Here is a 115343-nt window from a genome sequence, read left to right on the forward strand (position 1 = left end):
GTTCGGGCCGGGGCGTTCCGGCTCAGGGTCTGGGCGGTTCGAGGGCGAGGACGGACGGGACGTGCGCCGGGTCGGCGGCGCGCAGCAGGCCGTAGCCGATGCCGGCCAGCCCGGCCATCAGGCCCGGTGTCTCCGCGCCCGTCGGGACGCCGCAGCGCCAGCCGTGCCGGTCGATGCTCCCGAGGACGGCGGCGCCGCGGTCGGCCGCTTCGTCGTGCCCGGCCGCCAGCAGGAGGTCGAGGCTGCCGAAGTCGCCGTGGCACAGGCTGTGGTTGGCGCCGAACCCGGTGGCGAGCGCCGCCGTCGTCGCGGCCGTGATCTCGGCGGAGCGCTCCGCGTCCGCGGGGCCGGGCAGCGCCAGCCGGCCGAGTCCGATGCCGACGGCACCGTGGCACCACGCGGTCATGCACGTCGCCGGGTCCTCGGCCCGCAGGTCCGGCCAGTTTCCGCGGTCCGGCCGGAACTGCGCCCGCTCGTAGCCGATCGCCCGGGCGGCGGCGTCGGCGAACCGCCGTCCCGCACCGAGTTCGGCGGCGGTCGCGAGGGCCCAGCCGACGCCGGCCGCGCCGTGGGCGAACCCGGTCAGCGGCCGGTCGGCCATCGGCGAGGGCCAGCCGAGCGTGCCGCCCGCCGGCAGCGCGGTGGCCAGCAGGTGGTCACCACAACGCACCACCGCGTCGACGAGACCGCTGTCCGGCCGGTGGCGGTGCAACGCGGCCAGTGCGCCGATGCAGCCGGCCGCGCCACCCAGCACGTCGAGCTGCGTGTCCGCGTCGACGAGCCCGGCCACCCCGGCGGCGAGCTCCAGCGCCTCGTCGAACAGCTCCGGCCGGTCCCAGAGGACCCCGAGGTGCGTGAGCAGGTAGAGCGGGCTGCCCAGCCCGGAGAACGCGCCGAGCTGTCCGGTGTGGACACTCCCCCGGCGGGTCAGCCGCCGCACGGCCGACAGCCCGCCTTCGGCCAGCGTCGTGTACCGGTCTTCGCCGGTGACGTGGCCGAGGTAGGCGAGGAACAGGACGATGCCGGAGACGCCGCCGTAGAGGTCGACGTCGAGGGCGGTCAGGTCCCAGTACTGCTCCTGGAACGCGGTGAGGCCGAGCCAGTACAGGTCGTCGCCGCGCCGGACGGCGAGCTTCTCCAGCCGGTTTCCGACGGTCCGCGCCGCGGCGAGGTAGTCGGCCGCACCGGCGATGCCGGGCACGAGCCGGCCGCCGTAGGTCGCGGGACCCGCGGTGCCGTCGCCCAGGGCGAGCGAGGTGAGCGAGCCGCGGACGATCCAGGTCTGCCAGTCGAGGTCCGCCGCCGAGAGCCGTTCGATGCGCTCGCGCGCCACCTCCATGCTCGGCCGCTCCAGGAAGCCGGGCACCCGCTCCCCCGCGCTGGTCCGGACGTCGACCGAGCCCGGGGTCGTGACGAAGATCGGCACGTCACCGCGCCAGAGGTCGGCGCGCTCGGCGGCGATCACCCGGCCGAGGTAGGGGAAGTCGTCGACCGACACCCACAGCTTGTCGAAGAACCGGTCGCGGTCGAGGCCGTCCCGGAGCAGGTCCGGGTGGAAGCTTTCCCGCAGCAGCAGGCTGTAGATGTGGGTGGGGCGCACGATGACCCGGATCTCGTCCGCCGCGAACCGCGCCAGCGGCCCGTCCGGGGCGAGCAGTTCCGCGCGGTTTTCCAGGATCCCGCGGTAGGTGTCGCGGAACCCGTCGATGAGCTCGTCGGCGTAGTCGAGCACGTTGACCTCGGCATCGAGCAGGGTCGGCCGGTTGTGCCCGCCGGAGGTGGCCATGCGCTTGCGGTCGGTGCGCATCCGGTCGGTGCCCGTCTCCGCCCAGTACTGCGACGCGCGCGGCGACAGCTGGTTCTCCTGGTAGCCGAGACCGGACAGGTCGAGACCGGGCGCGCCCGTGTGACCCCAGGACCGTTGCGGCAGCAGGCCGACCCGCAGCACGGAGTCGAGCGACGCCGTCGGGCCGCCGAGCGGGATCTCCGACTGGACGGCCATGTTGGGCTGGAACAACGACTCGAGGTCGACGACCACCGGGTGCTCCCCGGCCGCGATGAGGTTCTCGTAGTGCATGTCCGTGCCGCCGAGCCCGTACATCAGCGCCAGGTACGCGCCCAGCCTGCGGTAGAAGCGCGCCACCTCCTCCTCGGTGTGGCACGTCGTCCGCGCGCAGAACTCGGTCCAGCCGTACTCGCCGCGGTCCAGCACGGTGAGCGTGCGCAGCCCGAGGCCGGGCACCACGGTGCCGAGCCACTCGAGGAGCTGCTGGAAGTGGACGTCCACCGCCAGGGACTTCGGCTTGTACACCAGGCGGAAGCCGCCGGAGAAGACCGCGACCAGCACGGCCCGGCCGCCGCGGTGCCGGTCCCCCAGGTTGGCCTCCACAGTGGACAGCAGGCCGGGGTCGGCCGGGGCGAACAGCTTCCGGATGTCCGCCCAGTCCGCGGTGAGCCGGCGCAGGAACTCCACGTGCACCGCCGTCTGCCGTCGCACGTGCTCGGCCAGCAGCCTGCCGAGCAGGGGGTACTCGGCGAACAACGCCTCGACGGTGGCCGGCTCGCGCAGGCGCCGCACGAAGCTGACGTAACGCGCCTGCGGCGTGTCGCCCGCCGTTTCCCCGCGCAGCCGCGCCACGTTCAGTTCGAGGGCCAGCGTCCGTTCGACCATGGTGGGCAGTGTCGGCAGCAGGTGCGCGCGCAGCAGGTCCGCCGAGCCCGCGGGGTCGAGGGGACCGCCGGCGGCGGCCAGCTCGGCCGCGGCCGCCGTCACCTCGGCGCAGGCCTGCCGCACCAGGGGTTCGGCCAAGGCGAGGAACCCGTCCGCCGCGCCGTCGCCGGGCGACGGCGGCTCCGCGAACGCGGCCACGTCCGCCAGCCAGGCCGGCCGGTCCAGCCGGGTGTGCAACGCGGTGTCGTCCTCCCCGAGGACGGCGGCGAGATCGGCTTCGGTGATCCCGTCGGCCGCCAGCCGCCGGGCCAGCCAGTCGCCGGAGTCGAACGGCCGCTGCCGCCGCCACCGCGCCAGCCGCCGGGCCCCGCGTTCCGGATCCGCCGGAGCCCCGGCGGGCAGCCGCTCGGTCAGCGACAACCCGCGGTACCACTGTTCGGTCAGCACGGCTCAAGCTCCTGTTCCGTCGGGGAAATCGGTGAACCTGGCCTGCCGGGTGACCGGGTCGAAGGCCAGCCAGTCGTGCGTCAGCTCGAGGTAGGCCTTCGCCACCACCGGGCGGTCCGGCTCGAACACCACCTTGACGTGCGCGAGCTTGCGCAGCAGCACGCTGAGCACGTTCGGGCCGTGCCGGTCGGACGCGGCGCGCAGGCCGGCGGGCCAGCTCTCCTGGTCGATCCGCTCGTGGTCGAACCCGATGCAGGCCAGGAGGGGGTCGCGTTTGTGCCGGGCACACAGCCCGTCCTCGACCAGCCGGTCCAGGAACGGCCGCCAGCGGGCCGCGCTGTCGTGCAGGCTGCGGCGGGCTTCCAGGTTGTACTCGATCCCGAGCCGCGGCCGCACCGACGTCCCGACGTCCAGGGCCAGGGTGGACAGCGTGGTGAAGCCGTCGAGGCCGTCGCGGACGGCGCGCAGCTGCGCGGCCGAGCCGGTCCAGCCGATCCGCTCGAGGTAGGCGGGCACGCCGCTGGCGGGCAGGCCGGCGACGCAGACCCGGACCGGGTCCGCCGGCCTGCCGAACATCACGCCGAGCGAGAGCCAGCGCGCTTCGGGCGGCAGCTCGGTGACGCAGGTGGCGATCGTGGCGAGCACGGCGGGATCGACGTCGCCGGTGCCGAGGACGGCGAGCGCGGCACCCGCGGTCGCGGCCGGGTCGGCGGACCGCGCGGCGGCCGGGTCGAGGTCGGCGAAGAACGACGGCGGGGGCAGCGCGGCCCCGGCACGCGGGCGAGGCAGGTCGAACTCGAGCCACGTCTGCGCGAACGCGGCCAGCGGAGAGTCCGGCGCGGCCCAGAGGCGGGCGAAGGCACGCAGCCGCGTCCACGTGGCCGGGCCGGCCTCACCGTCCGCGTCCGCGAGCGCGGCGGCATCGGAGCGCAGGAAGCGGATCAGGAAGTCGGCGCGAGGCTCGTCGAGGCCGAGGTGGCACTCGACCATGCACGCGGCGGGCGGGAACGCGCCCGCCCACCGGCCGAGGCACTCCGCCGCCGTGGGCGAGAGCAGGACCGGCGCGATCCGGGGCAGGGTCACCCGCAGGTGGTCACGCAGGGACGGAACGGCTGTCGCGGTCATGGTTTCTCCGTGGGTGGGGGGACCCGGCGTCCGCACCCGGGGCTTCACCCTGGAGCAGGCGGGTCGGCGGATGGTGGGCAGCCGGTCGGAACGGCTCGTCGAGGCTCGCGGCGTAGATCCTGAGCAGTCCGGAAAGGACGTACCGGCCGGCCGCGGCGGGCGCCAGGAGGTGTTCGGCGGCGAGCAGCTCCAGGACGCGGCGGGCCGCGCAGACCCCGCCGCCGAGCACCGCGGCCACCGTTTCCGCGTCCAGGCTGGGCAACCGGGCGGCCAGCCGGAACACGCGGCTCGCTTCGGGCGGGAGCCGCCGGGCGGACCACGAGAACGCCGCGCGCACGCCGGCCCGCGGATCGCCGCCGGCTTCCAGCACCTCGAGCCGGTGGTCGTGGAGCTCGCCGGCGAGGACGGCGAGGTCCTCCCCGGGACGGCCGGCGACGTGCTCGGCGGCGACCCGCAACGCCAGCGGCAGCCGGCCGCAGTGCTCGACCAGGGCCGCGGCGGCCAGGGGCTCGGCGTCGGCCCGCTCGCCGATCAGCGTGCGCAGCAGGGTTTTCGCGTCTTCGGCGGGCAGCGGGCCGAGCCCGAGCCGGTGCGCGCCGTGGAGGGCGACCAGCCCGGGCAGCGTGTTCCGGCTCGTCACGACCACGGCACAGGACGGCGTGCCGGGCAGCAGCGGGCGGATCTGCTCGACCGTGGCCGCGTTGTCGAGGACGACCAGCAGCCGGCGGCCGGACACCGCGGTGCGGAACCGGGCGGCACGCTCGTCGACGTCGACGGCGTGGTCCGGCACCGCGACCCCGAGCCCGGCCAGGATTCCCGCCAGCACGGCCGCCGGCGCCGGCGGCGGGCCGGGGTCGTAGCCCCGCAGGTTCACGTACAGCTGCCCGTCCGGGAACCGGTCGCGGACGGTGTGCGCCCACCGCAGGGCGAGCGCGGTCTTGCCGACGCCCGGGGCGCCCAGCACGGCGAGGATCGGCACCGCCGAGCGGGACGCGGTGAGCAGGTGCGTCAGCTCGGCCAGCTCGGCGTCGCGCCCGGTGAACCCGGCGGCCACCGCGGGCAGCTGCGCGGGCACCGAAGGCACCTCGGCACGCGCGGTCGTCCTTGCCGCCGCCTCCGGCGTGCCGGCCAGCACGACGCGGTGCGCCTGCCGGAGCGTCGCGCTCGGCTCGACCCCGAGCTGCTCGACCAGCGAACGCCGGATCCGCCGGTACACCGCGAGGGCGTCGCTCTGCCGGTTGGCGCCGTGCAGCGCCAGCATCAGCTGTGCCCACAGGCGTTCCCGCAGCGGGTGCTGCCGGACCAGCGCCTGCAGTTCGGCCACGAGCTCGGGGTAGCGCCCGAGCCGCAGGTCGAGGTCGACGCGCTGTTCGAGCACCGAAAGCCGGCGTTCGTCCAGCCGGGCCGCCTCCGCCCGGCACGCTTCGGGGCCCAGCCCGTCCAGCGCGGGCCCGCGCCAGCACGACAGTGCCTCGCGCAGGGCCGCCGCCTGCACCCGCGGGTCGTCCGGGAGCCGCCCGGCGGTCTCGACCAGGTCGTCGAACCGATCCAAGTCCCGTTCGCCGGGCAGCACCTCCAGCAGGTAGCCGGGCGGGTGGGTGAGCAGCCGGTCCGTGCGCCCGACCCGCAGCGCCTTGCGCAGCCCGGCGATGCACCCCTTCAGCAGGCGCCGCGCCGAGTCCGGCGGACGCTCGCCCCACAGGTGGTCGATCAGCCGGTCGGCCGAGACGACCGAGTTGGCGTTCACCAGCAGGACCGCGAGCAGCGCCCGCTGCTGGGGCCCCCCGAGGTTCAACCGCTCGTCGCCGTCCCACACTTCCAGCGGGCCCAGCATGCCGAACTTCATGCCGGCGACGGTCGCAAGGTCCGTCGACAGTTCGTCGACAATCCGTCGACAGCACCGGCGGCACTTCGTCACCACCTTACCCGGCAATGGGTGATACACCAACGGAACCGGCTTCCGGTCGCGGGGTTTTCGACGCTTTTCCGTCGCCGAATCGGCGAAAAAACCGCCGTACAATGAGGCGATGAGCATCCAGGAGCAGCAGGCACTCGATTCCCTTTACGACGTCGACAATGTCCTGACGATCAATATCGTGATGCCGGCCGCGGACTGGGAGGCGGTGCGCACCGAGCAGCCGGCGGGCGGGGTGTGCAACTTCGACTGGGCCGGCGGCAGCCGTTACACCTGGCGGAAGGCGACGTCGGTGGAGCTGTCCGGGACGAAGTTCCCGGCGACCACGTCGTTCCCGGACGTCGGGATCAAGAAGAAGTCCTTCTGCGGCTCGATCAACAGCGGCAAGCCGTGCCTGCACATCGACTTCGGGAAGTTCCTCGACACGAACAAGGCGCCGATCCAGAAACTGATCGGGACGCGCTACCTGACGCTCAACAACTCGGTCCAGGATCTGTCCTACGTCCGCCAGCTGCTCGGCTACAAGCTGTTCGAGCTCGCCGGCCTGCCCCATTCCCGGGGCAATTTCGCCAAGGTGCTCGTGAACGGCACCCCGATCGGCGAAGGCGTGGCCGGCGTCGACAGCCCCGGCGTCTTCGTGAACGTCGAGCCGATCATGCCCCGCTACATCGAGCGCAACTTCGGCCACACGAAGGGGAACCTGTACGAGATCGAGCACAAGGACGATTTCGTCGACGGCCGGTTCGCGTTCATCGGGGTGGAGTCGCTGTCGGCGTTCGACGACAAGGCCGACCTGCGGTTCGCCATCGACCACATCGCCGCGCACGGGCTGGCCGGCGCGAGCGAGGTCTTCGACCTCGACCAGTTCATCCGGCTCTACGCGATGGAGTTCCTCCTCAAGCACTGGGACGGCTATTCCCGGAACACCAACAACACGTACGTGTACAACGACGTGGACGCCGTCGCGAAGCCCGGCGTGAACGACATCAAGTTCAAGATGATCCCGTGGGGGCTCGACCAGACCCTGCAGCCCGCCCGGCACTTCCGGATCGACACCGCCGGCCTGCTCGCCAAGCTCGTGCGCGACGACCCGGGCCACCGCGCGCAGCTGATCGACCGGATCCGCGGCTACCGGGACACCGTGTTCGGCCTCAAGACGCAGCAAGAGGTGCTGAAGCCGTTGCTCGACCGGATGGGCACGGTGCTGACCGGGCTCGGCGTGCCCGACGTGCCCACGCAGCTGACCACCGTGCGGAAGCAGCTCCGGCTCGCCACGTCCGCCGGCTACCTGTGCGGCGGCCTGCCGGGCCCCGACGGCGCCTACGTCCGCGACGACGTCGCCAACGAGTGCCTGCACGCCAGCGGCAGCGAGTCCCTGCCCGCGCCCGACGCCGGGAGCTTCGAGGTCGTCCACCGCCTCCGGCCGGCGAGCGTCGACGCCTCGGATCTGTGGTGCTTCGCCCCGCTCGGCACCGGGCAGTCGCTGAGCAGCAAGGCGTCCGGCCGGTTCCTGCACGCGACCACGACGACGTCGAGCCAAGGCCACGAACTGCTGTGCACGCGAGCGGCGGACGACGCCGAGCACGCCGAGGAATTCACGGTCGCGCCGCTCGACCCGCCGGACGACCCCTTCACCTACAGCGGCTACTTCACGTTGACGAGCGTCCGGACCGGCCTGGGCGCGGCCTTCGGGACGGATCCCACGCCGGGCGGAAAAGCACGGGTCCACCAGGACCCCAGCCCGTCGAAACTCTATTTCTCCTGATCAAAGGACCGCGTAGCCGCCGGCGTCGTCGACGACGAGGATCCGCTGCTCGCCGCCGGCCGAAAACGGCGTGACACCCTCCGGCTTCGCGGTCCGGTGGAAGGTGACATCGAGCAGTTCGACGCGGTCGCCGCCGCGGTTCCACGTGCCGAGCCGGAACGGCACGTCGCCGTCGCTGGTGGACCGTCCGAGCAGCAGCAGGAAGCCGCCGGTCCGCGCGCCGGCGGAAATGTCGCGGACACCCCGGACCACGGACGGCCCGGGAAGGCGCACGCGCACGACGGTGGGACGGCCCAGCGACGCGGTCGTCCACCGGGCGCCACCGGCGTCGACGGGGACCTCGACCAGCGTGACCCGGCCGGCCGCGGCCGGTCCTCGGAGGCCGAACAGCAGCGAGCCCGCGTCCGCGTCCCAGGCCAGGCCCTCGACGTTCAGCCCACCCTCGTCCGGCGACAGCAGGCCGGCCGCGGCGAGCGCGGGTTCGCCCGCGAGCAGCCAGTCGCGGAACCCGTCCATCGGTTCGGCGGGCAGGTCGCCGTCGGGACGGTAGCGGACGCGGACCAGGCCGTCGCTGATCCGGTGCCCGTTCTCGACGCACAACGAGGAGGAGACGATGAGGAAGATCTCCCCGTTCCGGTCGACCCGCGTGAGCCCTTCCGGATCCCGCAGCACGCCGGAGTCCACCCCGGTCAAGCGGCGCCGGTGAATCCGTTCGACCTCGCGAAGCTCGGCGTCGAACTTCATTTCGAACAAAGCGTCCGGCTCTCTGTTGTCGACGAAGACGAACCGCCGTTCCCCCACTCTCGCCACGCCCGAGGCGTTGAACGGGAATTTGCCGTTCCGTTCGGGAAACGGTGTCGGCTTGACCTTCTTCCGCCGCTCCACGTCGCCTCCCCTGCCGCGCCGGTGACGCGCTCGCCGACGGAGGAAGTGTAAGCCGGGTCTCGGCTTCGGAAGCCGGAAAAGATGTATCACCGCGCTCTCCGGCTGCTCCGCAGACCGAGGAGGCAAAACGATGAACCCGTTCCGTTCGATCCTGCCGGTGATGGCGCTGGCGGCCGGTCTGGCCGGCTGCTCGACCCCGACGGCTCCCGACACGCCCGGCGGCACCGGCGAAAACACCGCCACGGTGGAATCGACGTCGCCGTCGAGCCCGGGCACCGAGACGAGCGGGCCGGAAGCGCCGAGATCCGGCGACCGCGGCGTCGCGATCTCGATCCCCCAGCTGCCGGTCGGCGGCGGCGCCGAGGACGACACCGTCGAGAACCAGTGCGTGAACGTCAGCTGGCTGCGGCCGGGGAACCTGCCGGACAGCGGTGTGCGGGTCACCGGGATCCGGATCACGCCTTCGGATGCCTTCAGCAAGGGCGGCGGCTGTGGCGGGCAGCCCGCGTGCGCATCGTTCACCTTCCACGCGAAGGGCGACAGCTGTTCCGTCGCGGTGAAGGCTCTCGGCACCACTGGCAGTGCGGAGCTGGTCGTCGACGGCACGGCCACCTGCCCGTCCGGGCGGGAAGAGCCTTGCCGAGAGTTGCGGACGGGACCGAACGGGGACCCGATCCCGCTGACCCAGCCGGACGAGATCACCGGGCCCGGATCGTCGACGACCGAGACCCCGACCAGCTCGCCCGAATCCTCGCCGAGCCCGAGCGGGTGACCCCATGGCCGAGGAGAAGGTGGCCGGGGAGAGCACCGCGCCGGGCCGGGTCGAGCGCCTCGTCGAGTCGGGCAAGGCCATCATCCCGCCGCTGACCCTGCTCAGCGCGCTGCTGTTCTACTTCGGCTACGTCTCGGCGCGTTCGCAGTACGAGTACTTCGGCGTCGACGTCGACACGATCGGGCTGGGCACGCAGGACTACATCATGCGCAGCCCGCAGCCCCTGCTGACGCCGTTGCTGGTGTTCGCCGCGGCCGGTGCCGGCTCGGTCGCGGCGCACGCCGCCGTCCGGCGGCGGATCCACACCCCGGCCTCCGCGCGGACAGCCGTCCGGCTCCGCCGGCTCGGCCGCGGCGGACAGGTGGCCGGCGCCATCGGCCTGGCAGGCGGTCTCCTGCTGCTCCTCGGGTACACGTTCCTGCGCGACTGGCCCCTGTACGCGCTCGTGACCCCGCTGCTGATCGGCGCGGGCGCCACGCTGGTCCGTTCCGGCGCGGCGCTGGGCCGACTGCTGCAACCCCCGGCCTCGCCCCCGACGCCACTCCGCCGGACTTCGACGGCGCTGGTGTACCTCGTCGTCGCCGTCAGCGCGTTCTGGATGACCGCCACGGTGGCCCAGTGGTCGGGCCGCGGGCTCGCGATGTACGACGCGAGCCGCCTGGACGAGCGCCCCAGCGTCATCCTCGACACCAAGGAGAGCCTGTTCCTGCGCAGCCCCGGCATCGTGGAAACGAAACTGCCGGCTTCCGAAGGGCAGACGTTCCACTACCGGTACCGGCACCTGCGCCTGCTGATCCACGGCAAGGACCGGATGTTCCTGGTGGCCGACAAGTGGTCGCCGAGCAACTCGACGATCATCGTCCCCCTGGACGGCTCGGTGCGCGTCCAGTTCCAGTTCCAGAACCAGCAGCCGTGACTCGCCGAGGGGTATCAGGCGGTGGCCCGCGTGCTCTGAGGGACGTGCCCATCGAAATCCTGCCGGTCGGCGGCGAGCAGCGCGGCGATCGCCGGCGTGCTGCGGACCCTGGCCAGGCACCGGGCCCGCGACGGGCCGATCGAGCCGACCGGGATGCCCAGCGTCGCGCTGATTTCCCGGTAGGACTTCGGCGGGTCGCAGAACAGCAGGTCGAGCAGCTGCCGGTCCCGCCGGGACAGCTGGGCGCACGCCCGGCGCGCGGCGACCAGCCGTTCGGCCCCGATCACCGTGGTGTCGGGCGCGGGATCGGCCGATTCGGCGAACTCCGCGGCGTCGGCGTCGACGAGCCGGTTCCGGTGCCGCAGCAGCCGCAGGCACTCGTGCCGGGTGGTGGTGCGCAGCCACCCGGGCAGCGCCTCCGGTTCGCGGATGTGCGTCAGGTTCGTCACGAGCCGCAGCCACACCGCGCCGCTGACGTCCTGGGCGTCCGCGTCCCCGATCCGGTACTGCCGGCAGACCGAGTGGATCAGCGAAGAATAGCGCGCGACCAGGTCGCGCCAAGCCCATTCCGCACCCCGTGCGGCATTTTCCAGCAATGGCGCCGTCGACTTGTCCTGCATGGCCCCTCCTCGGACTCGCGTGTTCACGGGTTCACGATTTCGCCACGCCCTCTACGCCGACCTTGCAGAGACCTTGCGGTGCGGGGAGCATCGACCAAGCCGGTTCGGACAGGTCGAGCACGGGGAGTCCGCCGCATGGAAGTTCTGTTGTCCGGGGAGGTTCGGCTCCGCGTCGCGGGGCAGCCCCTGGACGTCGGAACTCCACGTCAGCAGGCGATTCTCGCGGCGTTGGCCGTCGACGCCGGGCGCCCGGTTTCGATCGAGACACTCGTCGACCGCGTTTGGGGTGACGATCCGCCCGGGGAAGCGCGCAATGTGGTGTATTCCCACCTGAGCCGAATACGGCGGCTACTCGGACGGGTCAACGAGCTGGACGGCACCACGGCCGGCGTCATCCGGAAAAGCGCGGGGTACGTGCTGGAAATCGACCCCGGTGTGATCGATCTGCACCGGTTCGCACAATTGGTCGAAGCGGGCAGCGATATCCGGGCCGCCGATGCCGATCGGGCCGCGGCGCTCGCCGAGGCCCTGCTCGCCTGGCAGGGTCCGCCGCTGGCCGGCGTCCACGGCGACTGGGCCGAACGGGTCCGCACGACCTGGCACCGGCGCCGGCTCGACGCGGCCGTGCGCTGGGGCGAACTGGAACTGCGGCTCGGCAGGCCCGGCGCGGTCGTTGCCGCGATGCCCGAGCTGGCCGCGGAGTACCCGCTCGCGGAGCCGCTCGAAGCGCTGCTCATGCGCGCACTGCACGCCGCCGGGCGCGACGCGGAGGCCGTCGACCGCTACGCCGCGGTCCGGCAGCGGCTGGCCGAGGCGCTCGGCACCGATCCGGGTCCCGAACTGCGCACGCTGCACGGCGCGCTCCTGCGGGGCGAGCTGCCGTCCGCGCCGGGGCCCGCACCGCCCGCTGCCCCGGCCCAGCTGCCGCCCGACACCCCGGGGTTCGCGGGCCGCGAGAACGCGCTGCACCGCCTCGACGAGATCCGGGCCGAGCCGTCGGCCGCCGCGCGGACCGTCGTCCTGTCGGGCACCGCCGGAGTCGGCAAGACCGCGCTCGCCGTCCACTGGGCACACTCGGTCGCCGCCGGGTTCCCCGGTGGCCAGCTGTACGTGAACCTGCGCGGCTTCGATCCGACCGGTTCGCCGGTGCCCCCTGGCGAGGCGGTCCGCGGGTTCCTCGAAGCCTTCGAAGTACCGGGTGACCGGATCCCCCGCGCGCTGGAAGCGCAGGTCGGCCTGTACCGGACGCTGCTGGCGAACCGGCACGTCCTCGTCGTGCTCGACAACGCCCGCGACCCCGAGCAGGTGCGTCCGCTGCTGCCCGGGGCACCGGGCAGCGTGGTGCTCGTGACCAGCCGCGACCAGCTCACCGGCCTGGTCACGGCCGGGGCGCACCCCATCACCGTCGACCTCCTGGACACGGCGGAGGCGCGCGCGGTGCTCGGCCGCCGGATCGGCGCGGACCGGATCGCGGCCGAACCCGCCGCGGCCGACGAGATCATCGGCCTGTGCGCGCACCTCCCGCTGGCGCTGGCCGTGGTGGCGGCCCGCGCGGCGATCCACCCCGGGTTCGGCCTGGCCGCGCTGGCCGGGCAGCTGCGGGACGCGCGCGGCCTGGACGAGTTCGCCGCCGCCGACCCGGCGACCGACCCCCGGGCCGTGTTCTCCTGGTCCTACCTGCGGCTGGACCAGGAAGACACAGCCCGGCTGTTCCGGCTCTTCGGCCTGCACCCCGGCCCGGACGTCGGCACCCGCGCGGCGGCGAGCCTGGCCGGCCTGCCCGCCGGACGCACGCGCGCGCTCCTGACCGAGCTCGCCCACGCGCACCTGATCGCCGAGCACGCCCCCGGCCGCTACACGCTGCACGACCTGCTGCGCGCCTACGCCGCCGAACTGGTCCACGAAGCGGAGTCCCCCGCCGAGCGGGTCGCCGCTGTCCACCGCATGCTCGGCCACTACGCCCACAGCGCCTACCACGCCGACGGGTTCATCGACCCCCGGCTCGAGGTGCCGCCCACGCTGACCCCGTTGCCCGCGGGGGCGGAACCGGAACGGATCGTCGACGCCCGGCAGGCCCTGGGCTGGTTCGAGGCCGAGCACCGGGTGCTGCTCCGGGCCGTCCACGCCGACGCCGAGTTCGACGCCCGGGTCTGGGAGCTCGCCTGGTCGATGCAGCGGTTCCTGGCGATGCGCGGGCACTGGCACGACGAGGGCGAAGTGCTCACCGCGGCACTGGACGCCGCACGGCGCCTCGGTGACCAGCGCAAGCAGGCGTTCGCGCACCTGCACCTCGGAGGTACGCACGCCCGGTTCGGCAGGCATGCCGAAGCCGCCGGCGATCTCCAAGCCGCCCTGACCCTGTACAGCGCCGGCGCCGATGTCGTCGGGCAGGCCCACGCCCACCGCCAGTTCGCCTGGCTGCTCGACAAACAGGGGGCCGTCGCGGACGCGCTCCGGCACTCCGAACAGGCACTGGAGCTGTTCCGCGCGGCCGGGCACCAGGCAGGCCAGGCAACGGCGCTCAACGCCGTCGGCTGGTTCCACACCCTGCTCGGCGAGCACACCGCGGCCATCGAGTACTGCCGGCAGGCTCTCGACCTGCAGACGCTGCTCGGCGACCAGATGGGCGCAACCCAGAGCTTGCACAGCATCGGCTACGCCCACAAGCAGCTCGGCGACCACTCCCGGGCGATCGCCTGCTACGAGAAGGCGCTGGAACTGGTGCACCGCACCGGAAACCTCGTGACGGAGGCGCGGGTGCTCATCGAACTCGCGAACCTCCACCAGGAGCTGGGCGATGTCGAGACCGCCCAGTCCGGGTGGCAGCGGGCCCACGACATCCTCGCGCACCTCGCCCACCCGGAAGCGGCGGAAATCCGGACGAGACTGGCGGAAGTACACAGTGGATAGTCACAGAACCGGAGGAGACCATGTCCGAAGACAAGCAGGCGGATTTCGCCAATTTCTGGCCGACGGTCACGGAACTGACCAAGAACCTCCCGAAAGAGCAGCAGGACTTCCTGTCCGCCATGCTCTGGCTCGCCTGGCTGGCGACCGCGGAAGAGGAGGCGATCAAGAGCGACTTCGAAGTGTCCTTCACGCCGGAGCAAGCGGCGTTGCTCGTGGACTACCACGCCGGCAGCACAGCGGTGCACATGGTGCCCCGGTTCATCAAGGCGGACTTCATCAAGCCCCATTTCATCAGGTAGCACCCGAAGCCGCCGAGAGCGGGGTTGGAGCCCGGCCATGACCTCGTCACCCGCCGTTCTCGTGTCCATGCCGTTCCTGGAGGCCGACCGGCCGTCGATCCAGCTCGGACTGCTCAAGGCGACCGCGGGACAGCACGGGTTTCCGGTGCGCACGCTGCACCTGAACCTCGACTTCGCCGTGCGGATCGGGGCGGACCGCTACCGGGCGCTGGCCGAGCACCGCGGACGGCAGCTCGGCGACTGGCTGTTCTCCGTCGCGGCGTTCCGGGACGCGGCACCGGACCCGGACGGGAAGCTGCTCGAGGAACTCGGCACCGAACTGTCCTACTTGGACGACTCGGCGCCGGCGCGGGAATGGCTGACGACCGTTCGCGAGCACGACGTTCCCGCGTTCCTCGACGCGGTCGCCGTCGAGTTGGCCGGCGCCCGGGTGGTCTGCTTCAGCTCGACGTTCCAGCAGAACACGGCGTCGTTCGCCCTCGCCCGCCGGCTCAAGGAGCGCGATCCCGGCGTGGTCACCGTGTTCGGCGGGGCCAACTTCGAGGGCGAGATGGGCCTGGAGCTGGTCCGGTCGATCGAGTGCGTCGACTTCGCCGTGCTCGGCGAAGGGGACGTCGCCTTCCCGCGCCTGCTGGACGCACTGGCGAACGAGAAGGACCCCGACGGGATCCCCGGCGTCGCCCGGCGGGTCGGCGACGAGGTCGTCGCGACGCCGTCCGAGCCGCCACACGAGCGGCTCGACGAGCTGCCCGTGCCGGACTACGACGAGTACTTCGCGCGGGCGGCGCGGCTGGGCCTGCCGACCGGCCACGTCGCGCTGCCGTTCGAGTCGGCGCGGGGGTGCTGGTGGGGCGCCAAGCACCACTGCACGTTCTGCGGGCTCAACGGGACCACCATGCGGTTCCGCGCGAAGTCGCCGTCCCGGGTGCTCGACGAGCTGGACCGGCAGGCACGGCGGTACCGCACCTTCCGGTTCGCCGCGGTCGACAACATCCTCGAGCCGGGCTACCTGAAGACGTTGGTGCCTGCGCTGGCCGAGGCCGGCCGGGAGTACCAGATCTTCTACGAGGTCAAGGCGAACCTGACCCGCACTCAGCTGAAGCTCTTGGCCCAGGCGGGCGTCACCCAGCTGCAGCCGGGCCTGGAGTCGCTCAGCTCCGAGGTGCTCCGGCTGATGGACAAGGGCGTCCGCGCCGCGCAGAACGTCAACTTCCTGCGCTGGGCGCGGTACTACGGGATCGCCGTCGCCTGGAACATCCTCTGGGGCTTCCCGGGCGAGCCCGCCGGGGAGTACGGCGCGCAGGCGGCCGTCGTCCCGCACCTGGTCCACCTCCAGCCGCCGTCCGGCGCGAACCGGCTGTGGCTGGAGCGGTTCAGCCCGCTGTTCACCCAGCCCGGCCGGTTCCCCTTGACGGCCCGGGAGCCCGAGCCCAGCTACCGGCACGTCTATCCGTCCACAGTGGATGTCCGGCGGATCGCCTACTTCTTCGGCTACGAGCCGGAGAACGAGCTGCCACCGGAGGTCTACGCCCCGCTGACCGACGCGGTTTCGGCGTGGTCCGCGGCCTGGGAGGCGGAGCCGCCGGTGCTGGTCTACCGCAGTGCCCCCGGGTTCCTCCAGATCTACGACGGCAGGCACCCCGAGACCCGCGGCACCCACACCTTCCACGACACCGTCGCCGCGATCTACCTGGCCTGTGTGGACCGCCCCCGCACCGCCGCGGCCGTGCACCGGGAACTCGGCCTCGCCGCGGGAGTTTCCGCGGTGGAAGGCGCTTTCCGGCGGTTCGGCGAACGCGGGCTCATGTTCCTCGACGGCAACCTCGCCCTCTCCCTCGCCCTGCCCACGACACCCGGCCGGTGACCGGTATCAAGCCGGGCGTCCGCGCCTCTGTCCGTCGGGAACACGGGGGCGAACGGAAAGGCGCGTGACATGGACCCTTCGGTCATCGTGCAGACGGCGAACGCCTCGGCGCAGCGGATCACCGGCTGGACACCTTGGGAGTTCACCTGGGGGACGATCAGGAAGGGCAACGCCACGATGCCGGCGGGCGCCAAGTGGACCCTGTTCCCGGACGGAACCGCCGCCTTCGACGCCACCGTGACCAGCCGGGAGGACCACGACGTCTGGGTGGTGCGGCAGGTCGACCTGCACGACGCCACCGGGGCGATCCTCGGCTCGCTCACCACCGAGCACCCCGTCGACGGGGACTGGCGCAAGTTCGTGCGGACCATGCCGAGCAGCTCGGAGGACTACCGGTTCCGCGCCTGGGCGACCTTCGACGTCGCCCTGTGGGAGCACATCGCGTACCTGAAGATGTATTCGAGCTGCTGAACGCACGTGGCCAGCGGATTGCGTGTCGGTAAATCATCTGTTTACGACATTGTCTTTGATGTCAAGACGCGGACTCCCTAACGTGGCGGACATGGATCTCACCGTTCTCGCGGCGTCCGGCCGGACCGGCCTCGCGCTCACCCGGCAGGCCCTCCGCCGGGGTCACACCGTCACCGCGATCGCCCGCGATCCCGGACGCGTCGCCCTGGCCGCCTCCGCCGGCCTGCGCATCGTGGCGGCCGATGTGGACGATCCGGCGAGCATCGCCGCCGTCATCGGCCCGGACTCGGTCGTTCTCTCCGCGCTCGGCACGGACCGGGCCGGAGTCCTGCTGGCCGGCGCCAAGGCGGTGGTCGCCGCCGGACCGCGGCGGATCATCTGGCTCGGCGCTTACGGCACCGGAAGGTCCGCCGGCGCGGCGGGACCCGCCGCCGGCGTGCTCGCGAAGTTGCTGGGCGACCGGCTCGGCGACAAGGTCGAGGCCGACGGCACCATCCTCGCGGCCGGGGGCACGGTCTTCCACGCGGGCCTGCTCGCGGACGGGCCGGAAAGCCCCGGGCGGCGCACGGTCGGGCTGGCCGCCGGCCCCGTCCTGGACCTCGCCACGGCGATCAGCCGGGACACCGTCGCCGCGGCGATGCTCGACGAGGCCGAAGCACCTCGCTTCCCCGGCGCCGTGGCCCTGCCGCTGGCCGGCTAGCGATCCCCGCGCGGGGACGGGCCACCGGAAAACCGTGTCAGGCGGCGGTGACCTCCTCGACCGCGGCCCGCACCTGGTCGCGAAGCCAGGCGTGGGCGAGGTCGGAGTCGTAGCGCTGGTGCCACGTGCAGCAGATCGGCGCCGCCGGCGCCTCGACCGGCAGCGGCCGGGTGACCAGCCCGAACGCTTCGATGAGCGGCCCTCCGAGCAGCCCGGTGCAGGTGACCAGCACGTCACCGCGGCGGGCCAGCTGCAGAGCCGTGGCAACCGTCGCCACCGCGGCGATCACCTGCCGGCGCAGGCCTTCGGCGGCCAGCACGTCGTCGATCGGCGCGGTGAGCTTGCCGCGCCGGGAGACGACCACGTGCGGCTGCGCCGCGTACGAACGCAGGTCGAGGTGGCCGGCACACGGGTGCCCCTGGCGCATCGCCACGACCAGCCGGTCGTGGCCGAGGATCTCGGAGCGGAACTCGGGCAGGTGCGGCCGCCCGCCGCCGAGTTCCAGGTCGACGCGGCCCTGACGCAGGTCGTCGGTGTCGGCGGAGTGCTCGGCCAGCACCCGCAGCCGCACGCCGGGGGCCTGCTCCCGGAGCTTCCCGACGAGCACCGGGACCACCGAAGCGGCGAACGCGTCGTGGCACTGGATCGTGAAGGTGCGGTCCAGCTCGCCGAGGACCAGGTCCCGGGCAGGCAAGAGCACGTCCCGCGCCTGCGCGACCAGCCGGTGGACGTCCTCGCGGATCGCCACCGCGTACGGCGTCGGCACCATCGCGTGGCCGGTGCGGACCAGGATGTCGTCGCCGGTCACGGCACGCAGCCGCCCGAGAGTGCGGCTGACCGCCGGCGAGGACAGGTGCAGCCGCTCGGCCGCGCCCCGGACGCTGCCCTCCTCGAGCAGGGCGTCCAGCACCGTGAGCAGGTTCAAGTCGAGTTGCACGAAGGCAAGACAACCACAGGAGGATCCATGGACAGGGAACTGCTCGCCGCCACCGCCGCCGCCGTGCGTCACGCCGGCGCCCAGATGCTGCGGCGCTACTCCCCCGAGTCCCGGCCGGCCGGGCTGACCGAGTTGCTGACGAGCATGCACGGCAACGACACGACCGTCGCCGACTCGCTGCGACCGGCGTTGGCCGGGATCCGGCCCGAAGCGGGCTGGCTCAACGACGAACACGGGTCGGGTCCCCTGCCCGACGGCGAGTGGTGGCTGATCGATCCCATGGGCGGCAACGTCAACGCCGTCCACGGCATGCCGGACTGGAACATCGGCGTGAGTCTCGTCCGCGACGGGCGCCCGGTGCTGGCCGTGGTCTGCTTCCCGGTGCCGGACGAGACGTTCACCGCCCTCGAAGGCGGCGGGGCGTTCCTCAACGGCGTCCCCGTGCACGTCTCCGGCAAGACGTCGCTGGACGGCGCACTGGCCGGCACCGGCCAGGGCCGGCCCGGTCAGGACGCCGCGCTGCTGGACCGCATGGGCGCCTCCTTCGCCGCGATGTCGAAGGCCGCCCTCCACGTGCGGATCTCCGTGCCGGTGACCCAGCAGCTCGCCCAGGTCGCCGCGGGCCGGCTGGACCTGCACTGGCAGTTCGACAACGTGCGTTCCCAGGTGGCGGGCGTGCTGCTGGTCCAGGAAGCCGGTGGCGTGGTCACCGACCTCGACGGCAGTCCCTGGACACCGTCCTGCCGCGGTTACCTCGCCGCCGCGCCGGGGGTGCACGCCGCCGCCCTGGCCGTTCTCACCGCGGGATAGCCCGCGGATAGCGCGGCGCAAGCCGGCCCGGCCAGACTGGGCGTACCCGCCGGTCCCGGCGGCGGTCCCGGCCCGGGACGACTCAGTGGAGGGACGCCGGAATGGCGCCTGCTGGAGCAGGGAAACACGCTCGGCCGAGCGCCGCCGCCGGTGCGCTCGGAATCGACCACGTGCGGCTCAGCTACCACTATCTCGATATCGGGGACCTCGACGGATACGGTTCCCTCTTCACCGCCGACGCCGTTTTGCACTTTCCGGAAATGGCGCCGATACGCGGACGCTGCGCCATTGAAGCGTTCCGCGCGGCCCAGTCGCCGAGGGAGCACACCCTGCAGAGCGTGACGGTGACGCACGGTGAGGTGGTGATCATCGGCGTCATTGCCGCCATTGGGCCGAACGGTGGCAGTACAAATACCGCCTTCGTCGACAGCTTCACGCTTTCGGACTATGGGCTTATCACGGCCCAGAAGACAGACTTCGGTTCCGGGGAAAATTCACGAGCAGTCGGGTGAGGACGGGCAGCTTGTTCTGCCTGCCTCGCGCCGGCCACGGAATCGGCATTGAGGGAACAGCGTGAGTTTGACCAGCGGGCCGCCGGGCGATCAGCCCGTCTACCGGATCCTCGGTCCCCTGGAGATCCGGGACCTCGCCGGCGGTGAGGGCTCACCCCGCGGGACATGTTCCCCGCCCAGCAGGACACCGACGAACAGCTCGTGGCGTGGATGCGCACCAACGGCCTGCTGCCCGGGTACGTCCTCGACGACCCGGAACTGAGCGAGATGGCCCTGGAGCTCATGCGGGCCGACATCCGGGTCCGTGACACCTTCGGCTACACCGAAGGCGCGACGGTCGACGTCCCCCTGGAAGTCCTCACCGGTGCCGGCGACGAGGTGATCGTGCCGGACGCGGCCGAGCAGTGGCGCTCGCTCGCCCGCGGCGGCTACCGGCACGTCGAACTCCCCGGCGGGCACTTCTACACCCCGGAGATCTGGCGGACGCTGCCGACGCGGATTCCGGCCCTCACCCCGGTCCCGGCCGGCTGATTTCGTCGCCGCACGCGCCCGGCCGGGCGCGTGCGGCGACGGCGTTCACTTCGTGTAGGCGATGAAGAAGACGACGATGCCGATCAGCGCGAGCACCTCGGTCAGCACGAAGGTCGAGTAACCCATCGTCTGCAGTTTTCCTCGCGCTTCCGGCTGACGCGCGGTACCATTGATGACGGCGGCGAAGATGAGGCCGACGCCGATTCCCGGACCGATGGCGGCCAGTCCGTAACCGATGGCCGCGAGGCCGGGGTTGATGTTGGCGGTTTCGGCCAGAACGATGTCGCGCATGAGCATTCCCCTCACATCGGTCCACGCGCATCCGCACGCTCGCGCTCGCGTGGAGCAGCGGCAAAACAGGACGAAGGCGTCGTCAATCGACGGCTTCCGTTGAGGTGGACGGTCTCGCCGGACAGGAAATCGACGGGTCGAGATTCACGGAGACATTCAAAGAGACATTCACGAGGACCGATCGGTTCGGTCACAGCAAGGATATCACCGAATCAGCGCGCGCGCCGGTGCCCGCGCGCGGAACCACCCCGCATAGCGGGAAAAAGAAACAGGCCTGTTTCGGCTACGCCACTATTCCACCATTTCGCTGTCGGCGAAATCCGGCGGGACTCTCAGGAGCGTCCGCAGTCGATCTGGCTCGCCACCGCCTGACCGCCCACCGCGGCCGTCGCCGTGAAGCGGACGTACCGCGCCGGTCGAGGGCTGAACTTCGCGTGCTTCATCGTCTTGTCGGCCGGCCACCCGCCACGGGCCGCCGGGGCGAAACGGACGCCGTCGGTGCTCGTCTCGACCCGGAAGCCGGTCACGTTGCCGGTCGTGACGTACTCGCCGTTCACCTCGTCCTGGCGGGGCAGGTAGGTGAGCATGTCGATGCCGTGCCGGACGGCTCCCAGGTCCAGGGTCACCGACTGCGGCAACGCCGCCGCCGGCTGCCACAGCGTCTGCTGCGCGCCGCCGTTGTAGTCGCTGTAGCCGTCGATCGCCTTCGCCGCGTCGCCGCTCGTGGCCGTCGCCGCCACCGGCGCCACGGGGTGGGTCAAGCGCGGCGGCTGCGGCGGCAGCGGCGGGCGGGCCGGGTTCGGCCGCCACAGCGCGCCTGCCTCGCGCAGGCGCGCCACGATGTTGTCGTCGAGCAGGCCGCGCGGCCCGGGCGGGCAGTTCAGGATGAACGTCGACCAGCGCGGTTCCAGCTGCGCCAGGTGCCGGTGCACGATGTCGTCCGCGGTCATCAGGGACGTCGTGGGGGTGCTCGGGTGCCAGAACCAGCCGTTGGCGGCGATCGTCTGCCCCTGGCAGGCGGCGTACGTGTTGTCGGGCGCCGTCCACACGCCCTTCGGCTCCTCGTAGAACACGACGTCGGTGCCCCACGGTTCGGTGATCCCGGTCAGGCAGACCACCGCGCACCGCGGCTGCAGCGACCGGATGTGGTCGCGGATCTCGCCGTAGGGCACCTCCCGCAGCCCCATCTGCCACGACCAGCCGTCGATCACCAGCGCCGGGATGTCCCCGTAGCGGGTCAGCAACTCGGTCAGCTGCCCCTTGACGAAGTCCAGGTCGGCCCGGCTGACGGAGCCGGCCGCTACCCCCTGCGTCCGGTCCCAGATGGAGAAGTACAACGCGGGCACCAGGCCACGGGAGCGGAAGGCGGCGACGTACTCGGCGACGACGTCACGACGGTATGAGCTGTTCGCCACCGTGTAGCCGGTCAGCTTCGACGGCCACAGGCAGAAGCCGTCGTGGTGCTTGGTGGTCAGGACGCCGAAGGTCATCCCGGCCGCTTTGGCCGCGTCCGCCCACTGACCGCAGTCCAGCGCGGTCGGCGCGAACGACTTCGGGTCCTGGTTCGGGTCCACCCACTCCGCGTCGTGGAAGGTCCCCATGTTGAAGTGCAGGAACATCCCGAACCGCAGGTTCACGAAGAACGACAGCGGATCGTCCGCGGCGGCCGCGCCGGCGACGGGAGCGCCGGCAAGGGCGGGCAGTCCCAGGAGCATCGAAGTGGCGGCCGTCGCCTTCAGCAGGTCACGGCGGGAGAGTTCGGGCACGGCGGGAATCCCTTCGGGAGCGGGTCAGTGGCCTCGGTACGCCGGGCTGGGGACGTCGGCGACCGGCACCCCGCCGCGGTGGGTCCCGAGGTCGACCAGGCCGACCTGGCCGAGACCCCGGCTGCCGTCACCCCACGACGCGATCGCGATCGTGTTGCGGCCGTCGGGCCGCAGGATGCCCGTGGGCAGCGAGAAGACGTGCTGCGGGCCGACGTTGTTGAGGTACCGGCCCAGGTTCCAGCCGTTGACGAAGATCTGGGCGCGGTAGACCAGGGCCGGGTCGTCGTCGATGCGCAACCCCACCGCGGTGTCCTGGCCCGCGGGCAGGTGCAGCGAGAACTCCGTGCGGTACCAGGTGACGCCCGGCTCGGTGCGGGCCGCCGGCAAGGACGTCCGCTGCCAGCCGCGGTCGGGGAACCCGGGCAGCGACCAGCCCGCCCGTTCCCCGTAGAGGCCGCCGTTGTTGAACGGCCCGCGCACCGGGTCCGCGAGGTCTTCGCCGCCTTGGGTGCCCTGGATCTTCCAGTGCACGTCCGGGGTTCCGCCGGTGAAGGCCGCGGACATCAGCCCGCGCGGCTGCTTGTGCGCGTCGTTGACGTCCCAGTCCTCGTTGTGGCCCATGTTCTCGAGCAGCACCGACAGCACGTTGTCCGGTTTCAGCGTGCCCGCGGGGATGGCGAACTCGTGCGTGCCGCTGCCGCTGCTGCCCAGGTAGGTGCCGTTCAGCCACGCGGAGTAGACGCCCGGGTTGCCGGTGATCCCGTTCAGCGTGACGGCCGTTTCGGCACCGGTGGACGAGAAGTGGCCGCGGTACCAGACGTCGCCGTGGTGGAACCCGTAGTCGTCGGCGTTGAGCACCGGCTGCCCGGCGGGCGGCTTCGTCGGGTTGTTCGTCGTCCTGTGGTCGGCGGCCGTCCAGCGGGTGTCGTCGAAGCCCGGCTGCCGTTCCGGGGTCTCGTACTGCGTGCGCCAGCCGGTCAGCGCGGGCAGCGTGACCGGCGCCGGGCCGTTCAGCCTGCCTCGCAGCGTCCCGGCCGCGGTCCGGGTCACCGGCAGCGGACGGCCGTTCCACGTCACCCACCGGATCGACGGCGGCGCCCACACCTCGAGGTCGCCGGCCCGGGCGGTGTCGCCGGTGAGCGCGAGCAGCGGACCCGTCGCGGTGGCCGTGCGGACGAGGTCCGACCCCCGCTCGAGCACGGGTCCGGCGGCGGTGTCCTGCTTCCAGAAGGCGGCCGAGGCCGCCGTGTCGGCGATCAGCAGCTCGAGCGGGGCCCGGCCACCGCCCTCGACGCGCACGCGGGCCAGCCCGCCGTGGCGGTAGTCGAGCCGCAGGTCACCCCGCGCGGCGTCCCACGCGTGGTCCACGCTGCCGTCGAGCACGGTGACCTTCGGCTCGCTCGGATAGCGGAGCACCGTTTCGCCGTCCTGTCCGGCGCCGCCGTACAGCACCGCGGTGTCACGGCCGCCGATGCGGGCGTGCGTCATGAGCTCCGACGTCGAGTAGACCAGCCGCTGCCCGCCGAGGTCGTAGCCCGCCACGAGCAGCTTGGCCTCACGCCCGTCGACGTCCAGCGCGCCCTGCTGCGGCACGGCCGGGTAGGTGCCGTCGGGCACGGTCAGCGGGAAGGTCGTCCGCTCGTGGGTGGTCGAGGTGGTGTCCTTGTGCTGCGCCAGCACGAACTGCGTCCGGGTGTCCGGATTGGACTGTGTCTTCAGCGTGACGGCCGGGTTCGCGCCCGTGATGTCCGGGCCCGGGTCGGTCTTCGTGAGCGGCTCGACGGCCTGGGTGAAGTAGCCGATGCGCTTCTGCTCGTCGTACTTCGGGCCCAGCTGGCGCGCTTCGGAGATGGCGGCGCCGTAGTCGTAGGAGGTGTAGACCACGTTGGGGTCGGGCAGCCAGCCCCAGCTGGTCCCGCCGTAGGTCATGTAGAAGTTCTGCAGGGTGAGGCCGGAAGAGATGTTGTTCTTGTAGAAGACGTTTTCGAACGAGGCGCCGGTCAGTTCGCGGCACTTGTCGTAGCCGGGGCCGCCCCACGGGTCGAAGGAACCACCCTGGAACTCCGCGACGAACATCGGGGTGTCCGGGGAAACCGGCCGGGTCCAGCGGAAGTCGGGCGCGGGCTTCCACACCTGCGGGTTGCGGCAGTCGAACAGGTTCGGGTAGCCGTCGAAGGCGTAGAGGTCCGGCGCGCCCGGCTTGCCCGGTGCCCACTTCCCGCCCGGCCAGACGTCGTTGTGGAACAGCGGCACGGTGATGCCGTCGGCCCGCGCCTTGTCGACCAGGGCCTGCATGTACCCGGCGTCGAGCACCGTGCCGCTGTACTCGTTTTCGACCTGGTACAGCACGATCGGGCCGCCGCCGTCGGTGACCTGGTGCCGCTTGAGGACGGCGTTGATCGCGGTGAACCACTCCTTCGCGGCCGCGACGTAGTCGGGCGCGCTCGTCCGGGCGAGCCCGGCCTGCTTGGTGAGCCAGCCGGGGAACCCGCCGGAATCGGTCTCGGCGTTGATGTACGGGCCGGGCCGGGCGATGACGTAGATGCCGGTCTGCCGCGCGATGTCGAGCAGCTTGCCGACGTCGCGGATCCCGGTGAAGTCGTAGACACCCTGCTTCGGCGAGTGGAAACCCCAGTCGAAGTAGATCGACACGGCGTTGAAGCCGGCCGCCTTCATCTTCTGCAGCACGTCGCGCCAGAGGTCCGGGCTGGGCAGGCGCCAGTAGTGGAACTCCCCCGACCAGACGTACAGGCGCTTGCCGTCGAGCTTGAGCGAGTACTTGTCGTAGGTGACGGTGTGCGCCGGACGCGCGGCCGCCTCGGTGGCCGGCGCGCTCGCGAGCAGCCCGGCCACCAGGGCACCACAGAGCCCGAGTACCTGCAAGCGCTTTCCGATCCCCACGGGTGTCCCTTCCGCCGGCGATTTTCCGTCGATTCGATTCGAATCGAATCCCCGCCCCGGCAATGCCTTCGAGGCGACGACACCGCACTATGGACCGGGAATTTTCCGCGTGTCAACGGTTCGCGCCGGAACTCCCACGACCGGCCGGTGGTTTTCGCGACGCGACAAGGTGATTCGATTTTTTCGGCGATTATTCCGGGTGGCGCGGAAGTCGCCGCCGGGTCAGGGCGCGATTCCCACGCCGTCGATCCGGCTCCACGCCCGCTCCTGCGCCGCGGTCATGGCCGGCCAGGAGGTGTGGCCCGGCCGCGGCCGGATCCGCGTGAAGTACGGCGACGGGCGGTATCCGGGGTCGTAGAAGCACCCGCCGCCGTAGGTGCCGTCGAACGCTCCGCAGGAACTCGCGATCGAGCGCGGGGTCGGCTTCCGCCCGGTGCGCACCCAGGTGTCGAGGGCGGCGAGGGAGGTGGCGTACTCGGCGACGCTCAACTCGTCGTGCTCGGCCTCCCGCGTGAACGTCTGGACGAGGTGGCCGTCCTGGCCGGCGCCGCGCAGAGTCTCGCGGTAGGCGGCCTCGTGTTCCACGAAGACCGACGGGTCGTCGATCGCGTGCAGGGTGAGGACCGGCAGGGAAACCCGGCCCGTCAGGTCGCTGTCGTAGGAAAGGTCACGCCCCGCGGTGGGGTCGGCGGCGAACCGGGCCACGCCCGCGTTGAGGGCCCGGTCGTCGTGGGAGCCGGTGTACCGCACGCCCTCGTTGCCGAACGGGTTGCGACCGCCGAGCCGGTTCCCCACGATCTCCTGGAACAGGAAGGTCGCGTAGAGCAGGTGCGTCGGCAGCGAGCTTTCCGGGATGCTCGTAACCGCGGTGATGTCGTCGAGGTTCCGCTGCTGTGCGGGTGTCCGGTCGCCGACGGTGCCGACGCACTCCTGGAGGCGCGCGAGGACGTCGTCCGGGGTCAGCGGGGAATCCACGGGCAACCCTTGCCACAGCGGGTACTGCGGCTCCGCCGGCCGCGGCAGGTTGCGGCAGTGGTACTGGTAGACCACCCGCAGATCCACGCGGTGGTCGTACCCGCGAGAACCGCCGGCCAGCAGCCCGCTGGTCAGCAGCACCCCGTCGTAGGCGCCGGGCTGCCGGCCGTAGGTCTCGGCGACCTTCGCGGCGACGTTGCCCCCGAAGGACTGGCCGTGGACGTAGGTCCGGGCGGGACGGCCGAACCGTTCGACGAACAGGCGGCGCACGTTTTCCGTGTCGGCGGCGGCCATCCTGACCCCGTAACCGCCCCGCCGGTACGAAGAGGCGGCCCAGGCGTAGCCCTCCTCGACCAGCACCGCCCACTCCGCCAGGTCCTTTGTGGTCGTCGAGGGATCGTAGGACATCGCGGGTCCGCCGTGCGTGTGGACGACGAGCGAACGGCTCCAGTGCTTCGGGACGGCGATCGTGTAGTACGCGCCGTTGGCGTCCTGGCCGGAGTAACAGGCGGCCTTCCCGAGCAGGACAGCCGGGCAGGGGCTTTCCGGCGGCTGCGTCGTGCTCGCGTGCCCGGGGACCGCGGATCCCAGGAGCGCGGTGACGAGCAATGTGCCGAGCACGGCCGGACGGCGTCGGTGGACGATGTCGGTCAAGGAGTTCCCTTTCCAGTGATGTCTTTTCACCCGGGCAGCAAGCCGGTGAAGAAGTCGACGACCGGCGGCCGTGTCGCCGGGGCGCTGTGACCTACCCCGGGCACCACGACCTGCTGGACCGCCGTGCCGTGCCGGGTCAGGCTTTCGGCCAGCCGGTCGAGCTGCTCCGGCCGGCTGTGGCCGTGGTCACCCATGACGGCCAGGTCGGCCCGCCCGTCGTCGTCACCGCCGATGACGAGCAGCACCGGCACCCGGGCGACCGCACCGGGATCCACGGTGATCCCGAACCGCTGCCGGGTGTCGCCGGTGCCCTCCGGCCAGGCGAGCGAGTCGTCGAGCAAGGTCACGCCGCCGGGCGCCCCGACCGCGACGGCGGCGACCCGGTCCGGGTGGAGGTACAGGAAGCGGTGGGCGAACTGGCCGCCGCCGGAGTGCCCGCACAGCAACACGGTGTCGACCCGCGCGTTCCACCGGAACCGGACCTGCTCGAGGATGCCGAGCAGCACCCGGTCGAACCGGATCCCGTGGGCGTCGACGAGCTTGTAGTCGTGCACGTCGTCGGGATCGTCGATGCCGGCCGGGAACAGCGGCGTCACGACGATGACGTTGTGCTGCTCGGCGAAGGGGATGAACCCCTCGCGCAGCTCCCCGACGCTGCGGCCGGTGCCGTGCACGGCCACCAGGACCGGCAGTTCGGCGCCGGGGGTCCAGCTCGTCGGGACGTAGGCGCAGTAGCTGCAGCGGGGCTCGTTCGGTGCGGCGAAGAACGGGGTGCGTTTGGTGAGCAGCCGCCGCCCGGGGTGCGTGGCGGGCAGGTCCGCGACCCGGATCACGAGGCCTCCCCCCGGCCGGTGACCCGGAGGCCGGCGAGGGGGACGTGGTGCTGCCCCGCGTGGATGTCGCGGTCCCGCAGCGATCCCTGGCCGACCGGGCGGGGGAAGGAGATCTTCACGACGTTCAGCGAGGGGATCCGGAAGATCCGGACGGTGCTTTCCGCCAAGCGGTACAGCTGGGCGATCATCGGCTCGTCCACCAGGTCCGCGGCGATCCGGTAGCCCTCGGCGTCGCGCATGAACAGTTCCATCGTCACCCAGAACGGGCCCGCGTTCTTCGACCGGACCTCGTGCGCGAGATCCGCCAGAGTCGTTTCAGGCATGGGTCTTCTCCCCCAGCTCGGTCCGGAACAGGTCCGCCGGGGCGCAGTCGACGACGTGGTTCAGCACGAACTCGTACGCCGCGCCGCGCTCGACCTCCGCGGGCGAGAACGGGAAGGCGAGGCTGGGCAGGTAGCCCATCCCCGGGGCGGGCAGGTGCAGCATCAGCGGGTTGGCGACCTTGGCGATGGCCGTGGCGGTCGCCTGGTCGGGCGCGTTGACGAGCAGCATGACGCCGACCTCGCGCGGCGGCCCGCTGCCGGGCTCGAGGTCGTCCAGCACGGCGTTGTGGCCGTAGAGGCGGAGGTCGAAGGCGTACTCGTCGTCCGCCAGTTCCAGCGTCTGGCGCACCCGCTCGGTGATCATCGCGCGCATCAGGTTCGCCCAGGCGTCGACGTCCGCGAGGATGAGCGGGTCCCGGACCGCCGAGAACGACACGGTCTCGTAGCCGGTGATCCGGGCGCCCTCCAGCTTGATCGTGTACTGCTCCGCGGGGTGGAACCGCGACCCCTCGACGCGGACGATCCGGTCGTCGACCGCGGTGTATCGAGCGTCCCGGACGTCGAGGGTGCCGGCGGGCTCCCGCATTTCGAACGGGTCCGCGGTCTCGTAGAGCATGTGCGCGGCCACTGAAATCGGCGTGCACGACACGGCGGGGTCGAGCGGTTCGATGGTGAAGCCGTGCGCGTCGATGGTGGCGAGGACCCCGCCCGCGCGCGGGTTGCTCGTGCACTGGCCGCCGCACTCGACGATCTTGGCGGCGTGCCACGTCGGCCCGGCGGGCATCCCCTTCATGAGCGGGTACGCGGCCGCCACCGCGGTGTCGGTGGCGCGGCCGGCGAGCACGACCCGGGCCCCGGCACGCAACGCCTCGACGATCGGTTCGTGGCCCATCGCGCCGACGATGTGGGTGCAGCTCTCGAGGGTCTCGGCCCGCAGCTCCCCCAGCGGGGACAGCGGGTGGATCCGGCCCGCGTCGAGGTGTTCCTTCAGGTCGGTGGCGTCCTGTTCGCTGTAGATCCTCGCGACCTCGAGGCTCAAGCCTTCTTCGGCCAGCACCTCGGCGGCGATCCCGGCGACCCAGTCGACGCCGCTGTCGGTCCCGCTCGTCCCGCAGGAGCCGACGATCACCGGGATGCCCGCGCCCGCGGCGGCCGTGAACAGGCTGCGCAGGTCGCGGGCCACGGCCTTGGCGGTCGTCTTGGCCGTCGCGGCACCGAGGTAGTACGGGCCCGAGTCCGTCGAGCCGCCGTCGATGCTGATGACGTCGGCGCCCAATGCGATGCCGCGTTCGATCGTGGCGTGGTCCCAGCCGGCGCCGAGCATCCCGCTCGGGGCCAGCACGCGCACTTTGTCCATGTCCCTCATTTCTCTTGGTTCACCACGAACCGCGCCCGTCCCGCGAGCGCGGCCACGACCTCTTCCGCGCCGCGCAGGCCCGCGGCGGCACGTGCTTCGGCGGTCTGCCCGGCCAGGTGGGAATAGACGACGATCCCGTCCACCCCGCGCAAGGGGCTGTCGGACGGCAGCGGTTCCTCGGCCACGACGTCGAGTGCGGCGCCCGCGATCTCCCCGGCCCGCACGGCCGCGACGAGGGCGTCCTCGTCGACGATGGGGCCGCGCGCGGTGTTGACCAGCAGCGCCGTCGGCTTCATCCGCTTGAACGCCGCGGTGTCCAGGAGGCCCCGGGTCCGTTCGGTGAGCGCGGTGTGCACGGAGACATGGTCCGAAGTGGACAGAAGCTCCGCCAGCCCGGTGAACCGGACACCCGGCTCCCGCAGGTCCACCGGGACGTTCGTCGTGCAGAGGACCGTCATCCCGAACGCGCGGGCCAACGGGACCACCGCGCGCGCCGAAGCGCCGTAGCCGATGAGCCCGAGCGTCGAGCCACGAAGTTCGTGCCCGTCCTCGCGGGGCCAGCCGCCCCGCGCCACCCCGTTCGCGGACTGCAGGAGACGCCGGGCTCCCGCGAGCAGCAGGCCCAGGGTGTACTCGGCCACGGCGTTGGCATTGACGCCGGGCAGGGTGCTCACGGTGATCCCGAGCCGGGCCGCGGCGGCGACGTCGATCGAGTCGTACCCCACGCCGGTCCGCACGATGACGCGCAACCGCGGGGCGCGGGCGAGGACGTCGCCCGTCAACGGCTCGTTGGCCACCAGGGCCGCGTCGATGCCGGCGAGGGCGGCGACGAGGTCTCCGGGATCGCGACGGCCGGTCATGGGCAGGTGCGTGGTCTCCAGGCCGGCGGCCCGCAGGAACCGGTCGGCCTCGTCGCCGGGGCGCAGGTAGTCCGTCGTGATCAGGACGCGAATGGTCACAGCGCGCGTCCCGCGGACGATCGGCGCTGCACGGCACTGATCCGGGCGACCGCCAGCACGGCGAGGAGCCCGACGATCGCGACGTGGAGCGGCAGCAGGGGCCAGCCGGTCAGGTCGACCAGGCCGCCGACCAGGGCGGGCCCGAGGAAGCCGCCGCCCACCCAGCCGACGGTGTAGAGCCCGGTGTAGGTCCCGACCACACGGTCGGACGGGGCGAGGTTCCACAGCACGACGACGGCGTTGACCAGGAACGAGGACGCACCCGCGGCCGCGACGCACAGGCCGGCGACCACGCCGGCGGGTGTCCGCACGACGGCGCAGAGCACCATGCCCGCCGCGAACACCGTCATTCCGGCCTGCATCACCCGCAGCCGTCCGAAGCGTTCGGCGAGCCTCGCCACCGGGTAGGCGGCCACGATGAAGGCCACGCCGCTGGGCAGGGTCAGCCCGCCCGCTTCGCCGCGGGACAGGTGCAGCACTTCCATGCCGTACGGCGTGATGAGCGCCCGCGAAGCGGCCCACGCGCCGCCGAAGAGCAGGATGGACCCCATGAGCAGCACCCGGCTGCGGTCGGTGTCCCGGACGATGTCGAGCACCGTGTCCCGTACCCGCGACCGGGGCTTCGCCGCGCCGTGTTCTTGAGTGCGGCGGAGTTCTTCGCGGTCCTCCTCGAGCGCGGTCCGGTAGGCCGGGGACCGGTTGTCCCGCACTTTCACGGCGAGCACGACCAGGGACACCACCATCAGGATCGCCGGAACCGCGAACGACAGCTTCGGGTGCGCGTCGACCAGGAAGATGCTGATCAGGGCCGCGACCATCACCGTGAGGCTCGACGCCATCTTGACGACGGCGTTGGCGCGGCTGCGGCGCTCGGGCGGGACGAAGTCCGGGAGCAGGGATTCGGCGATCGGCTTGAACGAGTTCGCGACCAGCGCGTAGCCGAACATCACCAGGATCAGCAGCGGCAGCGAGCCCGCGACGTGCGGGATGACGAGGAACAGCAGCGCCGCCACCGGCATTCCGGCGACGAGGTACGGGATCCGCCGCCCCCACGACGTGCGGGTGCGGTCCGACCGGTTGCCCATCCACGGCTGGATGAAGAAGCCGAGCACGTTGTCCATCCCCATCAGCAGACCGACCAGCGCCGCGCTGCCGATGTGCTCGCGGAGCAGCGGCGGAACCTGCGAGTCGTAGAGGTTCCACGTCGACTCCTGCGCGAAGACCGCCAGGGCCACGAAGAACGTGATCCGTCCCGTCCGCACGCGCTGTGCGCTCGACGTCGTCGTCATCCGGCACCTTCCTGTCCCACCGCGGGGCGCGGTGACGGCCAAGGTACTTTTGCTATAGCAAGAACGTCAAGTGTTTCATTTTGCTCTTGCCATGGCAGATAGGGTGACGCCATGGCGAGTGAGACGTTGAAGGGCCTGACAGCCGACACGCTGGCCGACCGCGCGTACCGGGCCATTCGCGACGCGGTCGCGACCGGCGAGCTGCGTCCGGGGCAGAAGGTGACCGAACGCGGCCTCGCCGAGCGGCTCTCGGTGAGCCCGACGCCGGTGCGCGAGGCCATCCGGCGCCTGGAGCAGGACGGCCTCCTCGAACGCACCGGACCGCGGACCGTCCAGGTGGCGGCCGTCGGCGACGCCGCGATCCAGGACCTCGCCGAGGTCGAGGTGGCGCTGCGCGGAATGGTGGCCCGCTTCGCCGCCCGGCACGCGGTCCCGGCGCAGCTGGACCACCTCGACGCCGTCCTCGACGAAGCCGACGACCTGCTGATCCTCGTCAAACAGCGGCAGCAGGCCGGGCAGGACATCTCCCGGCACCTCGACCGGCTGCTCGACGCCATGCAGCGCTTCAACGAAGGCGTCGAGTCGTGCGCCCGCAACCCGGTGCTGGTGCGGCTGCTCGGCCAGACCAGGGTGTTCTCCTCACCGGAACGGCGGGCCCGGCTGCTCGAACGCATCGGCGAGAACGACCGGTTCGGCCTCGACCGCTACGGGAGCCACCGTGCGCTGGTCCGGGCGCTGAGGGCGGGCGACTCGGCGGCGGCCGAGGCACTCGTCGTCGAAGACGCCCGTGGTGGGCTGGGCGACCTGCTCGCGACGCCGGCCACCGCCGCCCGCTGAGTCACCGCGCGGGCCGGGCGATTTCGGCGGCGATCGCCGTACCCAGGCCCTCGGTGGTGCCGGAGCCGCCGAGGTCGGGGGTGAGCACTTCCGGGCGCCCGGCGAGCACGTTTTCGAGCGCGGTCACGACGGCCGCGGCCGCGTCGGTCTCCCCCAGGTGGTCGAGCATCATGGCGCCGCTCCAGATCTGCCCGACCGGGTTGGCGATGCCGCGCCCGGCGATGTCCGGGGCCGAGCCGTGGACCGGTTCGAACAGGCTCGGCGCGGTGCGGTCCGGGTTGATGTTGGCGCTCGGGGTGATCCCGATCGTCCCGGCGCAGGCCGGCCCGAGGTCGGAGAGGATGTCGCCGAAGAGGTTGCTCGCGACGACGACGTCGTACCGCCGCGGCTGGAGCACGAACTTGGCCGCGAGGATGTCGATGTGGTCCTTGCCCGCGGCCACGTCCGGGTACTGCCGCGCCATCAGCTCCGCGCGTTCGTCCCAGTAGGGCATGGAGACGGCGACGCCGTTGCTCTTGGTCGCCCACGTCAGGTGCTTGCGGGGGCGGGCGGCGGCGAGGTCGAAGGCGTAGCGCAGCACCCGGTCCACGCCGGTCCGGGTCAGCACGGTCTCCTGCAGCACCGTTTCGCGGTCGGTGCCCTCGAAGATCCGGCCCCCGATGCTCGAATACTCGCCTTCGGTGTTCTCGCGGACGACGAGGAAGTCGATGTCACCCGGGCCGTGGTCGCGCAGCGGGCTGCGCACTCCGCGCAGCAGCCGGACCGGCCGCAGGTTGACGTACTGGTCGAAGCCCCGCCGCAGCTGCAGCAGGCTCCCCCACAGCGAAACGTGGTCGGGCACCACCTCGGGCCACCCGACCGCGCCGAAGAAGATCGCGTCGAAGCCGCCGAGCACGTCCCGCCAGTCCGGCGGCAGCATCTCGCCGTGCCGCAGCCAGTACTCGGCACTGGCGAACCCGAATTCGGCGACCTCCAGCTCGAACCCGTACGCCTCGGCGGCGGCGTACAGGCACCGCAGCCCCTCCGGGACGACCTCGCGGCCGATGCCGTCGCCGGGGATGACCGCGATGCGGTGACGCTGGGACACGAGACGCTCCTGTCGATCGGGTGGGCACGCGCCTTCACCCTGATCGGCGGCCCGTGTCGCAACAAGAGCGGCCACGGCAACCTATCCTTTCGCTGAGCGAAAGGGACGAGCCGCGATGATCGACGATCTCCGCTTCTTCCGGGTGGTCGCCTCCAGCGAGACGCTGACGGCGGCCGCCCGGGAACTGCAGTGCTCGCTGCCGGTGGTCAGCAAGCGCCTCAGCGCACTGGAACGCCGGCTGGACGCGCGGTTGGTGCACCGCGGCACGCGCCGGCTCGTGCTCACCTCCGAGGGCGAGCTGTTCGCCGCGCGCCTGGAGACGATCCTCGACCAGGTCCGCGAGCTCGAGGACCTCGTCGCCCCTCGCTCCGGCGACCTGCGGGGGTCCATCGTGGTCCGGGCGACCCTCGGCCTCGGACGCGCTCACATCGCCCCGCTCCTGGGCGAGTTCGCCGCCCGCCACCCTCGGGTGAACATCGACCTTCACACGTCCGCGCTCCCCCTGCGCCCCGACCGGCGCGAGTTCGACCTGGCCGTCCACGTCGGACCGCCGCCGGACTCCACGCTGCGGATGCGCCGCCTGGCGCGGAACCGCCGGGTGCCGTGCGCAGCACCGTCCTATGTGGAGCGTCGAGGGATGCCGGAACGGATCGAGGACCTGGACCGCCACGACTGTCTCGTGCTCCGCGAGAACGAGGGCGACTTCGCCGTGTGGCGCTTCGGAGACGCCCGCGCCCCGCGTCAGGTCCGGGTGCGCGGCCGCCTGTCGAGCGACGACGGCGACATCGTGACCGGCTGGGCGCTGCAAGGGCAGGGGGTGATCATGCGCTCGGAGTGGCAGATCCGCCCCCACCTGGAGAGCGGCGCCCTGGTGCGCGTCCTCCCCGACGTGCCGACGCCACCCGCCGACATCTACGCCCTGCGCCCCGGCGACGCCCACCTGCCCCGGCGGGTCGGCGAGCTGATCAAGCACCTGGCCGCCCGGCTGCCGGACCGCATCGCCGGTTCGGGGTAGGAGGTTCGCGTCCGACCGTCCACTGTGCTCGCCGCCGGCGCCGCGGTAGGTTCACCGGATGGTGCGCGGAGCCGGCCGAGCCGAGGGAACGCTGCTGGCCGGCGTGGTGCTCGCGGCGCTGGTCGTGACCGGGGTGCAGGCCCGGTCGCCCGGCACCTGGTTCATGGAGGTCGTCTGGGTGCTGATCGGCCTTCCCCTGGTGGTGGCGCTGCGCAAGAGGTTCCCGTTGACGCGCCTGCTGTGCTGGCTGCTGGTCCTCCACGCGCTGGTGCTGTGTTACGGCGGCCAGTACACCTACGCGGAGACGCCGCTCGGGGAATGGGTGCAGCACTGGCTGGGGACGAAGCGCAACGACTACGACCGGCTCGGCCACTTCGTCCAGGGCTTCGTCCCCGCCGTCGCGGTGCGTGAGGTGCTGCTGCGCCGGACGCCGCTGCGGCCGGGCGGCTGGGTCGCGTTCCTGACGGTGAGTGTCTGCCTGGCGATCAGCGCGTGCTTCGAATTCGTGGAATGGTTCAGCGCGCTCGTCGCCGGTTCCGGCGCGGACGCTTTCCTCGCCACCCAGGGAGACGTCTGGGACACGCAGTGGGACATGTTCCTCTGCCTGTGCGGCGCGGTGGTTTCCGTGCTGGTCTGGCGCCGGGTCCACGACCGGCAACTGGGCGAATCCGTGCGGGACGCTCCCGCGGCCGAGTGAGGAACGCCGCCGTCCGGCAGCGGCTACACTATGACGGTCGTTATAGCCAGGAAGGACGCCGATGCCCGAGCCGAAGCCGCCGTCGCGGCAGCAACTGGTCGCCGGCGCCGCCGACATGATCCGCCGCCGCGGGCTCAACGCCACCAGCATCCGCGAGGTCGCCAAGCACGCCGGGACCCCGCTCGGCTCCACCTACCACTACTTCCCCGGCGGCAAGCAGCAGCTGGCGACCGAGGCGGTCCGCTTCGCCGGCGACACGGTCACCCGGATGCTGGACAAGCGGCTGCGGGCCGGACCGGTCGACGGGCTGCGCGCCTTCCTCGCCCTCTGGCGCGACATCCTCACCTCCACCCACTTCCAGGCCGGCTGCCCCGTCCTCGCCGTGTCCATCGAAGAAGCCACGGACGGCGAAGCCCTCACCGCCGCGGCCGAGGCGTTCACCGGCTGGGAAACCCGGCTCGCCGGGGCCCTGCGCGAACACGGCGCCGCCGACGCCGACCAGCTCGCCACCCTCGTCGTCGCCGCGGCCGAAGGTGCCGTCGCCATGTGCCGCGCCGAGCGCAGCACCCGGCCGCTCGACCGCGTCTCCGCCCAGCTCGAAAGCCTGCTCACCACGGCGGTCGGCGGCTGACGCTCAATGCGTTTCGGTGGCGTAGCCGCCGTCGATGGCGAAGGTGGCGCCGGTGATGTTCCCCGCCACCCGCTCGCTGGACAGGAAGGCCGCGAGGTTCGCCACTTCCGCGGGCCGGGTGAAGCGTCCGGTGACGGCGTGGGTGGCGGCCTCCTCGGCGACGGCCCCCGGATTCGCTCCCGTGGTGGCGGCGACCGACTCGGCGACGCCACCGGTGCCGAGCCACAGGTCCGTCGCGACCGGGCCCGGGTTGATCGCGTTGACGCGGACGCCGTGCGGGCCGAACTCCTTCGACACCGACTTCGTGAAGTTGACCAGTGCCGCCTTCGCCGCGCTGTAGTCGATGACGCCGGGGTCGGGCAGGATCGCGTTGACCGAGGCGATCGTGACGATGCTGCCCCGCCCGGCGGTCACCATCGTCGGCAGCACGGCGCGGGTGGCCCGGACCGCGCTCAGCAGGTTCAAGGTCAGCGACCGCGTCCAGTCGTCGTCGGTGACCAGCAGGAAGCCGTTCGGCCGCGGGCTGACGGCGCCGACGTTGTTGACCAGGATGTCGATGCGCCCCAGCTCGGTCAGGGCCAGCTCCGCGAGCCGGCCGGGGCCGTCGGCGGTGCCGAGGTCGACGGCGAGCGCGTGGACCTTCCCCGCCCGGGCGAGCGCTTCGAGGTCCGGCCCCGGGACGCGCGCGCCGGCCACGACGTGGGCGCCCTCCACGACGAGCGCTTGGGTGACGGCCAGCCCGATGCCCCGGCTGGCCCCGGTGACGACGGCGACCGCGCCGTCCAGACCGAGATCCACGGGCCTAGATCCCCTGCTCGCGCAGCCAGCCGAGCACGGCGTCGGCGACCTCGCGCCAGCCGCTGTCGATGGTGAGCGAGTGACCGCGGCCCTCGAACTGCTTCAGCTCGGTGACCGCGGCGGAATCCCGGTACTGCTTGAACGTCGAGCGGGTGACCACGTCCGGGACCGTGTGGTCCGCCGTCCCGGAGATCAGCAGGAGCGGGCCACGGTCTTCGCGGTCGGTGTCGACCTTGGCCTGGGAGTGCAGCACGAAGTTCGCGGCCGCGGCCTGGAACAGCGGCCGGGCGGGTGACGGGATCGTCCAGCGCCGGTAGAGGTCCGCCGACTCCTCGTCGGTCAGGGTGTTGCCGAAGCCGAAGCGGAACTCCTTCTCACTCAGCGACACGGCCCGGTGGAGGTTCGCCGGGTTGCCCAGCGCCGGCAGGCCCGCGCGCAGCTGCGCCAGCGGCAGCGGCAGGACGCCCTTGATCTGCGCGGGGTCGATGGCGACACCCGCCAGGCCGATGCCCTGGCCCAGCAGCTTTTCGGTGATCAGGCCGCCGAAGGAGTGCCCGATGATCACCGGGGGCCGTTCGAGGCTGTCGATGATCGACGCGAAGTGGCCGGTGGCGTCGTCGATGCCGATGTCCGCGACGGCCTGCGGGTTCTCGCGGGCCAGCTCGACGGTTTCGGGCTCGTGCGGCCAGCCGGGTGCGATGGGCGCGTACCCGGCCGCCCGGAAGTGGTCGATCCAGGGGTTCCACGAGGTGGCGTGCAGCCACAGACCGTGGATGAACACAACAGGGGTGCCCGGCTCGGCCATCGGTTCCTCCAGTTTTCGTGCGGACTTCCCGAAGCCAACACGATCGCCGCGGCGGCGTCCAAGACCTGTTGCGCGCGAATCGATAGCCGTGGTGACATCGTCCGGACACTCCTTTCACGGAAGGCCCGCATGGACCTCGACCTCAGGTTGGTGCGGTACTTCGTCACCGTCGCCGACGAACTGCACTTCGGGCGGGCCGCCGCCAAGCTCTTCATCAGCCAGCCGGCGCTGTCCAAGCAGATCCGCAAGCTCGAAACCGACGTCGACGGACCGCTGTTCGTGCGCGACAGCCGCCACGTCGCGCTGACTCCGCGCGGCGAGCGGTTCCTGCACCTCGCCCGGCAGCTGCTGGCCACTGCGGACCAGATGCTGCGCGAGCCCGCGCCGCACCACCTCCGGATCGCCCACATCTTCGAGCTGGACACCAGCCGCGTCGTCGCCGACGCGTTCCTCGCCGCCCATCCCGGCGTCCAGCTCGTCCAGAGCCAGATGGACAGCGCCCGCCAGCTCACCGCGCTGCTCGAAGACCACCTCGACGTCGCGATCATCCGCGTCACCGCCGCGATGAAAGCCGCCCACCCGGCCGGCTGGCGGCACACGCTGCTGCGGCTCGAGCCGTTCTGGCTGGTCGGACGGCCCGGCGACCCGCGCCGCGCGGCCGTCTCGGTGCACGAACGACCACTCGAGGTCTTCGCGGACGCCCCCGGCACCGCGCTCTACAACGTGCACGGCCGGTACGTGAGGTCCCTGGAACAGCACACCGGCCTCGCCCTGCGCTGGCTGGGCAACCCCGGCACCTTCGACACCTGCCACGCCGCGGTCAGCCGGGCGAACGACAGCGCGTACCTGCTCGAGTTCGACAGCTACGCCCGCCGGTACGCCGACCGCGGCGTCCCGGTCCACCGGCCCCAGGAGCTGCAGCCGGTCTACCCGTGGTCACTGGCCTGGCGGGACGGGGAACCACCGGAAGCCGTCGAGGCCTTCCTCGCGATCGCCCGGGAAACCGCGGCCCGCCACCGCTGGGAGCACCCCGAACGCGCGGACGCCGCGCCGCTGTGGGCCCCGCCCGAAGACCTCGCGATGGCCGCCGGCCAATAAAGAATCCGTTTCCGATCAGCGGAGAACGGGTTCGCGCGCATCGCCCACCCGGTCGCCAAATGAAGGCCATTCGGGTGGCGCCCGTAACTTCTCCGCGCGGTCGAACGACCCTGAAGAAAAGCGCTTCCGGTGGAGGCAGCATGAAGGAATCAACCCTCGCGGCCTACCGCGAAGATCCTCGCCTTTTCGTGCTGGCATGGGGTGCCGCGGCCACGTCGATCGCCGCGCTGCTGCTGCACCTCCTCGGTGTCATCCGGATGCCTTACACACTTTCGTTCGTGACGTTGCCGGGCATGACATTCCTCGTTTGCCTGCTGGTTTTGGCGGGAAAGGCCGACCGGCCGATCATCACCGGACGCCTGCGGTCCGGGCTCGCCGCCGGCCTCCTCGGTTTGCTGGCCTACAACGGAACCCGCTGGGTCCTCGGGGCGGTGCTGGGCCTGGGTTCGGGACCGTTCTATTCCATTTCCATCTTCGGCAGCCTCATCACGGGAAAACCCCTCGGTTCGCCCGTCGGGGACATCGCCGGCTGGGCTTACCACCTCAGCAACGGCGTCACGTTCGCGATCATGTACACGCTGGTCGCCGGCCCCGCCCGCTGGTGGTTCGGCCTGCTCTGGGGTGCGGCGCTGGAAGTGGCCATGCTGCTGATCTACCCGTCGAGCAGCATCCTGCGGCCCCCGGCCCTGGCACCCTTCGTCGTGGTGAGCCTGACGAGCCACGCGGTGTTCGGAACGGTGATCGGGCTGGTCTCCCGGGTCCGCTCCCCCACCCGGCCCGGGGTCCGGTCATGAGCGGGCGCCGGGGAATCCTCGTGTTCACCGGGTACGTCGTGCTGCTGGCCTGGCTGGACTGGATCATCCACCGCAGCGTCGTGTTCGTCATCGTCGTCGGCGGAGGCCTGATCGCCGCCGCGGTTCTGCGCTTCCGCATTGCCGAACGGCTCCGCCCCCAGCTCGAACGGCTCGAAGAAATTCCGGTGCCCGTCCGGCGGCTGCTGATTTCCCTGGCCCCGCTGATCTATTTCCTGTTCCGCGGTCAGGGGACGTCCGGGGCGGGGTTCGCGGTCACCGCCGCCGGTGCCCTGGTCGCTTCGGCCGTCGTCTTCCTCGGCCCGAAGATCGACCCGCCCCTCGGCGCGTTCTACGCCGCGCGCGACCGGTTGCTCGCCCGCTGGGTCCGGGTGCTCCTGGCACCGGTCTTCGGCATCCTGGTCGCCTTCCTCGTCGTCCACGGTTCCCTGACCGACCTGCCGGCCCTCTTCGGCGGCACGACGGAGTCGCCCCAGTCACCGGTGGACGAATCCGGACGGTTCTTCCTCGCGACGCTGCTCGCCGGAACGGGCACCGTCCTGCTGCTCCGGGAAGGAGGCGAGAAAACCCGATGAGAACCCGGATCGCCCTGCTGACCGCCGTCACCGCGTTCCTCACGCTGTTCCTGCTGACACCCCCGGCGGCGGCCGACAACTGCGACATCTTCATCAGCCCCCAGGACTGCCAGAACACCGGGTGGACGATCGGCGTGATCGCCACGATCGCCGGCGGGGTCGCCGTCGCGGCGGCCGCCACCACCGTGAGCACCAGAGGGGAAACGGAAAAGCAGGAGCCACGCCCAGAGCCGCCGGGTGTGCCGCTCCCGAGACGACGGGAACGGGACGGCTCGTCACCGGACGGCGAGGTGGACGTGCGGCCGATCTTCGACCCGCCGCGGATCGAAGCCGGCCCCTCCGGGCCGGAAGCCCGCCACCACTCGGTGGCCCTGGAAATGCACTGGGACCGCGGCCGGCAGACCGCGCGGGAGGTACCCCATGACCACCCCTGAGCTCACGGACCGGACGACGGTGCGCTCGATGGCGTTGGGCGACGGCGGCACCGAAGGGCACGTCGCCGAGATGCTGACGCGGATCCCGCGGGGCGGGATCGCCGAGGCGAAACTGTCCGGACGGCGCACGCTGCCGCAGCCGGCCTTCCGGCTGCTCAACAGCAGAATCCTGGAAACGGCGCTGGGTTTCCTCGACGAGAGCCTGTCCGAGCCGCTGCTCGCCGGGCTCGGCAAGTACCAGGCGCTGACGAAAGCCGCGCAGGACACGCTTTCCCAGCCGCGGAAGCCCGAAGTCATGGTCACCCTGATCGACCCGTACGAGATCAAGTCGCTCCAGCAGCCCTCCGTGGGCCTGGTGGTCGACGACACCGAGATCGCCCGCGTCACCTTCGAAATCAGCCTGGTCTTCGGCATGTTCGAGACCGCCGTCGCGGTGCGGCGGGGCGCCATCGAATCGGTCGTGGCCGGCGCGTGCTCGCTCGCCGTCACCCTGTCGCTGGTCGGCTGGCACGAGCCCCTGCTGAAGCGGCAAGGGCAGTTCCGGGTCCGGCTGCGCGTCGACCCGCCCGTGCCGATCCCGGTGCCGGGACGGCCACCGCGTGGCCCGTAGGCGCCGGACGCCTCGAGGGCGTCCGGCGCCGGACAGGGTGCTACGGACGGACCGTCATGCCGGTTCGCTCAATGCCCGGCCGGGACCGGGAGGACGTCCCAGATCTGGTCGGTGAACTGCGGCAGACAGTCGTACTGCAGCGCGACTCCGTCGTTGACGTTGTTCCCGCCGTGCACGATCAGGCACCGGTTCGTCGCCCGGTTCCGGATCTGCACGCCGCCGCCCTGGACCGGGACGAGGTCCCACAGCTGGTCGGTGAACTGCGGCAAGCACTGGTACTGCAGCGCCGGAGCGTCGTTGACGTTGTTCCCGCCGTGCACGATCAGGCACCGCTTCGTCCCCCGGTTCCGCACCAGCACCCCACCGGAGGCCACCGGGTCGATCTCCCACAGCTGGTCGGTGAACTGCGGCAGGCAGTCGTACTGCAGCGCCGGAGCGTCGTCGACGTTGTTCCCGCCGTGCACGATCAGGCACCGCTGGGTGGCGTGGTTCGTGACCAGCACAGCGTCCGGCACGGCGGTCGCTTCCCAGACCTGGTCGGAGAACTGGGGCAGGCAGTCGTACTGCGCCGCCGTCGCGCCGTTTTCGTTGTTCGCCGCGAAGACCACCAGGCACCGGTTCGTCGCCCGGTTCCGGACCTGCACGCCGCCGTCGACCTCGACGAGGTCCCACAGCTGGTCGGTGAACTGCGGCAGGCAGTCGTACTGCAGCGCGGGTGCGGTGTTGGTGTTGTTCGCGCCGTGCACGATCAGGCACCGCTGCGTGGCGTGGTTCCGCAGGAGCACGCCGCCCGCCGCGTTCGGTTCGACGTCCCACGCCTGGTCGTCGAACGCCGACGGGCAGTCGAACTGGATCACCGGCGCGTCGTTGACGTTGTTCGCCGCCGGGGCCGTCAGGCAGCGCTTCGTGTAGTGGTTGGTGAGCCGGATCGTGCGCGGCTGGACCTGCTGCGTGATCCACGCGCCGATGTCGTCGGTGCGCGCGGCCGTGCTGCCGTTGCGGGTCTCGGTGACCGCCAGGCAGCCGTGCTGCCACGACCGGCTCGCGATCCCGGCCAGGCGGAGGCCGCCGCCTTCCTGCCGCAGCACCGGGCCACCGGCGTCACCGAGACAGATGTCGTTCGCGGTGGGGCTGGTCATCGGGACCGTCGTCGCGGTGGCCTGGCCCAGGGTGAACTGCCCGGTCGCCAGCCGGTCGGGGACCCACTCCGTGGCGGTCCGGCCGTAGCCGTCCACCCGCACGCTCTCCCCCGCGCCGGGCGCGGTGGCCGAGACGGCGAGCGGGGTGACACCCGGCACCGCGTACGTCAGCTTGGCGAGGGCCACGTCGCGGTCGCCGCGGGCGACCACCTGGGACACGCGGAGCGTCTGACCGCCGGTGCCGCGGAGGTCGGCCTGGCCGACGACCACCGTGGCCGGCTTGGCGGGCGGCGCGGCCTGCCCGGAGCTGCCGGGGAAGCACGAGGCGGCGGTGATCACCCATTGCGGCGCGATCAGGGCGCCGGAACACGCCGCACCCTCCATGGTGATCTTCGCGGCGAAGCGGTCGGCGCCGTCGGCGACCGGCTGCCCACCGGAAATCGCGTTCGCCGACGCGGGGGCGAGGAACGCGGCGGCCGAGAAAGCCGCCACGGCGACCGCGACCTTGGTGCCCGAACGGGTCCGCCGTGGTGCGGCGCCGGGCACGAGGGCCGCGCCCCCGGGCAGGAAAACACGTCTCATGGTGAGTTCTTTCTTTCGAAGGGCAGGATGACGGGGACGGACCCCCTGAGATGGTCACGACGGGAGATTTCGGCGGCACCGCCCGCTATTTCGCGCGCCCGGCCGTTGCCGTCGGCTTCGCGAACTCGAGCCGGTCATCGCGCCCGGCAACCCGAAATGATCGGTACACGGATGGCCTCCCCTGCCTGTGTCCACCCGCGATCTTGCCAGCACGCCACCGGATTTGTCCCCCTTCCGGCCGGAAAATCTGTTTGCCGCGGCGAATGGCCGTCCCTAATGTCCGCTGCATGGCCGACCTGTTCGACGCCTCCGGGATGTACGACGAGGACTACCTGCACTTCTTCGCCAGGCCTGGCGACGTGACCGGGCCGGGCGAAGCCGCCGCGGACCTGACGTGGCGGCTGCTGGACCTGCGACCGGGCATGCGGGTGCTGGACCTCGCGTGCGGACACGGGGAGCTGGCCCGTCACCTGGCCGCCCGCGGCTGCCGGGTCACCGGACTGGACTCCTCGGCGGTCTTCCTGGACCGGGCCCGTGCCGATGCGGCCGCCGCCGGCGTCGAGGTCGAGTACGTGGCCGGCGACATGCGCCGGCTGCCGTGGACGGCGCACTTCGACCGGGTGGTCAACTGGTCCACGGCCTTCGGGTACTTCGACGACACCACCAACCGCGCCGTCCTGGCGGGCATCGCCGTCGCCCTGCGCCCGGGCGGCCGGCTGGCCATGGACCTCGACAACCTCACCGCGTTTCTGGCGGCGTACTCGCCCTCGCGGGTCGTGGCGGCCCGCGACGACGGCGACATGCTCGCCGACCGCTACCACCTGGACGCGCTGACCGGCAGGCTCGAGGCGGAACGGACGGTCGTCCGCGACGGCCGTGCCCGGCGGACGGCGTTCGTCAAGCGGCTGTTCGGCTATCCCGAGCTCCGCGATTGGCTGCTCGCCGCGGGATTCGCCACGGTGTCCGGCTACGGCGAAGACGGACGGCCGCTGGCCGCGGACCACCGGCGGATGATCGCCGTCGCCTCCCTGCCGTCGTAGTACCGGCATTGCCCGGCGAGTGGATCTGCGTGTTCGGCGGCCATCCGGCGAACCGGCGGATCTTCTGGTCGGATCGAGCCATGCCTGTCACCGTTTCGCTCGCCGCCGTCGCCGTCGCCGATCTCGCCCGGGCCAAGGAGTTCTACAGCCGGCTGTTCGGCCGCCCCGCCGACCTGGAGCCCATGCCGTCCCTGGCGCAATGGGATTTCCCGCCCAGCGGCGGCTTCCAGGTCGTGGAGAACGCCGGCACGGCGGGCGCTTCCATGGCGACACTCCTGGTCTCGGACTTCGACGACTTCCTCGCCCGGCTCCACCGCAGCGGTATCGCGACCGGCGAGGTCATCACCGGAGTCCTGTCGCGGCTCACTCGGATCCAAGACCCCGCCGCCAACGTCATCACCATCGCGGAAGTCCCCGCGCGGTAGCGCCGGAGTTGCCATCGCCGGGCCGGCGAGCGAGGCTTGTTCGTCCTCGGTGGACGACGGCGCGTGCCGGGGCCGACCGGAAGGTGGTGGTCCCATGGCCGTCCCGCCGTCCGGGCCGCGGCGCGCCGAGGTGCTCGCCGCCCTGTCGCTGGCCATCGACCTGGGGCTCGGGCAGCCGATGGAGCACATGCTGCGCTCGGCGGTGCTCGCGACCCGGCTCGCCGACCGGCTGGGCCTGGACGAAGGCCGGCGCGGCACGGTGTTCTACGCCAACCTCGTCGCCTGGATCGGCTGCCACGCCGACTCGCACGAACTGGCCGGCTGGTTCGGCGACGACATCGCCTTCCGCGCCGACTCCTACCAGGTGAACTGGACCGGCACGCCCTTCCTGCGCCTGCTGGTCACGCACGTCGGGCGGGACCGCGGGCTGCCGGCACGCGCCGCGCTGACGGCCGCGTTTCTCATCGGCGTCCGCGGCAGGCTGGCCGCGCTGATCCAGTCCCACTGCTCCTCCGCCGCCCGGCTCGCCGGGCGGCTGGGGCTGGGCGAGCCCGTCCGCGCGGCACTGGCCTGCACCTTCGAACGCTGGGACGGCAGCGGCCTGCCCGCCGGGACCGGTGGCGACCGGCTGCCGATCGAGGTGCGGGTCGTGCACCTCGCCGAGGTCGCCGAGGTCCACCTGCGCCGCGGCGGCGTGGGCGCGGCCGTCGCGATGGCCGAGGCGCGCAGTGGCAGCCAGTTCGACCCCGCCGTGGTCGCGGCGTTCACGAACGCGGCGGACGAAATCGCCGCCGGCCTTCTGGACGAGGACGTCTGGGCGCTCGCCCTGGCACAGGCACCCGATCGCGACCGGGTCCTCACCGAGGCCGAGCTGGACGAGCTGCTGACCGCGATCGGCGACTTCGCCGACCTCAAATGCCCGTTCACCATCGGCCACTCCCGCGGCGTCGCCGCCCTCGCCGCCGGGGCCGCCCGCCGCGCCGGCCTGCCCGAGCCGGAGGTCCGGCTCGTCCGGCGGGCCGGGCTCGTTCACGACCTGGGCCGGATGGGCGTGCCCAACAGCATCTGGGAAAAGGCGGCCCCGCTGTCGGACGCCGAATGGGAGCGGGTCCGGCTGCACCCCTACCTCACCGGCCGGATCCTGCGCCGGGTCCGCGGCTTGGCGGAGGTCGCCGCCGTCGCCGCGGCGCACCACGAGCGGCTGGACGGCTCCGGCTACCCGCTCGGCGCGGCCGGCGCGGCACTGACGCCGCACGCGCGGCTCCTGGCGGCCGCCGACGTGTACCACGCGCTGGGCGAGCCCCGGCCGCACCGGCCGGCGTGCGACGCCGTCGACGCCGCCGAGATCCTGCGGCGGCACGCCCGCGCGGGCCGGCTGGACGCGCACGCCGTCGACGCCGTCCTGTCCGCCGCCGGGCACGCGACCCGGCGGCGGACGCCCTTCCCCGCCGGCCTGACCGGGCGCGAGGTCGAAGTGCTGCGCCTGCTCGCCGGCGGCGGCTCGAACCGGGACATCGCGCGGTCGCTCTCGATCAGCGAAAAGACCGTCCGGAACCACGTCGAGCACATCTACGCCAAGGCCGGCGTGTCCAACCGGACCGGCGCCGGGCTGTTCGCCCTCGAACACGGCCTCACGACGTCGTTCCCCGGTACCGCCGGAAGATGAGGCATCCGCCCCATGCGCCACCGTCCGGCCGGGGCGAGGCTGGGCCGGTACCACCGAAAGGTCACCGTGGCGTTCCTCGTCGCCGTCGAGGCCGCCGAACAGCACCGCCCGACCCTGATGTTCCTCATGGACGAGCCCGTCACCACCTTCAGCTACTGACCCCGGAGAGCACCATGACCGCCGAAGGCGAACAGTTCGCCAGGGCACTCGCCGCGCAGGACCCCGCCGCGCTCCGCGCGGTACTGGCCGCCCGGATCGACTTCGCCGCCCTCACCCCGGGCCGCCACTGGACGTCGACCGACCCCGCCGAAGTCGTCGGCGAGATCGTCCTCGGCCGCTGGTTCGGCCCCGGCCGCCGGATCACCGAACTGTGCTCGGTGACCACGGGCCGGGTCGCCGGCTGCCGGCACGTCGGCTACCTGCTGCGGGTCGAGCGCGACGGCACGGACCACCTCGTCGAGCAACAGGCGTACTACACGACTCGCGACGGCGTGATCGACTGGCTGCGCATCCTGTGCTCCGGCTACCAGGCCGTCTCGCCGGGCGCCCCGGTCGCGGCCGGGGTGGGCCGCTAGAATTTACAGTGGCACGATTTCTCTGGTGACCGCAGTAAGCTGCGCGCATGACCCGCACGGGAGAAGGCTTGCGCGAGCGCAAGAAGCGCGCGATGCGCCGTCAACTGTCCGACACCGCGATGACCATGTTCCTCGAACGCGGCTTCGAGGCGGTCCGCGTCGCCGACGTCGCCGAGGCGTGCGGAGTGTCCGAAAAGACGGTCTTCAACTACTTCCCGAGCAAGGAAGCCCTCCTCCTGGACCGGCTCGAGGCCATGGCCGACGCGCTGCACCACCACCTCGCGGACCCCGCGGTCCCGCCGGTCGCCGCGATGCTGCGGATCCTCGACGACGAACTGGCCGGCCTCGAAACGACCCTGACCGCGGCCGGAGACCACGACCACGCGCTGACCACCTACCGCAGGTTCGGCGACCTCATCCGTGACACGCCTTCGCTGCGGGCGTACCGCAGCGACGTCGCCGACCGGTATGTCGACGTCGCCGCCGAAGCACTCGCTTCGCGGACCGGCCTCGAGCGCACCGATCCCGAAGCCCAGATCACCGCGGCGGCGCTCATCGGGCTGTGGCGCATCCAGTTCCACGGCCTGCGCACCCACCTGCGCCCGGGCCACCCGATCCCGGAGGCGGTGGCCACCGTCGCCGATCAGGTGCGGCGGGCGGCCGGCCTGCTCGAACGCGGCCTGACCTGAACCCCAAGACTTCTGCTACAGTAAATTTACTGCCACTGTAGCTATGGGAGTCGCCGTGCCTTCGGTCATCCTGCAAGCAACCGGGCTCGCCTTCGCCGGCCTCCTCGCCGGCGAGGAGTTCGTCGTCCGGTACGGGGTCCAGCCGGCCTTGCGCCACCTCGGCGACCATGCGCACGTCGCCGCGCGCGTGGCTCTCGTGCGCACCCTGCGCGTCGTCGTCCCGGGCATCATGCTTCCGACCGTTCTCGCCGGTGCCGCCGTGCTGATCGCCGGCAGCGGCGGGGCCGGGGCCGCCTTCCGCTGGGCCGGAATGGCGGCACTGGTGGCGTTCCTGCTGTTTTCCTTCCTGGGCACCGTGCCCATCAACATGCGGGTGATCGACTGGCAGCCGGACGACCCGCCGCCAGACTGGCGAGCCACCGTGCTGCGCTGGCAGCGGATCGACGTCGCCCGGTCCACGGCGGCGATCGCCGCCTTCGCCTGCTTCATCATCGCCTTCGCGGTGCAAGTCCCGTGATCTACCGCGAACTCGCGTTCCTCGACGCACGCCCCAGCCGCACCGCGGAGACGAGGAAGAAAACGCCGCCCAGCGTTGCGTAGCCGGCCAGGGCCTTCAGCGAAGCACCGTCCATTGTGGCCTGCAGGATGAACGAGGTGCCGGCCGCGACCGAGATCGCGCCGCTGAGGATCATGGGCCACTGGCCGCCCAGCCGGCGCCGGGCGACGCCGACGACGAGCTGGACGACGCCGGCCACGATCGCCCAGCTCCCCCACACGCGCAGGACACCCGGGATGCCGGACGAGGCCACGACAGCCAGGCCCGCGCCGGCGAGCAGGCTGATCGCGACGTTCACGTACAGCGCCAGAACGGACTGGGCCGCCTTCGACGAGCGTGCGTCGATCACCGCGGCGACCACGTCGAACAACGGGTACAGCACCAGCAACGCGATGCTGACCGGGCCGAGGCTCGACGCCGTCGTGAACAGCAGTCCCGCCCAGACGAGGGCGAACGCGAACCGGACGAAGTAGAGCCGCCGCAGGGACTGCGCGAGGCCGGCGGGCGGGCTGACGGTGGTGGCCATCGGTTCTCCAAGTAAGTAGAACGTTCTGTCTTGTCTCGGCGACTATGACAGTACGCACCGGACGGCGTCAAGACAGATCGTTCTATCTGCTAGGCTCGGTTCACCCGATCGCCCGTCAGGAGGCAGGAGTACAGGTGTCCGAAGCCCGCGCCCGGCTGCTCACCTCGGCGAGCCGGCTGTTCTACTCGGAGGGACTCCACTCGGTCGGCATCGACCGGGTCATCGCCGACGCGGGCGTCACCCGTGCCACGCTCTACCGGCACTTCCCCAGCAAGGACGACCTGCTGGTCGCCTACCTGACCGGCGCGGACAAGGCCATCCGCGCCCAGGTCGAGGCCGTCCGCGCCGCCGGCGGCCTCCCGGCGGACGTCGTCCGCGGGGTCGCCGCGACGATCGCCGACGGCATCCGGTCCCCCGGCTTCCGGGGATGCGCCTTCCTCAACGCCGCCGCCGAATACCCCGACCCCGCCCACCCGGTGCACCAGGCCGTCCTCGCGCACCGGCAGTGGTTCCTGAGCACCGTCACCGAACTGCTGGCCGAAACCGGGGAAACCGCGCCCGAGCCGGCCGCCCGGCACTTCGTGATGCTCCGGGACGGCGCCATGGCCGCGGGCTGCCTCACCGACCCGGCGCCGATCTGCGAAACGTTCCTGCTCGGCGTCGAAGGGCTCCTGAGGTACCGCGACGCCCCCATCCCGGCGGAGGCCCAGCGGCGGAAGTGAACCGTCGCTGTATCGGGAGCCCGCTCCGCCGCTCTTGCCCCCTGAGTGCCCGGCACCAGGGGGGCTGATGCGGTATTCGATTCTCGGCCCGCTGGAGGTCTCGGAGAACGGCAGGCGGCTCGCGCTGGGCGGCCCGCAGCAACGAGCGCTGCTGGCCGTGTTGCTGCTCAACGCGGGCACTGTCGTGTCGACGGACCGGCTGGTGGAGTGCCTGTGGGGGCAACGGCCGCCGGCCGCGGCGCGCAGCCTGCTTCAGGGCTGTGTCTCGGAACTGCGTCGCGCGCTGTGGCCCGATGTGGCTTCCGGTCGCCGGCCGCTGGTGACCCGGCCGCCCGGCTACTGCCTGGAAACCGGCCCGGACGAGCTGGACCTCGACCGGTTCGAACGGCTCGTGGCCGCCGCGAACCGGACGGCCACCGGGGGCTCGAGGACGGCGTGGGAGCAGACCGCCGTCCTGCTCGGCCAGGCACTGGCGTTGTGGCGGGGTCCGGCGCTGGACGGAACCGCCCTCGACGCCTGCCAAGCCGACGTGGCACGCCTGGACGAACGGCGGCTGACCGTGCTGCACCAGCGCATCGACGCCGAGCTGCGGGCCGGGCACCACGCGAGCCTCGTCGGCGAGCTCGAGTCGTTGACCAGGGCCCATCCGCTGCGGGAACGGTTCTGGGCGCAGCTGATGACCGCGCTGCACGGCGCCGACCGGCAGGGCGAGGCACTGGCGGCCTTCCAGCGCGTCCGCGGCATCCTGGTGGAGCAGCTCGGCGTCGAACCCGGCGCCGCGCTGCGGCGCCTGCACGCCGAGATCCTGGGCGGTGCGGATCCGGGTGAAACCCGGCGGCCCCGGGCCGAGGCGGCCGAGCCGCGACGCCCGGTGCCCGCCCAGCTTCCGCCCGCGACCACCGCCTTCACCGGCCGGGACGAGCACCTCGAGCAGCTGGACCTGGTGACGGCGGACGACTCCGGCGCGACCGCGCTCGCCGTCGTCTCGGGCACCGCCGGCGTCGGCAAGACGGCACTGGCCGTCCACTGGGCACACCGGGTGCGGGACCGCTTCGCTGACGGCCAGTTGTACGTCGACCTGCGCGGATACGCGTCGGCCCCGCCGATGCGGCCGATCGAGGCGCTGGCGCGGTTCCTGCAGTCCCTCGGCGTCCCGGCCGAGCACGTGCCGGTGGAACCGGACCAGGCCGCCGGTCTCTGGCGCAGCCTGCTGGCGGACAAGCGGATGCTCGTCGTGCTCGACAACGCCCACAGCGCCGGCCAGGTACGGCCGCTGCTGCCGGGCAGCGCCGGCTGCGTGGTGCTGGTCACCAGCCGGAGCCGGCTCGCCGGCATCGTCGCCCGCGAGGGAGGCCACCCGCTCACGCTCGACGTCCTCGGCCACCAGGAAGCGGTCACGCTGCTCGGTCGTCTCCTGGGCGAGGAGCGGGTGCGGGCCGAGGCGGCCGAGACCGCGCAGCTGGCGGAGCGGTGCGGGCGGTTGCCGCTCGCCCTGCGGATCGCGGCCGCCAACCTGCGCTGCCGGCCCGGCCGCCGCATCGCCGACCAGGTCGCCGACCTGGCCGGCGCCGAGCGGCTGAACGCGCTGCAGATCGAGGACGACGAGGAAAGCGCCGTACGAGCCGCTTTCGCCCTCTCCTATCACGCCGTGGACGAACCTTCGCGGCGGTTGTTCCGCCGGCTCGGGTTGGTGCCCGGCCAGGATTTCACCGTGCCGGCAGCCGCGGTTCTCGTCGAGTGCACGCCGGCCGACGCCCGGCGGCGGCTGGACCAGCTCACCGGCACGCACCTGGTCGGCCAGGACGGCGACCGGTACCACCTGCACGACCTGCTGCGGCTGTACGCGGCCGAGCGCGCCGGCGCCGAGGACGACGTCGCGCAGCGCGCTGCCGCGGTGTGGCGGCTGTGCGAGTGGTACCTGCGGACGGCCGACGCCGCGGCGAAGCTGCTCTACCCCACCGCCGTGCGGCTGGATCCGCCCGGCTTCGCCGGACCTCCGGTCGTGTTCTCCGACCACACCGAGGCGCTGTCCTGGCTCGACACCGAAATCGGCAACCTCGTCGCCGCGATCCGGCACTGCGCCGGCCACCGGCTCGAGCGGATCGCGTGGTTGCTGGCCGACACCCTGCGCGGCTACTTCATGCTGCGGGTGCTCCCCGTCGAGTGGGCAGCCACCGCGGAGATCGCCTGGTCCGCGGCCGTGACCGCGGACGATCCGAAGGCCCAGATGGCCGCGCAGCTCAGCCTGGCCGGGCTGCACATGCGGCAGAGCAGGTTCACCGAAGCCATCGAGCACTACCGCCGGACGCTGGCCATCGACGAACGCGTCCGGTGGCCGCGAGGGGCATCCACGGCGCTGGGCAACCTCGGCGCCGTGTACCTGTCGTCCGGCAGGCTGCCCGAGGCCGCGGACCACTTCGCGCAAGGGCTCGAGGTCGACCGGCGGACCGGGTGGCGGGGCGGGCAAGCGTCGAAACTCGGCAACCTCGGCGTCGTCGACCTGCAGCGGGGGCGGCTCGGGCAAGCCGCTTCGCACCTGCGGGAAGCGCTGGCGTTGTTCACCGAGCTCGGCTCGCGCCACGGCACGGCGATGGCCCTGGCCAACCTCGGAGCGGTCCTGCACCAGCTCGGCGACTACCCCGAGGCGATGGATCTGCTGACCCGCGCGGCGAAGCTGCACCACGAGCTGGGCGACCGCGGCACCGAGGCCGACGACGAGATCGTCCTCGCCCAGGTCCACCGGGACCTCGGCGACCTGACGCGCGCCCTGCGCCTGGCCGACGGGGCGCTGGCCCTGGCGGCGGAGGTCGGTGAACGGCACTACGAGGCGGACGCGCTCAACGTCATCGGCTCGGTCCGGCTGCGGCTCGGCGCCTGCGACGCCGCCGCGGAGAGCCATCGGCGTGCCCGTGAACTGGCCGAACGGACCGATCTCCGGCTCCCCGGAGTGGTCGCCTTGATCGGGCTCGCCGAGGCTCGTCGCGGCCTCGGCGAGCCCGGGCACGCGCTGCGCCACGCCCGCGAGGCCGCCGCGCTGAGCGACATCGCCGGTTTCCGCGTGCACCACGGCCAGGCCATGGTGGCGCAGACCGAGGCGCTGACCGACCTCGGCCGGCACGCCGCGGCCGCCCACCAGGCCGCGCTGGCCCTCGATCTCCAGCGCACCACCGGACACCGGCTGGGCACTGCCCAGGCACAGCTGGCTCTCGCGCGGGCCCTCGCCCCGTCCGACCCCGGCGCCGCCGCCGTCCACCGGCAACGAGCACAGCTCACCCTCGCCGCCCTCGGCTGTTCCTGACTCTTCCCATCGTCTGCCCAGGGATTGCCCAGCGCTCCGGCGCACGGTGTCGGCATCGGCGGGTTTTCCGGCCGCCGGCATCCACGACAGCAGGTGAGGGGCAGCAAGATGAGAGGGAAACGCAGGACATGGCTCGGCACACGCTGGGCTCGAGCGGCCGCGAGCGGGGTGGCGGCCCTCGGCCTGGCCGGCGGAGTCCAGCTGGTCTCGGCGGTACCGGCGGAGGCGGCGATCGGTGCCATCCAGGTGATCGCCGGGCCGTTGTCGCCGACGAACTCGGAACCGCTGAAGTCCGCTTCGGCCAACTGCCCGCCCGGCACCCAGATCATCAGCGGGGGTGGCTGGGTGTTCGTCAACGGCCGGGGAGCCGACGCCGACAGCGTCGTGCTGTCGCAGCTGCAGCCGGTGCACTCGACGTCCGGCGGCCAGGACAGCTTCGTCGTCCTCGGGCAGGAAATGGCACCCGGGACGTCCAGCACCTGGTGGGTGCAGGCGTTCGCCGTGTGCGGGCAGGTGCCCGGACTGCACGTGGTCGCGGGCCACTCGGCGCTGGGCTCACAACCGGAACAGAAGGCCGACGCGCTGTGCGCCTCGAGCGAGCGGGTGCTCGGCGTCGGTGGCCGGATCGTGAACCCGGTCGGCAAAGTCACCTTGACTAAGGTCGCACCGCTGACGGCCACCACGGCCGAAGTCGTCGCCGACGAGGACGCGACCGGGCTGACTTCCAACTGGCAGATCGAGGCGTACGCGGTCTGCGCACCGGCGCCCGCCGGCTACCAGGTCGTCGCCAACACCTCGTCAAGTACCGCGAACTCGGACCCCGAACAGGTCGCGTTCGTCAACTGCCCGCCGGGCACCCGGGCGCTCGGCACCGGCGCGGTCGAGCTCTCCCCCAAGCCGGGCACTGGCCTCCAGGTCGTCTTCCCCGGCAGCCCGCTCGAAGTGGTCGCGGTGGAGTCGACCCCGACGAGCCTGCTCTGGGGACCGACACTGGTACAGGGAATCTGCGCCACGTGAGGGGCCCTCGGCGGAGGGCCGGGTCCGGTCCTCCGCCGCATACCCGGCGAGACATCACATGTCCTCGGTGTCGACTGGCGCTCCCAGCGGGGCCCTAGCGGTGAATCCGTCGAATTGGCGGCGCGCCGACCACTCTTAGCCCTGATACATCATACGACTGCTAAAATGAGCGCTCAGGCTCGAGGTCCGAGGAGTGCGATGGCGAGGTCGTTGACCGACGAGGCGATCGACCGGATCCGGGAGTTCGTCCGGTCCGGCCGGTTCCCGGCAGGCGCCAAGCTGCCGCCGGAACACGAACTGGCCACCGAGCTGGGGATCTCCCGGAGCCCCACCCGCGAAGCCGTGAAGGCGCTGGCACTGGCCAGGGTGCTGGAGGTCCGCCGCGGCGACGGCACGTACGTCACCAGCCTCGCGCCGAGCCTGCTCCTGGAAGGCCTCGGCAGTGCGGTGTCGCTCATGCAGGACGGCAGCGTCCTCGAACTGACCGAAGTACGCCGGCTCCTCGAACCCGCGGCGACCGGGCTGGCCGCCACCCGGATCACCGGCTCGCAGCTGCGCGCCGTGGGCGAGCTCCTCGACGCGATGCACGAGGCCGTCGAGGACGTCGAACGCCTGACCGTGCTCGACGCCGCCTTCCACCGCGCGGTGGTCACCGCGACGGGCAACGAGACGCTCACCGCCGTCCTGGACGGGATCTCCTCGCGGACCCTGCGGGCCAGGGTCTGGCGCGGCACCGTCGACCGGGGCGTGACGCACGTGACGCTGTCCCAGCACAAGGCCATCTACGACGCGCTCGCCGCCGGTGACCCCGCCGTGGCCACCGCCGCCGCGCTGATGCACGTCGACACGTCGGAACGCTGGCTGCGGGCTCACCTGGCCGACGTCCGGGACCTGGACGCCGGGTAGCCGGCCGGGTCACCAGCGGTAGATGCGGCGCAGGACCTGCTTGACGACCTTGCCGGTGGCGTTGCGCGGCAGGTCGTCGACGAACACGACGTCCCGGGGCACCGCGAACCGGGCGAGCCGCTCACGGACGTGGGACCGGACCGTGTCGACGTCGAGCCGGGCGCCGGGGACGAGCACGAGGTAAGCCGCCAAGCGCTGGCCGTACTTGGCGTCGCGGACCCCGACCACGGCCGCCTCCCGCACTTCGGGGAGGGTGAGCAGGACTTCCTCCACCGACGCCGGCGCGACGTTCTCGCCGCCGGACACGATCATTTCGTCTTCCCGGCCCTCGACGAACAGCAGGCCGTTGGCGTCGAGGTAGCCGCGGTCGCCGGTGTCCATCAGCCCGTCCCGCACGTCGAGCTGCGCCCCGTCGGTGTAGCCGTCGAAGAGCAGGCGGTTGCCGACGTAGATCCGCCCGGTCGCGCCGGGCGGGACCGGGGCACCCGCGCGGTCGAGGACGCGGATCGCCGTGCCGATCGGCGGCCTGCCCGCCGTGCCGCGGGCCGCCCGGAGATCGCGGGGCCCGGCGATCGCCGCCCACGACACCTCCGTCGAGCCGTAGAGGTTGTAGAGGATGTCCCCGAACGCGTCCATGAACTCCTCGCCGAGCCGGCCCGGCAGCCCCGCGCCGGAGCTGGCGACCACGCGCAGCGAGGACAGGTCGTAGCGCGCCCGCGTCTTCTCCGGCAGGTCCAGCAGCCGCTGCAGCATCGTCGGCACCGCGAACAACGCCGTGCACTGCTGCCGCTCGATCATCGCCAGCGTCGCTTCCGGGTCGAAGCGCCGGGGCAGCACCAGACCGGCCCGCAGGGCCATGCCGAGCTGGAGCGCGGCCAGGCCCCAGGTGTGGAACAGCGGGGCGGCCACCAGGATCGGTTCCCCCGCCCGCAGCGGGATCTCCGACAGGACCGCGGCGGCGTCCGCGACGTTGTTCGGCGTCGGGCGGCGCGCCCCCTTCGGCGGACCGGACGTGCCCGAGGTGAGCACGACGAGCCGGCCGGGCCTGCTCGGCGGGGCGATGCGGGCCAAGGGCTCGGCGTCGATCAGCTCTTCGATGGTCGAACCGTGCCACCCGCCGCCGGGCGGCCACGTCCACAGCTGCGGGATCTCGGCGGGCAGCTGCCCGCGCAGGGCCGCGAACTCGGCGTCGGCGAGCACCAGCTGGGATCGGTGCCGCAGGGCGAATTCGGCGGCCTGGCCCAGGGCCAGCCCGGTGTTCATCAGGGTCAGGTCCGCACCCAGCTTGCTGCAGGCGATCATCGTTTCGACCATCGCGTTGTGGTTGCGGCACATCAGGAGGACCCGCGCCCCCTCGGTGATGTCGTAGCGCTTGAGCACCGCGGCCAGCCGGGTCGTGCGCTCGTCGACCTCGCCGAAGGTCCGCTCGGACCGCTCGTCGCAGAGCGCGAGGGACCCGGGCGCGCGGCGGGCCACCGCCTCGTAGCCGCCGGCCAGGGTCGAGCCCCAGCGGCCCACCGACCGCAGCTGCCGCAGCGTCCCGGTGGGCTGGGCCGGGGTGAGGACACCGGCCCGGACCAGGATCCGCCCCAGCTCGCGCTTCGTGGGGCGGCGCGAGGGTGGATCGGGCGCGGGAACGCCGCTGAGGTGGTCGCTCATCGTCTCGATCGCCTCGAGGATCCGGCGGCGGATCTTCGGGACCGCCGGCGAACGGCCGTCCAGCACCGTGAGCAGGATCGTGACCGCGGAACCTTCCGGCACCGCACGCAGCACGACGGACATCCGGTGCGGCCTGCCCTCCACGCCGGACCAGGCCAGGTGCTCGTCCCGGCGGTGGACGAAGATTTCGGCCTCGCCCTCGCCGCCGGCCCGGTACCGGTAGCGGGCGCCGCGGCCGGCGACCTCCGAAACCGGCTCGCAGAACGTGATCCCCCGGACGAACCGCGGATAGAGCTGGGGGTTTCCCACGATCGTCCACAGCTGGGCCGGAGAATGCGGCACGGTGACGTTGATCTCGACGAGTTCCGGCTCCATCGTCACGCGGCCGCTCGGGCCGGGCAGCCGTCCATGCCGGGAACGGCCCTCGGTTCGCTGATCATGGCTCGGCCCTCCCATGCCGGTCCGGCGTATCGGCCCTTTGGCCGACAAGCCGAGCATCCGTTTGCCCCCATCGGCGTGTCAACACATGCTCACACGATTCGATGGATTCAATCCGGAACGGCGACGGAGAACAAGCGAACCGCCGGATCCTTCACGCCTTTCTCACCTCGGCGGCGACGCGCCGGACCGGGCGGGGCACCCGGGTCCGCGCGCTCGCCGGCGCTCAGACCACCGAAAACTGCCAGCGGAGGTTCGGGCTCCCGTCGTCGGACCACACCTTCAGCGGCGAGCCGGAGGGGACGCTCCCGCCGCCGTCGAGGACCAGGCCGGGGGCCCGGTTCGCGACGACGAAGACACCGCCCCCGGTGTCGGTGATCGACCACTGCTGGCTCGTGGCGCCGGTGTAGGCCGACTGCACGGGATTGCCGCCCGCCGCGGCCCCGGCACCGTCGATCACGAGACCGCCGGCGCGGTTGGTCAGCTTGACGAACCCGTCGCCGGCGTCCTCGATCCCGAACTGGAGGTTCGTGCTGTCGTCCGGCGTCCAGACCTTCAGCTTGCTGCCCGCCGCGACCGCGCCGCCGCCGTCCACGGCCAGTCCGCTGGTGACGTTGACGATGCGGAACCACCGCGCGGGGTCGAACGCGATGCGCATCGAGACGATCGAGTCGTTGAACCCGGAGGTGCGCAGATCCGGTGTCGCCGTCCCGTACTTGCCCGGGGTGCCGGTGAGGTTGTCCCCGGGGTAGCCGAGGGCCTGGTAGCCGTCTCCGGCCAGATCGCGGAAACGGTCCTGGGCTGGAGGCTCTTCGCCTGCAGCTGCGCGGCCGTGTAGCTGCCGACCGCCAGCGCCGCGCTCGCGCCCCGGCAACCGACATCGGCGAACACGGTCGCGCCGGACGCGGGGCCCACCACCGGGATCCGGCCGTCGAACGTCAGCTTCAGCACGTAGGCGGGCGAATCGTACGGCTTCGCCGACGGCAGCGTGACGTGCAGCGCGCCCGCGTCCTGGGTGTACTTCAGCGAGCCGGGAGCGTCGAGCAGTTCGACGCGCCGCAGGGTGCTCAGGTCGATCCGCTTGCCTGACAGCGTCGTGATGTCCGCCGTGGCACCGGGCCAGGCCGGCACGGTCGCGTAGAGCACGCGGCCGGCCTTGTCGCGGGTGAACCGGAAGTCCTTGGCCGTGCCGACCTTCGGCGAGGGTGATGGGGAGCTAACCGGGCACCGACCAGTCCAGCCGGTCGGGCTGGAGCCGGCTCAAACGCCCCAATGTGGCGTTCGGTGCGTTGGACGCAACCAACGCCACATTGGGGCGCTCGGGGCGGGCGCGGAAACGTCAGGTCTGCCGCTTCCCGCTGGTGATGCGGGACATCACCAGCGCGATGAGGATGATCGCGCCGTTGAGCGCGCCGATCCACTGCGCGGGCACGCCGGCCAGGGTCAGCACGTTCTGGATCATGTACAGCAGCAGGATGCCGGTGAAGGCGCCGAAGAGCGTGCCGCGGCCGCCGTTCAGGCTCACTCCGCCGATCACGGCGGCGGCGAACACCGTGAAGATGTAGCCGTTGCCCTGCGCCGCGGCCACCGACGCGAGCCGCCCCGAGAGCAGCAGCCCGCCGAGCGCGGCCAGGACGCTGGCCCCGATCAGCACGATCCACACGACGCGGTCGGTCCTGATGCCCGCGGCTTTCGCCGCGTCCTCGTTCCCGCCGATCGCGTACAGGCTGCGGCCGAACCGGGTGTAGCCGAGCAGGACGATGCCCCCGGCGAACAGCAGCACGCAGATCCAGATCGACGCCGGGACACCGGCCCACAGCGTGGTGCCGAGGTAGAGCACCGAATCGGGCAGGCCGAAGAAGGTCTGGCCGCCGGAGATGCCGGTGAGCAGACCGCGCAGCACGATCAGCATGCCGAGGGTGACGACGAACCCGCTCAGCCCGAACCGGACGATCAGCAGGGCATTGAGCGCCCCCACCACCACGCCGACGAGCAGGACCACCGGCACGGCCGTCCAGGACGGCAGCAGCCCGAGCGAATGGCCGCCGCCGATCGTCAGCCAGGCCGCCACACCGGGCGCGAGCCCGAAGGTGGACTCCAGCGAGAGGTCCATCTTGCCGACGACCAGGACCATCGTCTGGGCCAGCACCAGCAGGGCGATCTCCGACATCGTCTGCAGGATGTTGATCACGTTGTCGTACTGGAGGAACACCGGGTTCACCAGCTGGCCGACGACGGCGATCGCGATGATCCCCGGCACCAGCGCGAAGTCGCGCATGCGGGCCAGGGCGATGCGCCGCGGCGGCCGCGTGGCGCCGGGCTCGGTCCGCGGCGGGACGACTGCCGCGGCGGGGCTTTCAGGCATCGAGGTCGACTCCTTCCATGGCGGCCACGACCTCGCGGTCCTGCCAGCCTGCGGGCATTTCGGTGGTGAGCCGCCCGTGCACCATGACCAGCAGCCGGTCGCACAGGCGCAGGTCGTCGAGTTCGTCCGAGGCGATCAGCACCGCGGTGCCCGCCGCGGCGGCCTCCGCGACCTTGCCCAGGAGGAACTCCTTCGACCGCACGTCGACCCCGGCGGTGGGGGTGATCAGCACGAGCAGGCCGGGGTCGCCCGCGAGCGCGCGGGCCATGACGACCTTCTGCTGGTTGCCGCCGGACAGCGCGGACACCGGCAGCTCGGGGCCGGGGGTCTTCACCGCCAGCCGCGTGATCAGCTTCCCGGCGAGCCGGTCGCGCAGGGCGGAGCGGACGAAGATGCCGGGGCCGAGCCGGTCCATGACGCTCATGGTGGTGTTGTCCGCAATGGACATCTCCGGCACGAAACCCTGGTGGTGACGGTCTTCCGGGACGAAGCCGACCCCCGCGGCCAGCGCCGACGGGACGTCCCCGGGCCGCGGCCGCCGGTCCCCGACGAAGACCGTGCCCGAGGTGGGCTTGCGCAGTCCGGTGAGGGTCTCGGCGACTTCGGTCTTGCCACTGCCGCCCGCCCCGGCGAGCCCCACGATCTCGCCGGGTGCGATGTCGAACGAGACGTCCCGGTAGTGCGGGGCGAGGGTCAGGTCGTCCACCCGCAGCACGGGTTCGACGCCGTACCGGGCCGACGAGGTGCGCTCCTCGGCCACGACGACGTTCTCCCCGGTCATCGCCGCGACGAGGTCGGCCTTCGGCAGCTCGGCGACCGGCGCGGTGAGGACGTGCCGGGCGTCCCGGTACACCGTGACCGTGTCGCAGATCTCGTACACCTCCTGCAGGTGGTGGCTGATGAACAGGAAGGTGACGCCCTGTCGCTGCAGCTCGGCGATGTGGCCGAACAGCCGGGTGATAGCGGTGCCGTCGAGCTGGGCGGTCGGCTCGTCGAGGATGACGAACCGGGCCCCGAACGACAGCGCCCGCGCGATCTCCACGAACTGCCGCTGCTCCACGCTCAGCTCCTTGGCCGGCCGGTGCACGTCGACGTCCACCGACCAGCGCTCCAGGAGTTCGGCGGCCGAGCGGCGCAGCGCGGACCAGCGGACGAACCCGCCGCGGGTCTCCTGCCGGTGGAGGAACAGGTTCTCCGCCACCGACAGCTCGGGGATGATCGTCGACCGCTGGTACACGCAGGCCACCCGCGACCGCCAGGCGTCGCGGTCGGCCAGGGCCGGCGCCGGTCCCCCGTTCAGCCGCACGGTCCCGGCATCCGGCTCGGTCAGTCCGGTCAGGACGGACACCAGCGTGGACTTGCCGGCACCGTTGCGGCCGACGAGTGCGTGCGTCTGTCCGGGTAGGACAGTCAGGTCGGCTTCGTCCAGCGCGACCGTGGCGCCGTAGCGCTTGACCACCTGACGGGCCTCGACGACCGGCACGGTGCTCATGTTTCGCTTCCTCTCCGAAAGCCGTCAGCTCTTGCTGTTGCCCCACAGGGACTGGTCGTCGACCTTGACGCTGCTCACCGGCCCGAACGTGGCACCGTCGGCGGTGACCAGCGGTGCGGCCAGCTGGTCCTCCATCAGGCCGTCGCGGACCTGGATGATGGTGCTGTCGTGGTCGGTCTTGCCCGGCGTGGGCGTCTTGCCGGCGATCGCGTCCTTGACGTACTGCAGGGCGTACTTGGCGAACAGGTCCGCGGGCTGGGACACGGTCGCGTCCATCTCGCCCGCCCGGATCTTGGCGAGCTCTTCGGGGATGCCGTCGTTGGACACGATGAACACGTGCTTCGGGTCGCTCGCCGGGACCGCCAGGCCGCGCTGCTTGAGCAGCTGCAGCGTGCCGGACAGCGCGAAGCTGGACTGCATGTAGACGCCCTTGATGTCCGGGTTCGCGGTCAGCCGGGTCTGGAGTTTCTGGGCCGCGGTGTTGGCGTCCCAGTTGGTGGCCTCGCCGAAGACGGTGATGCCTGAGAAGTTCTTCTTCATGCAGTCGTTGAAGGCTTCGGTGCGGTCCCGGCCGTTGATCGACGCGAGGTCGCCCTGCAGCATCACGACCTTGCCCTTGCCGCCGAGCTTGGTGCCGAGGAACTGGCAGGCCTTCTCGCCGTAGGCGCGGTTGTCGGCCCGCACGACCATGTAGACGTTGCCCTGGTCGGGCCGGGTGTCGACGGACACGACCGGGATCTTCTTGCTCGCGAGCTGCTGCAGCGTCGGGATGATCGCCGCGGTGTCCTGCGGCGCCATCACCACGCCCTTGACGCCCTGGCTGATCATCGTCTGCACGTTGGCCGTCAGGTTGGCGACGTCGTTCTGCGAGTTGGTGGTCTTGAGGTCGAGGCCGAACTGGCCGGCGAACTGGGGCACGTACTTGATGTAGGCGTTCCAGAAGTCGGTGTCCGAGCGCGGGTAGTCGACCCCCACGACGGTTTTGCCGCCCGAAGCGGCGGTCGAGCCGCCGCCACTGCAGCCGGCCAGTGCGGCCGCGGTCAGGACTCCGGCTGTGACGACAGCGGCGGCGCTCAGGTGCTGGAACTTCATGACCTCTCCTCGTTGACAGGTTTCGGGCGGAGCCGCAGGCCGGACATACCACCGTCCACGGCGAGATCGGTGCCGGTGGTGGCGCCGGAGTCCGGGCCGGCCAGGTAGCAGATCGCCGCGGCGACCTCCTCGGCGGTGACGAGCCTGCCGGTGGGCTGGCGCGCGGCGAGCGCGGCCAGCTCGGCTTCGGGATCGTCGGCCGTGGCCAGCAGCCGGTCGATCCACGGGGTGTGCGCGGTGCCCGGGTTGACGCAGCACACGCGGATGCCCTCGGCCAGGTGGTCGGCGGCCATCGCGCGGGTGAGCGCGAGGACCGCGCCTTTCGTGGCGCTGTAGAGCGCTCGTTGCGGCAGCCCGGCGGTGGCCGCGATCGAGCAGGTGTTCACGATCGCCGCGGCGGGCGACTCCCTCAGGTGCGGCAGGGCCGCGCGGCTCACCCGGACCATGCCCACGACGTTGACGTCGAACACGCGGTGCCACTCCGCGTCGTCGTTGTCCTCGACGGTTCCTTGCGCGCCGATCCCGGCGTTGTTGACCAGGACGTCCAGGCCACCGAGGTGGTCCACCGCGGCGGCGACCGCGGCTCGCACGGAACCGTCGTCCGAGACGTCGGCCCGCACGCCGGTCAAGGGCGCTTCGACCTGGTCGTTCAGGTCGAGGCAGACGACCCGCGCGCCGCGCCGGGACAGCGTCCGCGCCGTGGCGAGCCCGATCCCGGACGCCCCGCCCGTCACGACGGCGCGGAAGCCGTCGAACTCGCCGCCGCTCACGCGACCACCACCGCGTCCCGCTGCCAGACCGGGCCGTCGGGGAACCGGTACTGGGCCACGGATTCCGCGTGCAGCCGTGCCCCGAGTCCCGGCTTCCGCGGGGCCAGGTAGCGGCCCCGCTCGATCCGCACCGGGTCGACGAAGTGCTCGTGCAGGTGGTCCACGTACTCGATGACGCGGTCGGTCTGGGTGCCGCTCACCGCGACGAAGTCGAACATCGACAGGTGCTGCACCATTTCGCACAGCCCGACCCCGCCGGCGTGCGGGCACACCGGGACGCCGAACTTCGCGGCCAGCAACAGGATCGCGATGTTCTCGGTGACCCCGGCGACGCGGCTCGCGTCGAGCTGGAGGACGTCGATCGCCTCGGCCTGCAGGAGCTGCTTGAACATCACGGCGTTGTGGGTGTGCTCGCCGGTGGCCACCTTGATCGGCGCGACGGCCCGGCGGATCGCGGCGTGGCCGAGGACGTCGTCGGGCGAGGTCGGCTCCTCGATCCAGTACGGGTCGAACTCGGAGAGGGGGCGCAGCCATTCGATGGCCTGGCCGACGCCCCAGGCCTGGTTGGCGTCGATGGCGATCCGGACGTCCGGCCCGACGACGTCCCGCGCCAGCCGCAGCCGGCGGATGTCTTCGTCGAGGTCGGCGCCGACCTTGAGCTTGATCTGGGTGAACCCGTCCGCGACCGCCTCCGCGGCGAGCGCCGCCAGCTTCTGCGGGGAGTAGCCGAGCCAGCCGGGAGTCGTGGTGTAGGCGGGAAAGCCGGATTCGAGGAGCTCGGCTTGGCGGGCCGCGCGGCCCGGTTCCGCGCTCCGGAGGATCTCCAGGGCTTCGTCGCGGGTCAGGGCGTCCTGGAGGTAGCGGAAGTCGACCAGGTCGACGAGGTCTTCCGGCGGCATTTCGGCCAGCAACCGCCAGACCGGCTTGCCTTCGCGGCGCGCCCGCAGGTCCCACGCCGCGTTGACGATCGCGGCCGCGGCCATGTGGATCGCGCCCTTGTCCGGGCCCAGCCACCGCAGCTGGCTGTCCCCGGTCAGCCGGCGGGAGAACGCCCCGAGGTCGGTGAGCGCGTCGTCCACCGTCATGCCCACGACCAGGGGCACGAGCGCCCGGACGGCGGCGACCTCGACGTCGTTGCCGCGGCCCACGGTGAAGGCGAGCCCGTAGCCCTCGTCGCCGGCACTCGTGCGGATGGTCACGTACGCCGCGGAGTAGTCGGGTTCGGGGTTCATCGCGTCCGACCCGTCGAGGCTCAGGGAAGTCGGGAAGCGAACGTCGACGGCGTCGATGGCGCTGATCACTTCGGCCAACGTGGCCACCTCTCACTCGGGGCAGACAACATATGTATGGCTACGCGTCGACTCACGGATTGTCCAGACTCCCGCCGTAACACGGCAATAACTTGGACGGACAGTCACTACTGACTACGTTCCGCGCTTTTCCGTATGATGTCCTTGTTGAGCTTTGAGCAAGACATCATATGTCTGCTACGGTCCCCGCCATGCGCTTCCAACGCCTCGGCGAACCCGGCCACGAGTGCCCGGTCGTCCTCGACGAAACCGGTGCGGCGCGGGACCTGCGTTCACTGACACCGGACATCGACGGCGCCTTCTTCACCGCCGACGGCGTCGCGCGCACCGAAGCGGCCCTGCGCGACGGCGTCCTGCCCGTCCTCGACACCACGGGCCTGCGCGTCGGTGCCCCGGTGGCCCGGCCCGGCCTGCTCGTCTGCATCGGGCTGAACTACTCCGACCACGCCGCCGAGACCGGGGCCGAGCCGCCCGCGGAGCCGGTGGTGTTCCTCAAGGCCACCAACACGATCGTCGGCCCGGACGACACCGTGCTCATCCCGCGGACCAGCACCCGCACCGACTACGAGGTCGAGCTGGCCGTGGTGCTCGGACGCCGGGCGCGGTACCTGGCGACACCGGAGGACGCCGACGCGGTGATCGCCGGGTACGCCGTCTCGAACGACGTCAGCGAGCGCGAATTCCAGCACGAACGCGGCGGCCAGTGGACCAAGGGCAAGTCGTGCGAGACGTTCAACCCGCTGGGCCCCTGGCTGGTCACCCCGGACGAAGCCGGCGACCCGCAGCACCTCGGCCTGCGGCTGGCCGTCGACGGGCAGCCGCGCCAGGACGGCACCACGAAGAACATGCTCTTCGACGTCCGGCACATCGTCTGGTACCTCAGCCAGTTCATGGTGCTCGAGCCCGGCGACGTCGTGAACACCGGCACCCCGGCAGGGGTCGCGTTCGGCGCCAACGACTTCCCCTATCTGTCCGAAGGGGACGAAGTGACCGTGGAGATCGACGGCCTCGGCCGCCAGTGCCACCGGATCGGCCGGGCATGACGGGCCGGCGCGTCGACGCGCACCACCACCTGTGGCAGACCTCCGTCCGCCGCCACGCGTGGCTGGACAACGACGACACCTCGGCGATCCGGCGCGACTACACCCCGGCCGACCTGCGAGCGGCCGCTTCCGGGATCGACGCGACCGTCCTCGTCCAGGTCCTGCCGGACCTGGACGAGTCGATCGAGTTCCTCGCGACCGCGGCCGCGGAGCCGCTCATCGCGGGAGTGGTGGGCTGGATCGACCTCACCGGCTCCGCGGCGCGGGACATCGAACGGCTGCGGTCGGCGCCGGGCGGCGAGCTCCTGGCCGGTATCCGGCACCTCGTCCAGGCCGAGCCCGACCCGCGCTGGCTGGAACGCGAAGACGTCCTGGCCGGGCTCGCGGCGGTGCGCGACGCGGGGCTGGTGTACGACCTGCTCGTGGTGCCCCACCAGTTCCCGGCGGCGACCGCGGCGGTCCGGGCGCTGCCGGACCTCACCTTCGTCCTCGACCACCTCGCGAAGCCGCCGATCGCGAGCGGAGATCTCGAACCCTGGGCGACCGGCCTGGCCACCCTGGCCCGGGAACCCAACGTCGTCGCGAAGCTTTCCGGTCTGGTCACCGAAGCCGACCGGCAGCACTGGACGCCCGCCGATCTGCGGCCGTACGCCGATACCGCACTCGAGGCGTTCGGCCCCGACCGGCTGATGCTCGGCTCGGACTGGCCGGTGTGCCTGCTCGCGGGGACGTACGCGGAAGTCATGGCCGCCGCCGACAGTCTCCTGGAAGGCCTGGCGCCGTCCGAACGCGACGCCGTCCGCGGCGGGACCGCGACCCGCGTGTACGGGCTGGCGCCGTGACGGCCCGTACCGTTCGGCTGGCCTACGGCGACACCGGCCTCGACCTGGCCGTCGACCCGGCGGTCACCACGGTGGTGACCCCGGTGCACCACCCGGTCACCGAACCCGCGGCCGTGCTGCTGCGCCGGGCGTTGCGGGAACCGGTCGCCGGGCCGCCGCTGCGCGAGCGGGTGCGGCCGGGGCAGACCGTCGCGATCTCGGCGTGCGACGGAACCCGGCCGCAGCCGCGGGAACTGATGATCCCGGCGATCCTCGCCGAGCTGGACGGCCTCGTCCGCCTCGAGGACGTCGTCGTCCTGGTCGCCACCGGCACTCACCGCGGCAACTCCGAACCGGAACTACGCGCGATGTTCGGCGACGAGGTCGTCGACACGGTCCGGATCGTCAACCACGACGCCCGCGACCGCGCGAGCCTCACCTGGCTGGGGCGCCACGGCGACGACGTCCCGGTCTGGCTGAACAGCGAGTGGGCCGACGCCGACGTCCGGATCACGACCGGGTTCGTCGAACCGCACTTCTTCGCGGGCTTTTCGGGTGGCCCCAAGCTCGTCGCGCCCGGGCTGGCGGCGCTGGAAACCGTGCTGGTGCTCCACGACGCCCGCCGGATCGGGCACGCCAACTCCACCTGGGGCATCACCGAAGGCAACCCCGTGCACGACGACGTCCGCGCGATCGCCGCGGCCACCGGCGTCACCTTCGCCCTCGACGTCATCCTCAACCGCGACAAGGCGGTCATCGGGGCGTTCGGCGGCGACCTCCTGGAAATGCACGCGGCCGCGACCCGCGTGGCGCGCGAGGTCGCCATGCGGCCGGTTCCGGCGCCGTTCGACGTCGTCGTGACGACGAACTCCGGGTATCCCCTCGACCAAAACCTCTACCAGGCCGTCAAAGGAATGTCGGCGGCCCACCGGATCGCCAAGCCGGGCGGAACCATCGTGTGCGCCGCGGAGTGCCGGGACGGCCTCCCCGACCACGGCTCCTACCGGGAAGTCCTCGCTTCGGCGAGTTCGCCGGCGGCCCTGCTCGCCGAGATCTCGGCCCGGCCCGTGACCGTGCCCGACCAGTGGCAGGTCCAGATCCAGGCGAAGATCCAGGACGACTGCCGGGTCGTCCTGCACAGCGACCACCTGACCGACGCCGACCTCGCGACGGCGCACCTGACCCGGACCACCGACATCGCGGCCACCGTGGCCGAGGCACTCGGCCGGGCCGGGCCCGCCGCCCGGGTCTGCGTGCTCCCGGAAGGCCCCCTGACGATCCCTTACGTCGCATGAGTACCGCCGACCTCGGGTTCGCGCGCGTCGACCTCGACCGCGAACACCGCCAAGGACTCCCGGAAGTCGTTTACGGGCCGGGGAAACAGCCGGAGCAGGTCGCGGCCATCGTGCGGACGCTGCTCGCGCACAACACCGGCCCGGTCCTGGTCACCCGGGTAGAGATCGAGACAGCTCGTGCCGCGCTGGCCGACGTCCCCGGAGGGCACTACTCCCCCGGCGCACGGCTGTTGTCCTGGCGCCCGGCCGAAACGACGGGCTTCACGGTCACCGTGGCCGCCGCCGGCACCTCCGACGGCCCGGTCGCCGCGGAAGCCGCGGAAGTCGCCGCGGCCATCGGCCTGGACGTGCGGACGATCACCGACGTCGGGGTCGCCGGCATCCACCGCCTGCTGGCCGAAACGGACCGGCTGCGCGAAGCCGACGCGGTCATCGTCGTCGCGGGCATGGAGGGTGCGCTGGCTTCGCCCGTGGGCGGCCTGGTCGCCTGCCCGGTGATCGCCGTCCCCACCTCGACCGGGTACGGCGCGGGCCTCGAAGGCGTGACCGCGCTGCTGGCGATGCACGCCTCCTGCGCGGCCGGCATCACCGTCGTCAACATCGACTCCGGGTTCGGCGCGGCCATGGCCGCCTTCCGCCTCGCCCACGTCCTGCGGAGGCCACGGTGAAGATCTGCGTCATCTCTCCGTTCACCGGCCTGGCCGGGGACATGCTGCTGGCGGCGCTCGTCGACGCCGGAGCCCCGCTGGAGCGGATCCGGGCGGCTGTCGCCGGCAGCGGGCTGACCGGGTGGGACCTGCGCGTCCAGTCCCTGCTCACCCACGGGTTGACCGCGGCCCGCGCCCTCGTGGACGTCACCGACGACGCGACCAGCCGTCCCGCGGCCGAACTGATCGCCATGGCCGGGCGGGTCGAGCCCGCGCCGGTGGCGGACCGCGCGGTCGCCGCGCTCCGCGCCATCGCCGAAGCGGAAGGCAGGCTGCACGGGGAAGCCCCCGAGCGCGTCCACCTCCACGAACTCGGCGGGCACGACACCCTCGTCGACGTCATCGGCGTCTGCGCCGCGCTCGACGCCCTCGAGTGTCCACTGTGTACTGTGGCGCGCTGCCGCTCGGCAGCGGCACGGTCCGCACCGCGCACGGCGTCCTGCCGTGTCCCGCCCCCGCGACCGCGGAGTTGCTGAAGGGGGCGCGGACGTTCGGGAGCGATCTGGCGGGCGAGACGGTCACGCCCACCGCGGCCGCGCTGCTGAAGGCCACCGGAGCCCGGTTCGAACCGCCACCGGAGTTCCGCCTGCTGGCCACCGGGTACGGCGCGGGCACCCGGGCGCTGCCGGACCGGCCGAACGTCGCGGTCGTGCACCTCGGCGAAACCGCGGACACCGGGCACCGCGAGCTGGTGGTGCTCGAAACGAACCTCGACGACGTCACCGGGGAGGTGCTCGGCCACGCCGTCGGCGCACTGCTGGCCGCCGGCGCGCTCGACGCGTGGGTCACCCCGGCGACGATGAAGAAGGGGCGGCCGGCCCACGTCCTGCACGTCCTCGCCGAGCCGGCGCACGCTGCCGGGCTCGGCGACCTGATGCTCGCCGAAACCGGCAGCCTCGGACTGCGCGAATATCGCGTTCGCCGGACCGCGCTCGAGCGGAAGACCGAAACGGTCGACGTCCACGGGATCCCCGTGCGGCGCAAACGCGGGCCGCACGGCGCGAAACCCGAGCACGACGACGTCGTGGCCGCCGCGCGCGAACTCGGGCTGCCGGCGCGTGTCGTCGCGACGATCGCGGCGGGGCGCTGATGGACGGCAGCCGGCTCGTCGCGCACCTCGCCGGCCTCGGCCGGCTCGCCGTCGCTTTCTCCGGGGGCACCGACTCGGCGCTGGTCCTCGCGGCCGCCGTCCGCGCCCTCGGCCCGGCGGACGTGCTCGCGGTGACGGCGAACTCCGCGAGCCTGGCCGCGGCGGAACTGGCCGGCGCGCGGCGGATCGCGGCCGAGCTGGGCGCCCGCCACCGCACTCCGGAGACCGCCGAGCTGGCCGAGCCCGGGTACGCGGCCAACGGCAGGCAACGCTGCTACTTCTGCAAGACCACCGTGCTCACGACGATCGCCGGAGTGGCCGCCGAGGAAGGGTTCCCGGCGCTGGCCACCGGCACGAACGCCGACGACGCCGTCGACCCGTTCCGGCCGGGAATCCGCGCGGGGGACGAAATCGGCGTGCACACGCCGCTGCGGACGCTCGGTCTGTCCAAAGAGGACGTGCGGGCCATCGCCAGGGGCTGGGGTCTGGCCTGGGCGGAGAAACCGGCCGCACCCTGCCTGGCGAGCCGGGTCCGGTACGGCATCCCGATCACCACGGCCACCCTGGCGAGGGTCGAGCAGGCCGAAGCGGCCGTTCGCCGGTTCCTCGACGGCCGCGGCCTCGCCTGCCGCGACCTGCGGGTCCGCGACCTCGGCGGGACGGCCCGGATCGAGCTCGACGCGGCCGTGGCCGCCGAAGCCCACGACGACCCGCGGCTGCTCGACACCGTGCGGTCACTCGGCTTCGCCGAGGTCGCCGTCGCTGCCTTCCGCTCCGGTGCCCTCAACCACGAACCGGACTGACCCGAACGGAGAACCCGCGATGCTGCGCTACCCGTTGCTCCATCCCCCGCTGCTGCGCGCCCTCGCGGCGACCGGCCACGGTTCGCGCGTCCTGCTCGCCGACGCCAACTACGCGCACGCCACCCACGTCGCTCCGGGCGCCGAGCTGATCCACCTGAACCTGCGCCCGGGGCTGGTGACCGTCGACGACGTTCTCGCTCCCCTGCTCACGGCCGTGCCCGTCGAATCGGTGACGGCGATGCGGCCGGACGACGGAAGCCCGCCCGGATGCTGGCGTGGCTACGAAGAACTGCTCGGCCCGGACCTCCCGCTGCGGCCCGTCGAGCGGTTCGAGTTCTACCGGACGTGCCGCGAACCGGAGGTGGCCGTGTGCGTCGCCACCGGCGACGACCGCCTCTACGCGAACCTGCTGCTGACGGTGGGTTTCCGACGCCGGTGATCAGTCCGGCCCGCCGGGGTGGGTCAGCCCCAGGTCGTAGGCGACGATCACGGCCTGGATGCGGTCGCGGGCCCCGATCTTCGCCAGCACCCGGCCGACGTGGGTCTTGACGGTGGACTCCGACAGCACCAGGCGCTCGGCGATCTCGCCGTTGGTCCGGCCCTGCCCGATCGCGACCAGGATCTCCCGCTCCCGCTCGGTCAGGGACTGCCAGCGCGGATCCGGGCGGCCCCGCTCGCCGGCAGCGGGCAGGTGGTGGGCGTAGGCGTCGAGAAGACGCCGGGTGAGGGCGGGCGCGACGACGGCGTCGCCCCGGGCGACGGCGCGGATTCCGGCCAGCAGCTCCTCCGGGTGGGCGTCCTTGAGGAGGAAGCCGCTGGCCCCCGCGCGCAGCGCCGCGTGCGCGTACTCGTCCAGGTCGAAGGTGGTCAGCACCAGGATCCGGGAGCGTCCCCCGCTCGCGACGATCTGCCGGGTCGCTTCGATGCCGTCCATCCCGGGCATCCGGATGTCCATCAGGACGACGTCGGGCCGCAGTTCGGCCGTCCGGCGCACGGCCTCCGCGCCGTGCGCGGCTTCGCCCACCACCTCGGTGTCGGGCGTGGCTTCCAGCAGCATCCGGAAGCCGAAACGCTGCAAGGGCTGGTCGTCCACGATGAGCACACTGGTCATGCCGGGCCGCCCGAGACCGGGGTGACGTCGAGAACGGCCCGCACGCTCCAGCCACCGCCGGGCTCCGGCCCCGCGGTGACGGTGCCGCCGTAGAGGGCCGCGCGTTCCTTCATGCCCGCGAGCCCGTGTCCTTCGCCCGGCGACGGCTCGCCGGTGCCGCCGGGCCGTCCGGTGTCGTGGACGTGGATCCGCAGCTGCGCGCCTTCGACGGTGAGCGCGACCTGGATCCGGGTGCCCGGCCCGGCGTGCTTGAGGCTGTTGGTGAGCGCCTCCTGGACGATGCGGTACGCCATCAGCTGCACTCCGTGGTCCAGGGACTCCAGCTCGCCGCCCGAACGGTAGACGACCTCCGGCCCGGCCGCGCCGAGCCTGCCGCACAACGCCTCGATGTCGGCGATGCGGGGCTGGGGATGGAGTTCGGGGGCGGTGGCCTGCTCGCGCAGGACGCCGAGCATGCGCCGCAGCTCGCCAAGGGCCTGGCGGCCGGCCTCCCCGACGAGCCGGAGCGCCTCCCGGCTGCGTTCGGGGGTCACCTCGGCCGCGTACGCCCCGCCGTCGGCCAGTGTGATGATCACCGACAGGTTGTGGCCGATGATGTCGTGCATCTCGCGGGCCACGCGCGTGCGTTCGGTGGCCGCGGCGAGCTTGCTGCGCTGGTCCCGTTCGATCTCCAGGCGCAGCGCGCGGTCACGCAGGTTGACGAGCTGGGCCCGCCGGATCCGCACCGCGAACCCCAGTGCGACGGCCGCGGTCGCGGTGCTGACCAGGAAGAACAGCGCTCCCCACACCGACACGACGGCGGACACGCGCACCGCCACCGGGACGAGCAGGCCGGCCGCGGCCGCGCAGGCCCAGGGCAGGTACCGGACGCGGCCGTGCAGCGTGACGCTGTACAGGGCGACGAGCAGGGCGACGTCGGCCCGCAGGAACGCCCCGAGGGCCCATTGCAGCAGGAACACCGCCGAGATCACGGCGAACGCCGCGTACGGGGCCCGCCGCCGCCACAGCAGGGGCAGCACCAAGCCGGCCTGCAGGGCCAGTGTCGCGGCCACCGGGAGCGCCGCGAACGTGATCGGCGGGCCGTCGCCGGGGCGGCCGTCGTCCGGGTGCACGAACTCCGTCACGCCGAACAGCAGGACGATCACCGCCACCACGGCGGTGTCCAGCAGCCACGGGTGGTCCCGGTCGGCCCGCCGCAGCCGCCTGCCGATCCGGGTCATCCGCGTCAGGAGCGGATGCCCGAGCAGGGACGGGACGGCCCCGGCGGTGTCGTCGGTGCGCACATCCATCACCTGTCCATAGTGGACGAAAACGGCCGGCGGGGCACCAGGCGCCGGAGCGCGGCGCCTGGTGCCTGCCGTGCTCAGGCGTCGGTCCGCTTCAGCCGGTAGGCGGCCCCGGCCAGCACCAGCACCGTCCAGCCCAGGAAGACGGCCAGCCCGGCCGTGGGCGACAGCGAGGTGCTGTCGTGGGTCAGGGCGTACAGGGACTGGCCGGCGTTGCTGGGCAGGTACGGGCCGACCTTGTCCTGCCAGCTCGCGGGGAGCAGCTGCATCAGGCCGGGGATCAGCATCATGACCGCCACCAGCACCGAGATGCCGCCGGCGACCGACCGCAGCAGGGCACCCAGCGCGGCCCCGATCACGCCGACCAGGCCGAGGTACAGGCCCGCGCCGAGCAGGCTGCGCACCACGCCCGGGTCCGACAGCGACAACGCCGCGGGCGTGCCGGAAACCATGCCGCCGGCGATCACGAAGGTGACGAACACGCCGATGACGCCGAGCACCAGCGCGACCACGCCGAACACCGCCGACTTGGCCCACAGCACCGGCAGGCGGCGCGGGACCGCGGCCAGCGTCGAGCGGATCATGCCGGTGGAGTACTCGCCCGCGGTGACCAGCACGCCCAGGACGCCCAGCGCCAGCTGCGCGAAGGTGAGGCCGAACAGCGACAGGCTGACGGCGGTGGCCCCGGCGAACTCGCCCCGCATTCCCTCGGTGGAAGCGGGCTGGGGCGTGTACTGCGCCGCGGCGATCAGGCCGAACGCCACCAGGAACACCAGCCCGAGGCCGAGGGTGATCCACGTGGAGCGCAGCGACCACAGCTTCGCCCACTCCGAGCGCAGCACGCGCAGCCCGGTCACCCGGTAGACCGGCCGGGTGGGCTGCTCGAGGCCGGGCCGGGAAACCGTCATGGTGCTCATGCCGCCCTCCCGAGCGTCTCGGTGCCGGTGGTGGTCGTGCCGTGGTACTCGACGGCGTCCCTGGTCAGGTCCATGAAGGCCTGCTCCAGGGAAACGGTCCTGGACGTGAGTTCGAACAGCGCGACGCCGTGCTCGGCGGCCTTGAGCCCGATGGCCCGCGCGGACAGGCCGGTGACGTGCAGCTCCTCGGAGCCGGCCTGTCCGGTGATCTCGACGCCCGGTCCGGCCAGGATCTCGCGGAGCCGCGCCGGGTCGGCGGTGGCCACCTTGACCGTGTCACCGCCGGCCTCGCGGACGAGGTCCTGCACCGTGGTGTCGGCGAGCAGCCGGCCGCGGCCGACGACGACGAGGTGCTCCGCGACCAGTGCCATCTCGGACATCAGGTGCGAGGACACGAAGACCGTGCGCCCGTCGGCGGCGAGCCCGGTGAGCAGGTTGCGGATCCACAGGACGCCTTCGGGGTCCAGGCCGTTGACCGGCTCGTCGAGCATCACCGTCGCCGGGTCGCCCAACAACGCAGCCGCAATGCCCAGGCGCTGGCCCATGCCGAGGGAGAACCCGCCGGCCCGCTTCTTCGCCACGGACTGCAGCCCGGTCAGCTCGATCACCTCGGCCACGCGCCGTCGCGGGATCCCGTGGGTGTGGGCCTGCGCCAGCAGGTGGTCGAACGCGGACCGGCCGGGGTGGATCGACTTGGCCTCCAGCAACGCCCCGACCTCCTGCAGCGGCGCGCTGTGCCGGTCGTAGCGGCGGCCGTTGACGCGGACGGTGCCGCTGGTCGGGGCGTCCAGCCCGATGACCATCCGCATGGTGGTCGACTTGCCCGCGCCGTTCGGGCCCAGGAAGCCGGTGACGGTCCCGGGCCGGACGGTGAAGTCCAGGTGGTCGACCGCCGTTTTTTCCCGTACCGTTTCGTGAGCTGGTGTGCCTCGATCATCGCTGGTTCCCTGTGGTCCCGCGGGCCGGACATCCCCGGCCCGTCTCGTCCACCACGCTAGGAGCGGGACCGGCGCGATCCGTGGTACCGCCGGAGGAACTTCGCGCGGCGGGTGGTACCGCGGTACTACCCGCACCCTCCGAAGTGGACGTTCACAGCCGGCCGAGCGGGACCGCCGCGGCCATGGCGGCGTAGCCCGCGTCGCCCGGGTGGAGGTGGTCACCGGAGTCGTAGACGGCACGCATCGTCTCCGGGTCCGCGGGGTCGCGGACGGCGGCGTCGAAGTCGACGAGGCCGTCGAACACCCCGCCGTTGTCCCGGATGAAGGCGTTGACCTGGGTGCGCGCTGCCATGTGCGCGTCGCTGCTGCAGCTGCATCCCTTGATCGGGATGAGCGTGCCGGCGAGCACCCGGATGTGCGCGGCGTGCAGCTCGGCGGCGATCTGTTTCAGCCCGGCGATGACGTCCTCGGCGCTCGTGCCGGAGTTGATGTCGTTGATGCCCTCGAGGACGATCGCCGTGCGCACGCCGGTCTGGCTGATCAGGTCGCGGTTCAGCCGCGCCAGGGCGCTGACGCCCGCCGTGCGGCCGTCGGGGAGGCCGCTGAAGACGTCCTGCAGGATCCGGTTGCCGGAGATGCCCTCGTTCACGACGGCGCGTCCCGGCAGGCGCCGGGCCAGGAAGTCCGGCCACCGGCTGTTCGTGTTCGGCGTGGACGACCAGCCGTCGGTGATCGAGTCGCCGAACGCGACGACGGTGCCGGTGCCGCCCGGACCGGTCACGTCGATCCCGGACAGGATCGTCCAGAAGCCGAACGTGCCGGCGGTCGGGAACGCGACGCCGTCGCCCGCGTGGTCCCCGGTGCCGTCGGCCGTGGTGTACATCTCCTGCAGGGCGACGCTGTGCATGGGCGCGTTGGTCACGGTGCCCTTCAGGTACAGGCTCACCAGCAGGTCCGCGGCGGCGGGCACGGCGAACGGCAGCGGGTCGCTGACCGCCTGGCCGCCCGCGGGCAGCGCGGCTTCGCGCCGCCCGCCGAAGGTGAGGGTCACCGGCGTGCGGACCGGGACCGCACCGACGCTCCGGACCGCGATGGTCGCGTGGCCGACGACCAGCGGCCCGGGGTCGTAGGCGTTGTCGAGCCGGATCCGCACCTGGGTGCCGCCGCGGCTGGTGTGCTCGACCATCCGCAGGGTCCGCTCGGTCCACGGCCCGGCGGCGAGCCCGTCGTCCGTCGCCGTGGCCCAGGTCGCCGCCCATGGGCCGGCCGCCGGCCGGGTACCCAGCGAAAAGACGTGCAGGCGGCCGCCCGAACCGGTCTTCGGCAGGGTGACGGCGGTGACCGGGACGCCCGCGTCGAGCGGGACCGAAACGGTGGAGAGCTTGGCGGGCAAGGCACCCGGCCCGTCCGGGGTGTTCCAGTGCGGGAACGCCACGGTCAGCCGGCTGCTCGGCCCGGTGATCCAGTCGGGCGCGCCCAGCCGGAAGTCCTGGACGCGCCCGTCGGCGTACTCGAGCTGCCCGGTTCCCTCGGTCGCCGCCCCGGTGCTGGTCACGAGGAACGACAAGGCCGCGCCGGTGAACCGGCCGCGGATGCGCTGGCCGTCGGCGACGACGTTGTCCGGGGTCCCCGGTGCGGCGGCGGGCAGCCGCAGCGGCGCGCCGTCGACGGTGACGACCCGGCCGCGGTCCCAGCCCGCGGCCGTGACGTCTTCGGCGACGAGGCTGTGCCCGAAGCCGTCGATGTCCGCGGCGGCCGGTGACGCGGCCGGGCTGGTGCTCGCGTTGTCGAAGGCGGCGGCGAGGTCGGGGTAGGTCACGGCCGCGTCCGCCGTCCCGGCCGGGACGAGCAGCCCGGCGGCCAGCAGGGCGGCGAGCAGGATCCGTTTCACGAGGTCCTCCAGGGTCACGCGCAGTGGTGGGCGGTGAACTTCGCCGTGCCGGAGCCGACCGGGATCCGCTGCCCGGTGGGCAGGGTGACCGTGGCGGTCGAGTTGGCGGGCACCGTGACGGTCAGGTCGAAGCGGCAGCCGGTCTGCGTCCACTCGGACGCGACCAGTCCCCGGACCGTGTCGAGCGACGCCGCGACGTGCCCGAGCCCGGCGGGCACCTGCGGGGCGACGGCGATCGCCGCGTACCCCGGCGCCGCGGGGGTGATGCCGGCGAACTGCGTGTAGAAGGCCGCGTTGATCCCGGCGAACATCGCGTGGTCGTGGGTTTCCATGCCGGACTCGTACGTCCACTGCTCCCACGGCGTCGTCGCGCCCCGGCCGATCTCGTACCCGAAGCCGGGGTAGGTCTGCTGGCGGAGCACGGTCAGGGCGACGTCGATCCGGCCGGCCTTGGCGAGTGCCTCGGGCAGGTAGCGGGTGCCGAAGATGCCGGTGTCGAGGTGCCCGCCGTCCTTGGTCAGGATCGTGTCGACGAGCTTCGCGCCGACCCCCGCCACCTTGTCCGGCGGCACCATCCCGAAGGCGAGCGGGAGGACGCTGGTCGTCTGACGGCCGTCGCCGTAGGTGGTGCCCGTGGCGTCGAGGAAATGCGCGTTGAACGCGGCGGCGATCGCGGCCGCCAGGTCGGCGAACTGCGCGGCGTCGCCGGGCTTTCCCAGTGCCCGGGCGGCTTTCGCGACGTCGTCGGCCTGCCGGTACGACAGCGCGGTGTTGACCAGCGAGCGCTCGCTGAAACACGCGCCGGCGGACGGGTTGCCCTGTCCACCGTTGGCGTTCGGGCTCCGGTCGGGCGGGCACCAGTCGCCGAACCCGCGGTCTTCCGGCCAGACCAGGCCCGGATACGCGGCCGCGTTGGTGTCCACAAAGGACTTCATCGCCGGGTAGGCCGCGGCCAGCCGCGTGAGATCGCCGTACTGCTCGTAGAGCGACCAGGCCAGGTCGACCGAGCCGCCGCCCATGTCCGGCAGCTGCGCGTTCCCGTCGTCACCGGGCAACGCCGTCCCGGGCGGCAGGTCGAGCAGGTACTTGCCGTAGAAGGAATCCATGCCGAAGTCGAGGACGGACGCGTCGTGGTAGGCCTGCACGTCCATGCCCGGCGGCGTCCGCTCGTCGCGGACGGGGTTGTCGGTGGGCAGGCTCATCGAGTTGTTCAGCACCGCCCGCCGGTTGTTCGCCCAGATCGCGTTCAGCAGCGGGTCGGACGTCTCGACGTGCCCGGTGGCGGCGACGTCGGCGTGCACGACCCGGCCGGCGACACTGCCCAGGTCCGGCGTCCCCGGGTAACCGGTCAGCTCGAGGTAGCGGAAGCCGTGGTAGGTGAACCGGGGCTCGTAGACCTGGACACCGGGCGTGGCGCCGAGCGTGTAGGAGTCGGTGGACGCGGCGTTGCGGTTGGTGGCGGTGTCGAGCATCCCGCCGTCGGTCAGCTCCTCCGCCGTGCGCATGCGGACGGTCGTGCCGGACGGCCCGGCGACGCGCAGCTGAGCCCAGCCCGCGAAGTTCTCGCCGAAGTCGTAGACGGACACCCCCGGACGCGGCTGCTTCACCGCCACGGGCCGGAGGGTGCGGACCACCCGGATCGGGGGTGCGGTCGAGCCGGTGAGCGACGCGCTGGGAGCGGTCGCCGCGCGGACCGGGTGCCAGGCCGAGTCGTCGAAGCCCGGCCGGTCCCAGCCGTCCCGCGCCAGCCGGGCGTCGTAGCTTTCGCCCGCGTAGAGGTCGTTGGCCGTGATCGGGCCGTCCGACCAGTGCCAGGAATCATCGGTCGTGATCGTCCGCCGGGTCCCGTCCGCGAACGTGACGGCCAGGGCGAGGATCCCCTGTTTCGGCCCGGTCCAGCGGAATCCGTACTGGCTGAACCGCGGCCCGTACCCGTTGCCGAGCCACAGGCCCGCGGCGTTCCGTCCTCGGTGGACTTGAGCTGTCACGTCGAAGGAGTCGTACAGGTTCCGCTTGTCGTACGGCGTGCTCCCCGGCGCCAGCACGTGGTCGCCGACCTTGCCGCCGTTGAGGTGCAGTTCGTAAAAGCCGAGGCCGTAGACGGAGACACGGGCGCTCGCGACGGGTTGGTCCAGGACGAACTCGTGGCGCAGCAACGGCGCGTCCGGCGACTGGGCGAGCAGCAGCGGGTCGCCCTGCGGTTCGAGCCGCCCGCCGGTGATCGCGGCCCCGGGGAACCGGGCGTCCGGTGCGGACGAAAAGTCGTCGGAGAACAGCGGTGTGCCGTCGAGGCCGTGCACGGTCAGGTTGTCGTAGGCGGCGGCCTCGGCCGTGCCCTGGCTGACCGACGTCCGGAACCCGATCGTGCCCGCGCGGACCGCGTCGACCGGCCGGGAGTCCACTTCGGTGCCGTCGATCTTCGTGGCGACGGTGTTTCCCCGCGCTTCGATCCGCAGGTGGTGGGGCGCGGTGACGGTCTGCGGGGTGATCACCGTGCCCAGGTCGGTCTCCCCCAGGAGCGCGAAGGAGCCGTGACTCTTCACGTGCGGCCGCAGCAGCACCTTGCCCGGCGTCGTGGCCGCGTTCACCTGCCACATCAGGAAGTCGTCGGGGCCGGCGGCGCGGAAGACGACGCTCGCGGCCGCGGCCTTGATCGTGAAGTCGACGTCCAGGACGAAGTCCTGCCACGCGTAGGCGTCACCGGTGTCCGGCGTGATCCACTGCGCGCCGGCCCAGTCGGTTCCGGTCTCCCACCAAGCCACGTCGGCTTTGGCCGGAGCGGTCCTGCGGGTGCCCCACACTTCGACGGTCCAGTAGTTCCGTTTCCCCGCAACACCGGCGGGGCCGCGGTAGGGCACGGCGACGGAGTCCGCGCTCGCGACGCGGCCGCTGTCCCAGACGTCGGCCCGGTGCTCGGCGAGCAGCCGCGGACTGCTGGCGACGAGGATCCGGTACGCCGTCTGCCGTTCGTTCGGCCGCGCCGAACGCAGTTTCCAGCTCATCGACGGGGCGGCGCTCGCGGACAGGGGGTTGACAACGTTGTCGGCGCGCAGATCGAAAGGCTGGACCGTCGCTTCGGACGCGACGGCGTTCCCGGACGGCAGCAAGAGCAGGGCGGACAGGACGGCGAGCAGCACGCGATATCCCGGCATGAACGCTCCACGTCATTGTTGAAACGTTTCAAGCAGAATAGCACCGAACCCTCGGCCCGAACAGGCTGTCAACGAGACAAGAACCGGGCTTGTCGGTACGGCTTGTTGGTGCGGCTTGTTGATGCGGCTTATTGGTGCAGGTGCTGCGTCCAGTCCTCGGGCACGCGCTCGGCCGGCCCCGGCACGGCCTGGCTGAGCGGGCGGTGCTCCGGACCGGCGAGCGCGGGACCGGATTCGTACAGCACCTGCTCGTCGTAGTCCCAGAACCACTCTTCGCCGGGCTCGAAGCTGCGCGCCATCCGGTGCCCCGTCCCGGTGGCGTGGGCGCTGGCGTGCTGGCTGGGCGAGGAGTCACAGCACCCGATGTGGCCGCATTCCGCGCAGCGCCGGAGGTGGAACCACCAGCCCGGCGGGTCCGCGGCCTCGCAGTCCGCGCAGCCCGTGCCGCTGGGCGGTACCGAGGGATCGATTCCTTGCATGCGCACTCCCGTGCTCACCGGGTGAGGGTTTCCCTGCCCACCTTAGTTGCCGGTGCGGTGCGCCGCGCCGGGCCGGGCAGCACGCACCTCGTTCTTAGCCGTTTCTTAAAAGCCCGCCTGGCCGCGCCCCCGCGCTCACCGGACAATCGGCATCGGAGGTGGTGCAGTGCTGATCGTGATCGCGGACGACGAGGACGCGGTGTGCGACTCGTTGTCGCGGACACTGCGGTTCGAGGGGTACGCGGTGAAGATCGCGAAGGACGGGCAGGAGGCGATCGAAGTCATCAAGGAAAGCGCGCCGGACGGCGTTATCCTCGACGTCACCATGCCGGTGCTCGACGGCCTGGAAGCCTGCCGGCGGCTGCGCGCGGACGGGAACCTCGTGCCGGTGCTGATGCTCACCGCCCGGCAGGACGTCACCGCGCGGGTCGCGGGCCTGGACGCCGGCGCGGACGACTACCTCGCCAAGCCGTTCGCCCTCCAGGAACTGCTCGCCCGGGTCCGGGCGCTGCTGCGGCGCGCGCGGTACGAGGCGGTCGCGCCCGCGTCACCGGCGGAGCTGAAGTTCGGCGACCTCACGCTGGACCCGGCCACCCGGGAGGTGGTGCGCGCGGGCAGGCAGATCCGGCTCACCAGGACCGAGTTCGCGATCCTCGAGTTGTTCCTGCGCCACCCGCGGCAGGTGCTCACCCGGTCCGTCCTCTTCGAACACGTCTGGGGCTTCGACTTCGGCAGCAGCTCCAACAGCCTCGACGTCTACCTCGGCTACCTCCGCAAGAAGCTGGAAACCGACGGCGCCGGCCGGGTCCTGCACACCGTCCGCGGCGTCGGCTACGTCCTGCGGGAGGAGCCGCTGTGACGCCGGCCGGCCGGCTGCGCGTCATCGCGCGGCGGCGGCTCAGCCTGCGTGCGCGGGTCGGGCTGCTGTCCGCGTTCGGGGTCGCCCTCGCGGTGATCGTCGTGTCGCTGGCGGGCTGGTGGCTGATGCACGCCCGGATGTACGCCAACATGGATCTCCAGTTGCAAGCCGACACCCTCACGGCGGCGAAGTCGGCCACTCCCGAGGCGGCGCTGCGGACCACGCACGCCTCCGACGAGCTGCCGGGCAACTGGTGGGACGACGACATGTCGCCGGAAATCGCCCGGCTGCTCGGCATGGCGGGCCCACCGCCACCCGTCGTCGTCCGGTTCCTCGACACGTCCGGGCACGCGGTGTCGAGCACCGCGGGATCGGCGTGGCTCGGACCGGCGGCCCCGCCCGCCGTCCGGATAGCGACGAGAGGGAGCGGTCAGAACCTCGCCGACGCCGGGCCGGGGGACGCCACGATCTACCGGGTGAGCACGGCTCCGCGGGCCGGTGGCGCGGTCCAGGTCGCCAGCCGGGCCATCGGCATCGAGAGCACCCTCGACGACCTCCGGACCCTGCTCACCTGGATCGGGCTCGCCGGCACCGTCCTCGCGGGCGTGGTCGGCTGGGGCGTCGCGCGGGCCGGCCTGCGGCCGGTCCACCGGCTCACCGGTGCCGTGGAGGAGGTGGCCAGGACCCAGGACCTGGACAGCTCGATCCCGGTGGCCGGCCGCGACGAGATCGCCCGGCTCGCCACCGCGTTCAACCGCATGCTGACCGCGCTCGCCGCGTCGAGGGCCGCCCAGCAGCAGCTCGTGCAGGACGCCGGCCACGAGCTGCGGACCCCGTTGACGAGCCTGCGCACCAACGTCGAGCTGCTCACCTACGCCGAAGAGCAGCGAGCGTCGGGCAAGGTGCTCTCGCCGGACGACCGGGCCCGGCTGCTGCGGGATCTCGGGGTCCAGGCCGAGGAGCTGACCACCCTCACGACCGAGCTGGTCGAGCTGGCCGCGGAGAAGACCGACCCGGAGCCGTTCGAGCCGCTGAACCTCGCCGACGTCGTAGGCGGCGCCGTCATCCGCGCCCGCGCCCGGTGGCCGCGGGTCGTCTTCGCCGTTTCGGCCGTGCCCGCCGCCATGACCGGCCAGCCGGGCGGGCTGGCCCGCGTGGTGTTGAACCTTCTGGACAACGCGGCCAAGTGGAGCCCGCCCGGCGGCACCGTGCAGGTGCGGCTGACGGCGGCGGACGGGTTCGCCGAGCTGACGGTCGCCGACGAAGGACCGGGGATCAGCGAACAGGACCGGCCGAAGGTCTTCGAGCGCTTCTACCGGGCCACCGCCGCCCGGTCCATGCCCGGATCCGGCCTCGGGCCGGCGCGCCGATCCGTCTCACCGGCTCTCCCGTGGTGGCCAGCAGCGTGGAAACCGTCGAGCAGCCGGACGCGATCCTGTGCCGCACCAACGGCGGCGCGATGGCCGAAATCCTCACCCTGCTCGGCAAGGGCCGCCGGGTCGCGCTCGCCGGCCGCGCCGCCGTTCTCCAAAGTCTGGCCGAGGCCGCGCGCGACCTGCAGGCCGGCCGCCGGACCACCCACCCCGAGCTGCTGCTGTTCGCCTCGTGGGGCGAAGTCCAGGACTACGCGGAGTGGGACCCGGACGGCCGCGACCTGCTGTCCTTTGTGGAGGTCATCGACGAACACGGCGCGGACGTAGTGCTGCACACCCTCTCCCGGCTGGCCGCCGAAACCCACGCCGAAGTCGTGGTCTCGACCGCCCACGCCGCGAAAGGCCGCGAATGGCCGACCGTCCGCATCGCCGACGACTTCCCCGAGCCGGTCGACCCGGAGAACACCGACCTCGACGGGGAGCCGATCCCCGGCAAGATCGAGCCCAGCGAAGCCCGGCTCGCCTACGTCGCCGTCACGCGGGCCCGGAACCGCCTCGACCTCGGCGGCCTGGCTTGGATCAATCGGCACCCCGACGGCAACCCCGGCCCCGAGCGGAACGGCCGGGCAGCCGGCTGAGGGTAGTCAGTTGCCGGCATGGACGGTGTTGTCGAGCCAGTGCTGCGCGAGGTCGAGGTCGCCGTCGACGCTGATGCCGGTGGCTTCGCGGTCGGTGAGGGGCAGCCGCCGGGTCAAGATCAGCAGCAGTGACCGCGCCGGGCCGGTCACTGTCACGTCGGCGAGCCGGGTTTCGGGCTGCCACGTCGCTCCGTCAGGCCGCCGTTCGACGAACCACGCGCCCGCGCCGTCGGCGGTGTCGGTGGCCCGCCACTGCAGGGTCTGCCCGGTGCCCCGGATGGCGTGGGCGGACTCGGGCCGCTGCATTTCCCACGTGGGGGACGCGAGCATCGTGAGGTGGTTGGTGATGAGGGCGGCTGCGATGCCGGCGTCGACATCGGCAGGCCGATCCGCGGCGTTGGCCGCGTCGAAGCCGTGAACGACCGCCTCGTTCAGCATGCTGGACATCCAGAACCGCGTCCCGGACCGCTCGTCACCCGCGGCGTTGAACACCGGCGCGTCGAGCGCGTCATCGGAGCACGCGCTCGCGACCCGCTGCGCGGACTCCGACAGCCACGCCTGCCACTCACGGGGATCCGCAGGGGGCACGGCCAGCTCCGCCGGCAACTGGGCGGGGTCGGTGACGCGCCGCTCGATGATCTCCGCGACCCAGTGCTGGGTCTGGCCCACGTGCGCGACGAGGTCGGCGACGGTCCACTGCGGAGCGGTCGGCACTGCGGCGTCCGGCCCGGCCGCGGCGGCCGATTCCGCCAGACGCCGGGTGTGTTCGACGATCGCGCGCCGGGCGGTTTCCGCGTTCAGCTCAGTCATGGGGGGTCCTTGGAGTCTCGGTAGCCGGTGGTCGTTCCCTGAGCGGCCGCCCTCCGCGGGCGCCTTCGACCACGCGTCGAACGACGACAGCCACGATCGACAACCTCCCATGAAGATTTTGGATCTTCCAGGCTGCACGCGTAGCCGACGTCAGGCCCGCAAAAGTTCTGCTACAGTAATTTTATAGTCACTGTAGCCAAGGAGCCGGCCGTGTCCGAGATCCACATCGTTCGCACCTACCCGCACTCGCCCGTCAAGGTGTGGCGGGCCATGACCGACCCGGAACTGATCCCCTACTGGACCTCGACCGGCCAAGGCGCCCGCGCCGTGGGGTTCGAGCCGGTGGCCGGCAACAGGTTCCAGTTCGTCGCCAAGCCGATGCTCGGCTGGCGGGGGATCGTCGACTGCGAGGTGCTCGAGGTCCGTGAGCGGGAACTGCTGCACTACACCTGGGTGGGCGCGGAGGGTGAGACACCCAGCCACGTCCGATACCGGCTCGAACCGACAGCCGACGGCACCCGCTTCACCTACCACCACACCGGGTTCACCGGAATCGGCGGATTCGCCATGGCCAAGCTGCTCGGCGCGGTCCGCACCAAGATGCTCACCGTCGGAGTGCCCGCCCTGCTCGCCGAACTGGACGAGAGCGGCGCACTGCTCCCGGACGCGCCCCTGCGGCTGGCGCGACCCCGATGAACGTTCCCGCACAAGTACTCGCGCTCGTGGCGGCGCTGATGCACCTGTGGATCTTCACGATGGAAAGCGTCCGCTTCAGCCGCCCTGAGGTCCACGCCATGTTCGAGGTGCGCGCGGCGGATGTCGCCACCATCCGCCCCTGGGCGTTCCACCAGGGCTGCTACAACGCGCTCCTGGCCCTGCAGGTGCTCGCCGGACTGACCGCGGCACACTCGGGCGCGATCGCGGCCGGCCAAGCCCTCGTCGCCGCCGCCGGCGCGTCCATGCTCGCCGCGAGCGTGGCACTGATCGCCTTCGACCCGCGCCGGGCACGGATCAAGGGCCTGATCGGCCAGGGCGCACCCGCCCTGGCCACCCTCATCGCCCTGATGGCCTGATCGCACCCCAGCCCGCGGAAAGCCGGGGCCGGCGCCCTCCCCCGGCGTGGGGTGCGGGCGCCGGCCGGTGGTCAGCGTTGCAGCGTCAGCACGCCCGGCCGCCAGGGCAGGTGGTTGTAGTCGGTGCCATCGGAACTGGGATTCCTTCCCTGGTAGAGCAACTGCAGGTGGCAGGGGTCGATGGTCTTGGTCTGGTCGGGGTTGGTGCGGACCAGGTCACCGTGGCTGATGTCGTTGGTCCAGGTGGCGCCGCTGTTGGCCTTGCCCGCGAAGGGATTGCTCTCGGTCGCGGCCTGCGGGGTCCACGTGCCGCCCAGGCCGGTGGCGGTGAACGAGCGGAAGAAGCGTCCGTTCGCGCCCATCGCCTCGACGAGCATGAGGTACTGGTTCTGGTCCTTGACCTTGTAGACCTCGACGGCTTCGAAGAGGTTGGCCGTCGTGTCGCTCATGATCGTCGTGTAGTTCGAGCCGAAGCTGCCCGGGAAGTTCCCGATCGGCATGCTCGCGCGGTAGATCTTGCCGTTGTCACCGGCGAAGAACAGGTACATGTTCGTGCCGTCGCCGATGAGGGTCTGGTCCAGGGGTGCGCCGCCGGGGATGGTGCCCGTGAACAGCGTCTGCGGCGCGGACCAGCCGTTGGCGTTGGTGGGGTCGCTCGAGGTGCGGTAGGAGAAGGTGGTCGGACCCCACTGGTAGGCCAGCACCCAGATGTTCTTCGGGGCGAAGTAGAACAGCGTGGGCGCGACGGTGCCGATGTTCATCCCGGTCTGGCTCGCCGAGGCCATGTCGGACCAGTTCGTGAAGGGACTGAAGGCCATCGAGCCGTACGACCCCGACGAGTCGGTCGTCGACCCGTAGACGATGTGCTTGCCGTTGTAGACGACGTTGGTGAAGTCCTTGAGCGCGCCCCAGCCGTTTTGCGGCTGCGCCAGCGGGCCCGTCGAGGACCACCGGTAGATCGACGGGAGGGAACACGAAGTGGTGTCGCCCAGCCGGACGAGCTGCCACTGCTGGTTGGCTCCCTGCCAGTCGCCGTACTGGACGACGGCCGCGCCGTCCGCGGTCGACGCGCCCGTCACCTCGACGGCTTTGCCGCTGTTGCGGTTGATCAGCCTGACGTAGCCGCCGTCGGAGTCGGCGAGGCTGAATTGCTGGTTCGTTCCGTTGAGGTCCGTCCACTGCTGGACTTTCCCGCCGTCGGCGGTCGACCAGCCGTCGATGTCGAGGACCTTGCCGGAGTTCTTCGACTTCAGCCGGTAGTAGCCGTTGCCGGAGTCGACGAACTGCCACTGCTGGTTGGCGCCGTCGTGGCGCGACCACTGGTGGACTACCGCTCCGTCGGCGGTGGAAGCACCGGACACGTCCATCGCCTTGCCGCTGTTGCGGTTGATCAGCACGTAGGACGCGTTCGTGTCGACGGTCGCCGCCGACGCCGTACCGGTGCCGGGCACGACCGCCGCGGTAGCCGCGAGGACGGTCGCGAGCAGGGTGATCAGGGCGCGCCCTCGGCGACCGGAACGCGTTAGCGCTAACATTCTCACCGTAGAATGCATTCGCATCAATTTCTCCGGAATCTTCGATTCGGGCTGATCCACGCGGAGTTTCCGCAAATGTAGTCAGCTCTGCCGTCACAGTCAACGGCTTCTCCCCTTGTCGAATGGCATTCGACAAGGAGAAGGGCCGACTTCGAAATAGCGAAATCGTCGACGCGCCGGAACTTTCGGTGTCAGCGTTTGCCGGCGGCGGACGCGCGGCTCGCCCGGCCCGCCAAGGCGGCGAAGGCCGCCCGCAACTCCGGCGGGCCGACCACTTCGATCTCCGCGTCGAACCGCGCCAGGCCGGCGGCGAGCGCCGCCCACGACCAGGATCCGCTGAGCAACCTCGTCCGCCCCGGTGCGACCTCCTCGACGACGCCGTCGCCCGCGAACGGCGCCACCGCCTCGATCGGCAGGTCGAGAACCACCTCTCCGCGGCAGGGCCAGACGTCGGCGGTGGTGGAGCCTTTGAACCGCGCGGCGAGGAACGCCCCGACGTCGCCGCCCGGAACCTCCCGCGGGGTGAACCGCGGCCCGCTCGGCGTGCGCAGCGTCATCCGGTCCGCGCGGTAGGTCCGCCAGTCCTCGCGGGCGGCGTCCCAGCCGACCAGGTACCACCGTCCGCCCCGGGCGACGAGGTGGTGCGGCCGCACCCGGCGCGGCGGCCGAGGCTCAGCATCCGCAGGCCGGGACGGCGACGCGTAGTCGAACCGGACCTCCTCGGCGGACCGGATCGCCGAGCTCAGCGCGACCAGGACGTCCGTGTCGACCTGGGTGGCGCGCCCGGCCGCGGTGATGTCGAGCAGATCGACGCGCTGCCGCAGCCGCGACGGCATCACCTGGCGCACCGTGGCCAGCGCCCGCGCTGCGGCTTCCTCGATGCCCGCGCCGGTGCCGACGGCGATCCGCAGCGCCACCGCGAGCGCGACCGCCTGCTCTTCGTCGAACAGCAACGGCGGCATCTGACTGCCGGCTTCGAGCCGGTAGCCACCCTCCGGCCCCTTGACCGCCTGGACGGGGTAACCGAGCTCGCGCAGCCGGTCGACGTCGCGGCGCACGGTCCGTTCACTGACGCCCAGCCGGTCGGCCAGCAGCGAGCCCGACCAGTCCCGGCGGACCTGCAGCAGGGACAGCAACGAGAGCAGGCGGCCCGAGGTCACCGTCGAGGAAGCGGTCGGCATGACTTTCATGCTGCCACGAGAAGCGGACGTTCCCTGACCGCTACCCCTGACATCGTGGCTCTCATCGCCGGAATCCTCCGGCCGCTCCCCCTCGAGAAGGACCGAAAACCCATGTCGCTCAACGCTGTCGCCCACCTGAACTTCACCGGCCAGGCCCGCGCGGCCCTGGAGTTCTACCAGTCGGTCTTCGGCGGCCAGGCCACCATCGTCACCTACGGCGACTTCGGGATGCCCGCCGAGCTGCCCGACGCGGGCAAGGTGGTGTTCGGCCAGGTCACCGCGGACAACGGCTTCAGCGTCATGGCCTACGACGTCCCCGGCACCGACGGCCCGGCCACCCCGGCCACGCCCGCCACCCGCCGCGAGAACGGCACCACGATCACGAAGGAGCCGTTCTTCCTCTCCGTCCGCGGCGCGACCGTCGACGAGGTCTCGCCGGTGTGGAAGGGCCTCGCCGAAGGCGCCACCGTCATCGAGGAGTTCGGCCCGGCCCCCTGGGCGCCCGCGTTCGGCATGCTGGCCGACCGCTTCGGCGTCACCTGGATCATCGACGTCGCGGCCGAATACCAGGGCTGATCCCTTCGCGGCGGTGGGATGCACGGCCATCGGCGCATCCCACCGCGCACGACCTCCGGAGACTTCATTGCAGACCCGTCCCCTCGGCCGGACCGGCATCCAGGTGAGCGCGTTCACCCTGGGCACGATGATGTTCGGACCGTACGGCAACCCCGACCCCGACGCGTGCGTCCGCATCGTCCACCGGGCCCTCGACCACGGCATCACCGCCATCGACACCGCTGACGTCTACGGCGGTGACGGCGAAAGCGAGCGGATCGTCGGCAAGGCCCTGCGCGGCCGCCGCGACGACGTCGTCCTCGCCACCAAAGGCAACGGCCCGATGGGGCCGGACCCGAACCGGCGCGGCAACTCGCGGCGCTGGATCATCACCGCCGTCGAAGGGTCCCTGCGCCGCCTCGGCGTCGACCACCTCGACCTCTACCAGCTCCACCACCCCGAACCCGGCACCGACATCGAGGAACCACTGAGCGCGTTGACCGACCTGCTGCGCTCGGGCAAGGTGCGGGCCATCGGGCACTCCAACCTGCCCGCGTCCGAAATCGTCGAAGCCCAGTGGGTGGCGGAACGGCGTGGCCTGGCGCGGTTCCGCACCGAGCAGCTGCACTACTCGATCCTCGATCGCGGTGTGGAGCGCGAGATCCTTCCGGTCTGTCAGCGCCACGATCTGGGCGTGCTCGTCTGGAGTCCCCTGTCGATGGGGCTGCTCACCGGCCGCTACCGCAAGGAAACCGCCTCGGCCGGCCGCCTGCACTGGGCACCCCGGCACATGACCGACCAACGCAAGCTCGACGCCGTCGAAGCGCTCGTCCCGCTCGCCGACCAGGCGGGGATTCCCTTGCGGCACCTCGCCTTGGCGTTCGTCACGGCCCACCCCGCGGTCAGCTCGGCGATCATCGGCCCCCGCACCGAGGAACACCTGGAGGACCTGCTCGCCGGAGCCGGTACAGCCGTCGGCGACGATCTCCTGGACCGGATCGACGAGATCGTCCCGCCCGGCACCGGCCTCGGCCCGGTCGACGTGGCTTACGAACCACCGCACCTCGCGCAGCCGCTCCTGCGCCGCCGCCCCGGCGTCACGCAGTAGCGGGCAACGGCCGGAACGTCTTGCGGTACTCGCTCGGGCTGACCTTCACGGTCTGCGCGAACTGGACGCGGAAGTTGCTGGGTGACGGGAAGCCGACCTGGCCCGCGATGCGGTCGACCGTGTGGTCGGTCAGCTCCAGCAGTTCCTGGGCGTGCCGGATCCGCACCCCGGTCAGCCACTGGATCGGGCTCTGCCCGGTCTCGGCGTGGAAGTGCCGGGTCAGCGTGCGGGTGCTCATGCCCGCCGCGTCGGCGATGTCGGCGAGCGTCAACGGGCGGTGGGCGTTCTCCTCGATCCAGGCGAGCGCCTTTTCCAGGGTCGCGGTCTGGTAGGTCGGGCGGTTGCGGAGGATGTACCGGCCCTGCCCGCCGGTGCGCTGCAGGGGCGCGACGGCCAGCCGCGCCGCGTCGGCGGCGACCGCGACACCGTAGTCGCGCTCGACGATGTGCAGGCACATGTCCAGCCCCGCCGACGCGCCCGCGGACGTCAGGATCTGCCCGTTGTCGACGTAGAGCGCGTCCGGGTCGACGCGGACGGCCGGGTACCGGCGGGCCAGTTCGTCGGTGGCGAGCCAGTGCGTGGTCGCCCGCTGCCCGTCGAGCAGGCCGGCCTCGGCGAGGGTGAAGGCGCCGACGCAGATCGAGGCCACCCGTGACCCGCGGGCGACCGACGCGCGCAGGAATTCGGCCACGCCGCCGGGGACCGGCCGGCGTGGGTCGTTCCGGCCGGGGACGACGACGAGGTCGGCGTGCTCCACGTCGTCGAGCCTCGCCTCGACGTTCAGCCGGACCGGTCCGGCGTCGACCACCGGGTCCGGGCCGGCCACGACGATCCGGTAGCCGCCGCGGCCGTCCGGCAGCCGGGCCCGCCCGAGCGTCTCGATCGGGGTGGCCAGATCGAAGGCGATCACATCGTCGAGCGCGAGCACCGCAACCGTGTACATGCCATCAAAAGTACTCGGCCAGATTCAGGCGTTCGGCAGCGCGATCGCCACTCAGCGGTACTCGGGTGTCCAGCGCGTCCGCCGCACCGCCTCCGCCACCTCGTCTTCGCTCATCTCCGGGGCGACGCCGTCCTTGACCGCCTGGACCGCGACCGCCGTCGCGATGCGGGTCGCGATCTCCGGGACGTCTTCCCACGCCGGCAGCAGCGGCTCGGCCGGATCGGCCAGGGCCGGCGACGCCTCGCCCAGCGTCCTGGCCGCCACCCGCATCATCTCGTCGGTGACCCGGGTCGCCCGGGCGGCCGTCACCGCCAGGCCCATGGCCGGGAAGATGTAGACGTTGTTGCACTGGGCGATCCGGCGCGCCTTCCCGCCGCGCTCGACCGGCGCGAACGGGGAGCCGGTCGCGACCAGCGCCCGCCCGTCGGTCCACTCGTCCAGCTCCCGCGGATGTGCTTCGGCCCGGCTGGTCGGGTTCGACAGCGGGAAGATGATCGGCCGGTCGGTCTTGCCCGCCATCTCCCGCACGATCTCTTCGGTGAACGCGCCGGCCGCCGTGGACAGGCCGAGCAGCACGCCGACCTCGACCCGGTGGACGACGTCGGCCAGCCCGGTGCCGTCCCAGTCTTCGACGCGCTCGGCCGGCTGCGCGAACCGGCGCTGCCCGTCCGAAAGCCCCGTCCGGTCGTCGGTGAGCAGGCCGTCGATGTCCACCACCCAGATCCGCTCCGCGGCTTCGGCGTCGGACAGGCCCTGCGCCACCATCTCCTGGCGGATCATCTCCAGCACGCCGATCCCGGCCGACCCCGCACCCAGCATGACGACCTGCTGTTCGGCCAGCGGGCGCCCGGCGACCCGCGCCGCGCCCTGCAACGCGCCGAGCGTGACCGCCGCGGTGCCCTGGATGTCGTCGTTGAACGTGAGCATCTCCTCGCGGTAGCGCTCGAGGATCGGCAACGCGTGCGGTGTCGCGAAGTCTTCCCACTGCAGAAGGACTTCCGGCAGTTCCTCGCGCACCGCCGTCACGAACTCGTCCACGAAGGCGTAGTACTCGTCGTCGCCGATCCGGCGGTGGCGCCAGCCGAGGTAGTTCGGATCCTCCAGCCGCTCGACGTTGTCCGTGCCGACGTCCAGGACGACCGGCAGCGTCCGCGCCGGGTCGATGCCACCGATGAGGGTGTACAGCGACAGCTTGCCGATCGGGATGCCCATGCCGCCGATCCCCTGGTCCCCCAGGCCGAGGATGCGCTGCCCGTCGGTCACGACGATGACGTCCACATCCCGGTTCGGACGGTTCCGGAGCACCTCGCGCAGCCGTCCCCGGTCGGGGTAGGCGACGAACAGGCCGCGCGGGCGCCGGTAGATGTCGCTGAACCGCTCGCACGCTTCCCCCACCGTGGGCGTGTAGACGATCGGCAGCATCTCCTCGACGTGCCCGGCGAGGAGCCGGTAGAACAGCGTCTCGTTGCGGTCCTGCAGCGCCCGCAGGTAGATGTGCTTGTCCAGGTCGTCGCGGCGCCGGGAGAACTCCTGGTAGGTGTGCGCCACCTGGTCGTCCAGGGTCTTCACCGCGTACGGCAGCAGGCCGAGCAGACCCAGCTCGGCGCGTTCCTCGCGGGTGAACGCGGTCCCTTTCGTCGTCAGCGCGTCGAACAAGCCGTTCTGTCCTTTGTGTACCATCAACTTCTCCGCAGGCCGGTGTCGTCGTCCGGGCACGACACTGCCACATCGGACGGCCCGGTGCCGGTCGTCGACGGCTCCCGGGCGCCGGTCCGCTCGGCACCGACGCCCGCCACCACGACGAACGCCACCCCGGCCACCGCACCCACGTCCGGAACCTGGTGCAGCACAACCAGTCCGATCGCGAGCGCGAGCGCCGGCTCGAGGCTCATGAGCGTCCCGAACGCGGCCGTGGTGAGCCGTCGCAACGCGAGCATCTCCAGGCTGAACGGCACCACGGGAAGCAGCACGGCGAGCCCGAGCCCGGCGAGCAGCAGCTGCCACGTCAGGTGCCCGAACACCGCGGGCCCGGACACCAGCGTCGCCACGATCCCGGCCACCGGCATGGACACGGCCAGCCCGCGCACGCCGGAAACCTCGTCACCGACCCACTGCGTCAGCAGGATGTAGCAGGCCCAGCACACCGCCGCCGCGAGCGCGAAACCGACGCCCAGCAGGTCCGCGCCGCCGTGCCACGGCTGCGTCAGCAGCACCACGCCGGCCGCCGCGACGACCGGCCACAGCTTCCGGCCCCCGCGGCCGCGGACGACCGCCACGGTCAGCGGCCCGAGGAACTCCAGCGCGCTCGCCGTGCCCAGGGGCAGGCGCGCCACGGCCTGCATGAACAGCATGGTCATCCCGGCGGTGACCACGCCCAGTGCCACGCAGGCGACCAGGGTCTTCCGCCGGAACGACGACGGCCGCGACCGCACCACGACGGCGAGCAGCACGCCGGCCCACGCGAGCCGCAGCCACGCGGCTCCTTGAGGGCCGACGCGGTCGAACAGGCCGACGGACACGGCGAGACCGAGCTGGACGCACAGCATGGCCGCGACCGCGAGGGCTGCGCCGGAGCGGGGTGAGGGAGGCACGGCTCCAGGAAATACCGCGGACACCGTTCGCGTCCACGTGCCGATGGTGGACATGCCGTTCAGGAATCGTGAACAATCGGCGGGGTGGACACGCGCAGGCTGCGATATCTGGTCGAACTGTCGCGGCACGGGTCGATGCGGGCGGTGGCGGATGTGCTCGGCACCACGACGTCGACGGTCTCCCAGCAGATCGCCGCACTGGCCAGGGAGACCGGGGCGCCGCTGCTCGAGCCCGACGGCCGCCGCGTGCGCCTGACCCCGGCCGGGCAGCGGCTGGCCGACCACGCCGTGACGATCCTGGCCGCCGTCGAGGCCGCCCGCGCCGACCTCGACCCGCAGGCCGCACCGGCGGGGACCGTCCGCGTCGGCGGGTTCGCCACGGCCGTCCGGCGCTCGGTGCTGCCCGCCATGGCCGGCCTCGCCGAGAACCACCCTCGCGTGCGGGTCGCCGTCAACGAGTACGAGCCCGCCGAAGCACTGGCCGCCCTGCTCGCGGACGACCTCGACCTGGCCCTCGTCTACGACTACGACCTCGCGCCCGCCACCACGGACCCCGCGGTCGCCGCCAGTCCACTGTGGACAATGCCGTGGGGCCTCGGCGTCCCCGCGGCCGACGCGCACCGGGTGCGCGGCGAAGGAACCCTCGCCGTCTTCGCCGCCTTCCGCGACCACGACTGGATCGGCAATTCCCGCAACACCGCCGACGAGGACGTGATCCGCACGCTCGCGTCCATGGCGGGGTTCACCCCCCGCTTCACGCACCGCGCGGACAGCCTCGACCTGGTCGAGGACCTGATCACCGCCCCCGGCCGCGGCGTCGGCCTGCTCCCGATGGGGCGCGCCACCCCGCCGGGGGTCGCCCTGCTGCCGCTGACCGATCCGGCCATCCGGCACCGGGCGTTCGCGTGCACCCGCCGGGGCCGCGCCGCGTGGCCTCCGCTGGCCCTGGTGCTGGACCTGCTGGCCCGCTGACCGCCCGGCTTCTCATGCGCCCCAATGTGGCGTTGGTTGCGTCCAACGCACCGAACGCCACATTGGGTGCGTTGGACGCACCGAACGCCACATTGGGGCGTTTGAGAGCCGGGCCGCTGTCGACGAACCGCGGACGCACGACGCGGGGCTCACCGGCCGGTCGACAGCACGGTGCGGGAATTCAGCCTGCCCTTCTCCGGTTCCCGCGTGAGCTGACCGGCCGCCACCGCCGCGGTCAGCGCGCCGACGGCGTCCTCGGCGCGGTAGATCGTCTCGAGCAGCGTGAACCGCTGCAGCTCGGCGACGGTGGCGGAGCCCCGCCGGTCCAGTTCCGCTGCCAGCGCCCGCCGCAACGGCAGCAGCTGCGGGGTGAGTGAGATGTCGACCAGCGTGCCCTCGGCGTCACGCGGGTCGCGGTACCGGATGCCCGCGAACTCGTCCACCGCCCACAGCTCGTTCTTGAACGTCGCGAGATGCCGCTCGTCTCCCGTCGCGAAGACCAGCGCCCGCGCGCTGCCGTCCTCGGCCACCAGGTCCACGGCCACCACGCACCCGAGCCCCGCCGCCCGCGTCCGTTCCCGGTGGTCCGGGTCCGGCTCGGCCGCGAGCAGGACCTCGTGCGCCTTGCCCCGCACCAGGGACGGCGGCCAGGCACCGTCCAGGTGGGCCAGCATCGGGCCGGGCACCTCGACCTCATCGAGGCCGGCGACCGTCCGGACGGCCAGCCCGGCCGGTGCCCCGGCCGGAGCGGCCCGGCCCACGAGCACCGCCTCCAGGTGATGGCCGGTCAGCCGGTCGGCGAACTCGCCGAAGACGCGGAAGGCGTCGGCCGCGAAGTCGCCGCACTCGACGTACGTACCGCCGCGCTGCGACCGCAGCACGGTCGCCGTCCACGCGTCGAGGTACCGCACCAGCACGTCACGCTCCACGGAAACGTGCGGGTCAGGACGCCGGACGCGCTCCGCCACGCTTCCGTTTGTACCGCACTCGCCCCCGCGTCACCAGACGGTGGACCGGTGAGGAGTTGCGATTTCCTGGGAATTCCCCGGGCGGCGCCGCCCCGGCCGGAGGACTCACAGGGTTTTCCCACCACCTCCCAGGAACCGGCCAGGCGAGGAGGCCACGCTCGCCGCATGACGATCGAAATACGCGGCCTGACCAAGCGGTACGGGCCCGACACCGTGGTGGACGACCTGTCGTTCACCGTCGAACCCGGGCAGGTGACCGGGTTCCTCGGGCCCAACGGCGCCGGCAAGTCCACCACCATGAAGATGATCGTGGGCCTGGCCGCGCCGACCCGGGGCTCGGTCACCATCGGCGGGCGCCGCTACCGGGACCTGCCCGTGCCGCTCACCGAGGTGGGCGCGCTGCTCGACGCCGGTGCCGTCCACAGTGGCCGGAAGGCGGGCGACCACCTGCTGGCGCTCGCGGTGAGCAACGGCCTCCCCCGGCGCCGGGTCGGCGAGGTGCTCTCCCGGACCGGGCTGGCGGGCGTGGCCGGCAAGCGGGCGGGCGGGTTCTCCCTCGGCATGCGGCAGCGCCTCGGCCTGGCGGCGGCCCTGCTCGGCGACCCGCGGGTGCTGATCTTCGACGAACCGGTGAACGGCCTCGACCCCGAAGGGATCCGCTGGGTCCGGGACTTCATGCGCTCCCTCGCCGGCGAGGGCCGCGCGGTGCTGGTGTCCAGCCACCTGATGAGCGAGATGGCGCAGACCGCCGACCACCTGGTCGTCATCGGCCGGGGAAAGCTCGTCGCCGACACCGCCGTCAGCGAGCTCGTGCGCGGTGAGGGCACCGTGCTCGTCCGCACGCCCGATCCCGGCTTCGCGCGCCTGCTGGCCACCGCCGGGGCCACCGTGCGGGACGGCGCCGAGGCCGCACTCGTCGTCTCCGGCATGACGAGTGCGGAGATCGGCAAACTCGCCGCCTACCACGGCGTCGCCCTCGCCGAGCTGACCCCGCAGCGCGTCTCGCTGGAGGACGCCTTCATGGAACTGACCAAGGACAGCGTCGACTACCAGGGGGTCACCGCATGAGCGTCTCCTTCGCCCACTCGGTCCACGCGGAGTGGATCAAGCTCCGCAGCCTGCGCTCCACCTGGTACACGCTCGCGTGCCTGTTCGCGGTCGGGCTCGGCATCACGGTCCTCGCGATGAACGCCGCCGCGAAGCAGTACCCGGGCGACGACCCCTGGGATCCGACCGGCCGCAGCCTGACGTCGTACATCGTCGCGCAGCTCATCATCGGGGTGCTGGGCATCCTGGTCGTCACCTCCGAGCACGCGACCGGCCTGATCCGGACGTCCTTGACCGCGACGCCCCGGCGGCACCGGCTGCTGGCGGCCAAGGTTGCCGTGGCCGTCGCCGTCGCCGTGGTGGCCGGGCAGCTGCTGATGTTCGGCGCCTTCCTCGCCGGCCAGGCCGTCCTCGCCGCCCACGGCGTGCCGCACGCACGGCTCGGCGACGCCGGCGTGCTCTCCGCCGTGGCCGGTGGCGGGCTCTACCTCGCGGCGATCGCGCTGCTCGCGGTCGGGCTGGGCACGATCATGCGCGCGACGGCGGGCGCGCTCGCCACCCTGGTCGGGATCGTCTTCCTGGTGCCCGGCTTCGCCGGCCTCTTCCCGGCGTGGCTGCACGGCCTGCTCTTCTACTGGCCGACGCTCGGCGCGGCCGCGGTCTTCAAGACGGTGCCCGACCCGGACTTCCCGCACCCGTGGCTGAACCTGGCCGGGATGTGCCTCGGGGTCGCCGCCGTGCTGGCCGCCGCGTTCGTGGTCTTCCGGCGGCGGGACGTGTGATGCGGGAGGTGGGCCGGGGCCTGGGCGCGGCCGGCGCCGCGCTGCTCGCCATGGCGGGGGTCGCCGCGGCCGGACTGGCGCTGCTCGGTGCCGGCCGCGCCGGCGGGTTCGGCGCGCTGACCGCGGCGGTCGTCGCGCTGGCCGCGGGCGGCACGGCGGACATCGGCGCGGCCCCGGCGGGCGGGCTCCCGGTCGCCGTGCGAGGCAGCCTCCACCTGCTGCCGCTGGGGGTTTCCCTGGCGGGCGCGGCGGTCCTGGGATGGGTGCTGCTGCGCCGCCGCGAGGACGGGCTCCTGGTCCGCGGAGCCGTCGCGGCAGCGGCCTTCGCGGCCGGGCTTGCCGCGTTCGCCTTGGCGGCACAAGGAAAGCTGTCACTGCCGGACGGCATCACGACCGGCAGCTGTGTGCGGAACGGTGGTTCGCGGCGCCTGCCCGTCTCGGGCGAGTTTTCCGTGGCTGTCGCGCCGGCGGTGGCGGGCGCGGTGGTCTGGGCGTTCGTGGTGGTCGGGGTGTGTCGGCTCGTCACGCGTTTTCCGGTCGTCGCCGGGAAGCTGCGGGCGGTGGGGTGGCTTGCGAGCGGCATCGCCCTGCTGTGCCTGGCCGCCGCGTGGACGGCAGGCGGCGCGGCGGCGGCCGGGGCCGTCCTGCTCGTCCTCCCCCAGCTCGTGGCGGGAGCCGTGCTGGCGGGGCTCGGTGTGCCGTGGACGATCAGCTCCGCAGGGCCGCTCTCCTGCGCGCCGGACTTCTCGCCGGGCGGCCCGTTGTCCTGGGTGGCGGCGGCGCTGTTGCTCGCCTGCGGCATCGCCTTGCGGAGCCACCGGCCCGGCGACCCGCTGCGCCGGGCCGTCGCGAGCGCCGTACGGCTCGGTCCCGTGGCAGGCGCGACGCTCGCCGTCGTCACGCTGCTGTCGCGGGTTTCCCTCGACGTCGGCGTCTCCGCGTTCGGCATGTCGCTCCCCGTCCTGGGCGTGCAGGTGACGGCGAACCCGCTGCTCTCACTGGTGGCCGGGCTCGCGGGCGGCGCCGTGGCGGGCTTCGCGGGCTCCCTGCTCGCCGACGGGATCTCCGTATCCTCGCGGGCATGGAAGCGATGACCTCCCGGCTGCTGGTGGTGGACGACGAGGCCACCGTCCGCGAGCTGCTCTCCGCCGCGCTGCGGTTCGCCGGCTTCCGGGTGACCTCCGCGGCGACGGCGGGGGAAGCCGTCGCCGCGGCCACCGCGGAGCCGCCCGACCTGGTGCTGCTGGACGTCATGCTGCCGGACATGGACGGCTTCGAGGTGGTCCGGCGGCTGCGCGAACGACGCTCCGGCCACAGCGCGGTGCCCGTCCTGTTCCTGACTGCGCGTGACCGCCAGTCCGACAAGATCACCGGCCTCTCCCTCGGTGCCGACGACTACGTCACGAAGCCCTTCGACCTGGCGGAGCTGATCGCGCGGATCCGCGCGATCCTCCGCCGGACGGCGGGCCACCCGGCGGCCGTGCTCACGGTGGGCGCGCTCGCGCTCGACGCCGAAGGCCACCGGGTGACGCGCGCCGGGCAGGCTGTCCGCCTGTCCGCCACCGAGTTCCGGTTGCTGCGCTACCTGATGGAGAACGCCGGGCGGGTGGTGTCGAAGGCGCAGATCCTCGACCGGGTGTGGCGCGACGACTTCGGCGGCGACGCCGGCATCGTCGACACCTACATCTCCTACCTGCGGCGGAAGATCGACACCGGGGAGCCGAAGCTCATCCACACCGTGCACGGCGTCGGCTACGTGCTGCGGGAGCCGCGGCCGTAAGGCGGCTTTCCCTGCGGGCCCGGCTGCTGCTGCTCACCACGGGCCTGCTGCTGGCCGGCCTGACCCTCATCGGCGCGCTGGTCTCCGATCAGCTGGAACGCTTCCAGCTCGACCGGCTCGACGGCCAGCTGCGCTCGATGACCGAGCTCGTCTCCCGGGCGGCGGGGCCGCCCCCGGCCGCGAGCCCCGCCGTGCGGCCCGATCTCGTCGACCCCGCGCTGGAGCTCTTCGGCACCCCGTACGTCGTGTACTTCGCCCAGGGCGGCGCGCTGGCGGGCGGCCTCCACTCCTCGCGGGTGGGCAGTGCTGCGCTGCCGCCGATCGACGCGCTGCGCACGGTCCCGGCCGACGGGACGGCCGTCGACCTCGACGCCGCCGACGGGTCGCAGCGCTGGCGGGCCGTCGCCCGCCCGGCCGTCCGCTGGGCCGGGACGGTCGTTTCGGCCGCGCCGCTCGCCGAAGCCGACGCCACGATCGCCCAGCTGCGGACGAGCAGCCTGGTCACCGGCGCCGCGCTGCTGGTCGTGCTGACCGCGGCCGGCTGGTTCGCCCTCGGCCGGGGCTTGCGCCCGCTGCGCCGGATCGAGCACACGGCCGCGGCGATCGCCGGCGGCGACCTCACCCGGCGCGTCCCGGTCCTCGCGTCGCCCGGCACGGAGATCGGGCACCTCGCGACGTCGCTCAACACCATGCTCGGTCACCTGGAACGCGCGTTCGCCGACCGGGCCGCGTCCGAGGCGCGGATGCGGACCTTCGTCTCGGACGTCAGCCACGAACTGCGCACGCCGCTGTTCGGCATCAAGGGTTCCACGGAGCTCTACCGGATGGGGGCACTGCCGGAACAGTCCGATGTGGACGATGCGATGCGCCGCATCGACCGCGAAGCCACCCGGCTCACCGCGCTGACCGAGGACCTGCTGCTGCTCGCCCAGCTCGACGAGGCCCCCGAAGAGCAGCTCGACCGGGCTCCGATGGACCTGCGCACCCTCGCCGTCGACGCCCGGCACGACCTGCGGGCCCTCGACCCGGCCCGCGACGTTTCCCTGACCGGGCCGGGCGGCGCCGAACTGCCCGGCCCGGCGCCGGTCGACGCCGACGAGGCCCGGCTGCGCCAGGTCGTCACCAACCTCGTGGGCAACGCCGCCGCCCACACCCCGGCGGGCACCCCCGTTCGCATCGGGGTCGGCACGGTGGACGGCCGAGCCGTGCTCGAGGTGGCCGACGACGGACCGGGCATGGCTGCCGAGCAGGCGAGCCGCGTCTTCAACCGCTTCTACCGGGCCGACCGTTCCCGGACCCGCACGCCCGGTGCCGACGCCGGGCTGGGGCTCGCCATCGCCCGTTCCCTGGCCCGCGCCCACGGCGGTGACGTCGAACTGGAGACCGCGGCCGGGGAAGGTGCCTGCTTCCGGCTCGTGTTGCCGTTGCCGGACACCGAGTTCACGGCTTGAGGCCGGTCACGAGCGGGAAGGGCCGAGGGACTTCCGGGCAAACTTCCGTCACCCCTCGTCTTCACCCGATGGTGTGGTGTTAACTGTCCGGACAGACAGAGAGCGTTTCCCCGACCTCGGCTGCGACGGCACAAAGCAGTACCGGTTCGCCCGCCCCGCCCGGAAAGGCCGTCCTCGATGCGAGTGTCCGCTTCGCTGTCGTCCGGTCAGCAGCGCCTTTGGACCGTCTCCCAGCTGGACGGGGCCGGACCGGCCTACAACGAGACCATGGCCTTCGCCCTGCGGGGACCACTGGACCGCGAGGCGCTGCAACGGGCCCTCGACGCCCTCGCCGACCGCCACGAAGCCCTGCGCACCCGGATCGTCGTCGAAGACGGCAAGCCGGTGCAGATCGTCGAACCCGCCGGTCACGGGTTTCCTTGCGAGGTCACCGAGGTCGCCGGGCCGGGTGAAGCGGCCGAGCTGCGGCGCACCGCTGCGTTCGAGCCCTTCGACCTGACGCGGGCGCCGCTGGCCCGGGCGCGGTTGCTGGCCGGGGCGCCGCCCCCCGGTTTCCACGCTACCGGGGAGCACCGACAGTTCCGGGACGGCGGCGAGGACCACGTCCTGCTGATCACCGTCCACCACGTCGTCTTCGACGGCTGGTCGCGCACCCTGCTGCTGCGCGAGCTGGGCGTCCTCTACGCCGCTCAACTGAGCGGTGTTCCGGCGGACCTGCCGCCGGCGCGGCCCTACCGCGAGCACTCCCGGGCCCAGCAGGACTGGCTCGCGGGCGACGGCCCGGCTCCGCACGAGGCGTACTGGCGGAACCGGCTCGACGGCGTGCCGCCGGTGCTGGAGCTGCCGACCGACCGGCCACGCCCGGCCCGGCAGGACTACCGCGGCGCCCGGGTGCCGGTCTCCCTCGGCCCAGAGCTGACCGCGAGGCTGAAGGCGGTGGCGCGCGAGCACGGCGTCACGCTCTACTCCACCATCCTGACCTGCTGGTTCATCCTGCTTTCCCGGCTTTCCGCACAAACTGACATCGTTGTCGGCGTGCCTGCGGCCAACCGCGGCGCCGGCGGCGAGTACCCCGACACGATCGGGTTCTTCGTCAACACCCTGGCCGTGCGCGCCGATCTCGCGGGCGCCCCGACCGGCGCCGTCCTGCTCAAGCAGGTCCGCGCGGCTCTTCGAGGCGCGATCGACCACGTCGAGCTGCCGTTCGAACGGGTCGTCGAGCTGGTCAACCCGCCGCGCAGCCCGGCACACACCCCGCTGTTCCAGACGATGTTCGCCTGGGTGCCGACCATGCACGACCTGCTGGAGCTGCCGGGCGTGGCCGTCGAGGCCCTCGACGTCGAGCACGCCCCGGCGAAGTTCGACCTCGCCCTCGGTCTCGCCGACGAGAACGGCGACGTCCTCGGGCACCTCGACTACGCCGTCGCCCTGTTCGGCCACACCACCGCCGAGCGGTACGCGCGGTACCTCGTCCGGCTGCTCGACCAGCTGGCCACGCGACCGGACGCCGGCATCGCGAGCTACGAGCTCCTCGACGAAGCCGAACGCCGCGAGATCCTCACCGCCTGGAGCACCGGTCCGCGTCCGCGACGGCGTCCCGGCGGGCTCGTCGAGCGGTTCGCCGCCCACGCCGACACGACCCCGGACGCGGCCGCTCTCGTCTGCGACGACCGGGCCCTCACCTACCGCGAGCTGGACCGCCGCAGCACGAAGCTGGCGAACGCCCTGCGCCGCCGCGGGGCCCGGCCGGGCGGCGTCGTGGCGATCCACAGTGGACGGTCGGCCGAGCTGGTGGTCGCGGTGCTGGGCGTGCTGAAGACCGGCGCCGCCTACCTGCCGCTCGACCCGGCCCAGCCGGCCGCCCGGCGGGCGGCGATGGTCGAGGACGCGCGCCCGGTGCTGGTCCTGGGCGACGACGTCACCGATCTCGAGGCCGAAGGCGACGAGACCCGGAGACCGGTCGCGAGCGACCCCCGCGAGACGGCCTACGTGATCTACACGTCGGGGTCGACCGGGCGGCCCAAGGGGGTCGCCGTGACCCACCACAGCGTCCTCGCCCTCTTCGACCAGTGGCTGGACCGCTTCGGCGCGACACCCGGCGAAGCGACATCGGCGTGGTCGAGCATCGGCTTCGACGCCTCGGTGCACGAACTGCTGCTGCCCCTGACCACCGGCGCCGTGCTGCACGTCGTGCCCGAGGACGTCCGGCCGGACCCCGCGGCCTTGCTGGCGTGGCTGCGAGACCACCGAGTCGTCCAGGCGTTCCTGCCGCCGGCCTACATCCGGTGGATCGACGAAGACCCCACGCGCCTCCACGGACTCGCGCTGCGGCAGCTGCTGACCGGCGTGGAACCGCTGCCGGAGGCGGCGCTCGCCCGGTTCGCCGCGGCCTTGCCGGGCCTGCGGATCTGCTTCGGCTACGGGCCGACCGAAGCCACGCTCTACGCCACCGCGCACTTCGACCCGGAGCCCCGGGACCGCCCGGCGCCGATCGGGCGGCCGCTGCCCGGGTCGCGGCTGTACCTCTTGGACGAGCGGTTGCGCCCGGTGCCACCGGGCGTGGCGGGCGAGGTCTTCCTGGCCGGTGACTGCCTGGCCCGCGGCTACCTGAACCGCCCCAGGCTGACCGCCGAACGGTTCGTCGCGGACCCGTTCGTGCCCGGCGAGAGGATGTACCGCACCGGTGATCTCGCTCGATGGCTCCCCGGCGGCGAAGCCGAGTACGCGGGCCGCCGCGACGACCAGATCAAGCTGCGCGGGTTCCGCATCGAGCCCGGCGAGGTGACGGCCGCGCTGCTGGCCGTGCCCGGTGTCCGGGAGGCCGCCGTGCTGGTGGACCGCGAGGGCGAGCCGCGGCTCGTCGCCGGTGTCGCGGGCGGCGGTGGCCGGACCGCGCACGAGTGGCGGGCCGTGCTGGCCGACCGGCTGCCGGACTACATGATCCCGTCGGTGTTCGCCGAGTTCGACCGGCTGCCCTTGAGCCGCAGCGGCAAGCTCGACCGCGACGCCGTGCTGGCGCACGCCCGGACGAGCGCGTCGAACAACCCGGTCAACACCGCCGCCCCGCGCGACCAGGTCGAACTGGCACTGCTGCGGATTTGGCGAGACCTTCTGCTGCACCCCGCGATCGGCGTCTCGGACGATTTCTTCGACGTCGGCGGCACGTCGATCTCGGCGATCAAGCTGGCCCACGCCATCGGCGCGGAGTTCGGGTGCGAGCTGCCGCTGCGGGACGTCATCCTGCACCCGACCATCGAGGCGCAGGCGGCGCTGCTGCGGGCGGGCAGCCCACCGCGCGGCGGCAACCTGATCGAGTTCCGCCGCGGCGACGGCGAGACCCGCGTCGTCTGCGTGCACCCGGCCGGTGGCACGGCGTTCTGCTACCTGCCGCTCAGCGCTTTGCTGCCCGACGACGCCGGTGTCGTCGGGATCCAGTCCCCCGGGCTCAACGCCGGTGAAGAGCCGCTGCCGAGCGTGGAGGCGATGGCCGAGGAGTACCTGCTGCTCGTCGACCCGCGACCGGACGAGACTTTGGTCCTTTGTGGACTTTCCTATGGCGGCCTGGTCGCGTACGAGATGGGGCGCCGGCTCGCGGAGCACCACCCGCGCGTCAGCATCGTCCTGCTCGACACCACCGCCACCGACGACCCGGCCGCGCGGGCGGCGATCGAGCCGGTGTCGGCGGCCGAGTTCCGCGAGAAACTGGTCCGCTTCAACGGGATGTACCCCGGGATCGAGGACGCGCAGATCGAGCGCTACCACCGCACGTACAACCACAACCGGTTGACCGCGCGGGAGCACGATCCCGGCGAGACGGCGGCGCGAGTGGTGTTCGTGCAGGCCGTCGGCGAAGACACGATCCCCGGCACCGCGGAGTTCTGGCGCCGGCGCGCCCGCGGCGGGTTCGAGGTGGTCCCCGCGGACTGCGGGCACTGGGACATGCTGGAGAGCGACGCACTGCCGCTGGTCGCCAAGCTCATCACGGCCGAGCTGGCGGCCCGATGACCTCGATCGCCCGCCGCGTCCACGACCGGGCCCTGCGGCACCCGGACGCCCTCGCCGTGTCCGACGGCGACCGCCGCCTCACCTACGCCGAGCTGGACGCGGGTGCCGCCGCCGTCGCGGAAGCCTTGTCCCGCCGCGGGATCCGCCCGGGTGATGCGGTCGCCGTCGCCCTCCCCCGCTCGGCGGAGCTGGTCCAGGTGATGCTGGGCATCCTGCGCCTCGGCGGCCAGGTCGTGCCGCTGGACCGGCAGAGCCCGCCCGCGCGCCGCGACGTCATCCTCGCCGACGCGGGCGCGGCCGCCGTCGTCAGTGACGAACTGCCCGGCAGCACTCCAGCCGAGCTTCTGTCCGGGACCGCGGAAGCGGGCACGCCCGCCGAACCCGCGCCGGCGTCGTTCCTCTTCTCGACTTCCGGCACGACCGGGCGGCCCAAGGGCGTCGAGGTCCGCGACGCCGGGATCCTGCGGCTGGCCGAACCCGGCTGGCTCGACATCGGCACCCGGTTCGCCTGCCTGGCCAACCCCGCCTTCGACGCGATCAGCTTCGAGGTGTGGGTGCCGCTGCTGACCGGCGGCACGTGCGTGATCCTCGACGACGAGACCGTCCGCGACCCGCGGGCGTTCGCCGGCGCGCTCGTCCGGGAGCGAGTCGACACGATGTTCGTGACCGCGACGCTGTTCAACGCGGTCGCCGAGGCCGTGCCGGGGAGCTTCGCCACCGTGCGCCGGGTCGTCATCGGCGGCGAGCAGCTCAACGCCCCGCTGATCCGCCGCTGGTACCAGGCCAACCCCGAGTCGCCGACGCGGCTGCAGAACGGCTACGGCCCGACCGAAACGACGACGTTCGCGCTCAGCTACGCCATCCCGCGGGGCTTCGACGGCGACGTCGTGCCGATCGGCCGTCCGCTGCCGGGCACCGGCGCGGTCGCGGTGACGCCGGACGAGCGCGTGGCCGCCGAAGGCGAGGTCGCCGAGCTGTACATCTCCGGGGCGGGCGTCGCCCTCGGGTACCGCGGCCTGCCCGCGGAGACCGGACAGCGGTTCGTCCGGCTGCCGTGGCTGGACGAAGGCCGCGCGCGGTTCTACCGCACCGGCGACCTGGTCCGCGTGCTGCCGGGCGGCCGGTACGCCTACGTCGGGCGCACCGACCGGCAGGTGAAGGTCCGCGGGTTCCGGATCGAGCCGGGCGAGCTGGAGCAGCGGCTCCTGGCCCACCCGGAGATCCGGCAGGTGCACGTGGCCGTGCGCCGGGCGGCCACGGCGGAGCTGCTCGCCTTCGTCGTGGCGGGCGAGCTGTCCTACGACGCGTTCGAGGCGCACCTGAGCGAGACAGTGCCGGCCTACATGCGGCCCCACCACGTGTTCCGCGTCGACGAGCTGCCGCGGAACGCGAACGGGAAGGTCGACGAAGCCGCGTTGCTGGCCGGCGGGTTTTCACCGTGGCGGCCGGACACCGGCGGCGAGGCGACCGCGTGGGAGCGCGAAGTCCTAGCCGTGGTCACGGAGACTCTCGACGTCCCGGATCTTCATCCCGGCGACACGTGGCTGCGGTCCGGGGGCGACTCGCTGAAGGCGTTGCGGCTGCGGTTCGCGATCCGGGAACGCTGGGGCGCGGACCTCGCGCCCTCGGTCGTGCAACGCGGGACGTTCGCCGACCTCGCCGCTGCCGTCTCCGCGGCCGGGCGCGCGGCGTACCCGGAACCAGGCCCGCCGACGACCGCCGCGTCGGCCCCGGCGACCAGCGAGCAGCAGCGGCTTTGGCTGCTGCAGCAACGGAATCCGGCTTCCACGGCGTACCACGTGCCCCTCGCGTTCCAGGTCACCGGCGACCCCGACGTCGATGCCCTGCGCCGGGACGTGCGGGCTCTGGTAGAGCGGCACCCCGCACTGCGGACGGCGTTCGAGGCGACTCCCGACGGCTTGCGGCAGGTGGCGAAGGCGCCGTACGACCCGTGGACCGAGCCCGCCGAGGACTTCTTCACCGCGCCCTTCGATCTCGCCTCGGGTCGGCTGATGCGGACGGCCTGGCGACCCGATGGCACCTTTTTACTGTGCCTGCACCACATCGCGGTCGACGGCTGGTCGCTGAACATCCTGTTCCGGGAACTGTCCGGCGCCGAACCGCGGCCGGACGCGCACACACTGTTCGACTTCGCCGCGTGGCAGTCCCGCTGGTTCACCTCCACCGGCTATCGCGCCCAGCTGACCGGCCGCTTCGACGACGCCGAGCGCCTCGGTGAGGCGTCTCTGGCAGGGCGCCTGCACACGACTCGCATCGGCCGCGAGCGCGTCGACGAGTGGGCTGCCGAACTGGGCCTCACCCGCTTCCAGCTCCTGCTCGGCGTGTTCGCCTGGAGCCTCTACGCGGTGACCGGGCGGACCCGGCCCCGGATCGCCGCCCCGGTGGCGAACCGGCCGGTGCGGGCGTTCGAGGACAGCGTCGGGATGTTCGCCAACACCGTGCGGCTGCCGCTTTCCGTGGACCCGGACGAGGACCTGGGCGCCCAGGTCCGGCGGCTCGGCGAGGCCGCGGGGGCGGCACTGGACCACCAGGACGTCGCGTTCGCCGACCTCGACCCCGGGTATGCGGCCTTCGACTACCTGTTCGTCCTGGAGAACACCGACTTCGGCGCGCTGCGCCTGCCCGGCTGCTCGATCAGTCCACAGTGGATCGAGGCGGCCGAGGCCAAGTGCGCGCTGACGCTGTCGGTCGTCGAACGGCTGGACGGCTTCGACTGCCTGTGGGAGTACGGCGAAGGCCACTTCACCGAAGCCGAAGCGGCAGCCCTCGGCGAAGTCTTCGACCGCGCCTTGCACGGCGACGCCCGGACTCCGGACCGTCGCGACCACGGCCGTGGTCACTTTGCCGAGTTGACGTGGGAAACCGTGGCGGAAGGCTTCGCGCGTCAGGTCGCGCGGACGCCCGGCGCCCCGGCGCTGACCGGCGACACGACACTGACCTACGCCGAGCTGGACGCGCACGCGGCCCGGCTCGCGGCCACCCTGCCGGGCGACGCCACCGACATCGCGCTGTACTTCCGGCCGTCGGCCGAGCACGTCGTCGCGCTCCTCGCCCTCGCGCGGCTGAACATCACCGCCGTGCCCCTCGACCCCGCGTACCCGCCGGAGCTGCTGCGCGACATGCTCGACCGGGCCCGGCCGCGCTGCGTCCTGCTCGCCCCCGGCGAAATGTTCGACACGGACATCGAGCGGCGGTTCGTCACGCTCACCGACGAGCCGGTGCCGGACGTCCCCGCCCGGCACACCGGACGTCCGCTCTACACGCTGTTCACCTCGGGCTCGACCGGCGTGCCGAAGGGCGTGCGCGTCCCGGACCGCACCCTGGCCAACCTGCTGCAGTGGCAGGACGCGCCGCCCGCGGCGACCCAGCAGTTCTCGATGCTGTCGTTCGACGTGTCGTTCCAGGAAATCTTCACGACCCTCTGCGGCGGCGGCAGGCTGCACCTGATCCGCCCGGAATGGCGCCACGACGTCCCAGCACTGCTGACCCAGCTGGAATCCGCCGGCATCGAACGGATCTTCCTGCCGTACGTGGCGTTGCAGCTGCTCGCCGAGCACGGCGTCCGGCTCGGGCGGTACCCGTCGCGGCTGCGGGACGTGATCACCGCCGGCGAGCAGCTGGTGTGCACCCCGGCGATCCGCCGGTGGTTCGCCGGGCTGCCCGGCGCGCGCCTGCACAACCACTACGGGCCGACCGAAACCCACGTCGTCAGCGCGCTGACCCTCGACGGCGATCCGGCGGACTGGCCGGACCGGCCCGCCATCGGCCGTCCGGTGGCGAACGCGGTCCTGCGGATCGCCGACGCCGCGGGGGCGCCCTTGCCGCCGGGCCAGGTCGGCGAGCTGCTCATCGGCGGGCTCGCGGCGAACCGCTGCTACCTCGGCGAAACGGCTCCGGAGAAGTTCGCCGAGCTGCCGGAGCTGTACTACCGCACCGGCGACCTCGCGCACTTCGACCGCGCCGGGCTGCTGCACTTCGACGGCCGCGCCGACCGGCAGGTCAAGCTCAGCGGGCACCGCCTGGAACTCGGGCAGGTCGAAGCCGCGCTGCTGCGGCACCCCGACGTCGTCAACGCGGTCGTCGCGGTTCGGGATGACCGGCTGGCCGCGTTCCTGGAGTGCCGCCGGACTCCGGCGGCTTCCGAGCTGACGGATTTCCTGCGGCCGCTGCTGCCGCCGCACGCGCGGGTCGACCGCTTCCGCGTCGTCGACGCCCTGCCGCGCACGCCGAGCGGGAAGCTGGACCGGGACGCCGCGGCCCGTGCGGCGGGAACGGACCTCCAGCGGACGGCGGCCCGGCCGTCGAGCGAGCTGGCGGCGCTGTTCGAGGAGGTGACCGGCGCGCCGATCGGTCCGGACGAGACGTTCTTCGCCGCCGGTGCCAGTTCCCTGTCGCTGATGCGGTTCCACTTGCGCTGCGCGGAGGCGGGGTACCGGTTCACCGTGGCGGACCTCTTCGAGCACGTCACGCTCCGGGACCTGACGCGGCACCTCGAAAGCGGCCCGGCTGCGGCCACCTTGACTTCCCGGCCCGCCGCCGACGAGCCGGTGGCCGTCGTCGGCATGGCGGTGCGGCTGCCCGGCGCGCGGGACCTGGCGGCGTTCTGGGACCTGGTCGTTTCCGGCCGCCGCGGCATCGAGGAGTTCCCGGCCGCCGACGGCCTGGTCGGTGCGCGCAGCCTCCTGGACGATCCCCTGGCGTTCGACCCGGAGCACTTCGGGATCAGCCACCGCGACGCGGCGCTGATGGACCCGCAGCAACGGCAGTTGCTGATGGCGTGTGTGGAGGCGTTGTCGCACGCCGGGATCACGTCGGGTGCCGGCGTCGGGCTGATCGCGGGCTGTGGCGAGAACACGTACTTCCAGCAAATGCTGCGCGAAGCCGACCCGTCCGCGCTGCCGGACGGCTTCCAGCTGGCCCTGCACCACGAGAAGGACTTCCTGGCCACGAAGGTGGCGTACCACCTCGACCTGACCGGTCCGGCGCTGACGACGCAGACGGCGTGCTCGAGTTCGCTGGTCGCGGTCCACCAGGCGGCGGGGATGCTGCGCGGCGGCGAGGCGGAGGTGATGCTGGCGGGCGGGGTGCTCGTCGACGTCACCCTGGCCGGGGGCTACCGGTACCGGCCGCAGCACATCTTTTCGCCGGACGGCCACTGCCGCCCGTTCAGCGACGACGCGGACGGCACGGTGGGCGCGAGCGGCGTCGGCGTGGTGGTGCTGAAGCCGCTTTCGGCGGCTCGTCGTGACGGCGACACGGTGTACTCGGTGATCACGGGCTCGGCCCTGACCAACGACGGCGCGGTGAAGCAGGGCTACAGCGCACCGTCGCCGGCGGGGCAGCGCGAGGCGATCCGGGCCGCTCTCCGGCGGGCCGGGCGCCCGGGCGCCGACGTCGGCTACGTGGAGACGCACGGAACCGGCACCCGCCTCGGCGACCCGATCGAGGTGGCGGCCCTGCGCGAGGCGATGCCCGATTCGGTGGGCTGCGCGTTGTCCTCGGTGAAGAGCCAGCTCGGCCACCTGGGCGCGGCGGCCGGGGTGGTGGGCTTGATCCGCGCGACCTTGGCGGTGTTCCACGGCGTGCTGCCGCCGACGGTGGACTTCCGCGTGCCCAATCCGGCGTTGGACCTGGGTCCGTTCCGGGTGCCGACGTCCGCCGAACCGTGGCCCGCGGGCCCGCGGGTGGCGGGGGTGAGCAGCTTCGGCATCGGCGGGACGAACGCGCACGTGGTGCTGGAGTCGGTCCGCCCGGTATCGCCCGCGCGCCCGGATCCGTCGCGGTGCCTGGTGCTTTCGGCGCGCAGCGCGGCCGCGTTGCGTCTCGAGGCGGCTCGGGTGGCGGAATATCTGACGGCGCATCCGGGGTCCTATGTGGACGTACTCCGGCACTTGCAGTCGGGCCGCCGGGAAGGCCCCTGGCGCTTGGCGGCGGCCTGCGAGGACGCGGCCGAGGCAGTCGCGTGGCTGCGCACGGCCGAGCCCCGGGAGATCGCCCCCCGTGGCACCGGCTCCGTCGCTGTAGTGAATGACTCATTCCAGTCGTCCGGTGACATGAATGAGTCATTCACTACAGCGGGACCGCCTGCCGAACTCGCCACCGCGTGGCTGGCAGGCGCTTCCGTCGATTGGGACAGCTCCCCCGCCCCCGCGCCGTGGGACTTCCCGCCGCCCGCCTTCGCCGCGCGGGACTTCGACTTCCCGCGGCGGGCCACCACCACCCGGCTGCCCGAAAGCGAATGGCTCCACCAGCCCACCTGGGTCCGCCTGCGGCGGGCAACGACCGCAGCCCGGACCGACCGCATCCTCGTCATCTCCGGCGAAGGCCCGCTTGACGCGCCGGCCCTCGACGCCGCCTACGCGCGCGTCGTCCGGGTTCACGCGGCGGACCACTTTGCCCGCCGAAGCCCCGGCTCCTTCGAAGCCGACCCCGCCGACACCGCGCACCTGCGTCAGGTACTGGATGCGCTGCCGGACCGGGAAATCGACTGGCTCCACACCCTCCCCCTCGGCATCACCGGACCGGTCGGCGAAGAGTCGCTGAATCGGGCGCAATGGGCCTGCGTCGACACCCCCGCCGCCCTGCTGCGGGCCGTCCGCGACCGTCCACTCAGGACATGGTGGATCTCCGCCGGCGCCGCAGCCGCCACCACGGCCGTCACGCGCCCCGAGGCCGGGCTGCTCGCCGGGATCACCGCCGTCGGTCCCCAGGAAACCGGCGTGCCCGGCCACTGGGCCGACCTCCCCGGCCCCGGCCTGGACCTCCTCGCCGACCTGCTCACCGGGCCGACCCCGCCCGAGCGCGTCGCCCTCCGAACCGGGTTCTGGTGGGTCCGAGACAGCGCTCCGGCCACCGCCGGCGAGCCCGTCGTCCACGACGGAACCCACCTCGTCCTCGGGGGCACCGGCGGTATCGGGACCGCCGTCGCCGAGGAACTGCTGACCCGCACCGCCGGCCGCGTCATCCTGCTCGCGCGCCACCCCCACCTGCCCGAAGCGCTCAAACCGTGGGCCGACCGCGTCGACCTGCTGGCCGCCGACCTCACGACCGTCACCGTCGACGAGATCCCCGGTCCCCTCACCGGAATCGTGCACGCGGCCGGGACGCCGACCGGCGGCCTCATCGCCACCCGAGGCGAAGGCACGCAAGACGTCAAACTCGCCGCCGCCCTCCTCGTGGAACGGCTCATCGAACGCGATCGACCCGAGCTCGCCGTCTACTGCTCGTCGCTGTCGGCGCAGTTCGGCGGCACCGGCCAGCTCGACTACGCCGCCGCCAACGGGTTCCTCGACGCGCTCGCCCACCGCGACGGCCCGACCGCCCGGCTCTCCCTCGGCTGGGACGTCTGGCGCGACAGCGGCATGGCCGTCACGGCCCTGGAAACCGATGCCCGGCACCAGGCCCACCTCGCCGTCGGCCTGAGCGACGACGAGGGCCGACGCACCTTCGCCCGCGCGCTGGGGACGGGCCTCCCACAGCTCCTGATCGCGACAACCGGCCTCGAAGCCGCTCGCGGCTTCCACGAACGCGACACCACACCAAGGGCCAAACCGGCCGGAGCGGACCTGACCGAAGAAGTCCGCGCCCTCCTGGGCGTCGCCGAACTCGACCCGGACGTGCCGCTCTACGACCTCGGCGCCGACTCCCTGACCCTGCTGGACGTCGTCGAGTCGGTGAAACGCCTCTACGGCGTCGACCTCGACCTCGCCTGGCTCGGCCCGGAGGTGACGATGTCGGCGTTGCTCGCGAAGCTCGAACAAGCCGCCGAGACCGGCGAAGTCGTGGTGCAGGTCTGGCGCGAAGGGACGACGCGGGAAGTCGTCTGCCTCGTGCACCCCGTCGGCGGGGACGTCCACGCGTACCGGCCGCTCGTCGACGCCCTGCCACCCGAACTCGGGGTCTGCGTGATCGCCGACCCGGCGCTGAGCCGCCCGGAACCACCCGGGTGGTCCGTCGAGGACCGGGCCCGCCGCTACTACACGGCGATGCGAACGCGGTTCCCCGGGCACGCATGGCAGCTGGCCGGGTGGTCGTTCGGCGCCTGGGTCGCGACCGGGATGGCCGCCGAGGCCGAGGCGGCCGGGCAGCCGGTGCGGGCACTGCACCTCATCGACCCGCCGCCGCCCGGCGCGAGCGCCGCGGACTACAGCGACGCGCAGCTGGAGACCGTCTTCGAGCGCGAGCTGGGTGCCTCCGGCGGCACCGCGGGCGAGCACGCCCGGCGGCTCGCCCGCGCGTGCCGGGCCAACCTGCGCAGCATGGCCGGGCACGACCTGCCCCGCCTGGCCGCGACACCCAGCCACGTCTGGCTCGCCGCCGAAGCCGAACCCGGCTTGCCGGTGGCGGGCCGCGACGGCTGGCGAGCGCTGCTGCCCGAACCGAGCCACTGGCACGAACTGCCCGCCACCCACTACGGCATCGTGCGCGCCCCGCACGTCACCGAAGTGGCCGCGGCCATCGGACTGTGAGACCCACAGCGGAAAGGAAACCATGGAGCAGTACGAACTCGACGCCGTCAAGCGGATCACGACGCGACCGGCGCGCGACTACCGGACGTTGGCGGTGCGGGGCCTGACCCCCGTCCTCGGCGCCGAAGTCACCGGGCTCGACCTGACCCGGGAGCTGACCGACGAACAGCTCACCGAGCTCAAGACGGCGTTCCTGGACCACCACGTGCTGGTGTTCCGCGACCAGGACATCAGCGTGGAAGACCACAAGCGCCTCGCCGCGAGCTTCGGCGAGCTGCGCCCGGTGAACCCGCCGCCCGAGCACGGCGACCCGTACATCCTCGAAGTCGCGACCGCACCGGAGTCGGCCAACGTGTTCGGCAACGGCTGGCACGCAGACGGCACCGCCGACGCGGAGCCGTCGCTGGGCTCGATGCTCCACATCACGCGGATGCCTGAGCCGGGCAGCGGCGGCGACACGCTCTTCGCGAACATGCACCTCGCCTACGACATGCTGTCGCCGAAGCTGAAGGAGCTGCTGGCCGGGCTGACCGCGATCCACGACGGCGCGCACGCCTTCCGCGGCCACAAGATCCCCGAGGGCTACGAGCCGCCGGTCAGCGAGCACCCCGTGGTGGTGCGGCACCCGGAAACCGACCGGCCGCTGCTGTACGTCAACCCGGCTTACACCTCGCGCATCCCGCAGCTGTCGGCCGACGAGAGCCAGGCGGTGCTCGACCTGCTGTTCTCGGTCGTGCCGAACCGGCCGATGCTGGCGTGCCGCGTGCGCTGGGCGCCGAACACGCTGGTGTTCTGGGACAACCGCTGCGTCCAGCACCACGCGACGTACGACTACTACCCGCACACCCGCTTCGGCCACCGCGTCGCGATCAACGGCGGCCCGCTCAAAGGCTGACCCGTCTTTCTCGAGGAGTTCTGCTGCATGTCGTCCGAACCCGTGGTGGACGTCCGCGATCCGGCCGTCCTCGACGACCCGATCCGCGGCTACGACCGCATCCTCGCCGCGTCACCGGTCTGCCGGGCCCGGCTGGCGAACGGCGAGGAGGGCTGGCTGGTGACCGGGAGCGCCGAGGTCCGCGCCGTGCTGTCGGATCCGGCCGTGCGCAACGATCCCACCGGCCTCCCGGGACAGGGCGCGCAGACGCAGGAGGCGGCGTTCCTCGCGCTGGGCACGCCCCCGGAGCACCTGCCCTACCTGCGGGCGAGCCTGCTGAGCCTCGACGGCGCCGAGCACACGCGGCTGCGTCGCAGCATCAGCCACGCCTTCGGCGCGACTCGCGTCGCCACGCTGCGCCCGCGGGTGCAGCAGATCGTCGACGAGCTGCTCGACGGGCTGGGCGCGACGGCGAACCTGCTCGACGAGTACGCGTATCCGTTGGCCATGGCCGTGGTCTGCGAACTGGTCGGGGTCCCCGAAGCGGACTGGGCGGACTGGTACCGCTGGGGCAAGGTGCTGGTCGACGGCGACCCGGCCCGGATCACGCCGACGCTCGGCGAGATGTTCGCCTACTGCCACGCCCTGGTGGACCGCCGCCGCGCCGAACCGCGGGAAGACCTGCTCAGCGAGGTCGTCGCCCAGGACGACCTGACCGACGTCGACGCCGTGGCACTCGTGGTGTTCCTGGTGCTCGCCGGCCACGAGACGATGGCGCACATGCTGGCCAACGCGGCACTCGCGCTGATGCGCGATCCCGCCCAGCGAGAGCTGCTGCGAAGCCGGCCCGAGCTGTGGCCGGCCGCGGTGCGCGAGCTGGTCCGCACGGACGGCCCGGTCCAGCTGGCCCGGTTGCGTTACGCGGCAACGGACATGGTGGTCGGTGACGTGCGGATCAGCGCGGGCGACGCGGTGCAGGCGGTGCTCGGCGCGGCCAACCGCGACCCGGCGCAGTTCGCCCACCCGCACGCCGCGGACGTCCGGTGGCAGGCCGAGCACGGCGGCCGCGAAGGCAGCGTGGGGTTCGGCTGGGGGCCGCACTTCTGCCTCGGGGTCGCCTTGGCGAAGGTGGAGGCGGAGGTCGCGCTGCGCAGCCTGTTCGACCGGTTTCCCGCGGTGGAGCCGGTTTCCGAGCCGGCGTGGGTGCCGCTGCCGCGCGCCCGGCACCGGGTCGCCTTGGAGGTCCGGTTGCGCTGACCGCGCCCGCCTCGCTTCCGCTCTCGGGTCCCAAGCGCCCCAATGTGGCGTTGGTTGCGCTGGACGCACCCAATGTGGCGTTCGGTGCGTTGGACGCACCGAACGCCACATTGGGGCGCTTGAGACCGGGCTGCGCCCCCCAAGGGCTTACCGTGGTGCGCCCGCGTAGAAGCCGACCGGCATCGTCAGGTCCGCGCTCGACGCTCCGCACTCCAGCATCCACAGCGCCGCCGCCGGGCCGAGTTCGCGGCCCAGCACGCCGAGCGCGTCCGGATCCGGGGCCACCGCGCGGGCCTGCTCCACGCCGCGTGCGAACGCTTCCGGGTCCCAGCCGCCCAGGTCCGCGTCGCCGAGGGAACGTGCGCCGGCGGTCATCGCCGTGACCGGCAAGGGTTCCGCCACGCCCAGCAGGCCGTGGGTGCGTTCGCCGGTCAGCACTCCCATCCAGCGCGAGCTTTCCGCCGTGGGCCGGGGTCCGGTCCAGCGGGGCCTGCCGTCCATGTCCGGCAGCTTCCCCGGCGCCCCGGACACCGCCCAGCGACCCGCCCATTCGACCGCCAAGCCAGGCGCGCTGCGCGTGGCGGGGTTGTGGAACCGGGCCATGTCCCACCGGTTGCCCACCGCCACCGCCGCCAGGTCGCGGTGCGGCCAAACCCTTGCCTCCCACCAGAATCCCCACGGGAACGCCGCTGTGTGCCCCCACCACCAGTCCTCGCCCAGCTCCGGGTCCGCCAGCTCGAGCGTCAAGCCGGAGAACGACCGGACGCCGTGCGGGCTCGGACGCGCGATCCGCGGCGTCACCATCGCCGCCAGCGAGTCCGGCCCGACCAGGCCGCGGTCGCCCCGGGCCGTGCGCAGCAGGGATTGCAGCAACCGCGCGAAATCCGCCGCGCTCGTGGACATCCCGACGCCCGGATAGGCCGCGGTACGCAGGGGCGGGCTCGGCACGCACCAGTCGCCGAACGCCAGATAACCCGTGCTGCCACGGCTGTCGTCGATGCTCGTGGCCGTCATCCCGGTCGCGGCGAACACTTCGCGGTGGACCCGGGCCGCGTACGGTTCGCCCGCCATGTGCTCGACGACGCCGCCCAGCACCCCGACGCCGAAACTCGAGTACGAATACGGCCCCGGAGCCGTCACCAGCGGCAGCCTCCCGCCGTACTCCACGGCGCGTCCGATCTCGTGCCGGCGCCGGACGTAGTCGAGGATCGGCTCGGCCGGTGCCGTGGGCGCCGTCGCCGTGACGATGTCGCTGTAGTAGCCACCCTGGTGCGCCGCCAGCATGGCCGTCGTGACGGCCGCCGGGTCCGGGCCACGCAGGCCCGCGGGCAGCACCTCGTCGACCGGCGTGTCCAGGCCCACCACGCCCGCCTCGACCAGCTGCAGGAAAGCCAGCCCCGTCACGGGTTTCGTGAGCGAGCCCGCCGGCGCGGGGGTCTCGGCGGTCATCGGCGTGCCCGCGGCCAGGTCCGCGAACCCGGTCGCGGCCGTCCGCAGCTCGTCGCTCGTCGCCACCGCGACGGCCACCCCCGGGGTACCGGTGACAGCCGCCAGCCGGGGCAGGACGGTATCGAGCGCCGTCATCACGTCGTCGAGCATCCTTCTCCTCGCTTAAGTCCACAAAGGACCGAGTCAGCCTTCGGCGGTGTTGTAGTTGACGATCCGCTCCACCATGAGGGCGACCGCACCGGCCAGCGGGCTGTCCGCCGCCCTGACGACCACGTCGGGCAGCCGGTGCGCCTCGTCCTCGGCGACCGCCACCATGCCCCAGAGCGCGTTGAACCCCGCGGGATCCGCCGGCTTCTCCGCGGCCGCTTTGACCAGCACGTCGCCAGTCCCGTCCACGACGGTCAGCGCGCCCATCTGCCGCAGTACCGCGGGATCCCGCTCCTCGGCGGCGACCACCGCCCACCCCGCGACCTCCGTGTGCCGCAGGGCGTTGCGCAGGCTGCCGGCGTCGCTGACAACGATGTCAGGAAGCACGAGAGCCACCGGTCCCCGCGTCATCGGCAGAGCGCACCGGATCGCTCCGTCGAGCCCCGGTTCGGCCGAGCCGTCCTGGTAGACGAAGACCAGCTGCATCATCCCGGCGTAACGCGCCAGGTACTTCACCGTATCCAGCTTGTGCGTCCCGAACACGACGACCACGCGCACGGTGAGTCCACTTCGCACCAGATCGACCACGGCTTCCAGACTGCGGTCCAGGACGGTGACCCCGGGGGCCAGGCAATGCAGCTCCTTCGCGTACGGCGCGCCGAAGCGCGTTCCCGATCCGGCGCAGGGCAAGATGATCGAAACATCAGGGGCGGGTACGGACGAAACAGGCATCGAGTGGCCCTCAAGTTCTGTTGACGG

96 protein-coding genes and 3 pseudogenes are annotated in these 115343 nt (G+C 72.4%); 55 read left to right on the forward strand and 44 right to left on the reverse strand.

All coding sequences use genetic code 11. The features are described from left to right. Positions 1–22: 22 nt before the first annotated feature. From CF165_RS30640 to CF165_RS30650, 3 genes are read right to left on the reverse strand one after another with little or no spacing between them, the layout of a single operon-like run. Positions 23–3118, reverse strand: a complete 3096-nt coding sequence (locus tag CF165_RS30640) for a type 2 lanthipeptide synthetase LanM family protein (protein ID WP_205661013.1) — start codon at positions 3116–3118, stop codon at positions 23–25. Positions 3119–3121: 3 nt separating this feature from the next. Beyond that, positions 3122–4243 (reverse strand): hypothetical protein, encoded by a 1122-nt coding sequence (locus CF165_RS30645; RefSeq protein WP_093951077.1) that lies wholly within the window; start codon positions 4241–4243, stop codon positions 3122–3124. Further along, positions 4212–6089: an AfsR/SARP family transcriptional regulator gene (locus tag CF165_RS30650; RefSeq protein ID WP_158226851.1), complete on the reverse strand. Its 1878-nt coding sequence runs from the start codon at positions 6087–6089 to the stop codon at positions 4212–4214. Before CF165_RS30650 ends, CF165_RS30645 begins: the two co-directional genes overlap by 32 nt. 181 nt (positions 6090–6270) lie before the next feature. On the opposite strand from CF165_RS30650, the gene CF165_RS30655 reads away from it, so the two are divergent. Then, complete coding sequence (locus tag CF165_RS30655) at positions 6271–7923, forward strand: CotH kinase family protein (RefSeq protein ID WP_093951079.1); 1653 nt, start codon at positions 6271–6273, stop codon at positions 7921–7923. Here CF165_RS30655 and CF165_RS30660 read toward each other — a convergent pair whose 3' ends face one another. Beyond that, positions 7924–8808 (reverse strand): DUF3616 domain-containing protein, encoded by an 885-nt coding sequence (locus tag CF165_RS30660; RefSeq protein ID WP_093951080.1) that lies wholly within the window; start codon positions 8806–8808, stop codon positions 7924–7926. 130 nt (positions 8809–8938) lie between these two features. On the opposite strand from CF165_RS30660, the gene CF165_RS30665 reads away from it, so the two are divergent. Both CF165_RS30665 and CF165_RS30670 read left to right on the forward strand, forming a co-directional pair. Beyond that, positions 8939–9580: a hypothetical protein gene (locus CF165_RS30665; protein WP_093951081.1), complete on the forward strand. Its 642-nt coding sequence runs from the start codon at positions 8939–8941 to the stop codon at positions 9578–9580. 4 nt (positions 9581–9584) lie between these two features. Then, on the forward strand, positions 9585–10496 hold the full coding sequence (locus CF165_RS30670; protein ID WP_240521873.1) for a hypothetical protein: 912 nt from the start codon (positions 9585–9587) through the stop codon (positions 10494–10496). 14 nt (positions 10497–10510) lie between these two features. On the opposite strand, the gene CF165_RS30675 is transcribed toward CF165_RS30670, so the two are convergent. Further along, a complete protein-coding gene (locus CF165_RS30675) occupies positions 10511–11116 on the reverse strand; it encodes an RNA polymerase sigma factor (RefSeq protein WP_093951082.1) in 606 nt (201 codons plus the stop codon). A gap of 135 nt (positions 11117–11251) precedes the next feature. Here CF165_RS30675 and CF165_RS30680 point away from each other — a divergent pair, with 135 nt between their 5' ends. The 5 genes from CF165_RS30680 (at position 11252) to CF165_RS30700 (ending at position 17360) form a co-directional block, all read left to right on the forward strand. After that, positions 11252–14026, forward strand: a complete 2775-nt coding sequence (locus tag CF165_RS30680) for an AfsR/SARP family transcriptional regulator (protein ID WP_093951083.1) — start codon at positions 11252–11254, stop codon at positions 14024–14026. Positions 14027–14046: 20 nt separating this feature from the next. Further along, complete coding sequence (locus CF165_RS30685) at positions 14047–14325, forward strand: hypothetical protein (protein WP_093951084.1); 279 nt, start codon at positions 14047–14049, stop codon at positions 14323–14325. A gap of 37 nt (positions 14326–14362) precedes the next feature. Next, entirely contained in the window at positions 14363–16189 is a 1827-nt protein-coding gene (locus tag CF165_RS30690; protein WP_093951085.1) for a RiPP maturation radical SAM C-methyltransferase, read from the forward strand. A 69-nt stretch (positions 16190–16258) separates the two neighbouring features. Next, positions 16259–16660, forward strand: coding sequence for a DUF6294 family protein (locus CF165_RS30695; RefSeq protein ID WP_093951086.1), 402 nt, complete (start codon positions 16259–16261; stop codon positions 16658–16660). A gap of 91 nt (positions 16661–16751) precedes the next feature. Continuing rightward, entirely contained in the window at positions 16752–17360 is a 609-nt protein-coding gene (locus tag CF165_RS30700) for an NAD(P)-dependent oxidoreductase (protein WP_167441610.1), read from the forward strand. Between the two features lie 37 nt (positions 17361–17397). On the opposite strand, the gene CF165_RS30705 is transcribed toward CF165_RS30700, so the two are convergent. Further along, complete coding sequence (locus tag CF165_RS30705) at positions 17398–18297, reverse strand: LysR family transcriptional regulator (protein ID WP_093951088.1); 900 nt, start codon at positions 18295–18297, stop codon at positions 17398–17400. 27 nt (positions 18298–18324) lie between these two features. Between CF165_RS30705 and CF165_RS30710 the strand changes: the two genes are divergently transcribed. The 3 genes from CF165_RS30710 to CF165_RS30720 all read left to right on the forward strand — a co-directional run bounded on the left by CF165_RS30710 (position 18325) and on the right by CF165_RS30720 (position 20150). Then, on the forward strand, positions 18325–19107 hold the full coding sequence (locus CF165_RS30710) for an inositol monophosphatase family protein (protein WP_093951089.1): 783 nt from the start codon (positions 18325–18327) through the stop codon (positions 19105–19107). 170 nt (positions 19108–19277) lie between these two features. Continuing rightward, a complete protein-coding gene (locus tag CF165_RS30715; RefSeq protein WP_158226852.1) occupies positions 19278–19619 on the forward strand; it encodes a nuclear transport factor 2 family protein in 342 nt (113 codons plus the stop codon). A 165-nt stretch (positions 19620–19784) separates the two neighbouring features. Then, positions 19785–20150 (forward strand): thioesterase II family protein, encoded by a 366-nt coding sequence (locus CF165_RS30720; RefSeq protein ID WP_205661014.1) that lies wholly within the window; start codon positions 19785–19787, stop codon positions 20148–20150. 45 nt (positions 20151–20195) lie between these two features. On the opposite strand, the gene CF165_RS30725 is transcribed toward CF165_RS30720, so the two are convergent. From CF165_RS30725 to CF165_RS30765, 9 genes are all read right to left on the reverse strand, one after another. After that, positions 20196–20441 (reverse strand): ATP synthase subunit C-like protein, encoded by a 246-nt coding sequence (locus tag CF165_RS30725; RefSeq protein WP_093951166.1) that lies wholly within the window; start codon positions 20439–20441, stop codon positions 20196–20198. 332 nt (positions 20442–20773) lie between these two features. Further along, complete coding sequence (locus CF165_RS30730; RefSeq protein ID WP_093951091.1) at positions 20774–22207, reverse strand: alpha-L-fucosidase; 1434 nt, start codon at positions 22205–22207, stop codon at positions 20774–20776. A gap of 24 nt (positions 22208–22231) precedes the next feature. Continuing rightward, positions 22232–25108 (reverse strand): beta-galactosidase, encoded by a 2877-nt coding sequence (locus tag CF165_RS30735; protein ID WP_093951092.1) that lies wholly within the window; start codon positions 25106–25108, stop codon positions 22232–22234. Between the two features lie 222 nt (positions 25109–25330). Further along, positions 25331–26737: an alpha/beta hydrolase family protein gene (locus tag CF165_RS30740; RefSeq protein ID WP_205661015.1), complete on the reverse strand. Its 1407-nt coding sequence runs from the start codon at positions 26735–26737 to the stop codon at positions 25331–25333. 26 nt (positions 26738–26763) lie between these two features. Then, positions 26764–27570 (reverse strand): alpha/beta hydrolase family protein, encoded by an 807-nt coding sequence (locus tag CF165_RS30745; RefSeq protein WP_093951093.1) that lies wholly within the window; start codon positions 27568–27570, stop codon positions 26764–26766. Next, the gene (locus CF165_RS30750; protein ID WP_093951094.1) at positions 27567–27893 is read right to left on the reverse strand and encodes a DUF4387 domain-containing protein; all 327 of its coding nucleotides are present in this window, start codon (positions 27891–27893) and stop codon (positions 27567–27569) included. Before CF165_RS30750 ends, CF165_RS30745 begins: the two co-directional genes overlap by 4 nt. Further along, positions 27886–29250, reverse strand: coding sequence for an acyclic terpene utilization AtuA family protein (locus CF165_RS30755; protein WP_093951095.1), 1365 nt, complete (start codon positions 29248–29250; stop codon positions 27886–27888). Before CF165_RS30755 ends, CF165_RS30750 begins: the two co-directional genes overlap by 8 nt. A 5-nt stretch (positions 29251–29255) precedes the next feature. Then, positions 29256–30209 (reverse strand): NAD(P)-dependent oxidoreductase, encoded by a 954-nt coding sequence (locus CF165_RS30760; RefSeq protein WP_240521874.1) that lies wholly within the window; start codon positions 30207–30209, stop codon positions 29256–29258. Beyond that, the gene (locus CF165_RS30765) at positions 30206–31498 is read right to left on the reverse strand and encodes an MFS transporter (RefSeq protein WP_093951096.1); all 1293 of its coding nucleotides are present in this window, start codon (positions 31496–31498) and stop codon (positions 30206–30208) included. The genes CF165_RS30760 and CF165_RS30765 overlap by 4 nt, the downstream gene beginning before the upstream one ends. A 111-nt stretch (positions 31499–31609) precedes the next feature. On the opposite strand from CF165_RS30765, the gene CF165_RS30770 reads away from it, so the two are divergent. Beyond that, positions 31610–32335, forward strand: coding sequence for a GntR family transcriptional regulator (locus tag CF165_RS30770; protein ID WP_093951097.1), 726 nt, complete (start codon positions 31610–31612; stop codon positions 32333–32335). A 1-nt stretch (position 32336) separates the two neighbouring features. Here the strand turns inward: CF165_RS30770 and CF165_RS30775 are convergent, their stop codons facing one another. Then, the gene (locus CF165_RS30775) at positions 32337–33422 is read right to left on the reverse strand and encodes a tartrate dehydrogenase (RefSeq protein WP_093951098.1); all 1086 of its coding nucleotides are present in this window, start codon (positions 33420–33422) and stop codon (positions 32337–32339) included. A 115-nt stretch (positions 33423–33537) separates the two neighbouring features. Between CF165_RS30775 and CF165_RS30780 the strand changes: the two genes are divergently transcribed. From CF165_RS30780 to CF165_RS30790, 3 genes are all read left to right on the forward strand, one after another. Beyond that, the gene (locus tag CF165_RS30780; RefSeq protein ID WP_093951099.1) at positions 33538–34437 is read left to right on the forward strand and encodes a LysR family transcriptional regulator; all 900 of its coding nucleotides are present in this window, start codon (positions 33538–33540) and stop codon (positions 34435–34437) included. 58 nt (positions 34438–34495) lie between these two features. Beyond that, complete coding sequence (locus CF165_RS30785) at positions 34496–35134, forward strand: DUF2238 domain-containing protein (RefSeq protein ID WP_093951100.1); 639 nt, start codon at positions 34496–34498, stop codon at positions 35132–35134. Between the two features lie 61 nt (positions 35135–35195). Continuing rightward, positions 35196–35765, forward strand: coding sequence for a TetR/AcrR family transcriptional regulator (locus tag CF165_RS30790; protein WP_093951101.1), 570 nt, complete (start codon positions 35196–35198; stop codon positions 35763–35765). Positions 35766–35768: 3 nt separating this feature from the next. On the opposite strand, the gene CF165_RS30795 is transcribed toward CF165_RS30790, so the two are convergent. Both CF165_RS30795 and CF165_RS30800 read right to left on the reverse strand, forming a co-directional pair. Continuing rightward, positions 35769–36563, reverse strand: coding sequence for an SDR family NAD(P)-dependent oxidoreductase (locus CF165_RS30795; protein WP_093951102.1), 795 nt, complete (start codon positions 36561–36563; stop codon positions 35769–35771). A 4-nt stretch (positions 36564–36567) separates the two neighbouring features. Then, on the reverse strand, positions 36568–37368 hold the full coding sequence (locus CF165_RS30800) for an alpha/beta hydrolase (RefSeq protein ID WP_093951103.1): 801 nt from the start codon (positions 37366–37368) through the stop codon (positions 36568–36570). Positions 37369–37497: 129 nt separating this feature from the next. Here CF165_RS30800 and CF165_RS30805 point away from each other — a divergent pair, with 129 nt between their 5' ends. The 5 genes from CF165_RS30805 (at position 37498) to CF165_RS30825 (ending at position 40897) form a co-directional block, all read left to right on the forward strand. After that, entirely contained in the window at positions 37498–38466 is a 969-nt protein-coding gene (locus CF165_RS30805) for a LysR family transcriptional regulator (RefSeq protein WP_093951104.1), read from the forward strand. A 140-nt stretch (positions 38467–38606) separates the two neighbouring features. After that, a complete protein-coding gene (locus tag CF165_RS30810) occupies positions 38607–39260 on the forward strand; it encodes a hypothetical protein (RefSeq protein ID WP_093951105.1) in 654 nt (217 codons plus the stop codon). Beyond that, positions 39257–39853 (forward strand): hypothetical protein, encoded by a 597-nt coding sequence (locus tag CF165_RS30815; RefSeq protein ID WP_143268698.1) that lies wholly within the window; start codon positions 39257–39259, stop codon positions 39851–39853. Before CF165_RS30810 ends, CF165_RS30815 begins: the two co-directional genes overlap by 4 nt. Then, positions 39850–40287, forward strand: a complete 438-nt coding sequence (locus tag CF165_RS30820; RefSeq protein ID WP_093951107.1) for a hypothetical protein — start codon at positions 39850–39852, stop codon at positions 40285–40287. Before CF165_RS30815 ends, CF165_RS30820 begins: the two co-directional genes overlap by 4 nt. Then, complete coding sequence (locus CF165_RS30825; protein ID WP_093951108.1) at positions 40274–40897, forward strand: hypothetical protein; 624 nt, start codon at positions 40274–40276, stop codon at positions 40895–40897. The genes CF165_RS30820 and CF165_RS30825 overlap by 14 nt, the downstream gene beginning before the upstream one ends. A 68-nt stretch (positions 40898–40965) precedes the next feature. Here CF165_RS30825 and CF165_RS30830 read toward each other — a convergent pair whose 3' ends face one another. Further along, positions 40966–42618, reverse strand: coding sequence for an RICIN domain-containing protein (locus CF165_RS30830; protein ID WP_093951109.1), 1653 nt, complete (start codon positions 42616–42618; stop codon positions 40966–40968). Positions 42619–42905: 287 nt separating this feature from the next. On the opposite strand from CF165_RS30830, the gene CF165_RS30835 reads away from it, so the two are divergent. From CF165_RS30835 to CF165_RS30860, 7 genes are all read left to right on the forward strand, one after another. Next, the gene (locus tag CF165_RS30835; protein ID WP_093951110.1) at positions 42906–43658 is read left to right on the forward strand and encodes an SAM-dependent methyltransferase; all 753 of its coding nucleotides are present in this window, start codon (positions 42906–42908) and stop codon (positions 43656–43658) included. A gap of 80 nt (positions 43659–43738) precedes the next feature. Next, a complete protein-coding gene (locus CF165_RS30840) occupies positions 43739–44083 on the forward strand; it encodes a VOC family protein (RefSeq protein WP_143268700.1) in 345 nt (114 codons plus the stop codon). 94 nt (positions 44084–44177) lie between these two features. Next, positions 44178–45749 carry an HD domain-containing phosphohydrolase gene (locus CF165_RS30845; protein ID WP_093951112.1) on the forward strand — a complete coding sequence of 524 codons (1572 nt, stop codon included), beginning with the start codon at positions 44178–44180 and terminating at the stop codon, positions 45747–45749. A 12-nt stretch (positions 45750–45761) separates the two neighbouring features. Next, the gene (locus CF165_RS51320) at positions 45762–45908 is read left to right on the forward strand and encodes a hypothetical protein (RefSeq protein ID WP_158226853.1); all 147 of its coding nucleotides are present in this window, start codon (positions 45762–45764) and stop codon (positions 45906–45908) included. 14 nt (positions 45909–45922) lie between these two features. Further along, on the forward strand, positions 45923–46324 hold the full coding sequence (locus CF165_RS30850; protein WP_093951113.1) for a hypothetical protein: 402 nt from the start codon (positions 45923–45925) through the stop codon (positions 46322–46324). Positions 46325–46371: 47 nt separating this feature from the next. Beyond that, positions 46372–47013, forward strand: a complete 642-nt coding sequence (locus CF165_RS30855; RefSeq protein WP_093951114.1) for a TetR family transcriptional regulator — start codon at positions 46372–46374, stop codon at positions 47011–47013. A 55-nt stretch (positions 47014–47068) separates the two neighbouring features. Continuing rightward, a complete protein-coding gene (locus CF165_RS30860; protein WP_093951169.1) occupies positions 47069–47530 on the forward strand; it encodes an anthrone oxygenase family protein in 462 nt (153 codons plus the stop codon). A 1-nt stretch (position 47531) separates the two neighbouring features. Here CF165_RS30860 and CF165_RS30865 read toward each other — a convergent pair whose 3' ends face one another. Next, positions 47532–48095, reverse strand: a complete 564-nt coding sequence (locus tag CF165_RS30865) for a hypothetical protein (protein ID WP_093951115.1) — start codon at positions 48093–48095, stop codon at positions 47532–47534. A gap of 134 nt (positions 48096–48229) precedes the next feature. Here CF165_RS30865 and CF165_RS30870 point away from each other — a divergent pair, with 134 nt between their 5' ends. The 4 genes from CF165_RS30870 (at position 48230) to CF165_RS30885 (ending at position 54038) form a co-directional block, all read left to right on the forward strand. After that, on the forward strand, positions 48230–48817 hold the full coding sequence (locus CF165_RS30870) for a TetR/AcrR family transcriptional regulator (RefSeq protein WP_093951116.1): 588 nt from the start codon (positions 48230–48232) through the stop codon (positions 48815–48817). A gap of 67 nt (positions 48818–48884) precedes the next feature. Next, positions 48885–52115, forward strand: a complete 3231-nt coding sequence (locus CF165_RS30875) for an AfsR/SARP family transcriptional regulator (RefSeq protein ID WP_093951117.1) — start codon at positions 48885–48887, stop codon at positions 52113–52115. A gap of 108 nt (positions 52116–52223) precedes the next feature. Then, positions 52224–53132 carry a hypothetical protein gene (locus CF165_RS30880; RefSeq protein WP_143268701.1) on the forward strand — a complete coding sequence of 303 codons (909 nt, stop codon included), beginning with the start codon at positions 52224–52226 and terminating at the stop codon, positions 53130–53132. 198 nt (positions 53133–53330) lie between these two features. After that, the gene (locus CF165_RS30885; RefSeq protein WP_093951119.1) at positions 53331–54038 is read left to right on the forward strand and encodes a FadR/GntR family transcriptional regulator; all 708 of its coding nucleotides are present in this window, start codon (positions 53331–53333) and stop codon (positions 54036–54038) included. 9 nt (positions 54039–54047) lie between these two features. On the opposite strand, the gene CF165_RS30890 is transcribed toward CF165_RS30885, so the two are convergent. The 8 genes and pseudogenes from CF165_RS30890 to CF165_RS30920 form a co-directional block, all read right to left on the reverse strand. Beyond that, entirely contained in the window at positions 54048–56072 is a 2025-nt protein-coding gene (locus CF165_RS30890) for an AMP-binding protein (RefSeq protein ID WP_093951120.1), read from the reverse strand. 289 nt (positions 56073–56361) lie between these two features. Beyond that, positions 56362–57009: an RICIN domain-containing protein gene (locus tag CF165_RS30895; protein ID WP_240521875.1), complete on the reverse strand. Its 648-nt coding sequence runs from the start codon at positions 57007–57009 to the stop codon at positions 56362–56364. Between the two features lie 122 nt (positions 57010–57131). Then, positions 57132–57281: pseudogene (locus CF165_RS52835) on the reverse strand (hypothetical protein); the annotation flags it as partial. 193 nt (positions 57282–57474) lie between these two features. Next, positions 57475–58500 (reverse strand): ABC transporter permease, encoded by a 1026-nt coding sequence (locus CF165_RS30900; RefSeq protein ID WP_093951121.1) that lies wholly within the window; start codon positions 58498–58500, stop codon positions 57475–57477. Next, on the reverse strand, positions 58493–59992 hold the full coding sequence (locus tag CF165_RS30905) for a sugar ABC transporter ATP-binding protein (RefSeq protein ID WP_093951122.1): 1500 nt from the start codon (positions 59990–59992) through the stop codon (positions 58493–58495). The genes CF165_RS30900 and CF165_RS30905 overlap by 8 nt, the downstream gene beginning before the upstream one ends. 24 nt (positions 59993–60016) lie before the next feature. Continuing rightward, the gene (locus CF165_RS30910) at positions 60017–61084 is read right to left on the reverse strand and encodes a sugar ABC transporter substrate-binding protein (protein WP_093951123.1); all 1068 of its coding nucleotides are present in this window, start codon (positions 61082–61084) and stop codon (positions 60017–60019) included. Further along, positions 61081–61854 (reverse strand): SDR family NAD(P)-dependent oxidoreductase, encoded by a 774-nt coding sequence (locus tag CF165_RS30915; RefSeq protein ID WP_093951124.1) that lies wholly within the window; start codon positions 61852–61854, stop codon positions 61081–61083. Before CF165_RS30915 ends, CF165_RS30910 begins: the two co-directional genes overlap by 4 nt. Next, positions 61851–63173, reverse strand: a complete 1323-nt coding sequence (locus tag CF165_RS30920) for an enolase C-terminal domain-like protein (protein WP_093951125.1) — start codon at positions 63171–63173, stop codon at positions 61851–61853. Before CF165_RS30920 ends, CF165_RS30915 begins: the two co-directional genes overlap by 4 nt. Positions 63174–63355: 182 nt before the next feature. Here CF165_RS30920 and CF165_RS30925 point away from each other — a divergent pair, with 182 nt between their 5' ends. The 7 genes and pseudogenes from CF165_RS30925 (at position 63356) to CF165_RS30955 (ending at position 69362) form a co-directional block, all read left to right on the forward strand. Next, positions 63356–64207: a fumarylacetoacetate hydrolase family protein gene (locus CF165_RS30925; RefSeq protein WP_093951126.1), complete on the forward strand. Its 852-nt coding sequence runs from the start codon at positions 63356–63358 to the stop codon at positions 64205–64207. Next, positions 64204–65049: an amidohydrolase family protein gene (locus CF165_RS30930; RefSeq protein ID WP_093951127.1), complete on the forward strand. Its 846-nt coding sequence runs from the start codon at positions 64204–64206 to the stop codon at positions 65047–65049. The genes CF165_RS30925 and CF165_RS30930 overlap by 4 nt, the downstream gene beginning before the upstream one ends. Beyond that, positions 65046–66323 carry a nickel-dependent lactate racemase gene (gene larA, locus CF165_RS30935; protein WP_093951128.1) on the forward strand — a complete coding sequence of 426 codons (1278 nt, stop codon included), beginning with the start codon at positions 65046–65048 and terminating at the stop codon, positions 66321–66323. The genes CF165_RS30930 and larA overlap by 4 nt, the downstream gene beginning before the upstream one ends. Beyond that, a complete protein-coding gene (gene larB / locus CF165_RS30940) occupies positions 66320–66991 on the forward strand; it encodes a nickel pincer cofactor biosynthesis protein LarB (protein ID WP_093951129.1) in 672 nt (223 codons plus the stop codon). The genes larA and larB overlap by 4 nt, the downstream gene beginning before the upstream one ends. 41 nt (positions 66992–67032) lie before the next feature. Beyond that, positions 67033–68120, forward strand: a pseudogene (larC, locus tag CF165_RS30945) (nickel pincer cofactor biosynthesis protein LarC). Next, positions 68120–68923, forward strand: coding sequence for an ATP-dependent sacrificial sulfur transferase LarE (larE, locus tag CF165_RS30950; protein WP_143268702.1), 804 nt, complete (start codon positions 68120–68122; stop codon positions 68921–68923). The pseudogene larC and the gene larE overlap by 1 nt, the downstream one beginning before the upstream one ends. A gap of 19 nt (positions 68924–68942) precedes the next feature. Beyond that, a complete protein-coding gene (locus CF165_RS30955) occupies positions 68943–69362 on the forward strand; it encodes an RbsD/FucU family protein (RefSeq protein ID WP_093951130.1) in 420 nt (139 codons plus the stop codon). Here the strand turns inward: CF165_RS30955 and CF165_RS30960 are convergent, their stop codons facing one another. The 7 genes and pseudogenes from CF165_RS30960 to CF165_RS30990 all read right to left on the reverse strand — a co-directional run bounded on the left by CF165_RS30960 (position 69363) and on the right by CF165_RS30990 (position 78697). Continuing rightward, on the reverse strand, positions 69363–70034 hold the full coding sequence (locus CF165_RS30960) for a response regulator (protein WP_093951131.1): 672 nt from the start codon (positions 70032–70034) through the stop codon (positions 69363–69365). Next, on the reverse strand, positions 70031–71323 hold the full coding sequence (locus CF165_RS30965) for a sensor histidine kinase (RefSeq protein WP_167441612.1): 1293 nt from the start codon (positions 71321–71323) through the stop codon (positions 70031–70033). Before CF165_RS30965 ends, CF165_RS30960 begins: the two co-directional genes overlap by 4 nt. A gap of 74 nt (positions 71324–71397) precedes the next feature. Continuing rightward, a complete protein-coding gene (locus CF165_RS30970; protein WP_093951132.1) occupies positions 71398–72237 on the reverse strand; it encodes a hypothetical protein in 840 nt (279 codons plus the stop codon). Then, positions 72234–73174 (reverse strand): annotated as a pseudogene (locus CF165_RS30975) (ABC transporter ATP-binding protein). Before CF165_RS30975 ends, CF165_RS30970 begins: the two are co-directional and overlap by 4 nt. A gap of 152 nt (positions 73175–73326) precedes the next feature. Beyond that, entirely contained in the window at positions 73327–75066 is a 1740-nt protein-coding gene (locus CF165_RS30980; protein WP_205661017.1) for a GDSL-type esterase/lipase family protein, read from the reverse strand. Positions 75067–75080: 14 nt separating this feature from the next. Next, positions 75081–78218: a family 78 glycoside hydrolase catalytic domain gene (locus CF165_RS30985; RefSeq protein WP_240521876.1), complete on the reverse strand. Its 3138-nt coding sequence runs from the start codon at positions 78216–78218 to the stop codon at positions 75081–75083. Positions 78219–78346: 128 nt separating this feature from the next. Beyond that, the gene (locus CF165_RS30990; protein ID WP_093951134.1) at positions 78347–78697 is read right to left on the reverse strand and encodes a UBP-type zinc finger domain-containing protein; all 351 of its coding nucleotides are present in this window, start codon (positions 78695–78697) and stop codon (positions 78347–78349) included. A gap of 166 nt (positions 78698–78863) precedes the next feature. Here CF165_RS30990 and CF165_RS30995 point away from each other — a divergent pair, with 166 nt between their 5' ends. Genes CF165_RS30995 through CF165_RS51805 form a run of 3 tightly spaced genes read left to right on the forward strand, consistent with a single transcriptional unit; the run spans position 78864 to position 81567 of the window. Next, positions 78864–79556 carry a response regulator transcription factor gene (locus CF165_RS30995; protein ID WP_093951135.1) on the forward strand — a complete coding sequence of 231 codons (693 nt, stop codon included), beginning with the start codon at positions 78864–78866 and terminating at the stop codon, positions 79554–79556. Further along, the gene (locus CF165_RS31000; protein ID WP_093951136.1) at positions 79553–81256 is read left to right on the forward strand and encodes a sensor histidine kinase; all 1704 of its coding nucleotides are present in this window, start codon (positions 79553–79555) and stop codon (positions 81254–81256) included. The genes CF165_RS30995 and CF165_RS31000 overlap by 4 nt, the downstream gene beginning before the upstream one ends. Continuing rightward, positions 81223–81567 carry a 3'-5' exonuclease gene (locus tag CF165_RS51805; protein ID WP_167441609.1) on the forward strand — a complete coding sequence of 115 codons (345 nt, stop codon included), beginning with the start codon at positions 81223–81225 and terminating at the stop codon, positions 81565–81567. Before CF165_RS31000 ends, CF165_RS51805 begins: the two co-directional genes overlap by 34 nt. 6 nt (positions 81568–81573) lie before the next feature. Here the strand turns inward: CF165_RS51805 and CF165_RS31010 are convergent, their stop codons facing one another. Next, entirely contained in the window at positions 81574–82377 is an 804-nt protein-coding gene (locus tag CF165_RS31010) for a maleylpyruvate isomerase family mycothiol-dependent enzyme (RefSeq protein WP_093951137.1), read from the reverse strand. A 210-nt stretch (positions 82378–82587) separates the two neighbouring features. Here CF165_RS31010 and CF165_RS31015 point away from each other — a divergent pair, with 210 nt between their 5' ends. Then, positions 82588–83073 carry an SRPBCC family protein gene (locus tag CF165_RS31015; RefSeq protein ID WP_093951138.1) on the forward strand — a complete coding sequence of 162 codons (486 nt, stop codon included), beginning with the start codon at positions 82588–82590 and terminating at the stop codon, positions 83071–83073. Beyond that, positions 83070–83450, forward strand: coding sequence for a DUF1304 family protein (locus CF165_RS31020; protein ID WP_093951139.1), 381 nt, complete (start codon positions 83070–83072; stop codon positions 83448–83450). Before CF165_RS31015 ends, CF165_RS31020 begins: the two co-directional genes overlap by 4 nt. 71 nt (positions 83451–83521) lie before the next feature. On the opposite strand, the gene CF165_RS31025 is transcribed toward CF165_RS31020, so the two are convergent. Together CF165_RS31025 and CF165_RS31030 are read right to left on the reverse strand one after the other, a co-directional pair. Further along, a complete protein-coding gene (locus CF165_RS31025) occupies positions 83522–84985 on the reverse strand; it encodes a non-reducing end alpha-L-arabinofuranosidase family hydrolase (protein WP_093951140.1) in 1464 nt (487 codons plus the stop codon). 191 nt (positions 84986–85176) lie between these two features. Continuing rightward, positions 85177–86166 (reverse strand): helix-turn-helix transcriptional regulator, encoded by a 990-nt coding sequence (locus tag CF165_RS31030; RefSeq protein ID WP_093951141.1) that lies wholly within the window; start codon positions 86164–86166, stop codon positions 85177–85179. Positions 86167–86277: 111 nt separating this feature from the next. Here CF165_RS31030 and CF165_RS31035 point away from each other — a divergent pair, with 111 nt between their 5' ends. Both CF165_RS31035 and CF165_RS31040 read left to right on the forward strand, forming a co-directional pair. Continuing rightward, positions 86278–86742, forward strand: coding sequence for a VOC family protein (locus tag CF165_RS31035; protein WP_093951142.1), 465 nt, complete (start codon positions 86278–86280; stop codon positions 86740–86742). A gap of 67 nt (positions 86743–86809) precedes the next feature. Next, on the forward strand, positions 86810–87829 hold the full coding sequence (locus CF165_RS31040; RefSeq protein WP_093951143.1) for an aldo/keto reductase: 1020 nt from the start codon (positions 86810–86812) through the stop codon (positions 87827–87829). On the opposite strand, the gene CF165_RS31045 is transcribed toward CF165_RS31040, so the two are convergent. The 3 genes from CF165_RS31045 to CF165_RS31055 are packed head-to-tail and all read right to left on the reverse strand — an operon-like array spanning position 87819 to position 91363. Next, on the reverse strand, positions 87819–88772 hold the full coding sequence (locus tag CF165_RS31045) for a GlxA family transcriptional regulator (protein WP_093951144.1): 954 nt from the start codon (positions 88770–88772) through the stop codon (positions 87819–87821). The genes CF165_RS31040 and CF165_RS31045 overlap by 11 nt on opposite strands. A gap of 51 nt (positions 88773–88823) precedes the next feature. Continuing rightward, entirely contained in the window at positions 88824–90452 is a 1629-nt protein-coding gene (locus tag CF165_RS31050; protein WP_093951145.1) for an NAD-dependent malic enzyme, read from the reverse strand. After that, complete coding sequence (locus CF165_RS31055; protein WP_240521877.1) at positions 90452–91363, reverse strand: EamA family transporter; 912 nt, start codon at positions 91361–91363, stop codon at positions 90452–90454. The genes CF165_RS31050 and CF165_RS31055 overlap by 1 nt, the downstream gene beginning before the upstream one ends. A gap of 84 nt (positions 91364–91447) precedes the next feature. On the opposite strand from CF165_RS31055, the gene CF165_RS31060 reads away from it, so the two are divergent. Further along, the gene (locus tag CF165_RS31060) at positions 91448–92335 is read left to right on the forward strand and encodes a LysR family transcriptional regulator (RefSeq protein WP_093951147.1); all 888 of its coding nucleotides are present in this window, start codon (positions 91448–91450) and stop codon (positions 92333–92335) included. A gap of 149 nt (positions 92336–92484) precedes the next feature. Here CF165_RS31060 and CF165_RS31065 read toward each other — a convergent pair whose 3' ends face one another. Further along, on the reverse strand, positions 92485–93303 hold the full coding sequence (locus CF165_RS31065; protein WP_093951148.1) for a hypothetical protein: 819 nt from the start codon (positions 93301–93303) through the stop codon (positions 92485–92487). A 165-nt stretch (positions 93304–93468) separates the two neighbouring features. On the opposite strand from CF165_RS31065, the gene CF165_RS31070 reads away from it, so the two are divergent. The 9 genes from CF165_RS31070 (at position 93469) to CF165_RS31110 (ending at position 112988) form a co-directional block, all read left to right on the forward strand. Then, on the forward strand, positions 93469–94371 hold the full coding sequence (locus CF165_RS31070; RefSeq protein WP_093951149.1) for an ABC transporter ATP-binding protein: 903 nt from the start codon (positions 93469–93471) through the stop codon (positions 94369–94371). Next, positions 94368–95132, forward strand: coding sequence for a DUF2705 family protein (locus tag CF165_RS31075; protein ID WP_093951150.1), 765 nt, complete (start codon positions 94368–94370; stop codon positions 95130–95132). The genes CF165_RS31070 and CF165_RS31075 overlap by 4 nt, the downstream gene beginning before the upstream one ends. Continuing rightward, on the forward strand, positions 95132–96226 hold the full coding sequence (locus CF165_RS31080) for a streptophobe family protein (protein ID WP_093951151.1): 1095 nt from the start codon (positions 95132–95134) through the stop codon (positions 96224–96226). Before CF165_RS31075 ends, CF165_RS31080 begins: the two co-directional genes overlap by 1 nt. Further along, positions 96223–96912, forward strand: coding sequence for a response regulator transcription factor (locus CF165_RS31085; protein WP_093951152.1), 690 nt, complete (start codon positions 96223–96225; stop codon positions 96910–96912). Before CF165_RS31080 ends, CF165_RS31085 begins: the two co-directional genes overlap by 4 nt. Positions 96913–97049: 137 nt before the next feature. After that, positions 97050–98363, forward strand: coding sequence for a sensor histidine kinase (locus CF165_RS31090; RefSeq protein WP_240521878.1), 1314 nt, complete (start codon positions 97050–97052; stop codon positions 98361–98363). Positions 98364–98540: 177 nt separating this feature from the next. Then, on the forward strand, positions 98541–102368 hold the full coding sequence (locus tag CF165_RS31095; protein ID WP_240521879.1) for a non-ribosomal peptide synthetase: 3828 nt from the start codon (positions 98541–98543) through the stop codon (positions 102366–102368). Continuing rightward, the gene (locus CF165_RS31100) at positions 102365–110857 is read left to right on the forward strand and encodes a non-ribosomal peptide synthetase (protein WP_093951154.1); all 8493 of its coding nucleotides are present in this window, start codon (positions 102365–102367) and stop codon (positions 110855–110857) included. The genes CF165_RS31095 and CF165_RS31100 overlap by 4 nt, the downstream gene beginning before the upstream one ends. Positions 110858–110879: 22 nt before the next feature. Beyond that, the gene (locus tag CF165_RS31105; RefSeq protein WP_093951155.1) at positions 110880–111752 is read left to right on the forward strand and encodes a TauD/TfdA dioxygenase family protein; all 873 of its coding nucleotides are present in this window, start codon (positions 110880–110882) and stop codon (positions 111750–111752) included. 27 nt (positions 111753–111779) lie between these two features. After that, a complete protein-coding gene (locus CF165_RS31110; RefSeq protein ID WP_093951156.1) occupies positions 111780–112988 on the forward strand; it encodes a cytochrome P450 family protein in 1209 nt (402 codons plus the stop codon). Positions 112989–113135: 147 nt separating this feature from the next. Here the strand turns inward: CF165_RS31110 and CF165_RS31115 are convergent, their stop codons facing one another. Beyond that, positions 113136–114587 carry a serine hydrolase domain-containing protein gene (locus tag CF165_RS31115; protein ID WP_093951157.1) on the reverse strand — a complete coding sequence of 484 codons (1452 nt, stop codon included), beginning with the start codon at positions 114585–114587 and terminating at the stop codon, positions 113136–113138. Between the two features lie 33 nt (positions 114588–114620). Next, the gene (locus tag CF165_RS31120; protein WP_093951158.1) at positions 114621–115316 is read right to left on the reverse strand and encodes a glycosyltransferase family protein; all 696 of its coding nucleotides are present in this window, start codon (positions 115314–115316) and stop codon (positions 114621–114623) included. Positions 115317–115343: the final 27 nt, after the last annotated feature.

The organism is Amycolatopsis vastitatis (genome assembly GCF_002234595.1).
GTDB lineage: Bacteria > Actinomycetota > Actinomycetes > Mycobacteriales > Pseudonocardiaceae > Amycolatopsis > Amycolatopsis vastitatis.

Excerpts from the sequence above, each read along its gene's own strand:
- CF165_RS30825 (WP_093951108.1), top strand. The coding sequence starts at position 40,274 with ATGACCACCCCTGAGCTCACGGACCGGACGACGGTGCGCTCGATGGCG.
- CF165_RS30780 (WP_093951099.1), top strand. The coding sequence starts at position 33,538 with ATGATCGACGATCTCCGCTTCTTCCGGGTGGTCGCCTCCAGCGAGACG.
- CF165_RS30725 (WP_093951166.1), bottom strand. The coding sequence starts at position 20,441 with ATGCGCGACATCGTTCTGGCCGAAACCGCCAACATCAACCCCGGCCTC.
- larB (WP_093951129.1), top strand. The coding sequence starts at position 66,320 with ATGAGTACCGCCGACCTCGGGTTCGCGCGCGTCGACCTCGACCGCGAA.
- CF165_RS30965 (WP_167441612.1), bottom strand. The coding sequence starts at position 71,323 with ATGGATGTGCGCACCGACGACACCGCCGGGGCCGTCCCGTCCCTGCTC.
- CF165_RS30880 (WP_143268701.1), top strand. The coding sequence starts at position 52,224 with ATGAGAGGGAAACGCAGGACATGGCTCGGCACACGCTGGGCTCGAGCG.
- CF165_RS30670 (WP_240521873.1), top strand. The coding sequence starts at position 9,585 with ATGGCCGAGGAGAAGGTGGCCGGGGAGAGCACCGCGCCGGGCCGGGTC.
- CF165_RS31105 (WP_093951155.1), top strand. The coding sequence starts at position 110,880 with ATGGAGCAGTACGAACTCGACGCCGTCAAGCGGATCACGACGCGACCG.
- CF165_RS30665 (WP_093951081.1), top strand. The coding sequence starts at position 8,939 with ATGAACCCGTTCCGTTCGATCCTGCCGGTGATGGCGCTGGCGGCCGGT.
- CF165_RS30990 (WP_093951134.1), bottom strand. The coding sequence starts at position 78,697 with ATGCAAGGAATCGATCCCTCGGTACCGCCCAGCGGCACGGGCTGCGCG.
- CF165_RS30695 (WP_093951086.1), top strand. The coding sequence starts at position 16,259 with ATGGACCCTTCGGTCATCGTGCAGACGGCGAACGCCTCGGCGCAGCGG.
- CF165_RS30710 (WP_093951089.1), top strand. The coding sequence starts at position 18,325 with ATGGACAGGGAACTGCTCGCCGCCACCGCCGCCGCCGTGCGTCACGCC.
- CF165_RS51320 (WP_158226853.1), top strand. The coding sequence starts at position 45,762 with ATGCGCCACCGTCCGGCCGGGGCGAGGCTGGGCCGGTACCACCGAAAG.
- CF165_RS30785 (WP_093951100.1), top strand. The coding sequence starts at position 34,496 with ATGGTGCGCGGAGCCGGCCGAGCCGAGGGAACGCTGCTGGCCGGCGTG.
- CF165_RS30835 (WP_093951110.1), top strand. The coding sequence starts at position 42,906 with ATGGCCGACCTGTTCGACGCCTCCGGGATGTACGACGAGGACTACCTG.
- CF165_RS31045 (WP_093951144.1), bottom strand. The coding sequence starts at position 88,772 with ATGTACACGGTTGCGGTGCTCGCGCTCGACGATGTGATCGCCTTCGAT.
- CF165_RS30650 (WP_158226851.1), bottom strand. The coding sequence starts at position 6,089 with ATGAAGTTCGGCATGCTGGGCCCGCTGGAAGTGTGGGACGGCGACGAG.
- CF165_RS30700 (WP_167441610.1), top strand. The coding sequence starts at position 16,752 with ATGGATCTCACCGTTCTCGCGGCGTCCGGCCGGACCGGCCTCGCGCTC.
- CF165_RS30830 (WP_093951109.1), bottom strand. The coding sequence starts at position 42,618 with ATGAGACGTGTTTTCCTGCCCGGGGGCGCGGCCCTCGTGCCCGGCGCC.
- CF165_RS30885 (WP_093951119.1), top strand. The coding sequence starts at position 53,331 with ATGGCGAGGTCGTTGACCGACGAGGCGATCGACCGGATCCGGGAGTTC.
- CF165_RS30960 (WP_093951131.1), bottom strand. The coding sequence starts at position 70,034 with ATGACCAGTGTGCTCATCGTGGACGACCAGCCCTTGCAGCGTTTCGGC.
- CF165_RS31110 (WP_093951156.1), top strand. The coding sequence starts at position 111,780 with ATGTCGTCCGAACCCGTGGTGGACGTCCGCGATCCGGCCGTCCTCGAC.
- CF165_RS30900 (WP_093951121.1), bottom strand. The coding sequence starts at position 58,500 with ATGCCTGAAAGCCCCGCCGCGGCAGTCGTCCCGCCGCGGACCGAGCCC.
- CF165_RS30890 (WP_093951120.1), bottom strand. The coding sequence starts at position 56,072 with ATGGAGCCGGAACTCGTCGAGATCAACGTCACCGTGCCGCATTCTCCG.
- CF165_RS30840 (WP_143268700.1), top strand. The coding sequence starts at position 43,739 with ATGCCTGTCACCGTTTCGCTCGCCGCCGTCGCCGTCGCCGATCTCGCC.
- CF165_RS30845 (WP_093951112.1), top strand. The coding sequence starts at position 44,178 with ATGGCCGTCCCGCCGTCCGGGCCGCGGCGCGCCGAGGTGCTCGCCGCC.
- CF165_RS31010 (WP_093951137.1), bottom strand. The coding sequence starts at position 82,377 with ATGACTGAGCTGAACGCGGAAACCGCCCGGCGCGCGATCGTCGAACAC.
- CF165_RS30805 (WP_093951104.1), top strand. The coding sequence starts at position 37,498 with ATGGACCTCGACCTCAGGTTGGTGCGGTACTTCGTCACCGTCGCCGAC.
- CF165_RS30955 (WP_093951130.1), top strand. The coding sequence starts at position 68,943 with ATGCTGCGCTACCCGTTGCTCCATCCCCCGCTGCTGCGCGCCCTCGCG.
- CF165_RS30855 (WP_093951114.1), top strand. The coding sequence starts at position 46,372 with ATGACCCGCACGGGAGAAGGCTTGCGCGAGCGCAAGAAGCGCGCGATG.
- CF165_RS31075 (WP_093951150.1), top strand. The coding sequence starts at position 94,368 with ATGAGCGTCTCCTTCGCCCACTCGGTCCACGCGGAGTGGATCAAGCTC.
- CF165_RS31020 (WP_093951139.1), top strand. The coding sequence starts at position 83,070 with ATGAACGTTCCCGCACAAGTACTCGCGCTCGTGGCGGCGCTGATGCAC.
- CF165_RS30865 (WP_093951115.1), bottom strand. The coding sequence starts at position 48,095 with ATGGCCACCACCGTCAGCCCGCCCGCCGGCCTCGCGCAGTCCCTGCGG.
- CF165_RS31090 (WP_240521878.1), top strand. The coding sequence starts at position 97,050 with ATGACCGAGCTCGTCTCCCGGGCGGCGGGGCCGCCCCCGGCCGCGAGC.
- CF165_RS30985 (WP_240521876.1), bottom strand. The coding sequence starts at position 78,218 with ATGCCGGGATATCGCGTGCTGCTCGCCGTCCTGTCCGCCCTGCTCTTG.
- CF165_RS30645 (WP_093951077.1), bottom strand. The coding sequence starts at position 4,243 with ATGACCGCGACAGCCGTTCCGTCCCTGCGTGACCACCTGCGGGTGACC.
- CF165_RS30685 (WP_093951084.1), top strand. The coding sequence starts at position 14,047 with ATGTCCGAAGACAAGCAGGCGGATTTCGCCAATTTCTGGCCGACGGTC.
- CF165_RS30750 (WP_093951094.1), bottom strand. The coding sequence starts at position 27,893 with ATGCCTGAAACGACTCTGGCGGATCTCGCGCACGAGGTCCGGTCGAAG.
- larE (WP_143268702.1), top strand. The coding sequence starts at position 68,120 with ATGGACGGCAGCCGGCTCGTCGCGCACCTCGCCGGCCTCGGCCGGCTC.
- CF165_RS31115 (WP_093951157.1), bottom strand. The coding sequence starts at position 114,587 with ATGCTCGACGACGTGATGACGGCGCTCGATACCGTCCTGCCCCGGCTG.
- CF165_RS30790 (WP_093951101.1), top strand. The coding sequence starts at position 35,196 with ATGCCCGAGCCGAAGCCGCCGTCGCGGCAGCAACTGGTCGCCGGCGCC.
- CF165_RS30905 (WP_093951122.1), bottom strand. The coding sequence starts at position 59,992 with ATGAGCACCGTGCCGGTCGTCGAGGCCCGTCAGGTGGTCAAGCGCTAC.
- CF165_RS31080 (WP_093951151.1), top strand. The coding sequence starts at position 95,132 with ATGCGGGAGGTGGGCCGGGGCCTGGGCGCGGCCGGCGCCGCGCTGCTC.
- CF165_RS31070 (WP_093951149.1), top strand. The coding sequence starts at position 93,469 with ATGACGATCGAAATACGCGGCCTGACCAAGCGGTACGGGCCCGACACC.
- CF165_RS30850 (WP_093951113.1), top strand. The coding sequence starts at position 45,923 with ATGACCGCCGAAGGCGAACAGTTCGCCAGGGCACTCGCCGCGCAGGAC.
- CF165_RS30970 (WP_093951132.1), bottom strand. The coding sequence starts at position 72,237 with ATGAGCACCATGACGGTTTCCCGGCCCGGCCTCGAGCAGCCCACCCGG.
- CF165_RS30815 (WP_143268698.1), top strand. The coding sequence starts at position 39,257 with ATGAGCGGGCGCCGGGGAATCCTCGTGTTCACCGGGTACGTCGTGCTG.
- CF165_RS30680 (WP_093951083.1), top strand. The coding sequence starts at position 11,252 with ATGGAAGTTCTGTTGTCCGGGGAGGTTCGGCTCCGCGTCGCGGGGCAG.
- CF165_RS30820 (WP_093951107.1), top strand. The coding sequence starts at position 39,850 with ATGAGAACCCGGATCGCCCTGCTGACCGCCGTCACCGCGTTCCTCACG.
- CF165_RS30910 (WP_093951123.1), bottom strand. The coding sequence starts at position 61,084 with ATGAAGTTCCAGCACCTGAGCGCCGCCGCTGTCGTCACAGCCGGAGTC.
- CF165_RS31120 (WP_093951158.1), bottom strand. The coding sequence starts at position 115,316 with ATGCCTGTTTCGTCCGTACCCGCCCCTGATGTTTCGATCATCTTGCCC.
- CF165_RS30930 (WP_093951127.1), top strand. The coding sequence starts at position 64,204 with ATGACGGGCCGGCGCGTCGACGCGCACCACCACCTGTGGCAGACCTCC.
- CF165_RS31035 (WP_093951142.1), top strand. The coding sequence starts at position 86,278 with ATGTCGCTCAACGCTGTCGCCCACCTGAACTTCACCGGCCAGGCCCGC.
- CF165_RS30800 (WP_093951103.1), bottom strand. The coding sequence starts at position 37,368 with ATGGCCGAGCCGGGCACCCCTGTTGTGTTCATCCACGGTCTGTGGCTG.
- CF165_RS30925 (WP_093951126.1), top strand. The coding sequence starts at position 63,356 with ATGCGCTTCCAACGCCTCGGCGAACCCGGCCACGAGTGCCCGGTCGTC.
- CF165_RS31050 (WP_093951145.1), bottom strand. The coding sequence starts at position 90,452 with ATGGTACACAAAGGACAGAACGGCTTGTTCGACGCGCTGACGACGAAA.
- CF165_RS30690 (WP_093951085.1), top strand. The coding sequence starts at position 14,363 with ATGACCTCGTCACCCGCCGTTCTCGTGTCCATGCCGTTCCTGGAGGCC.
- CF165_RS31095 (WP_240521879.1), top strand. The coding sequence starts at position 98,541 with ATGCGAGTGTCCGCTTCGCTGTCGTCCGGTCAGCAGCGCCTTTGGACC.
- CF165_RS30755 (WP_093951095.1), bottom strand. The coding sequence starts at position 29,250 with ATGGACAAAGTGCGCGTGCTGGCCCCGAGCGGGATGCTCGGCGCCGGC.
- CF165_RS30675 (WP_093951082.1), bottom strand. The coding sequence starts at position 11,116 with ATGCAGGACAAGTCGACGGCGCCATTGCTGGAAAATGCCGCACGGGGT.
- CF165_RS31085 (WP_093951152.1), top strand. The coding sequence starts at position 96,223 with ATGACCTCCCGGCTGCTGGTGGTGGACGACGAGGCCACCGTCCGCGAG.
- CF165_RS30875 (WP_093951117.1), top strand. The coding sequence starts at position 48,885 with ATGCGGTATTCGATTCTCGGCCCGCTGGAGGTCTCGGAGAACGGCAGG.
- CF165_RS31100 (WP_093951154.1), top strand. The coding sequence starts at position 102,365 with ATGACCTCGATCGCCCGCCGCGTCCACGACCGGGCCCTGCGGCACCCG.
- CF165_RS30655 (WP_093951079.1), top strand. The coding sequence starts at position 6,271 with ATGAGCATCCAGGAGCAGCAGGCACTCGATTCCCTTTACGACGTCGAC.
- CF165_RS30810 (WP_093951105.1), top strand. The coding sequence starts at position 38,607 with ATGAAGGAATCAACCCTCGCGGCCTACCGCGAAGATCCTCGCCTTTTC.
- CF165_RS31025 (WP_093951140.1), bottom strand. The coding sequence starts at position 84,985 with ATGTTAGCGCTAACGCGTTCCGGTCGCCGAGGGCGCGCCCTGATCACC.
- CF165_RS31030 (WP_093951141.1), bottom strand. The coding sequence starts at position 86,166 with ATGCCGACCGCTTCCTCGACGGTGACCTCGGGCCGCCTGCTCTCGTTG.
- CF165_RS30765 (WP_093951096.1), bottom strand. The coding sequence starts at position 31,498 with ATGACGACGACGTCGAGCGCACAGCGCGTGCGGACGGGACGGATCACG.
- CF165_RS30720 (WP_205661014.1), top strand. The coding sequence starts at position 19,785 with ATGTTCCCCGCCCAGCAGGACACCGACGAACAGCTCGTGGCGTGGATG.
- CF165_RS30770 (WP_093951097.1), top strand. The coding sequence starts at position 31,610 with ATGGCGAGTGAGACGTTGAAGGGCCTGACAGCCGACACGCTGGCCGAC.